This is a genomic window from Mycobacterium sp. TY815 (assembly GCF_030755135.1).
Classification (GTDB): Bacteria; Actinomycetota; Actinomycetes; order Mycobacteriales; family Mycobacteriaceae; genus Mycobacterium.
In genome coordinates this window covers 230,687-346,029 of the sequence record NZ_JAUFRX010000004.1, presented here as the reverse complement: position 1 = coordinate 346,029, position 115,343 = coordinate 230,687, and the positions used below count along the sequence as shown (strand labels likewise).

The 115,343-nt window shown below is 64.2% G+C and carries 99 protein-coding genes and 5 pseudogenes (2 of these 104 running past the window's edge); 46 read left to right on the top strand and 58 right to left on the bottom strand.

Annotation, left to right across the window (positions count from 1 at the left end):
* The 12 genes from QXK92_RS31515 to QXK92_RS31460 form a co-directional block, all read right to left on the bottom strand.
* On the bottom strand, positions 1-1,200 hold the 5' portion of the coding sequence (locus QXK92_RS31515) for a MinD/ParA family protein (protein WP_082658407.1). 162 nt of this gene lie to the left of the window's left edge; the window shows 1,200 of its 1,362 coding nt (coding positions 1-1,200); it begins with the start codon at positions 1,198-1,200; its stop codon lies beyond the left edge, outside the window.
* Between the two features lie 153 nt (positions 1,201-1,353).
* A complete protein-coding gene (locus QXK92_RS31510) occupies positions 1,354-2,265 on the bottom strand; it encodes an ESX secretion-associated protein EspG (protein ID WP_063892811.1) in 912 nt (303 codons plus the stop codon).
* A 66-nt stretch (positions 2,266-2,331) separates the two neighbouring features.
* Positions 2,332-2,622 (bottom strand): WXG100 family type VII secretion target, encoded by a 291-nt coding sequence (locus tag QXK92_RS31505; RefSeq protein WP_055576763.1) that lies wholly within the window; start codon positions 2,620-2,622, stop codon positions 2,332-2,334.
* A 43-nt stretch (positions 2,623-2,665) separates the two neighbouring features.
* On the bottom strand, positions 2,666-2,962 hold the full coding sequence (locus tag QXK92_RS31500; protein WP_055576762.1) for a WXG100 family type VII secretion target: 297 nt from the start codon (positions 2,960-2,962) through the stop codon (positions 2,666-2,668).
* A 171-nt stretch (positions 2,963-3,133) separates the two neighbouring features.
* On the bottom strand, positions 3,134-4,324 hold the full coding sequence (locus tag QXK92_RS31495; RefSeq protein ID WP_055576761.1) for a PPE family protein: 1,191 nt from the start codon (positions 4,322-4,324) through the stop codon (positions 3,134-3,136).
* Positions 4,325-4,334: 10 nt separating this feature from the next.
* Positions 4,335-4,625, bottom strand: coding sequence for a PE family protein (locus QXK92_RS31490; protein ID WP_371934627.1), 291 nt, complete (start codon positions 4,623-4,625; stop codon positions 4,335-4,337).
* Between the two features lie 118 nt (positions 4,626-4,743).
* Positions 4,744-8,958 carry a type VII secretion protein EccCa gene (eccCa, locus tag QXK92_RS31485; RefSeq protein WP_055576759.1) on the bottom strand — a complete coding sequence of 1,405 codons (4,215 nt, stop codon included), beginning with the start codon at positions 8,956-8,958 and terminating at the stop codon, positions 4,744-4,746.
* On the bottom strand, positions 8,955-10,517 hold the full coding sequence (gene eccB, locus QXK92_RS31480) for a type VII secretion protein EccB (RefSeq protein WP_306248350.1): 1,563 nt from the start codon (positions 10,515-10,517) through the stop codon (positions 8,955-8,957). The genes eccCa and eccB overlap by 4 nt, the downstream gene beginning before the upstream one ends.
* Entirely contained in the window at positions 10,474-11,553 is a 1,080-nt protein-coding gene (locus QXK92_RS31475) for a hypothetical protein (protein WP_306248348.1), read from the bottom strand. The genes eccB and QXK92_RS31475 overlap by 44 nt, the downstream gene beginning before the upstream one ends.
* Positions 11,554-11,715: 162 nt before the next feature.
* On the bottom strand, positions 11,716-12,522 hold the full coding sequence (locus QXK92_RS31470) for a hypothetical protein (RefSeq protein WP_156452322.1): 807 nt from the start codon (positions 12,520-12,522) through the stop codon (positions 11,716-11,718).
* A 244-nt stretch (positions 12,523-12,766) separates the two neighbouring features.
* Positions 12,767-13,906, bottom strand: coding sequence for a transglycosylase SLT domain-containing protein (locus QXK92_RS31465; protein WP_306248345.1), 1,140 nt, complete (start codon positions 13,904-13,906; stop codon positions 12,767-12,769).
* A 127-nt stretch (positions 13,907-14,033) separates the two neighbouring features.
* Complete coding sequence (locus tag QXK92_RS31460) at positions 14,034-14,891, bottom strand: chemotaxis protein (protein ID WP_306248342.1); 858 nt, start codon at positions 14,889-14,891, stop codon at positions 14,034-14,036.
* Between the two features lie 786 nt (positions 14,892-15,677).
* Between QXK92_RS31460 and QXK92_RS31455 the strand changes: the two genes are divergently transcribed.
* Positions 15,678-15,923: a hypothetical protein gene (locus QXK92_RS31455; RefSeq protein WP_156452323.1), complete on the top strand. Its 246-nt coding sequence runs from the start codon at positions 15,678-15,680 to the stop codon at positions 15,921-15,923.
* Between the two features lie 810 nt (positions 15,924-16,733).
* Positions 16,734-17,099: a hypothetical protein gene (locus QXK92_RS31450; RefSeq protein WP_055576771.1), complete on the top strand. Its 366-nt coding sequence runs from the start codon at positions 16,734-16,736 to the stop codon at positions 17,097-17,099.
* 169 nt (positions 17,100-17,268) lie between these two features.
* Here QXK92_RS31450 and QXK92_RS31445 read toward each other — a convergent pair whose 3' ends face one another.
* Positions 17,269-17,985, bottom strand: coding sequence for a hypothetical protein (locus QXK92_RS31445; protein WP_156452325.1), 717 nt, complete (start codon positions 17,983-17,985; stop codon positions 17,269-17,271).
* A gap of 30 nt (positions 17,986-18,015) precedes the next feature.
* Positions 18,016-18,567: a helix-turn-helix transcriptional regulator gene (locus tag QXK92_RS31440; protein WP_055576773.1), complete on the bottom strand. Its 552-nt coding sequence runs from the start codon at positions 18,565-18,567 to the stop codon at positions 18,016-18,018.
* 290 nt (positions 18,568-18,857) lie between these two features.
* On the opposite strand from QXK92_RS31440, the gene QXK92_RS31435 reads away from it, so the two are divergent.
* From QXK92_RS31435 to QXK92_RS31425, 3 genes are all read left to right on the top strand, one after another.
* Positions 18,858-19,274 (top strand): WhiB family transcriptional regulator, encoded by a 417-nt coding sequence (locus tag QXK92_RS31435; RefSeq protein WP_082658410.1) that lies wholly within the window; start codon positions 18,858-18,860, stop codon positions 19,272-19,274.
* Between the two features lie 146 nt (positions 19,275-19,420).
* Positions 19,421-19,633, top strand: a complete 213-nt coding sequence (locus QXK92_RS31430) for a hypothetical protein (RefSeq protein WP_082658411.1) — start codon at positions 19,421-19,423, stop codon at positions 19,631-19,633.
* A 472-nt stretch (positions 19,634-20,105) separates the two neighbouring features.
* Entirely contained in the window at positions 20,106-21,050 is a 945-nt protein-coding gene (locus tag QXK92_RS31425) for a helix-turn-helix domain-containing protein (RefSeq protein WP_306248338.1), read from the top strand.
* Between the two features lie 44 nt (positions 21,051-21,094).
* Here the strand turns inward: QXK92_RS31425 and QXK92_RS31420 are convergent, their stop codons facing one another.
* The 3 genes from QXK92_RS31420 to QXK92_RS31410 form a co-directional block, all read right to left on the bottom strand.
* Entirely contained in the window at positions 21,095-21,913 is an 819-nt protein-coding gene (locus QXK92_RS31420; protein ID WP_069432808.1) for an abortive infection family protein, read from the bottom strand.
* Entirely contained in the window at positions 21,910-22,521 is a 612-nt protein-coding gene (locus QXK92_RS31415) for a recombinase family protein (RefSeq protein ID WP_069432807.1), read from the bottom strand. Before QXK92_RS31415 ends, QXK92_RS31420 begins: the two co-directional genes overlap by 4 nt.
* Positions 22,522-22,690: 169 nt before the next feature.
* A complete protein-coding gene (locus tag QXK92_RS31410) occupies positions 22,691-23,479 on the bottom strand; it encodes a hypothetical protein (RefSeq protein ID WP_306248336.1) in 789 nt (262 codons plus the stop codon).
* 168 nt (positions 23,480-23,647) lie between these two features.
* Between QXK92_RS31410 and QXK92_RS31405 the strand changes: the two genes are divergently transcribed.
* The 3 genes from QXK92_RS31405 to QXK92_RS31395 are packed head-to-tail and all read left to right on the top strand — an operon-like array spanning position 23,648 to position 26,152.
* Positions 23,648-24,244 (top strand): recombinase family protein, encoded by a 597-nt coding sequence (locus QXK92_RS31405; protein WP_306248334.1) that lies wholly within the window; start codon positions 23,648-23,650, stop codon positions 24,242-24,244.
* 53 nt (positions 24,245-24,297) lie between these two features.
* Positions 24,298-25,761, top strand: a complete 1,464-nt coding sequence (locus tag QXK92_RS31400) for a Mu transposase C-terminal domain-containing protein (RefSeq protein ID WP_055576340.1) — start codon at positions 24,298-24,300, stop codon at positions 25,759-25,761.
* A gap of 7 nt (positions 25,762-25,768) precedes the next feature.
* Complete coding sequence (locus tag QXK92_RS31395) at positions 25,769-26,152, top strand: AAA family ATPase (protein WP_306248332.1); 384 nt, start codon at positions 25,769-25,771, stop codon at positions 26,150-26,152.
* A gap of 57 nt (positions 26,153-26,209) precedes the next feature.
* Here QXK92_RS31395 and QXK92_RS31390 read toward each other — a convergent pair whose 3' ends face one another.
* The 6 genes from QXK92_RS31390 to QXK92_RS31365 all read right to left on the bottom strand — a co-directional run bounded on the left by QXK92_RS31390 (position 26,210) and on the right by QXK92_RS31365 (position 33,391).
* Entirely contained in the window at positions 26,210-26,524 is a 315-nt protein-coding gene (locus QXK92_RS31390; protein ID WP_306248330.1) for a hypothetical protein, read from the bottom strand.
* Positions 26,525-27,265: 741 nt separating this feature from the next.
* Entirely contained in the window at positions 27,266-27,529 is a 264-nt protein-coding gene (locus tag QXK92_RS31385; RefSeq protein WP_306238313.1) for a hypothetical protein, read from the bottom strand.
* Positions 27,530-28,006: 477 nt separating this feature from the next.
* Positions 28,007-29,233, bottom strand: coding sequence for an Ig-like domain-containing protein (locus QXK92_RS31380; RefSeq protein ID WP_133449269.1), 1,227 nt, complete (start codon positions 29,231-29,233; stop codon positions 28,007-28,009).
* Positions 29,234-30,268: 1,035 nt separating this feature from the next.
* Entirely contained in the window at positions 30,269-31,222 is a 954-nt protein-coding gene (locus QXK92_RS31375; RefSeq protein WP_166460412.1) for an alpha/beta hydrolase, read from the bottom strand.
* A 646-nt stretch (positions 31,223-31,868) separates the two neighbouring features.
* Positions 31,869-31,997: a hypothetical protein gene (locus QXK92_RS31370; RefSeq protein WP_264916121.1), complete on the bottom strand. Its 129-nt coding sequence runs from the start codon at positions 31,995-31,997 to the stop codon at positions 31,869-31,871.
* 1,169 nt (positions 31,998-33,166) lie between these two features.
* Entirely contained in the window at positions 33,167-33,391 is a 225-nt protein-coding gene (locus QXK92_RS31365; protein ID WP_133449267.1) for a hypothetical protein, read from the bottom strand.
* 158 nt (positions 33,392-33,549) lie between these two features.
* On the opposite strand from QXK92_RS31365, the gene QXK92_RS31360 reads away from it, so the two are divergent.
* Together QXK92_RS31360 and QXK92_RS31355 are read left to right on the top strand one after the other, a co-directional pair.
* Positions 33,550-33,882 (top strand): four-helix bundle copper-binding protein, encoded by a 333-nt coding sequence (locus QXK92_RS31360; RefSeq protein ID WP_085087443.1) that lies wholly within the window; start codon positions 33,550-33,552, stop codon positions 33,880-33,882.
* Between the two features lie 535 nt (positions 33,883-34,417).
* Complete coding sequence (locus tag QXK92_RS31355) at positions 34,418-35,005, top strand: TIGR00730 family Rossman fold protein (protein WP_238306295.1); 588 nt, start codon at positions 34,418-34,420, stop codon at positions 35,003-35,005.
* A 214-nt stretch (positions 35,006-35,219) separates the two neighbouring features.
* On the opposite strand, the gene QXK92_RS31350 is transcribed toward QXK92_RS31355, so the two are convergent.
* The 4 genes from QXK92_RS31350 to QXK92_RS31335 form a co-directional block, all read right to left on the bottom strand.
* Positions 35,220-36,731, bottom strand: a complete 1,512-nt coding sequence (locus QXK92_RS31350) for a multicopper oxidase family protein (protein ID WP_371934626.1) — start codon at positions 36,729-36,731, stop codon at positions 35,220-35,222.
* A gap of 88 nt (positions 36,732-36,819) precedes the next feature.
* The gene (locus QXK92_RS31345) at positions 36,820-38,121 is read right to left on the bottom strand and encodes an MFS transporter (protein WP_306248323.1); all 1,302 of its coding nucleotides are present in this window, start codon (positions 38,119-38,121) and stop codon (positions 36,820-36,822) included.
* Entirely contained in the window at positions 38,121-39,179 is a 1,059-nt protein-coding gene (locus QXK92_RS31340) for a PLP-dependent cysteine synthase family protein (protein WP_240743956.1), read from the bottom strand. The genes QXK92_RS31345 and QXK92_RS31340 overlap by 1 nt, the downstream gene beginning before the upstream one ends.
* Before the next feature lie 212 nt (positions 39,180-39,391).
* Positions 39,392-39,814 (bottom strand): hypothetical protein, encoded by a 423-nt coding sequence (locus QXK92_RS31335; protein ID WP_244906474.1) that lies wholly within the window; start codon positions 39,812-39,814, stop codon positions 39,392-39,394.
* Positions 39,815-40,057: 243 nt separating this feature from the next.
* Here QXK92_RS31335 and QXK92_RS31330 point away from each other — a divergent pair, with 243 nt between their 5' ends.
* The 3 genes and pseudogenes from QXK92_RS31330 (at position 40,058) to QXK92_RS31320 (ending at position 42,224) form a co-directional block, all read left to right on the top strand.
* Positions 40,058-40,639 carry a transposase domain-containing protein gene (locus tag QXK92_RS31330; protein ID WP_264075724.1) on the top strand — a complete coding sequence of 194 codons (582 nt, stop codon included), beginning with the start codon at positions 40,058-40,060 and terminating at the stop codon, positions 40,637-40,639.
* Positions 40,624-41,474 (top strand): annotated as a pseudogene (locus QXK92_RS31325) (transposase). The gene QXK92_RS31330 and the pseudogene QXK92_RS31325 overlap by 16 nt, the downstream one beginning before the upstream one ends.
* Positions 41,475-41,825: 351 nt before the next feature.
* Positions 41,826-42,224: a hypothetical protein gene (locus QXK92_RS31320; RefSeq protein ID WP_133449265.1), complete on the top strand. Its 399-nt coding sequence runs from the start codon at positions 41,826-41,828 to the stop codon at positions 42,222-42,224.
* Between the two features lie 191 nt (positions 42,225-42,415).
* Here the strand turns inward: QXK92_RS31320 and QXK92_RS31315 are convergent, their stop codons facing one another.
* Positions 42,416-43,297, bottom strand: a complete 882-nt coding sequence (locus tag QXK92_RS31315) for an alpha/beta fold hydrolase (protein WP_085087457.1) — start codon at positions 43,295-43,297, stop codon at positions 42,416-42,418.
* Between the two features lie 1,615 nt (positions 43,298-44,912).
* Complete coding sequence (locus QXK92_RS31310) at positions 44,913-45,365, bottom strand: STAS domain-containing protein (RefSeq protein ID WP_085087468.1); 453 nt, start codon at positions 45,363-45,365, stop codon at positions 44,913-44,915.
* Positions 45,366-45,808: 443 nt separating this feature from the next.
* On the opposite strand from QXK92_RS31310, the gene QXK92_RS31305 reads away from it, so the two are divergent.
* Positions 45,809-48,841, top strand: coding sequence for a Tn3 family transposase (locus QXK92_RS31305; RefSeq protein ID WP_069432800.1), 3,033 nt, complete (start codon positions 45,809-45,811; stop codon positions 48,839-48,841).
* Between the two features lie 172 nt (positions 48,842-49,013).
* Here the strand turns inward: QXK92_RS31305 and QXK92_RS31300 are convergent, their stop codons facing one another.
* The 5 genes from QXK92_RS31300 to QXK92_RS31280 form a co-directional block, all read right to left on the bottom strand.
* Positions 49,014-49,370 carry a hypothetical protein gene (locus tag QXK92_RS31300; RefSeq protein ID WP_055576775.1) on the bottom strand — a complete coding sequence of 119 codons (357 nt, stop codon included), beginning with the start codon at positions 49,368-49,370 and terminating at the stop codon, positions 49,014-49,016.
* Complete coding sequence (locus QXK92_RS31295; protein WP_156452327.1) at positions 49,367-51,043, bottom strand: PE family protein; 1,677 nt, start codon at positions 51,041-51,043, stop codon at positions 49,367-49,369. Before QXK92_RS31295 ends, QXK92_RS31300 begins: the two co-directional genes overlap by 4 nt.
* The gene (locus QXK92_RS31290; protein WP_156452328.1) at positions 51,044-51,349 is read right to left on the bottom strand and encodes a hypothetical protein; all 306 of its coding nucleotides are present in this window, start codon (positions 51,347-51,349) and stop codon (positions 51,044-51,046) included.
* Between the two features lie 78 nt (positions 51,350-51,427).
* Entirely contained in the window at positions 51,428-51,736 is a 309-nt protein-coding gene (locus QXK92_RS31285) for a hypothetical protein (protein ID WP_055576776.1), read from the bottom strand.
* Between the two features lie 34 nt (positions 51,737-51,770).
* Complete coding sequence (locus tag QXK92_RS31280) at positions 51,771-52,937, bottom strand: hypothetical protein (RefSeq protein ID WP_306248316.1); 1,167 nt, start codon at positions 52,935-52,937, stop codon at positions 51,771-51,773.
* Positions 52,938-53,784: 847 nt separating this feature from the next.
* On the opposite strand from QXK92_RS31280, the gene QXK92_RS31275 reads away from it, so the two are divergent.
* Both QXK92_RS31275 and QXK92_RS31270 read left to right on the top strand, forming a co-directional pair.
* A complete protein-coding gene (locus QXK92_RS31275; RefSeq protein WP_197419788.1) occupies positions 53,785-54,483 on the top strand; it encodes a WhiB family transcriptional regulator in 699 nt (232 codons plus the stop codon).
* The gene (locus QXK92_RS31270) at positions 54,483-56,378 is read left to right on the top strand and encodes a hypothetical protein (RefSeq protein ID WP_205878889.1); all 1,896 of its coding nucleotides are present in this window, start codon (positions 54,483-54,485) and stop codon (positions 56,376-56,378) included. The genes QXK92_RS31275 and QXK92_RS31270 overlap by 1 nt, the downstream gene beginning before the upstream one ends.
* A gap of 581 nt (positions 56,379-56,959) precedes the next feature.
* On the opposite strand, the gene QXK92_RS31265 is transcribed toward QXK92_RS31270, so the two are convergent.
* Positions 56,960-57,754, bottom strand: a complete 795-nt coding sequence (locus tag QXK92_RS31265) for a ParA family protein (protein ID WP_055577248.1) — start codon at positions 57,752-57,754, stop codon at positions 56,960-56,962.
* Positions 57,755-58,641: 887 nt separating this feature from the next.
* On the opposite strand from QXK92_RS31265, the gene QXK92_RS31260 reads away from it, so the two are divergent.
* Both QXK92_RS31260 and QXK92_RS31255 read left to right on the top strand, forming a co-directional pair.
* On the top strand, positions 58,642-59,355 hold the full coding sequence (locus QXK92_RS31260; protein ID WP_055577249.1) for a ParA family protein: 714 nt from the start codon (positions 58,642-58,644) through the stop codon (positions 59,353-59,355).
* On the top strand, positions 59,355-60,188 hold the full coding sequence (locus tag QXK92_RS31255) for a ParB N-terminal domain-containing protein (RefSeq protein ID WP_306248311.1): 834 nt from the start codon (positions 59,355-59,357) through the stop codon (positions 60,186-60,188). The genes QXK92_RS31260 and QXK92_RS31255 overlap by 1 nt, the downstream gene beginning before the upstream one ends.
* 45 nt (positions 60,189-60,233) lie before the next feature.
* Here the strand turns inward: QXK92_RS31255 and QXK92_RS31250 are convergent, their stop codons facing one another.
* Positions 60,234-60,662 carry a hypothetical protein gene (locus QXK92_RS31250; protein ID WP_055577251.1) on the bottom strand — a complete coding sequence of 143 codons (429 nt, stop codon included), beginning with the start codon at positions 60,660-60,662 and terminating at the stop codon, positions 60,234-60,236.
* A gap of 217 nt (positions 60,663-60,879) precedes the next feature.
* Between QXK92_RS31250 and QXK92_RS31245 the strand changes: the two genes are divergently transcribed.
* Complete coding sequence (locus tag QXK92_RS31245; protein ID WP_156452401.1) at positions 60,880-61,089, top strand: hypothetical protein; 210 nt, start codon at positions 60,880-60,882, stop codon at positions 61,087-61,089.
* A gap of 173 nt (positions 61,090-61,262) precedes the next feature.
* Here QXK92_RS31245 and QXK92_RS31240 read toward each other — a convergent pair.
* Together QXK92_RS31240 and QXK92_RS31235 are read right to left on the bottom strand one after the other, a co-directional pair.
* Positions 61,263-61,585 (bottom strand): annotated as a pseudogene (locus QXK92_RS31240) (IS30 family transposase); the annotation flags it as partial.
* 458 nt (positions 61,586-62,043) lie between these two features.
* Positions 62,044-62,361, bottom strand: a complete 318-nt coding sequence (locus tag QXK92_RS31235; RefSeq protein ID WP_156452552.1) for a hypothetical protein — start codon at positions 62,359-62,361, stop codon at positions 62,044-62,046.
* A gap of 613 nt (positions 62,362-62,974) precedes the next feature.
* On the opposite strand from QXK92_RS31235, the gene QXK92_RS31230 reads away from it, so the two are divergent.
* On the top strand, positions 62,975-63,964 hold the full coding sequence (locus QXK92_RS31230; protein ID WP_306248308.1) for a hypothetical protein: 990 nt from the start codon (positions 62,975-62,977) through the stop codon (positions 63,962-63,964).
* A gap of 352 nt (positions 63,965-64,316) precedes the next feature.
* On the opposite strand, the gene istB (QXK92_RS31225) is transcribed toward QXK92_RS31230, so the two are convergent.
* From istB (QXK92_RS31225) to QXK92_RS34245, 4 genes and pseudogenes are all read right to left on the bottom strand, one after another.
* The gene (istB, locus tag QXK92_RS31225) at positions 64,317-65,162 is read right to left on the bottom strand and encodes an IS21-like element helper ATPase IstB (protein ID WP_306248306.1); all 846 of its coding nucleotides are present in this window, start codon (positions 65,160-65,162) and stop codon (positions 64,317-64,319) included.
* Positions 65,159-66,526, bottom strand: coding sequence for an IS21 family transposase (locus tag QXK92_RS31220; RefSeq protein WP_306248273.1), 1,368 nt, complete (start codon positions 66,524-66,526; stop codon positions 65,159-65,161). Before QXK92_RS31220 ends, istB (QXK92_RS31225) begins: the two co-directional genes overlap by 4 nt.
* Positions 66,527-66,661: 135 nt before the next feature.
* On the bottom strand, positions 66,662-66,955 hold the full coding sequence (locus QXK92_RS31215; protein WP_306248304.1) for a hypothetical protein: 294 nt from the start codon (positions 66,953-66,955) through the stop codon (positions 66,662-66,664).
* A gap of 432 nt (positions 66,956-67,387) precedes the next feature.
* Positions 67,388-67,489, bottom strand: a pseudogene (locus tag QXK92_RS34245) (DUF2510 domain-containing protein); the annotation flags it as partial.
* 281 nt (positions 67,490-67,770) lie between these two features.
* Between QXK92_RS34245 and QXK92_RS31210 the strand changes: the two are divergent.
* The 4 genes from QXK92_RS31210 to QXK92_RS31195 all read left to right on the top strand — a co-directional run bounded on the left by QXK92_RS31210 (position 67,771) and on the right by QXK92_RS31195 (position 74,780).
* Positions 67,771-68,484 (top strand): VWA domain-containing protein, encoded by a 714-nt coding sequence (locus QXK92_RS31210; RefSeq protein ID WP_306248303.1) that lies wholly within the window; start codon positions 67,771-67,773, stop codon positions 68,482-68,484.
* A gap of 5 nt (positions 68,485-68,489) precedes the next feature.
* Positions 68,490-69,626, top strand: a complete 1,137-nt coding sequence (locus tag QXK92_RS31205; RefSeq protein WP_082658480.1) for a PP2C family serine/threonine-protein phosphatase — start codon at positions 68,490-68,492, stop codon at positions 69,624-69,626.
* Entirely contained in the window at positions 69,610-71,169 is a 1,560-nt protein-coding gene (locus tag QXK92_RS31200; RefSeq protein ID WP_055577297.1) for a protein kinase family protein, read from the top strand. The genes QXK92_RS31205 and QXK92_RS31200 overlap by 17 nt, the downstream gene beginning before the upstream one ends.
* 1,319 nt (positions 71,170-72,488) lie before the next feature.
* Positions 72,489-74,780 carry a PE family protein gene (locus QXK92_RS31195; RefSeq protein ID WP_306248300.1) on the top strand — a complete coding sequence of 764 codons (2,292 nt, stop codon included), beginning with the start codon at positions 72,489-72,491 and terminating at the stop codon, positions 74,778-74,780.
* 321 nt (positions 74,781-75,101) lie between these two features.
* On the opposite strand, the gene QXK92_RS31190 is transcribed toward QXK92_RS31195, so the two are convergent.
* The gene (locus tag QXK92_RS31190) at positions 75,102-75,464 is read right to left on the bottom strand and encodes a hypothetical protein (protein WP_156452379.1); all 363 of its coding nucleotides are present in this window, start codon (positions 75,462-75,464) and stop codon (positions 75,102-75,104) included.
* A gap of 247 nt (positions 75,465-75,711) precedes the next feature.
* On the opposite strand from QXK92_RS31190, the gene QXK92_RS31185 reads away from it, so the two are divergent.
* From QXK92_RS31185 to QXK92_RS31175, 3 genes are read left to right on the top strand one after another with little or no spacing between them, the layout of a single operon-like run.
* Positions 75,712-77,559 carry an AAA family ATPase gene (locus QXK92_RS31185; protein WP_306248298.1) on the top strand — a complete coding sequence of 616 codons (1,848 nt, stop codon included), beginning with the start codon at positions 75,712-75,714 and terminating at the stop codon, positions 77,557-77,559.
* A complete protein-coding gene (locus QXK92_RS31180; RefSeq protein WP_306248296.1) occupies positions 77,556-78,899 on the top strand; it encodes a hypothetical protein in 1,344 nt (447 codons plus the stop codon). Before QXK92_RS31185 ends, QXK92_RS31180 begins: the two co-directional genes overlap by 4 nt.
* A gap of 59 nt (positions 78,900-78,958) precedes the next feature.
* Positions 78,959-79,141, top strand: coding sequence for a DUF1508 domain-containing protein (locus QXK92_RS31175; protein ID WP_055577122.1), 183 nt, complete (start codon positions 78,959-78,961; stop codon positions 79,139-79,141).
* Between the two features lie 519 nt (positions 79,142-79,660).
* On the opposite strand, the gene QXK92_RS31170 is transcribed toward QXK92_RS31175, so the two are convergent.
* Positions 79,661-81,364, bottom strand: coding sequence for a serine/threonine-protein kinase (locus tag QXK92_RS31170; protein WP_306248294.1), 1,704 nt, complete (start codon positions 81,362-81,364; stop codon positions 79,661-79,663).
* Positions 81,365-81,747: 383 nt separating this feature from the next.
* Positions 81,748-82,095, bottom strand: a complete 348-nt coding sequence (locus QXK92_RS31165) for a hypothetical protein (RefSeq protein WP_306248292.1) — start codon at positions 82,093-82,095, stop codon at positions 81,748-81,750.
* Positions 82,096-82,873: 778 nt separating this feature from the next.
* On the opposite strand from QXK92_RS31165, the gene QXK92_RS31160 reads away from it, so the two are divergent.
* The 6 genes from QXK92_RS31160 to QXK92_RS31145 all read left to right on the top strand — a co-directional run bounded on the left by QXK92_RS31160 (position 82,874) and on the right by QXK92_RS31145 (position 92,179).
* Positions 82,874-83,518: a uracil-DNA glycosylase family protein gene (locus tag QXK92_RS31160; RefSeq protein WP_306248291.1), complete on the top strand. Its 645-nt coding sequence runs from the start codon at positions 82,874-82,876 to the stop codon at positions 83,516-83,518.
* Complete coding sequence (locus QXK92_RS31155; RefSeq protein WP_306248289.1) at positions 83,511-84,509, top strand: DUF1524 domain-containing protein; 999 nt, start codon at positions 83,511-83,513, stop codon at positions 84,507-84,509. The genes QXK92_RS31160 and QXK92_RS31155 overlap by 8 nt, the downstream gene beginning before the upstream one ends.
* A gap of 521 nt (positions 84,510-85,030) precedes the next feature.
* Entirely contained in the window at positions 85,031-85,432 is a 402-nt protein-coding gene (locus QXK92_RS34240) for a DUF732 domain-containing protein (protein ID WP_205878905.1), read from the top strand.
* A gap of 770 nt (positions 85,433-86,202) precedes the next feature.
* Complete coding sequence (locus QXK92_RS31150; RefSeq protein WP_371934625.1) at positions 86,203-89,841, top strand: PE family protein; 3,639 nt, start codon at positions 86,203-86,205, stop codon at positions 89,839-89,841.
* 103 nt (positions 89,842-89,944) lie between these two features.
* On the top strand, positions 89,945-90,295 hold the full coding sequence (locus tag QXK92_RS34235; protein ID WP_371934624.1) for a hypothetical protein: 351 nt from the start codon (positions 89,945-89,947) through the stop codon (positions 90,293-90,295).
* Positions 90,296-90,526: 231 nt separating this feature from the next.
* Entirely contained in the window at positions 90,527-92,179 is a 1,653-nt protein-coding gene (locus QXK92_RS31145) for a hypothetical protein (protein ID WP_306248287.1), read from the top strand.
* Positions 92,180-92,264: 85 nt separating this feature from the next.
* On the opposite strand, the gene QXK92_RS31140 is transcribed toward QXK92_RS31145, so the two are convergent.
* Positions 92,265-92,414: a hypothetical protein gene (locus QXK92_RS31140; protein WP_306248285.1), complete on the bottom strand. Its 150-nt coding sequence runs from the start codon at positions 92,412-92,414 to the stop codon at positions 92,265-92,267.
* Between the two features lie 98 nt (positions 92,415-92,512).
* Between QXK92_RS31140 and QXK92_RS31135 the strand changes: the two genes are divergently transcribed.
* A complete protein-coding gene (locus QXK92_RS31135; protein WP_306248283.1) occupies positions 92,513-92,875 on the top strand; it encodes a DUF2510 domain-containing protein in 363 nt (120 codons plus the stop codon).
* A 443-nt stretch (positions 92,876-93,318) separates the two neighbouring features.
* On the opposite strand, the gene QXK92_RS31130 is transcribed toward QXK92_RS31135, so the two are convergent.
* On the bottom strand, positions 93,319-93,444 hold the full coding sequence (locus QXK92_RS31130; protein ID WP_306248282.1) for a hypothetical protein: 126 nt from the start codon (positions 93,442-93,444) through the stop codon (positions 93,319-93,321).
* A 153-nt stretch (positions 93,445-93,597) separates the two neighbouring features.
* Here QXK92_RS31130 and QXK92_RS31125 point away from each other — a divergent pair, with 153 nt between their 5' ends.
* The 6 genes from QXK92_RS31125 (at position 93,598) to istB (QXK92_RS31100) (ending at position 99,012) form a co-directional block, all read left to right on the top strand.
* The gene (locus QXK92_RS31125; RefSeq protein ID WP_306248280.1) at positions 93,598-95,706 is read left to right on the top strand and encodes a serine/threonine-protein kinase; all 2,109 of its coding nucleotides are present in this window, start codon (positions 93,598-93,600) and stop codon (positions 95,704-95,706) included.
* 146 nt (positions 95,707-95,852) lie between these two features.
* Positions 95,853-96,176 carry a hypothetical protein gene (locus tag QXK92_RS31120; protein ID WP_306248278.1) on the top strand — a complete coding sequence of 108 codons (324 nt, stop codon included), beginning with the start codon at positions 95,853-95,855 and terminating at the stop codon, positions 96,174-96,176.
* Entirely contained in the window at positions 96,173-96,301 is a 129-nt protein-coding gene (locus tag QXK92_RS31115; protein ID WP_306248276.1) for a hypothetical protein, read from the top strand. The genes QXK92_RS31120 and QXK92_RS31115 overlap by 4 nt, the downstream gene beginning before the upstream one ends.
* Positions 96,302-96,544: 243 nt before the next feature.
* Positions 96,545-96,667 (top strand): hypothetical protein, encoded by a 123-nt coding sequence (locus tag QXK92_RS31110; protein WP_306248275.1) that lies wholly within the window; start codon positions 96,545-96,547, stop codon positions 96,665-96,667.
* A 135-nt stretch (positions 96,668-96,802) separates the two neighbouring features.
* Positions 96,803-98,170: an IS21 family transposase gene (locus QXK92_RS31105; RefSeq protein WP_306248273.1), complete on the top strand. Its 1,368-nt coding sequence runs from the start codon at positions 96,803-96,805 to the stop codon at positions 98,168-98,170.
* Positions 98,167-99,012 (top strand): IS21-like element helper ATPase IstB, encoded by an 846-nt coding sequence (gene istB / locus QXK92_RS31100; RefSeq protein ID WP_306248271.1) that lies wholly within the window; start codon positions 98,167-98,169, stop codon positions 99,010-99,012. Before QXK92_RS31105 ends, istB (QXK92_RS31100) begins: the two co-directional genes overlap by 4 nt.
* A 190-nt stretch (positions 99,013-99,202) precedes the next feature.
* Here the strand turns inward: istB (QXK92_RS31100) and QXK92_RS31095 are convergent, their stop codons facing one another.
* The gene (locus QXK92_RS31095) at positions 99,203-99,379 is read right to left on the bottom strand and encodes a hypothetical protein (RefSeq protein WP_306248269.1); all 177 of its coding nucleotides are present in this window, start codon (positions 99,377-99,379) and stop codon (positions 99,203-99,205) included.
* 65 nt (positions 99,380-99,444) lie between these two features.
* Between QXK92_RS31095 and QXK92_RS31090 the strand changes: the two genes are divergently transcribed.
* The 3 genes and pseudogenes from QXK92_RS31090 to QXK92_RS31080 all read left to right on the top strand — a co-directional run bounded on the left by QXK92_RS31090 (position 99,445) and on the right by QXK92_RS31080 (position 101,746).
* Positions 99,445-99,855 carry a hypothetical protein gene (locus QXK92_RS31090; RefSeq protein WP_306248267.1) on the top strand — a complete coding sequence of 137 codons (411 nt, stop codon included), beginning with the start codon at positions 99,445-99,447 and terminating at the stop codon, positions 99,853-99,855.
* 37 nt (positions 99,856-99,892) lie between these two features.
* Positions 99,893-100,741: pseudogene (locus QXK92_RS31085) on the top strand (serine/threonine-protein kinase); the annotation flags it as partial.
* 267 nt (positions 100,742-101,008) lie between these two features.
* Positions 101,009-101,746, top strand: coding sequence for a DsbA family protein (locus QXK92_RS31080; RefSeq protein ID WP_306248384.1), 738 nt, complete (start codon positions 101,009-101,011; stop codon positions 101,744-101,746).
* A gap of 881 nt (positions 101,747-102,627) precedes the next feature.
* On the opposite strand, the gene QXK92_RS31075 is transcribed toward QXK92_RS31080, so the two are convergent.
* Complete coding sequence (locus QXK92_RS31075; RefSeq protein WP_306248265.1) at positions 102,628-104,088, bottom strand: hypothetical protein; 1,461 nt, start codon at positions 104,086-104,088, stop codon at positions 102,628-102,630.
* Positions 104,069-104,617 carry a hypothetical protein gene (locus tag QXK92_RS31070; RefSeq protein ID WP_306248263.1) on the bottom strand — a complete coding sequence of 183 codons (549 nt, stop codon included), beginning with the start codon at positions 104,615-104,617 and terminating at the stop codon, positions 104,069-104,071. The genes QXK92_RS31075 and QXK92_RS31070 overlap by 20 nt, the downstream gene beginning before the upstream one ends.
* Before the next feature lie 115 nt (positions 104,618-104,732).
* Between QXK92_RS31070 and QXK92_RS31065 the strand changes: the two genes are divergently transcribed.
* Positions 104,733-105,074, top strand: a complete 342-nt coding sequence (locus QXK92_RS31065; RefSeq protein WP_306248261.1) for a hypothetical protein — start codon at positions 104,733-104,735, stop codon at positions 105,072-105,074.
* 618 nt (positions 105,075-105,692) lie between these two features.
* On the opposite strand, the gene QXK92_RS34230 is transcribed toward QXK92_RS31065, so the two are convergent.
* On the bottom strand, positions 105,693-106,241 hold the full coding sequence (locus QXK92_RS34230; protein ID WP_371934630.1) for a hypothetical protein: 549 nt from the start codon (positions 106,239-106,241) through the stop codon (positions 105,693-105,695).
* 151 nt (positions 106,242-106,392) lie between these two features.
* Positions 106,393-106,656 (bottom strand): annotated as a pseudogene (locus tag QXK92_RS34225) (IS1380 family transposase); the annotation flags it as partial.
* A gap of 332 nt (positions 106,657-106,988) precedes the next feature.
* Here QXK92_RS34225 and QXK92_RS31055 point away from each other — a divergent pair.
* Complete coding sequence (locus tag QXK92_RS31055) at positions 106,989-107,144, top strand: hypothetical protein (RefSeq protein WP_156781195.1); 156 nt, start codon at positions 106,989-106,991, stop codon at positions 107,142-107,144.
* Between the two features lie 476 nt (positions 107,145-107,620).
* On the opposite strand, the gene QXK92_RS31050 is transcribed toward QXK92_RS31055, so the two are convergent.
* The 3 genes from QXK92_RS31050 to QXK92_RS31040 form a co-directional block, all read right to left on the bottom strand.
* Entirely contained in the window at positions 107,621-108,238 is a 618-nt protein-coding gene (locus QXK92_RS31050; RefSeq protein ID WP_055581878.1) for a DUF5134 domain-containing protein, read from the bottom strand.
* 67 nt (positions 108,239-108,305) lie between these two features.
* The gene (locus QXK92_RS31045; RefSeq protein ID WP_133450235.1) at positions 108,306-110,600 is read right to left on the bottom strand and encodes a copper-translocating P-type ATPase; all 2,295 of its coding nucleotides are present in this window, start codon (positions 110,598-110,600) and stop codon (positions 108,306-108,308) included.
* A 61-nt stretch (positions 110,601-110,661) separates the two neighbouring features.
* Positions 110,662-110,967, bottom strand: coding sequence for a DUF1490 family protein (locus QXK92_RS31040; RefSeq protein ID WP_055581889.1), 306 nt, complete (start codon positions 110,965-110,967; stop codon positions 110,662-110,664).
* A gap of 443 nt (positions 110,968-111,410) precedes the next feature.
* On the opposite strand from QXK92_RS31040, the gene QXK92_RS31035 reads away from it, so the two are divergent.
* A complete protein-coding gene (locus QXK92_RS31035) occupies positions 111,411-111,716 on the top strand; it encodes a metal-sensitive transcriptional regulator (protein WP_055581888.1) in 306 nt (101 codons plus the stop codon).
* A gap of 108 nt (positions 111,717-111,824) precedes the next feature.
* On the opposite strand, the gene QXK92_RS31030 is transcribed toward QXK92_RS31035, so the two are convergent.
* The 3 genes in view from QXK92_RS31030 to QXK92_RS31020 are tightly spaced (at most 15 nt apart) and all read right to left on the bottom strand, a layout consistent with a single transcriptional unit that may run on beyond the window.
* The gene (locus tag QXK92_RS31030) at positions 111,825-113,222 is read right to left on the bottom strand and encodes an NADH-quinone oxidoreductase subunit N (RefSeq protein WP_055581876.1); all 1,398 of its coding nucleotides are present in this window, start codon (positions 113,220-113,222) and stop codon (positions 111,825-111,827) included.
* 15 nt (positions 113,223-113,237) lie between these two features.
* Positions 113,238-114,728: a NuoM family protein gene (locus QXK92_RS31025; RefSeq protein WP_055581875.1), complete on the bottom strand. Its 1,491-nt coding sequence runs from the start codon at positions 114,726-114,728 to the stop codon at positions 113,238-113,240.
* Positions 114,729-114,732: 4 nt separating this feature from the next.
* Positions 114,733-115,343, bottom strand: partial view of an NADH-quinone oxidoreductase subunit L gene (locus QXK92_RS31020; protein ID WP_055581887.1) — the final stretch only. The gene runs 1,222 nt beyond the window's last position; 611 of the gene's 1,833 nt are visible here — the last part of the coding sequence; its start codon lies beyond the right edge, outside the window; it ends in the stop codon at positions 114,733-114,735.

Below are 115,343 nucleotides of genomic sequence, written 5' to 3'. Positions count from 1 at the left end.
CCCCACCTTCTCGGTCACTTCAGTGACGAATTTCTTGGTCGCACAACGGTAGGCGTCGGTCAACACGATGAATGAGCGCTTGAGCAGTTCGTGTCCATTGCGGGCCGCCAGCCAGTCCACTGTTTTTTCCACCGCCAGACCACCTTGCAGGTTCATCGAGCCCACGATCATCAAGGCGTTCGACGACGACAACACCGCTGGGATCACCTGATGCTCGATCTCAGCGCCGCAGTCCACCAGCGACAGTTGATAGAAGCCCTGGGTGCGGGCAATGGTGTCGGCGAACACTTGCGGGGTCAGGATCAGCGGGTTAGTCACGTTCGGGTTGCCAGCTAGGACCTCGAGTCCTTCGTCATTGCTGCCGAAGTATTGTCGCGCGACGCTGAAGCTCGTTAAGTCATTGTGGGCCAGGAACTCTCGGATCGAGGCCGGTGGTTTGCCATCGCGTGCGATGAGCCGGCCCAGAGAGCCGTACGTCGGATTGGCGTCGATGGCGATGACAGCTTCGTTGCGGATCTTGCGCAGCGTGGTGCCCACGGCCGCAACCAGTGTCGACTTACCGACGCCGCCCTTCATCGACAGAGCGGTGATCTGGTAATTCCCCGGGATGTTGGTGGTGATCCGCCGCTTCCGGTCGATCAGGGTCCGCTCCGCCGGGCCAGCGCCCAGGTTGATGGTTCTGAACGTTGCGGTGTAGACCGTTTTGCGCCAACCCATTTCCGGTGGCTGACGGTGGCGCTTGACCACCTCGCCGACCTGAATCTGCTGGTGGGTGTAGGCCGCGGCCTGCTGGTCGGCCTGCGGAGCCCACCGCTGTGCCACCGTGGCGACCTCGAACCGCGCCGGTGGCGGCGCTGGCGGCGCAATCTCGCGGCGGTGTCCAGTGTTGTCAGGAAGCTGCCCGACCGGTGAAACTGTTTCACGCCCCGGCTGGACGATAGACGCACCGCGTTCCCGCGGCGGTGTCGGCGGATCCTGATGCGCGGGAGCAGCCACCGCGACGTGCGACGGCGAGGCCGGTGTCAGCGGCGTCTCCGGTTGCGGCGTCGACGATTGCATCGTGGGCTCATACGGTGCGGCGGGAGCTGGCATCGACGGTGCAGCCGGCGGGTGCGGCAGCGCTCCGATGGGAGCTGGCCGCTCTGGCCCCCCTTCCGGGTCCAGGTAGCGCGACATGAAATCTCCGTTATCGATGGTCATTATTTAACTCCACTTAGTAATTCTGTGTGACTGCCTAAGCTGATCCTAGGGTCCAATTTTTCGCTATGCCACGCCAGAACGATATTATTCGAAAATGTTTGCTGGGGCTAACTGCACGCCGCAACGTCAGCGGCACAACAAAGTTTCGTGCTCTCAGCACATTCGTTCGTGGGTGTCCCAAGAGTTCACCGCCACGCTGTCAAGTGCCGCCAGTACGCCGTGGCGTATCTGTCCCTGGTGGGCCGGTCCCACGGCCATCCATTGCTGGTGGCTACCACGAGGCGGATTGACCCGATAGAGCGCGACTCGCCCGGACTTCGTATCGCGCAGATTTAGCACTGATTCGCCGGCTACGGCGGCGCCCTCGACGTAGGCCCGCGCATAGAGCACAGCCTCAGCGACCGGCTCTTGGAGAGCCTCTGTCAGTTGGGCCAGGGTGGTGCCGCTGAATCCGACTGACTTCAGCGCTGCCTGCTGCGAGAGGCCGGCGGTCGAGATCCCGGAAAGTTCGGCCGCGGCGGTGCAGATACCGTCCATGGGCACATTGACGGCGCTGATCCTGGCCGGCTCGACGTAGTGCACCGAGTCCAGGGCGTCGCAAACCAGGCGGACCAGCCCGTCGGCATCAACCGCTGCCGCGCAGTCGTCGATCGTGACGTGCGACCCGGCGCGGACGGCCGAAGCCCAGCGGCCTTCGCGCCGGGCCAAAACAATCCGCAGCTGCCCGTCAGGGATCGCCCTCCAGCTCGACGGATCGTCCATCAAGACCTCCGATGACCAGGTCATCGGCCCGTGTGACACCAAGACAACGACCTCGACGTCCGGTGTACCCAGCACACGCATCCGGGTGGCGATGTCGGAGCGAACCACCGCAGCCTCATCACAGATCCCCTCCGCTACCAAGACCGCCAGACCCGGGTGTTGGGCGATCCACTTCATCGAACGGGGTTGCCCACAGGGTCGGCCACGCAACTCCGCGGCCAGACGATTCACCCCGACCAGTGCCTGCAGGAGCCATAAACCATCGAGGTTGACGGTGATGTCTGTTGCGGTGGGAGTTACCAAGGGAGCACCTCTAACGACAAGCGCGGCGGCACCTGGCAGGTGCCGCCGCGTTGGGACCGTGGGAATTTAGACCGACGACCACGCGGAACTGACCGCGCCGTCGGTGCCGTGCATATTGCTGCCGGCGGACTGAACCTTAGCCCCGTGGGCGTTGGCTTGCTCGTAAATGACCTGGAAGTTGCGTCCCAGTTGGGTGATAAATTCCTGGCAGGACGCCGAACCGGCGCCGCCCCAGAAGTCACCGGCAGCCAGCACGTCGCGCACGATGGCCTGGTGCTCGGCCTCCAGTGAGGCGGCCTGCGCGCGGATCGTCGACCCGTGAGTGTCGACGTCGCCGAAGTGATAGTTGATGGACATTTCTCTGGGTTCTCCTACGCTCGCTGGGGTTGCTCGTCGCTGGCTAGCTGCTCAGGACCTGCTGAGAAGCCTGTTCCTGCTGCTCGTAGTTGTTCGCGTCACGGATCAGCCCGTCGCGCACACCGTGCAGCATCGTGACGATGTTGCGGAAGGCCTGGTTCATCTGGCCCATGGTGTCCAACGAGGTCGCCTGCGCCTGGCCACTCCAACCTGCGCCAGCGATGTTCTGCGACGATGCCCACATCTTGCGGGCCTCATCCTCAACGGTCTGTGCGTGGGATTCGAAACGGCCGGCCATGTCACGCATCGCGTGCGGGTCCGTCATAAAGCGTGTCGTCATATTCCTTCTCTCTCCTCAATTTGGGGAACTGAAATGCAGATATTTTTCGCGTTGCTGAACACCAAGTCTATTGGCGGGTCACAAGGCTCGGCAACGGCGATGACAAGAAACCTGCAAAAAGATGTTGTGTCGGTCTTCACCATTCCCTATAGCGAATGCGGGGCAGGAACACTAGTGCCGGTCGAACACTTTCACCGGTGTCCCGTAACGCGGCGTTCCCCCACCCGTGGCACCGCGGTTGCCCAGCCCCGCGGCCATCGGGGCGCCACCGAACGAGCCCCCTGATGCGGTGGCCGGTACCGCACCAGATCCCGCTCCGGTGCCGGAGGTAGCGACCAGCGGGGTGGCCGCCGTCCGCGCCCCCGCGGTCGATTCGGTACTGCTGCCGGCGGTCCATGTCGCCGGCACCGACAAACCACCCAACGAGGCCGCCCGCCCGGCCATCGCCTCGACGGCACCCCCGGCCCCTCCGACTCCGCCCAGACCGGACAAGCCCGAACCCACCCCTCCGGCGGCGGCACCGGCACCGCCGGTTCCCATCCCCAGCATGCCGGGATTGTTGAGCATCCCGATAAACGGCGACAGCAGGGACTGGAATTGACCCAAGCCGCTGGCAGGCGATAGTCCGCTGCTCAACGGTGAGGAAAGTCCTTGCAGCGCTTGGGGAATCATCGTCACCAGCTGCGGGCCCATGCTCAGCATGGTTTGCGCATCGATGCCGGCGGGCAGGCTGGCCAACCCTCCCCCCTGGCTGGCGAGATTCATCGGCTGCTGCGCGGCTGCCGATCCGCCTGATTGCCCCACAGCGGCGGCCTGGGCGGCCAGGGCCATCGGGTTGGAGTTGGCAGCCGGTGGCACGAAGGGCACCAACGTGCCCGTGATGCCCGCCGCGTCGGCGGCGAACCCGTACATCACAGTCGTGTCCTGGCACCACATTTCGTCATATGCCGCCTCGTTGGCCGCGATCGCCGGAGTGTTGATCCCGAGGAAGTTCGTGGCCAACAACGACATCAAAGTGCTGCGATTGGCCGCAATGACCGGAGGGGGAACCACTCCCGCGCGTGCTGCTTCGAACGCCGTTGCTGCTGCGCCCGCCGCAGCCGCCGCTTCCTGGCATTGCCCGGCGGTAGCGATCATCCATACCACGTACGGTGCTGCTGCCAGAGCCATCGATATCGCCGACGGTCCCAGCCACGCCTGCGAAGCCAGGGCCGAAACAACCTCGTTGAACGCCGCACCTGCCGAACCTAGATCCATGGCAAGCGCCTGCCACGCAGCGGCCGAGGCGACCAACGACGATGAACCCGGGCCGGCATACATCCGGCCCGAGTTGATCTCTGGTGGCACCTCGTAGGTGGTCATTGCGTCCCGGTCAGAGCATCGCGGTGATGTTGAGAGCCTCGGCGGCGGTGTAGCTGCCCGCGCTGGCGCCCAGCGTCGCCACAAACATCTGATGAATCACTGTTCCGATGGCCGCGCTGACCTGATACACCCCAGCGTGGGTCCCGAACGCCGCAGCCAGCAGCGCCGACGCGGGCTCGGCTGCCGGGGGCACCACGCCCAGCGTGGGGGCCGCCCCGGCGGCGTTGCCCGCCGCAACTGCCCCGCCAATTGCCGACAGGGCTGATGCTGTCTCCTCCATCGACCCCGGTAATGCCGTCATGAACATCGCAAAACCTCCCATAAGAAACGCTAGTGTATCGGAACCGTTGATGAATTTCTTCTTGGACTTGTCAGGAGCCTACCGCCATCTGCGCCTTCATGTGCGTGATCCGGGGAGCTCACACGCCCAGCCCCGGGTCTGCGACCTGCACATATATCCCCGACTCCCCGGATTCGGCGGTGTTCATCAGGTACCCCCGGCCCGGAGGCATCGGGTGGCCCTTCCACCTTCCCTGGATAAAACCGTCGTCAGGGTCGGAATCCATCACCAACAGCGCAGCCCTGGACTCCCGCAACCTACGCAGCACCGGATCGGCCCCCATGGAGGACATGAGCCCCCCGAAAGCACGGGTATAGATGATCCGCAGGCCCACATCGGCACCTGCCTCCACAAAACGCGCGATCGGTTCCAGCGGAGAATCAAATCCAGCAGGTAGTCGCTGGGCATCGTCGATCACCAGCCAGATCTCCGGACCGCTCCAGCTAACCTGCCCGATCGAGCCCGCCAACGCGTTGTCGTCGGGCTCACGCTCGGCAAGGACTGCGGCCAGCTCCTGCATGCGTTGCTTGATCGTCGACGGCGTAGAGGCGACTCGGTAGATATACGACGAATCCAGCACGGTGTGCAGCTGCCGGCGAGGATCAACCAGCCACACCTGCGCAACCGGGCGGGCATCGGTAAGCGCCGGTGTCTGATCTTGTCCACCTGGCGCACAAGTGCGGGCCAGCTCACCCATCACCACCGCGCAGACCGACGTGCGCCCGCACTTGCTCTGTCCGGTCACCAGCAGATGTTGGCTGCCGAAGAACACCGGTTGTTCGGTCTCGCTGAGCGCCCACACCACTGGCGAATCGGCTGCGGACTCCCCGGCCGCCATCGCCACCAACTGCGCCGGGCTCACCCGTTGCGGCAGGCGGCGCACCCTGCGCGCGGGTGTGAACTGCGCGGCCTCCTCGGCAACGGCCGCCACGACGCTGCGAGAATCCCATCCGTCACCAACGCCGGCTTCGGTGGTGGGGCGCGCCATCAGCGTGTGCAGACCGACCGGTTCGGCACCACGGCGCTCATAGTTCTGCGCGATCATGCCCCGCCCGGGACGTTCCACCGGTACCTGATCGGCCATACGCGGCTTGACCAACATCGCGTCAACGGTCTCCCCGAGACGCAGCTCGACACGTGATCCGAAACTCGTGCGCACCGTCGGCGGCAACTCGCTGGTTCTACTCACGCTCGCCACGACATGAATCCCGAAGGTGGGACCCTCTTTGATCAGCTTGCTGACCGGGTCCAGCAGCACCTCATACTCGCTGGCCAAACCCGACCAGTTGTCAATCACCAGGAACACGTCACCGTGCCCGTCATCAGCGACATTGCCCGGCGATCCGCCGAACTTGACGTTGCGAAACATCTCCATCGACATCACGCGGTAGTCCTCAAAACTGCGCTGCCGCTGCTTGAGCAAAGTCAACAGTTCAAACACAGTGCGGCGCACACCATCTCGATCCACCGCCCCCAAAGCGACGCCCCCCACATGAGGCAACCCCTCCACGCTGCTCAAAGCTGCTGAGGAAAACGCCAGGCAGTAGAACTGCACCTGTTCGGGAGTGTGTGTCATGGCCGCCGCGCAGATCAGATCCTGCAGCGCTGTCGTCTTACCCGAGCCCTGCGCGCCGACAATCACCACGTTGGCCCCGGGCCCCGACACGTCCAGCAGCAACGGATGCTGGTCATGCTTGAACGGCCGATCTACCACACCGATCGGGAACACCAAGTCGGCGGTGCGGACATAACCGTCGCGCCAATTCCGTCCCAGGTGCCGGTTCACTAGCTTTTCGATGCTCCACGGCTCGTCCAACGGCGGTTGCCACAACCGATACGGCGTGAAGTCGACCTGGCGCAACTGGTCGATGATGATACGGGCAACCTTCGGGCGCATCAGCGCGGCATTGCCTTCGACCTCGGCATCACTCTCACCTGCGGCCTCCGCCGCGACCGACCCACCCTCAGTGGCGGCGGACTCCTCAGGGCTGCTGTCCGCCGATGGAATCGGCGTCAGATCCGTCGTAAACAGTTGCGGTGCAAAGTAAGCGACCGATCCTGGGCCAGCGGAACTGTCGTCGTAGAGGTCCTCCACTCCCGGCTTACGGTACTCCCGCCACAACCACTCGCCGCGGAACTTCGTCACGTCGGCATTGGACGGCGGACCGTGCAGGAAGTAGCAGTCCCCCGACCGTTTGAGGTTCACCGCATTGGGAACCCCCACAGCCGTGGCCGCGGCCTGGGTCTGGGCTTTCAACGCCAACCGATACCCCATATTCGCCAGCAACTTCTCTGCGCGATTGTCGATTTCTTGGCTGGCGATCAACAGATGCACCCAATACGACCGGCCCTGGCGGCAGATCTGATCGAGGGCATCCTGCACCGCCGAGGCCATCATCTTGAACAGCTCAGCGAACTCATCGATGATGACCAGCAGCGCCGGCAACGGGGGCAACGGCTCCTGACCCGCAGCTTGGCGCGCTGAGCGCATCTTGTTGTATTCCGTGGCGTCGTCGGCTCCGGCTTTGTCGCACAACGCTTTGCGCCGTGCGATCTCTCCCCACATCGCGTCCACGAACCGGTCCAGCAGGCTCTGATCGTCCTCAAGGTCAGTGATGATATGCGCCACATGCGGAACCCCGGCGAACGGTTTGACCCCAGCTCCGCCCTTGAGGTCGGCGAGCATCAACTGCAGATTCTGCGGGGGATGCCCCAGCAGCAGCGACACCAGCGCGGTACGCAGCATCTCGGTCTTACCCGAGCCCGTGGTTCCCGCCATCACCCCATGCGGACCATGACCGCCTTGAGCAGACTCTTTGAGATCCAAAAAGAACAGTTCCCTGTCATCAGCCCGGTTGCCCAACGGTACCCGCAGCCGGGCCGGCGAATTGATGTCACCGCGCGGACCCCACAACGCCTCGAAATCAATGTTGGCGGCGTCGTTGATCCCGTAATAAGACAAGATGTCTCGCGCCATGAACTGTTCAACACCGCCGTCATCGAGCGCCTCGTAGGCTTCGGCCAGCCGCCAGCGAGCCATCCGCTCGGCAAAAGACTCCGCATCCTCGCGGCTCATCTGGTCACACACCGCGAAAAACTGCGGACTGTGCGCCTCTTTGGCGTCCCAGCTCATCAGATCACGGGGCACCGCCGTGATGACCCCGTCGGCGCTGATGTGCAGAACCCGCTTCAGCTCAGCGCACGCAGGCACCTGCCCGCTGCCCCTGACATCAAAAAACGTCAACCCGCTCACGCCGGCGCGATCCCCCAGCCGCTCCCATCCCTGTTCGGTGTCACACACAACGACCGTGTGAGGCAACGGCGCAATCGGTTCCCTCTTCGCCCCGTGACGAGCCAGGAAATCCCCCCGAGAACGCAACCCTAACGTGTCCTGCTGTGCGCCAAGGAAATCCGTCACTGAGGCGTACACCATCCTGGCCGGCCCCGCACCATCCTCGACGCTGAGGTCACCAGCGTGGGGCAACCACTTCACCCAATCCCATTCCGCCGCATCAGAAGTAACCACCACCAGCCGAATGTGATCGCTGCCGTGGGAGAAGGCCAACTGGCAGATGATCGAGCGCATCAACCCCAAAGCCACATCGCGCGGACCCCGCAACTCATAACCCGGCTCCACCAACAACGACACCAACGCCGGCAGCCCGTACGCCACCGTCTGGTGGCGTACGAACTCCTGCAACACCGTGCCCGTGACCGGTTCCAGCTCGATGTCAGTCGGCATGTCCTGCGGCTCAGAGAATCTCGCCGCGCCCGCCTCCATCAGGTCGGTCATGCCTACACCCACCCGCACCACGCCAAACCACGCATCGCCACCATCGGCCTTGCGTTCCCACATCCGCGCACTGCCCAAGGCAGCTTCCAGCGTCGCAGGAGGCGGGTGATACCACCGATAGTTAGCATCCAGACGGTCCGCGGCGTCGGCGGCGTTGCCGCGCAGCTCGTCGATCACCAACAAAAACCTGGCCCGCAACGCATCCAATTTGGTGCGCGACATCTCTTGTGAACCGCCGCGTCCGGTGAACAACATCGCCACCAGACCACCCACCATCAGAATCGGGAAAAACGAACCCACCCCTGTAAATGAACGCGCACCGCTGGCAAAGCTGATTCCCACCATCGCGCCCACCAGGCCCAACAGCCCGATCACCAGCACCACAGTCCACCACGGCTTACCCTCCGGGGCCGGCATTTTCAGCGGCGTAGGAAGCTCGATCGAAGCTGGCTTCATCTCCGGCGCGGCGGCCGGCTTAGATCGGGCGAACCCATCTTTCACTTCGGGATCTCCAACTCCCCAGGGTTGCCGTCAACCGGCAACGCGTTATGCCGTACCAGTGCATCCGCACGCGACAACATCGGCCCACCCGCCAGCAGCCGCAACACCGACCACGGGGCCGGGCGAGGAGGGGTCGACAACCCCAACGCCCGCAACGTCTGATCCTCGCGCGCCACACCAAACCTGACCCCGGACTCCGAGACCCACCACAACGACTCCAATGTGGCAGAAGTCGGCGAATTACCCGTGGAAACAACGTAATTGGAGAAGTCGCGGGTAAAGAACACCCGGTCGGCCTGCAACGTCGAACCGCCGGGTCTGACCAACTCCACCCCCTTGCCGGCATCACCGTCCGACACCGGGATCGACGTCCCCACCACCACCGACGTCGCCGCCGACGGTTCACCCCACACCCGCTGCCACTGCCAACACGCCACCGAATTCACCTGGCTGTCCACCACATGCGGCGGCACCGCTGGAAACGCCGACAAATCCAGCACGTTGACCACGGGCAACTTGGCCAGCACCGCACCGGCGACCACCGGCGACCCCGCCCCCACCGGACCGGCGTTCTGCAACACCTGCGCCGCTAACGCCGACACCGGCTGTATGCCATCGGCCAGTACCACCGAGTACGCCGTCTGGCCCCCCACCTGCGGGGTCGACACCACCGTTCCCACCGGCCCCGGCGCACCGGCAAAACGTGCCGCAGAGCCCGCACCCGCGATCGCCGGCACCGCCAACACCGGCCCCACCGGAATCGCATCGAACAAAGCCCGGCTCATCGGGCGCGCCGAGGACAACGCGTCATCACCGAAACCCAGCGCCAACAACACCGCACGCGATCCCCGGTCGATCAGCGAGCGCCGGCCATCGCGGATCAGCCACACATCCTCAGCGAAGCGGCGCAGCACCGCATCCTCGGCCCCCAGGACACGGTGACGTTCCCCCAGCTGCGGCTGCCCATCGATCACCGTCACGGTCACCGGCTCGGGCGCCCCCGCGCCGAGCGCCTTGATGATCTCGTCGCACACCAGCCACGACGTGCGACCAGGGGAGGTCGCCGTCATCTCTTGCGGGGCACCGGCAATGCCCACCAGCGATCCTCGAGGCCGGGCATCAATCTCACTGCGCCGAACCCGATCCGGATTCACCGGCTCACCCGCGATCAGCCGGGCCGAGGCCAAGTTCAGCGCCGGATACAGCTTGTCACCAACGGCCACATACAAAGCGCCGGTCTGCTGATCAGCCAACACCCGCGACGCACCCGCCGAACTCGCCGGGCGCACAAACGACCAGAACAGGGCCCCCACGCACAACACCACCGACGCCGTGAGGCCGGCCAGAATCGCCATCGACTGACGCCGACCAGGCTCGGCCTCCATCCGCACCCGACGGCGCGTCATCGCCAACACCGCACGGCGGGCAAAAAACATGTGGCCCGATACCTGGACCCGCGTCGATAACACCAAACCACGGCCCGGAAGCCGATCTGGCTCGCTCACAGCCGTCCTCTCAAAGCCGGTACACCTCACCGCCGCGCGGGAATCCCCCGCCATTCGTTGCAATATGCACGTGATCCATATGGTTTTGCGTCGGAGAACCACGATTCTCCATCAAGCTCGATGACCCATCAGGATTGTGAATCGTCTGCTGCCAGATCACGTGGTTAATATTGAATTGCTGACGGTGCGCCATCGCAAATCGCATCACAGCATCCCCCAAAGCCTTGCCATGCGGTGACGTCGGATCAGGAATCATCACGTCAATCGCTTGGCCGTTGGGATGCCATTTCAACGAATCCGGCCGCACCCCACCGATCGTGCGGATCTCGGGAAACGCAGCCGCCACCGCCCGTGCCGCCAAGATCGTGTCGCGTTGCAAACCCTTCTCCGAGGCCACCCCAGGTGGCAACTCCCCTCCCACCGAGCGACCCGCCAGGCTCGACGCCAACCCGCCAAGCCCACCAGAGCTGCCGCCGGCACCGCCCATCCCGCCCAGCATCGACATCGGCAGGCTGCCCAGAGCGCCCAGGCCGCCAAACCCACTACCCGAGCCCCCGCTGAAAGCCGCCGGGATAGCGCTCAGCGCCGACAACCCGCCCGCACCGCCACCCATCCGCAACCCCTGATACGCCGCCGCCAACTGCCGCAACCGCAGCGCCAGCACCCGATTCTCGGCCGTGGTCTCCTCGATCTGGCGCTGCATCGCCCCCAAACGCTCATCCATCGCCGAGACCATCAACCGCATCCCCGGAGCCGTATGCGCCACCCTCCCTATCGCATCGGCCTGAGCCCGCGCCCCATCACGCACCGAACCAGCACCCAGCGCCCCCCGCTGACCAACTGCGGTCGCCTCACCAGCCCCCCCGCCAGACTGCACTTCCAGCCCCGTCACCGCGGCCCGCGCCGCGCCGTAACCGTCACCGGCACCAGCGGCGCCCGACCCCAAACCGCTACCCCCAGCAGGGACCGGCGGCACCGACCGCCCACCACCATTGGCGGCGAACACACCAGCCGCCGACCCCCCCGACGTGGGAAACAACCCATGCGCGCGAGTCAGCACCCGATCCACATCGGCAACAAACTGCGACACCGGGCCAACCACCCACCAAAACTAACCCGCAAAAAAACGCCTCACCACAACGGCGGAAAGAAAGTGACGCCGGCTTCACGCCGCTGGCGATGAGCTTCTCAACGGCAGCGAACCGCCGCGCACACCCGATCCACTACGCGAACCGCGCCGAGCCGCGGCATACTAGTCGCCCCGCGTGGCCGACGAAGGGGGTGCAAGCGGCTCGTGAATCAATGAGTCGCGCGGCACCCAAATCCCCGAACCCGGAAGATATTCCAACGTGCCCGGCGGCCCCAATGAATTCGGACCCATGAATCGGGCATCGGGGAAGTCGGTGCTCGGCGCGAACACCCCCGAATGCGGAACTAACTCGATCCACGTATACGGATTGCCGGAGTGGTCATAACCCGGGGAGGGCGCAAGATCGCCGGGCTGCTTGACCACCACACCCGGAATCTCGTCAGCTCGCACAAACGTTCCCGAACCAGGACCAATCTCAATCCATCGAGGTCCATCCGGAGGACCTGGAGGGGTAGGCCCGCCCGGTCCAGCCACCCACGGCCTGTGCCGAGGATCGCCCACTACCCAACCCGGCTTACCTGAATCCTGCGGCTTGTCATTGTCCAGTGGCTGTGCATCAGTTCCTGACCTGTGCCCAGGAAGTTTCCGATAACCGGCGGTGACCTGCCGCAACGTCGCCGACACCGCCTGAAACTGACTCTGAGTCGACTCCACCTGATCCTGCATCGCCGACAGATGCTGATTCATCGCCGCCACCAGCAGCTGAGTTCCAGCCGGATAGCGTGCCAGCGACTCCGCCGATGCCCCCACCTGGCGGGCCTGATCGCGGATCATGCCCGAGGCGGCACGCCCCTGCTGACCGATCGCGAGGGCCTGAGCTGCGGCTTCCCGCACCTGCTCATCCAACCCCGCAGCAGTCGTCTGCGCCTGCTGATACGAAACGGCGACCCCAGAAACACCCGTGCGCAAGCTGCTCCCACTGGAAGGGGGCGCCGGCACCGAGCTGCCAGCGCCCGACGTGGGCACCTGGCCACCGGCACCCCCCTCGGCCGGAAACAGGTCATGAGCGCGCGACAAAAGGCGGTCAACTGCCGCCACGAACTCTGTGACGTTCACCAGAGCGTCCCTTCCACGTCAGTCACCACAGCTCTCATCTACGCACACCTGCCCCCAGAAACTCGGCCCACACACGTGCTTGCGCAGCGGCCGACAGCTAGTAGCCGTGATGCACACCGGGGTTAGCCTGGCCGACCAACGCCCGCAGATTATGCCCATCACGGGCAACCCCATAACGCGACATCAGATAATTCATCGACGCACACGCATTGGCTACCGGATCCCAAATATGATTCGACGTCCCCGGCTGGTGATGCGCCGCAAAAGTCCCCGGCACCAGCTGCCAAGGACCCCGGCTGGAGTTCAACGGACCACCATCGACCTGGCGCGCACCATGTGCATTCGTATCGGACACATTGATCGCGTCCGACCGGAAGCTCGACTCGTGCTCAGCGATCGTCATCATCCCGTTCTTCCAGTTCGCACGAGCTCGCGGATCAGAAATGCCGTTGCGGTCTAGTGCCTCATCAACAACCCGACTCATCGCCGCCGCCCCGCCCGGCCACAAGCCCTTGCCCTCAAATGACACCTCCGATGTAGCCAGAGCACCTTTACCGACACCCGCAGCACCCGCCGCCAAACCCGACGACCCCATCGTCGGGCCAGCGACCGCACCACCACCAACCCTGCCCATCCGGCCCAGCATCGACATCGGCAGGCTGCCCAGAGCGCCCAGGCCGCCAAACCCACTACCCGAGCCCCCGCTGAAAGCCGCCGGGATAGCGCTCAGCGCCGACAACCCGCCCGCACCGCCACCCATCCGCAACCCCTGATACGCCGCCGCCAACTGCCGCAACCGCAGCGCCAGCACCCGATTCTCGGCCGTGGTCTCCTCGATCTGGCGCTGCATCGCCCCCAAACGCTCATCCATCGCCGAGACCATCAACCGCATCCCCGGAGCCGTATGCGCCACCCTCCCTATCGCATCGGCCTGAGCCCGCGCCCCATCACGCACCGAACCAGCACCCAGCGCCCCCCGCTGACCAACTGCGGTCGCCTCACCAGCCCCCCCGCCAGACTGCACATCCAGCCCCGTCACCGCGGCCCGCGCCGCGCCGTAACCGTCACCTGCACCAGCGGCGCCCGACCCCAAACCGCTACCCCCAGCAGGGACCGGCGGCACCGACCGCCCACCACCATTGGCGGCGAACACACCAGCCGCCGACCCCCCCGACGTGGGAAACAACCCATGCGCGCGAGTCAGCACCCGATCCACATCGGCAACAAACTGCGACACCGGGCCAACCACCCACCAAAACTAACCCGCAAAAAAACGCCTCACCACAACCAAACGGACAAACACCCCTACAGACGCCCGCCATCCGCTGACCAAGCCCCCACAGCCTGTGAACCCGCGACACCTACTAACTGGGTAACAGCTGGTAACCAGCGATCCAGGCGGCATAGGCCACGTCGGCCACCATCAACGAATCAGATCGCTTCCAGCACAACAACATTTCCAGGCGCCGACAGTTAGTGAAGAAATTCTCATAACTTACGACCTGGTCTGGATCCTCCAAACCGTTCAGCCCCGGACGCTGTGCCGCCATCATCAGACGATCGGACTCATACTCAGCATTTAGAGCCGCCCATTCCTCCGCTTTTGGCCACCCGCCGGCCACTACGGCATCGGCCACCGTCCGGGCAATCTGTGAAAGCTCAACCACGCCAGCGAATACCGACCGCCGAGTCAACTCCCGGCAGTACGCGATCGCTTCCGGTTCATCCATCGCTTTCAAACTCGCGTACAAACCCGCATTCACCGTCTGTAGACGATGCATCCGCGTACGGCGAAGTTCCGAGGCGGGACCATGTGGACCCCCGTGTGGCACACCAATCGCCGCCTGCCGCACCCCCTCGTCGGGGTCCTCCAGGAACTCCGACGGCCACGCCCATGTCGTTGCCACCGCGCCGACTCTGTCCCCGTTCGCACGGGCGCCGCGTACCGCCTTCTCGGCCGGGTTGGACCAACCCATCCAACGGACATCGAAATCCTCATCGAAACCGCCCGCGACGGCCATACCGTTTCGTAAGAACACCCCAGGCGGGATGTAACAAGCCCCGTCGTTAGTAGCCACCCATAATGTAGTACCGCCAGATGCGTTGTGGCCCACGGCAACAGCCCAATCAAGGCCAGCATCCACCAGACAAGACGCGCCGGCGAGTTCAGCCACCGCCATCTTCGCGACCTCGACATCCGATGCTGCATCGTCACGTGACACCCCGGCAACCGCGCGACCGCTAACCGCCGGAACCAAACCCGCACCAGGACTAGCGGCCGGAGCCCCGCCCTCGGCCGGGACTGGCGGCACGGCCGGAACCGAACTGGGCGCAGAGACCACTGGCCCCGCCGGTGGCAGCACCGACCCATACGGCGTCAATCCGGCAGGCATCCCTATCCCCGAAGGAGCAGACACCGCACCCGCCGCGGGAGCAGACGCTGACGTCGCCGCGGCCGGAGCCGCAACTGTAGGCGCACTCCCCGCCGGCGCAGCCAACGGACCACTCAACGTCTGTGGCATGGGCCCCATTGGCGCCGATACCGCACCACCGGCTGCCGACACTCCCGCCGCCAACCCCCGCCCAAAATCCATACCTGCCGCCGAGGGTGTCGCGGATGGCAACGAAGCTGACCCAAGACCAGCAGGCGACATCGAAGCACCCGGATTGAAGCCGATTCCGCTGAACAAACCTTGCAGCCCCGACAGCGGAGAGCCCCCTCCGCCTCCCCCACCCGGCATACTCGGCAGACCAGACACCGGTAAACCACCACCGGATCCCAACGGCGACGGAAGACCTCCACTCGGTAGGGACGTATTGGGTGAACTCGGATTATTCGTCGACAGAGGCGCATGAGGCTGCAGGGAGTCGCGAGTGCCCGATGATCCACCGTGGTGAGTAAGCCCACTCTCGGGCGCTGCGCCGACTGTAGGTGACTCTGGTGTCGGGTCCGTTGTGGCATCCGTTCCAAAGTTGGCAGGCTTGACTTCTCCACCCTCTGGCGCCAGGTGAAGGTTCCCCAGCATCTGGGTGGTGTACTGGGCAGAGTACCTGTGCAGGTCTGCCATATGTGTCTGCACGATTGCCCGATATTTGCTGGTGATCACTGCGATCTGGGCCAGGGGATGCCCACTACCGCTGCGCAGGAGTTTTTCGATCTCGTCGTGCATAGCGGTATTGGCCTGTGCCATAAGCCGTTTCGTGCGCTCGACATCCGACGCGGCCTGGCCGATGAGCCTATTAGCGAGCTTTGAAGCGGCGGCGGACTCGTTGAGTAGTTGCTCCAATTTGGCGTAGGCAGAGTCGGCGGCGTCTGCTCCGATGCCTTGCCAAACTCCTTGGGTGAACACAGTATTTCGTGCAGTGTGAACGTCATCGGCCTGACCCTCACGTAATCTCTGGCGCTGTTCCTCGGCCTCCGCGCGGCTGTGCAACTCTGTTTCGGAATCCTCAGGCCAGACAAATGGCGGAAAGAGTACTGAGGCGAACAAACCTTGCGGTCTCGGATGATCACCCCCAAACCCTGACTGCGCACCGATGCTCGGTGCGCCTGCCAACAGCTTGGCCTTGGCGAATACGCCGAGCAGCTGCCCTGCTTGCTGCTTATTGCGCTCGACCCAGGAATCGGCCGAACCGGTCACTAGCGCCATGACTGTTACCGAGGGATCCCACATGCGTCGGCGAACGTGTCGATTGCGGCATTCGATATGTCTGTCAGGCGGTTGACTTCACTCGTTGGTGTTCCACCCATTGCGGCTGTGGTCACGTCCAACGTCGTATCGATATACCGGCGAGCTGCGGCTGCGACGTCTGGCGGCACCGCCGGACCGAGCGCGTGTTCCACAGCGATCGCACTTGTGACCGACTGTAAGTTCACAGGCACATTGATTTTGCCCTCCACGCGGAACCCACCTTGGCCCTCGTGGCCTACGGATGTCTCGAATACGTGGCAGACGTGCTGCTTGGCGCCAGCCACCTCGGTGCTGCTGAATTGCGGCGCTGAAGATGGCGGTGAAGTATGCGTCGGCGCAGCTGGTTTGCTGTCGTGCATGGTCAGGTAGGTGATGGCCGAGCCGGTGCCCACCGAAACCCCCACGGCCAGCAGCGCCGCCGCGGCCCAGGGCCAGCGGCGGCGGGGGTTGGGAGCGATGCCGCTTGCCGCTGGCGGCAGCGATGGTGGTACCGCGAACGGCGCCGGTGCTGGAGGAAGCGTCACTGGCGACGACGAAGCGGCGTTCCTGGACCATGGCGACGACATGTGCAGAGCCTCCTGTCAGCAGCTCAATGCGCTGGAATTCGCCACCTCGGTTGCCTCGACGGCGGCGACGCTCATTTCGCGATTCACCGAATTCGCAGTGGCGTGGGCCTGCACTTGTGCATCACGCACGGTGTGCACCATGTCGGCTGCGTGCAGGAGCGGCAGGGTGTAGCTGCCAACTCGTAGACCCGCAACCGTTGTAGGCGGCTGAGAGGCTGCGGAGGCATCTGCCTCAGTCAAACCAGCACGTGTAGCTGCGGGATCCATTTCGAACATGACTGGGAATGCTACCGGCGCTGACACGCTGATACATGGGTCGGTCAGCAAATTCATCTGCTCAACTAGGAGAGTAGTGCGGCCAGTCGCGGGTCGTCAGCCCAGGCCTCGCCGAAGATCCCGTGGGCACTGAACAAGCTCAGCGCGGGCGTGGCCACCCCGCTGAATCTGACTGGCGCGATCGAGCCGAAATTGAGCGTCAACGTCCATTGCTGCAAGTCCGGATGAAACTCCGTACAGTCCCCGAACCACAAGCTGACCAAGCCATGCGGGCGAGTGGCGCACAGCAACCGGTCGGTGGTCACGATCACCGAGCTGGTCTGGTGCCATCTCCACTGCGGTGCGGCTTGACGTTGTGCTGCCGCTTTGCGGCGGTGGTTGACCAGACCCTGGACCGCCAACGCGCCCACCATGACAGCCGGCCTGCCTGCCACGATCAACGGCATGGACGTGTAGTTGGCGTTCGTCCCGCAAAAACGGGCGTAGCCGACACTGGCGGTAACCAGCGCCGTCTCGCCGGGCTCGAGCACGGGTCCAAACACGCTCACCGGCGTCGGTGATAGGCCGGCGTGCAGTGCCGCCGCACACTGGCGGCTGTAGTGCCACCACTGCTCGGCCTCACTGAGGGTGCGCACGGGAGTTCGACGCTGCTGGCTGTCACGCACACTCGATGCGACCGGCGCTGCCGCGTTCTCGGAACGGCAGACGCGCACCGGGACGGCTGATGTGCAGGTGGCGGGAAGACGTTGTGGGCCCTTCGGCATCCCAGGGATGTCAAACATACCCAGACGTTAACCAAGCGGGCTGACACGCTAACTGTCTCGGAGTTCGGCCAAAATCTTGATCGCCTCGGCGCGTTCCTTATCGCCTAACCAGGGCAGCATCCAAATGAGCGCTTGTTCTATTTCCCGGGCGGCAGTGGTGAATTCTTCATCAAGTGCTGCCCTTGCAGCAGCATTCATCCCCTCGCGGTGCTCTGCGAATGAGCGCCGCATCCTCAGTATCCAGCGGGCCTTGTCAAAACGATCTACAGCTGCGGCCGGATCCGAGTCGGCGGTCGATGCGACAGCGGCAGGCATAGTGGTGCCACCTACCGGAATGGGGGTGCCGCCCGAGAGCACCGCATCGGTACTGCCCGGCGCCCAATTCAGTGCCCGGTCGAGTGCTTCGCGTGAACGGCGGCTGAGACGGTCTATTCGGTTGTTCTCGATATAGCGGATCGTGGTCACCGACAGTGGCCCGCGTTTGGCCATCTCGGGTTGTGTCAGGTCGAGGTGCTGCCGCCGAAGCCGCACCTCCCTCCCGAGACGCTCCCACGACATAACCAGCATTTTGCCCGACAAACCGTCAGAAAGGGCGCTCATCCGTCATCTTCTTCTCCGTTCGCTGTCGGTTTGAGGTGAACCCCGTCCCGCGCCGGGACCGACGTCAAAAGCTGCCCTCACGTGCGGGTTTGCTCGAATTCCCTTCCCCGCGGGCGGGAATCCCCAGGTCGCCCCTCCGTCAAAAATGACGTTATGACCGTCATAACCGTCAGAACCGTCATATCCTCTGTTACATTGACGGTGCCTCGCGGGCCGACCAGCCCGGGACGCACGGGCCTGACGGCCCCTAACGAAACCGGCTGTGAGAACACGAACAGGGAGGATGCCCCATGACCACCCCAAGTAAGGCCCCGGCACCAACAGCGCCGGTAAGCCGCCTTCAGTTGCCGACGCCACCTGTGAGGGTCTTCCACAGCACTGAGGTCCAACTGCCCTGCCGCGAACGCGCAGAACTGTTCTTCAATCCGCACACCTACGCGAAAGCTCAGCGCTGGTGCGCCAGTTGCCCATTCCTGGGCCGGTGCGGTTATAACGCCGTGGCTACGCGCGCCACACACGGCGTCTGGGGCGGCATTGTCCTGCCAGGTCACTACCCGAGCCGGCTCGAGCCGATCTACGCACGCCTGGCCGCCCAGTTCGAGCGGCGCCGAACCCGTGAAATTGGCGACGCCCCGGTGGCCCCGCTGACCAACCTGCTGGCCCAGAAGGACGATGCGCACCAGGCGCTGGCCGGCGCCGCCGCGTAACAGCAATCTCCTGGTCCCCCCAGTGTTTGCGCAAAATTACGTTACGGCGCAATTTACCGTAATTGCAGTTCAGAGGCGTTTTGTAGGCACCGAAGCGCCCGGCGTGTCGAAGCTGATTCCACATCCATGGTGAAAGAGTCAAGGCCATGCCAGCTCATCACAAGGGCGAACGCAAGCAGTTCTCGGTCCGCCCACCCATCGAAGTTGTTCCGGTACTAGAAGCAATGTGGCGCGAATCGGGAGTCTCGTCGATCTCGCAATACCTCGCCGACCTCGTGACCATTCACGCGGGGCGACCCGACTTGGCTCGCGAACTCGGAAAGTCTCCCGCTCGGGAGGTACTACCCCTGGCGATGTAGACAACTCAGCTCCGACGCCTTGCCGGAGCCCAACATGACATCTGAATAGCGGGCACAGAGCACCCCCTGACATGACGAAGGCCCCGCCGAAGCGGGGCCTGTGTCTGAAGGTTCAAACCGAGTTGGCGCTCGGTTCTGGGTCTCCGGCCCATTTCCCCGAAAGGGACGTGTCTTGGTCGACTCGTCTCACGGTAGCGCATACCTCAGTGCTGTTCCAGCGCCGCACCGTGATTTCTGTGTCTTTTCGATTACACCGTCACCATCAACCGAATTCGCGGCGTCTCCGTACCGCGGTTGCACCCCCCAACAGCCACGCCGCGGCATTGCCAGCACGCGGCCGCGCGCCACCGCCCTGTTAACCGCAGGCTGCCATCGGGTTGCCGCCGCAGCTCTCACGCTAGATCCTGGCGAGGGCACCTACCGAGGCGTTCCATGCTGGACCGGAGGGGCGGCCAAATGGGCCCACTTCACCGTGCCCATCGCTTACGACCTGCGCTACACCGCGATCCGGCCAATGATGTGCAACGGCGGCGTCAGCCGCCAAGCCCTCGTCGCCGTGGCCGCAGCACGCGCCCGCTACGCCGATCACGCCACCGGCCGCAACAGCCGGCCCACCAACGAGCGCCTAGCCCGCGAAACCGGCTACACCGTTCGCACCATTCAGCGCGTCGACGAGGCACTGAAACTTCTCGGCGTGGCCACCGAAGTCCTTCGCGGCCGCCAACGCACCCGCGGTGAACGGTTCGCCTCCTACCGGGTCGGCGACCGCCGACGTGGCTGGGCCTCAGTGTGGGCGCTGCACGACAACCGCCAGCTAACCGCCGTTATCCACAGCGTGTCACCCCACCCGCTAAGCGGTCGTTTTTTGTCTACAAAAAACCGTTCTTCTCAACTCACTACCCGCAGACGCCGGCCCGGCGGCCGGCGGCAAGGCGGCGCGCAGCGCCGCCAAGGCCTAGACAAGGCAGGGCTAGCGCTGGCGAAGGCCTGGCGGGCACGGCCGGATTCGCCCCCATGGAGTCGGCGGCACTCCCCCGGTGCCTGGTCGCGAATCCTGGCCGCACCCGCTCAACACGGCTGGACGGCGCGCGACGTCAACCAGATGATCACCGACTGGCTCGGAGTGGGAAATTGGGCCGCCGACCGCCCGCACCGGCCAATTGGCTTACTCGCGACCATCTTTGCCTGGCACGGTCCAACAAATCTCGACGAGCGGCCTGCAGCCCTTGACGAGGCGCGGGAAGCCCAAGCTCTGCAAGCCCAAGCGCGCGCCCGCGCTGCGGCCGTCACCGAATTCGACGCCTCCCAGCGCGCCAAAGCGGTTGGCCGCCAGGCGTTGTCGAGCAGCCTAGGCCGAGTTGAGGTTCGCCGGATTCTGGACAACGCCGCCCAGCGGCGCCAGTCGGGGTCGCCTTAGTAACGGAACGAAACTGGTTGTTTTCGTGGTCGTTTGGCCGCGGCTTACGAATGACCTTTGCGCCAGGGCGCTTCGGGGTCGGCGAGGGTGTCGAGCATCAGTTGGCACCAGGTGAGCGCCGCGTTGACCGCGAGTTGTGCGTGCCGGACGCCGAGACCAACGCGTGCGGTTGCCGGACCGTGTCCGGTGCCCATCCCGCGGTTGCGCAGCTCGGCAAGTCCATTGGCGATGGTTGTGACCGCGCCCAGGATGCGCTTAACACCTTCGCTGCCATCCGGTCCGGAACCGTTCGAGGGGTCCAGTCCGAGCGAAAGCTGTGCTGCGCGCGCTAGTTTAGGTAGGTCGGACTTGTCGTCGAACGGCTGGCCACGTTCGCTGAGGACAATTTTGGCGGTGCTTTCGATCAGTTCCTTGGCGCTGCCGACCGCGAGCGCGGGATCGTCGCTGATCGCACGCCTGATGCGCTCGAAGCCCTCGCGGATGGCTGACGGGTCCGCGAGCCTTGCGATTGATTCGATCGAGAGTTGCGGCCCGACCGGCGTGATCTGGGCGGTCTGCTCATCGACCTGGTAGCCGTCGCGGCGTAGCGATTGGTGAAACTGGCTCAGGCCCTGAGGTTCCCAGCCATTGAATAATCGTTCGGCGACCCGGAGAAATCGGCCGACGTGTCGTGGGTCGGTCCAGTCGACCGCATCCAGGTACGACTGCGTCGTCTGGCGACGTACGCTGCTGTCTTCGTAGCGGCAGTCAGGGTCGGGCGCGAACCCTTCGTCCTGGAATGCAGTGCTGATCGCGCTGACCGTGCTGTCAGTCATCAAGTCGCGGAAGATGCCGCGCGTGGTACTTCCTACCAGATCGGTCATCGTGTTGGGCTCTGTGTTGTCGTCCCCATCGCTCGCCCACCCGCGCGCGCGACCGCCCGGTAGATTGTCGAGCGGGTGACCGGGAACAGTTCCTCGAGCTCGCCGATGGTGTGGGTTCCGGCGCGGTAGAGCTCGACGAGGTGCGCCTCCTGCCGTGGACTGAGCTTGGGCTGTTTGCCGCGCAGCCGCCCCTTGGCCCGGGCGACGGCCATGCCCTCCCGCGTCCGGGCGCGAGCAAGGTCGGCTTCAAACTCGGCGATCATGCTCAGCGTGGTGAACAGCAGCCGGCCGATCGGGTCTGTCGGATCGTGCACCGAGCCGCCAATGTTGAGACGCACGCCGTTGGCGGTGAGTTCGTCGACGATGTTGCGTGCGTCTGGAACGGAGCGGGCGAGGCGGTCGAGCTTTGTCACGACGAGCGTGTCGCCGTTGCGGCAGGCGGCGAGCGCTTGGCGTAATCCGGGTCGGTCTCGGTTCGTGCCAGTGAGGCCGTGGTCGACATAGATTCGCTTCGGGTCGACGCCGAGCGCCGCCAGCGCCTCCCGCTGCGCCGTGAGGTCTTGATCGACTGTCGATACCCGGGCGTAGCCGATCTTCAGCTCAGCCATGTAATAAGTATGCCGGTTAGCCCCCCTTTACCGGGAGGGACCACCGAACCAGTCTTACGGGACGTCGGCACTCCGGGCCGGCGGAGCCGCGCTTGTGATTTTCAGAGGTAAGTGGCGGTGAATCTTCAGCGGTAAATGGCGTCACATAGTCGCGATGACCCGCGTGCGGTTAAGCGTTTAGGCGATCTTCGTATGGGGCGTCGGGCGGAATCTGTAGGACCTCGATCATCTCGGATGTGCGGAGCTGGTCGATAAGTTCACGTGTACCGCCGATGATGGTGGAGTCGTAGTCGACTTCGGTTGCCACGCACCAGGTGTGGTCGGCGGGCCAGAAGAAGCTTGGCGATTGGGGGATGAAAAAGTCCTCGTTGACCCAGTGTCCGATCCGTACGGCGGCGTCGATGTGGCCTTTAAACAGGTGGTATCTGCGGCCGGGTAGTGAAAAGGTGGGTCCGCTTGTGGCGAGTCGCCATTGAGCCGGTGCCGGCTGGGGCGGTTGGATGTCCGGGATCACACCGTCGGGAGCGTAGTAGGCGGTGATCGTCGACGCCGGACTGTCATGGTCGTGGAGCCAGCCCCAGCCTTCCCAGACCGCGAAACAGCACGCCTGTGCTGTCGTGGTGTGCCTGGCGAGGATGGCGCAGAGCGCCTTGAGTGCCCAGCCGTTCAGGTCTCCCCGCATGGGGTCGCCCGGTCGGCCGCGTCCCGAGGATGCTGAGGACTTGATCTTCTCCCACCAGGCCGATGGATGGAGAATGCGGCTGTTGGCGCGGGCCACCGTCGCCCAGGTCAGTGGTCCGGGGTGATCGTCGAGGGGATGCAGTAGCCGGGCGTAGGCCCCAAAGCCGGCACCGACCATGCCGGTCGGCCAGCGCTGGTGATCCCATAGGTCTACCCGGTCGATCAGCCACTGAGCCGGCTCGGCCGAGCCGGCAGGTCGAGGAGGTTGATGATCCACCCTGCCACGATCCCTTACACCGCCCCGTTACGCAGCATCGGCGTGTTTCGTTAACGATCGTTCCCGTGACAGTTCGCCGCGCCGAGAGGTTTCCCCAGGATGGGTCTGTAACGCTTGCCGTGTCCGCGCCAACGTCAACTTGTCGGGGGTTGGCGATACGGTCCGGCCATGCGGATCGGCTACGCGCGGGTCTCCACCCGCGACCAGCACCCTGAGGCCCAGCGCGATGCGCTTACCGCGGCGGGCTGTGACCAGATTTTCCTCGACAAGGTATCGGGCAGGCTGGCCCGCCGCGCAGAGCTCGACAAAGCTCTGCTGTCGGCCAACCGGGTCGGCGATCAGCTGGTGGTGACCAAACTGGACCGGCTGGGCCGATCGCTGGAGCATCTCATCGAGTTGTCCAAGCGCCTACAGGGCGCCGGCGTGGATCTGGTGGTGCTCGACCAAGGCATCGACACTTCAACGGCTATTGGCCGCATGTTCTTCCAAATCCTCGGCGCAGTAGCGGAATTCGAGCACGCTTTAATGTCGGAGCGCACCATGGACGGTCTGGCGGCCGCGCGGGCCCGCGGCCGCACCGGTGGGCAAAAACCCAAACTGGGTCCCCGTCAGGTGAAGCTGGCCCAGCAGATGTACGACGAGAAAGACGAACACGGCAAGCGTCGCTACACCGTCGAGCAGATCGCCGCCGAGTTCGGAGTCACCCGACCCACCATTTATCGGCATCTGGGCAAGGCCCTTAACAACGGCTCGGCCGCATCATGACCCCCCCGCAAGAGCCGGTCAGGACACCGGACGAAGCGGATACCGCATTGACCATGGCCCAACGCGAACAGGCGATGGCCCGCTACGCGGTGCTGCGCCCACACCTGGACGACGGGATATCGCTGGCCGAAGCCGCGCGTCAGGGTGAGGTGGCGCTGCGCACCGCGCAGCGCTGGCTGGCCAGCTACCGCAAGTCAGGACTAGTGGGGCTGGTCCGTCCTGGACGCTCTGATTGCGGCCGCCGCGGGTTGCCCGATCAAATGGTCACGCTGATCGAGGGGCTGGCATTACGACGGCCTCCGATCAGTGCGGCAAATATTCACCGCCAGGTGACCCAGATTGCGCCGCAACATGACTGGCCGGTGCCGTCCTACAGCACGGTGTACGCGATCGTCGCGGGCCTCGATCCGGGCTTGCGGATGTTGGCCCACGAGGGCACCAAACGATACGAGGAGACCTTCGATTTGGTGTATCGGCGTCAAGCGAGCGGGCCGAACGAGCTATGGCAGGCCGACCACACTGAACTGGACCTATGGGTGATCACGCCGTCGGCAAAGCCGGCTCGCCCCTGGTTGACTGTCATCGAAGACGACCACTCCCGCGCTGCAGCCGGCTACATGGTCAGCTTGGAGGCACCCTCCGCGATCAACACCGCTTTGGCGCTGCGGCAAGCGATTTGGCGCAAACCCGATCCCGGTTGGCCGGTGTGCGGCATCCCTGGCGTTTTCTACACCGACCACGGCAGCGACTTCACCTCCCGGCATATGGAGACCGTAGCGGCCGAACTGAAAATCCAACTGGTGTTCTCCCTGCCCGGCAAGCCACGCGGCCGGGGCAAAATCGAGCGGCTGTTCAACAGCGTCAACCAGATGTGCCTGTCGACGTTGCCCGGCTACGCGCCACGCGGAACCCCTGATCGAGCCGGACAGGCCCGGCTCACCCTGCCCGAATTGGACACCGCGATCGGGCGGTTCCTCAGCGACGGCTATCACCACCGGGTGCACAGCGAGACCCGCCAAACACCAGCACAGCGCTGGTCGGGCGGCGGGTTCTTGCCCAGGATGCCCGACTCGTTGGAGCAACTCGACCTGCTGCTGCTCACCGTGGCCCAGCCCCGCAAGATCCACCCCGATGGAGTGCACTTCCAAGGACTGCGCTACCTAGACCCGGTGCTGGCCGCCTACGTCGGCGAACAGGTCACCATCCGCTACGACCCGCGCGACCTGGCAGAGATCCGCATCTTCCACGACGACAAGTTCGTCTGCCGGGCGATTTGCCCCGAGCTGGCCGGCACCACCGTCGCGCTCAAGGAAATAACCGCCGCCCGCAATGCCCGCCGCCGCGAACTACGCCAAGGCCTTCGTGATCGCGCCAAGGTTGTCGACCAGCTCATCGCCGTTCATCAGCCCGACTGCAACTACCCGCTGCCTGGGATGGCCGTAGCGGCTAGTGGGCCAGCCGACCTCGACCAGGATTCGGCGCCCAAACATGCGCTCAAGCTTTACCGAGAGGACTGACCACGTCATGGCCGACATCCAGGACCAGGACACCCAACACACCGCTGCCCCCTCATCCGAGCAGTCAACTACCACAACGAAATTCGTTGTCACCAAGCAGCATCGCCGCTTCGTTGAATTCTGCGATGCCGTGCGCCGCGACCGCTACATCGGCCTATGCCACGGCGCACCCGGTGTCGGCAAAACGCTGTCGGCTCGCCACTACAGCTCATGGGACACCGTCAGACCGATCGTCGAGCACTTCCGCTTCTACGAGACCGTCGCACCCGAACCTGCTCTCGCCGTGCGCACCGTCTTCTACACCCCCAAGGTGCACAACACACCCTCATCGTCGAGAAAGAGGTCCGATACCTGCACACCCGGCTCAGCTGGGCCATTGAGACCACGCTGAACCCCGACCGCGGCTCCGAGCACCTCGTTGAACCTGACGGGGCGTATACCGAACTGGTCATCGTCGACGAAGCCGACCGGCTGAAAAACCCCGCCCTAGAAGCGCTACGCGACCACCACGACCGACCGCACCGGCGCCGGCCTGATCCTCATCGGCATGCCCGGCATTGAACGCCGACTGGCCCGCTACCCGCAGCTCTACAGCCGCGTCGGATTCCTGCACCACTACCAACCCCTGTCCAGCGACGAACAAACCTTCGTACTGTCGCGTCAGTGGCCCGACCTCGGCCTCGACAACCCCGAAGACTTCACCACCCGCGAGGCCCGCGCCGCGATCATCCGCATCACCAGCGGCAATTTCAAGGCTCACCACCCGGCTGATGGCGCAGATCCATCGCATCATGGACATCAACCAGCTCAACACGGTCACAAGCGAAGTCGTCGACGCCGCCCGCGAATCCCTCGTCATCGGGATCATGTAACGCCATCTATCGCTGAAGATTCACCGCCACTTACCTCTGAAGATCACAGCCGCGCTCCCTTGGTGTCGGTGTGCCGTTGAGGGTTCGGCTATCGAGACCTCCTGCCCGGCATGACATCGCCTCCGGTGTCTTCGGAGACACCCTGACCTTTGGCCATTTAATCGATGAAACCAAGCACGCGGACTATCTGGTGGTGGCCGCCGTCGTGGTTGCGGGCGATTTGGGCGCCATTTAGAAGGATGTGGACGAGCTACTGCTACCGGGCCAGCAGCGTCTCCACATGAAAGCCGAAAAGGCTAACAGACTCAGACCGCAAGTCATGACCCAGCGAGGTCATTTGGGCGTGCGCCGGGTGAGAGACCGCCCCCGCATACGGCGCCTGGCCGAGCTCGAGCGGGATCGCCGCGACAACCGCCGCTTCGGATCGCCGGCTGAAGCAGTTTCTGCTTTCTGCCGCTGCCCGGAGGCAAGCCGCAGCGACCAACCTGATACCTCTAGCAATGTCAAGCACTGCAGACGTGGTGCGCGCGGCGATCAGGGTGGTGCGGGGCAAGAAGCGAGACACCACGAGCTGGGCTGCCGCCGCTCCTGGTGGACGCGATCATGGCTTCGGCGCGTCCCTTCCTTCACTTTCAGCAGCGTGTCCGCCACCGGGGTGTGATCCGTCGGGCCGGACGTGGTGGTGGGGCAGGCCTGCGCTCGTGACCCGGCAGGCTGTGGGAGTCGTCAAAGGCGTGGGTGGCGTCGTTGCTATCGATGTCGGTGATCAGTTGCTGGATCTGGTGGCGCGCTTCCTGCATGGTGCGCGCCACCGAGGCTGGAAATTTCGCTGCGCGGGCGGCGTTCTTCCGGTGTTGCGGGCAGCGGAGGATGCGGGCGGTACAGCGGTCAAGCATGCGCAGAACTCCTTGGTGGTGATGCTCACAGAGTTAGCGGCGCGAACGGCGCTATCCGCCGCGGACGGTAACTCTTTGATTGCAGCTCCTGTGTGCAGCCAGCGTGGGCTCAGCCGGGCACTGCACGCGCCGAACCGGCCACGCGGATGCGAAAACACCCAGAACAACCCGGTTCGGCCTTCCGCCAGTGTACCGGCGTGGGCAGGCGGGAAGGACGTTGTGGTGGCCAGCGGTGTCGTTGGCTGCGACCAGGTAGTCGGCGGTAACGTCGGCGCCGGGTACGACCGGCACGGATGAAGAAACCTTGGGCGCGGACCGCCAACCTAAACGGCCCGGTGCGACGGGATCGGATTCTTCTTGTTTCTCGACTCAAAGGAGACAGCGGAAGAGAAAGCTGTGAGTTCGTGGTGACCCCAGCCTTGCCGTCAATCACCCGGGCACCGCAAGGCGTGGGCCTTCGATTGTTTGCGGCTCAGGCTAGGGCAAAGCTCTCAGGGCGCTTCCGGCCCGCCATTGCGTCCACGGCACACTCCAGTCACCGTTGTTGCGCAACGACAGTGGCGGGCCGCCGGTGTTGCGGATCTCGACGATATCGCCGGGTTGAGAAAAGCCGAAGAACCATCGGGCGTTGTCGCCATTGAGGTTCAGACAGCCATGGGAAGTATCGGTGTTGCCTTGGGCCCACACCGTGCTGTCGAGTTGGTGAAGATAGATGCCGTCGGGGCTGATGCGGGTGGCGTAGTTGATGGTCTCGCGGTAGCCGAGGCGGGAATTGACGGGCAAGCCGTAGGTAGACGAATCCATCACGACCGGATTGGCCTTATCCATCACTGTGTAAACGCCGGGCGGGGTCCAAAACGTGAGGGTCTGGCCCGCGACGGTCTGGGTGCCGCCCATGCCCATGGAGGTGGGCATGGTGCGCACCAGAACGCCGTTGTTGTACACGTTGACCTGTTTGGTGCTGTCGTCGGCGATAGACACGTGCGCATCACCGATGCTGAAGGATGCCTGCTTGTCCTCATTGCCGTACAGCCCGCTGCCCAGCGGCGCACCATAAATGTTGGCCGCCACGGTGATTTTCGTGCCCGCTGCGTAGTAGTGCTCAGGGCGCCAATGGGCGTTTTGGTCATCGACCCAATACCAGGAGCCTTCGACGGCCGGAGCGGTCGTCACGGTCAGTCGGCGCTGCGCGGCCGCGCGATCGGTGATGGCCTCGTCGAAGTGGGCGACAATGACCGTTCCCACCCCGTAGGTGCCGCCGTCGTGCAGCGCCGCCCCCGAGGTGGTGGTCAGCGACACCGCGGCCTGATTGCTCGGTGTGAGCGTGGTGAACCTGGACATCTGCGACGCGGGGGTTCCCGTGGGCCCGCGACTGCCCACGGTGAGGGTGTAGGTGCGGCCGTAACCCAGCGGCACGCGGGGCTTCCACACCAGATGATCGGGAGTCATGACACCCGGGATCGGCGTGTTCTGGTCGTTGACCAGCTGTACGTCGGTCAGGATGCCGTTGGCCGCGCTCACCGTGACCGCGCCGAGCGGGTCGACGTTCACCGCGTCAGGACCTGGGGTGACGGTGATGATCGCGGGCGTTTCACGGAGCGGAGCCGACTCGGTGGGCAGCACACCGTTATGGCCATCGCCTCGCCCGATCACCACCACGGCGACCACCACCACACTGATCACGGCGACCGCCATGAGGCCCATGCGAGTTCGTCGACCGATAGGCACCAGACGCCTCCTGTCCTTTCTCCACCTTCGTTATCACCGCCGCCAACTCCATGTGGCCGGCAACCAGACCAGCAACACCGTGGCACCGAGTCGAGCAAAGCGGTCCGCGAACCTAGCGCCACTGTCGTCTATTCAAAGTGTTAGGGTATTCCGTCCGCTCGAGTGACTGCTCATCGTGATCGCCGGAGCGTTGACTGCGGCGACGGCCCGACAGCACGATTGACCTCGGCCTGCTGTTCGACACTCTGGTCGTCCGCTCCATGGCGCCATTCTAGCTGGGGCGGCCCCGCCTGGGGCGCTGGTCGCTGGCCGGCGCCGATCTCCGAGCCCGGCATGAACTTTCGCAACGGCTCGTCGACCGCGCCAAAGCCGAGGTGGACCGGGGACGGCTGCTCGATGGGCCAGCCGGCGCATCTCGGAGAGCGCCCACGGCGAGTGCTCGCGAGGCGGGCGGTGAAGCGCGCCATAACCTGGTCAAGTCCGGCCTGGGCGATAAGTTCGGCGGCGCTGCTGTTCTCGATCAGCGTTTGGGCCGGACCGGAGGCTGCGGGCAACAAATTCCAGCAATAACGCCTCGGTGCCGCGCTCGTGTTTGGTGCGGTAGCGCTGCCCTTGCTGGGATCGGCCGGTGGCTGTGGCCATCGGGAACGGGCAGAATCCGCATGCTGATTTGGGGATCGCTTCACCCAGGATGTCGAGCACGAAACGATGGCAATCAGCCCTCGTCCAGCCCCACTGCAGCAGCGGATACCAGCCGGTGCGGGTAGCGGTATGGTAGGTGCTTTGTGCGGCCCGCCGTGAGGACTGCGCGTTGCGCCAGGCGTGCCAGATGTCGGGGTGTAGGCGGCCCCGGTCGGGCACGGCCAGAGCGGTTGAGCATGTTCATGTGCGCACCTTGGCGGTCGACGGTGATGCGGCGTCCGGCGCGGTCGCGGTTTCGGTGGCCTCGACTGGAATGCCAACGCGATCAACGATGGCCGGTGACTAAGCGTAGGTAGTCTCATCGCGCTTTTATGGCATTTGCGGGTCGTGCAAAGCATCGCGCACAATGGCGTGAACATCGGTATGGGCCTGTGCGGCACTGGGCATGTGGTCGGGCAGGTTGAAGAAGCCGTGAAACATGCCGGGGTAGCGCCGCGCGGTGGCGGGCACCCCGGCGCTTCGCAGCAAGTGCGCGAACTGTTCGCCTTGGTCGCGTAATGGGTCGTTCTGCGCGGTGACGATGTGCGCGGCAGGCAACCCGGCCGGATCGGCCAGCAGCGGTGAGACACTCGGCTGGAGTCGAGTACTTTCAGGGCCGAGATAGTGGTCGCTGAACCATCCGAGCTGCTCGATGGTGACCACGTCGCGTGCCGAGCGGGCGGGGGCGGTCGCGGCGGGGATGCGCTGATCGAGGACCGGATAGATCAGCAGTTGAAAGGCGATCGGTGGGTGCTGGTGATCGCGCGCACGCAGGCACACAGCCGCGGCGAGGTTACCGCCGGCGCCTTCTCCGGCCACCGCCAGGCGAGTGGGATCGCCACCAAGCACATCGGCGTGGGCGGCCACCCACAGGGTTGCCGCCCACGCATCGTCGAGGGCGGCGGGAAAGCGGTGCTGCGGTGCCAGGCGGTAATCGACGGAGACCACCACCGCGCCGACCCCGTTGGCAAGCCGCCGGCAACACGCCTCACACGATTCTTCGTCGCGCAGCACAAAGCCACCGCCATGCAGATACACCATCAGCGGAATGCGTGCGGGCCTGCCCACCGCAGTAGGCAGCCAGGGCTGATAAATTCGCAGCCGGATTTCGCCGTGCCCGCCCGCGCCGGGCATACCGCAGGTATGCACCCGTGCCAGTGGTTCGCGGCGCGGCGGCGGGCAGCGACCGCGCAGATTGCGGCGCAGCTGCAGCGCATCGGCGCTGGTGTCGAACATCTTCGTCCAGTACTGTTTCGTCTGCTGCACAAAGGCTTGGTCGGCCACTCGGCAGGCATCCTGGGATCGGCTCATCGCGGTCGTGCGGTGCAGCGCCGGCCACACCGGACAGTGACAGTAACGCCGGGTGTCAACACTTTGGCGGCGGCCTGCACGGCATCAGCCCGAGGACGCGGCGCTGTGCTGGGTGTCCGACGCCGCGAGTCAGGCACTGTTGCCCTTGGGCAGGCGCGGGCCCGGAGATCGATACGACCGGTGAGCTGCTGAGGGCCGGCGCCGGGCCAAAAGCTGTTGTAGCCTAAGCCGTCAGGTGTCCGCTCCGCGGCCGGTATTCGTGTCGTCCCCGCGACAATCACACCCCTGCACATCGGCCCCTCCGTTGAACTCTCAGCGCACCTGCCGCCCTAACTGCAGCTACCCACTGCAGACCCGAGCGTAGCGCCGCCATCTGCGGGAGGTTCAGGGTTTAACGGAAACTGTTCGCCGCAGGTGCTGACATCGCTGCGACGCGAACTGCAACCCTGTGCACACCACCGGGACCAGCGGCTTGCTCGACCCTCACGGGTACACAGCATTTCACTGCTATTTGCTGATGGGTGTGTGCGACGGGCGCCGACACGGTCTTGGAATGACCGTCGGTAAACGATCTGCGGGGTCGCTGAGAGGATGCCGGGCAACGACCGCGCTGCGGGGCTTAGGCGGGTTGGATCGCCGCGAGCAGAGCCCGCAGTCGCGGCTCTTCGGGACTGCCCACGTAGTGATTCAGCCAGGTGTTCAGCGTGTCCAGCAGCGCGGCGGGCAGCGGTATGCGGTGATCACCCATCCCGTCAGGATGCGTTGGACCGCAAGATGGTTATCGCCGGCATCTAAGTCGATGAAAACCTGGGTGCGTTCCTCTGCGATCAGGTCAGGTTCTGCGGCGTCGGCGAGCAGCCAGGCTACCTGCGCGTCGCAGTCCACTACCGGGTCTTCACCGTGGCCGGGCAACGCCGCCGAAGCCGTGACCAGCAGCCCTCATCGCCGGCGACCTGCACCCGACACCGCACGCGTGGGCTCGTTGCGTGATCAAGGTGGCGGCGTCGGGCGACCGGCGGCTCGAGGCGAGCACCAGATCGGGCCGCGCGCACCGGCACACTGACTACCGGAGTCGTGCTGCGATAACTTTCTCGGTGCTGTGTGAGCATTCTGGGTCGACCGCGGGCTGGTGTGCCTAGAACCATTTTCGGGCGTGTGTTGAATTGGGCCCGATCGCCCGCTGACTTTTGTTGACCGCGCCCGGTCGAGGGCGCCGGCAGCCAACGCTGGCCGGGCCGGCCGGCGTGGCGGCTGCGGTCGGCGGCATCGAGCGCCCGAATCGGGCAGTGCCGAGGCCGGCGCTGGACGCCGCGGTTTACAACTCCTCGCCCAGCCCGGCCCACGTCGCAACCCCGCCCGGCAGTTCCCGCGCGGCCCGGGACCGGCGTGGCGGTTGGCCGAATTGATTTTCGGGGCGACAGCAGCGGAATCCATGACATGGGCCTTGGCCTGCTCACACTGCGGTCACCGCGTTGCGGCGGGGCCATCGACCGATCCCACCCGGCGGCCCGTAAGAGAGGGGTCCACGACGTGACGTCAACCGCTGCCATCGCCGCCGGCAGGATGACAATGGTGTATCTGCATGGCGGTGGTTGTGCGCTGACCGGCATCGCAGACCTCCAATCCATGCGCGACGTCGCATCGCAGCTGCAGGTTCTGACCATTGCTCCCCTTGTCATGACTCTTTTCTCGAGGTCTGCTGAAGGAGGGCGATTCGCCGGACGTGATCATGGGACCGTCCCGTGTCGTTCGCGCCGACTCCCCCCAGCCGCGGCTCACCGCCCAACCGTGAGGACGCCGGCCTGCCCGCCTGGCGCCGGCGTGCGGAAGACCCCACGCATCAGCTGTTGATCAGCCCGGGTTCCTCACCCCCACTCTTACCGTTGTAAGCCTCCGTCGATCAATGGCGAATTCCGCTCACCTCGGGTCCGGCGGCGCGTGGCCGCCCCAAACACCATGCGGCGCCAGGAAAAACCCCGCGAAAAAGATCAGGGTCACGATGAGCACGAGGCCAGCGATGATGCCCACCAGCGCCAGCAGAACATCCACCCTCGTCAGCTCATCACCGCGGTTTTCGGCCCCGGCCTGGCCGGTCGAGCGCGGGTCGTGGTTTTGGGGTCTCGCAGCGGCGGGCTCATCCATCACCGAATTATTCCATTTTTATACCCAACACCGGTAGGGTTCCTTGACACGATCGACTAGGGTCGAGGGTGCCCGCGGCTCAAGCCGGTGCGGCGGCGCGAAACGCGGGCATGTTGTGTGGTGATTTTCAACAACGATGCCGCGAAGGAGTAAAAGTCATGGCAGCAGAGACCGTGTTGAAGGAAAACCAGGGCTGTGTGGATGCCTGCACCGAGTGTCAGCAGGCGTGCGAAGCGTGCGCCCGCAACTGCGCTCAGGACGCCCACATGGCCGAATGCACGCGGCTGTGTCTGGATTGCGCGACGATCTGCGCGGCCTGTGTGACCCTGTTGTCACGCGGATCGCAGTGGGCCGCCCAGCTGTGCCAGCTGTGCGCTGAGGTATGTGAGGCGTGTGCAGCCGAATGTGACAAGCACGACAACCCGCATTGCCGCCAGTGCGCCCAGGCCTGCCGGCGCTGCGCTGAGCAGTGCCGGGCAATGGCCGGCTAAGCCTGTATTTGTGAACCGAGGCCAAGACCTGCCCGCGTAGCGGCACGTCGTGGCCGTTTACCGCGTGCCGGCCGCCTTGGGGGTCAGCGACTCTAGGCCCCGGGTGGTCGTTTGCCTGGCGCCTGATTTAGCCAGTCGTCGGAGGTGGTGGGTGCGTGGCCCGGTCAGACGGCGCCAGCCCCCGGTGCTGCTGTCACATCTCGTGTGAGTGCCGACAAGGGGGCTTTACGGCGTCATTATCTGGGGGCTGATCCGGCCCGACGGGGTCGGGGCCACCGTCCGCGGCTACTGGTCGGCCGCTGAAAGTTAGCCCCCGGTGCAGGTTTGGGGTACGGCATTGTCCGCCCCGGCGCGGATGTGCCCGACCACCTGGTGCAGGGAGATGACGGTGAGACCTCAATCCAGTCCGGGACCGCCGGTGACTTGTGATGAGGAGTTGTTGTGTTGCCTGGGGCCCGATTTCCCGCCGTTGGGGGGCACGGATCCCGAGCGGGTGGCCCGGATTCGTGATGAGGTAGCGCGTGGGTTTGCCGCGTTGAGCGACGTCGCGCAGGCCGTGACGATTTTCGGCTCGGCACGCACCCCAGCGGATCATCGGTATTACCGGCTGGCCCGGGTGTTGGCCGCGCGGCTGGGGGCACAGCGGTTCGACATCATCACCGGTGGCGGAGCAGGAATTATGGAGGCCGCCAACCGGGGTGCTCGCGACGCCGGGGTGCGCTCGATCGGGTTGGGCATCGAGCTTCCTTTTGAACAGACCACCAATCCGTATGTGGATGTGTCGCTGCGGTTCAACTATTTTTTTGCCCGCAAACTGATGTTCATCCGCTACGCGTCGGCGTTTGTGGTCTTTCCTGGGGGTTTTGGCACCCTCGATGAGCTGTTTGAGGCGTTGACGCTGATCCAGACCGGGAAAACGCCGCACTTCCCGGTCGTCTTGGCTGTATCGGAACACTGGAAAGGCTTGGAGCAGTGGATTCGTGCCCGGCTGCTGGAGTCACAGCTGGTGGCCGCCGATGACTTGAAACTGCTGGTCCTCGCTGATGATCCCGATCAGATCGTGCAGATCATCGAGGCGGGACGCGATCAGCAACGGCGCACCTACCGGACAACGCCATTATGAGCACGGTGACGCTCGCGGGAACGCCGCGCCCAAGATTGACCGCCGAAGGGTCCTGATGGTTTATAACCACCCGAGGGGATCATCGCGATCGTTTCTTCGAGCAACCACGTTTTCGACCTGCCCGTAGCGAGCGGATTGCGAACAGATGATTGGCCCACTCCGCTATCAACTGTTCTGGCAGATACTTCCAGCCGTCATCTGCCTTCGAACTGTGTCAGGTTGAGTATGAGGTGTAGTTGAGCATGGTCATCATGCCGGCTTCTAGGTGGTAGCCGTGGTGGCAGTGGATCATCCAGGTGCCTGGGTTATCGGCGATCAGCACAGCGTTGAGTTTCTGGTTGGGCAACACGATGACGGTGTCTTTGCGGGCGCCTAGTCGGCCGTCGGGTTTGATGACCTGGAAGGTGTGGCCGTGCAGGTGCATGGGGTGGTACATCGCCGTCGAGTTGGTGAAGGCCAGGGTGGCTCGTTGGCCCTGTTTGACGGTCACCGGCGTGCTGTCCGGATAGGGCTTCCCGTTGATCGCCCAGTCGTACTTCGCCATGGAGCCGGTGAGTTCCAGGGCCAGGTTCGCATCCGATTGCACTGACCCCAAGCTGGCGGACGATGGGGCGGTGAACGTGTCGACGGTGCCGATTCTGCCGTTGAGTTCGGGAGGCGCGAAGTTGACGTCGGGTGGGCTGCCGTCGGCGGTCTTCAGCAGTGCGCGCCCGGGTGTCGCCGGTTTGCCTTCAGGCATTGCTACCAGCGGGAAGACCCCGTCGCCGGCGGTGACGACGACGTCATAGCGTTCGGCCATACCGACCAGCAAAGCGTCGGTCTCGGCCGGCGCAACCGGGAAACCATCGGTGTGGGTGACCGTCATGACGTGGCCTGCCAACGCCACGCGGAATGCGGTGTCGGCGCCGGCGTTGATGATGCGGATGCGAATGCGCTGGCCCGGCTTAGCGTCAAAGGTGGTTGCCGCTGCCGCAACCCGTCCGTTGACCAGATAGAAGGGGTAATCGATGTCGCCGGAATCACCACCAAGTAATGCACTGCTACCCACGGCGGACATTCCGGGCATCTGCTGCTGGCTGGGCCCGTGGGCCGGCATCTGGGAGCCCTTGAGCTCATCGAAAATCTGTTGAGGATTTTTCCCGACGCCGTCGGTCCAGTCGTCGAGGACCACGATCCATTCGGCGTCGTAGCGGCCGGGGTCCGCGGGGTCGTCGATGATCACCGGCAGGTAGAGCCCGTAGTCGGTCTGCATTCCGACGTGTGGGTGGGCCCAGTAGGTGCCGGGGTGCGGTGAGGAGAACCGGTAGGTGAAGTCACTGTTGGCGCCGATATTGGGGGTGGAAGGGAAGACACCGTCCATGTCGTTACGCAGCGCGATGCCGTGCCAGTGCACCGAAGTGGCGTCGCCGAGCCGGTTTCTGACCGTGACGGCCAGTTCGTCGCCGACGTTGGCGCGGATCAGCGGGCCGGGCAAGGCGTCGCCATAGGCCAGTGTTCTCGCGACCGGACCGCCGAGGTCTAGGGACGCCGGTTGGGCGGTAAGGGTGGCGGTGACGGTCCGTCCCGTGTGTGGTCGGGCTTTTTCCGCGGCGTCAATGGCCTGCTGCAGGTTGGGTGCACGATCGCTTCGCCCGCATGACCCGAGCGCAAGCCCGGCCGCGCCGGCGATTGAAGCGGTGACGAACGTGCGCCGATTGAGTGAGATGTGATTCCGCACTGCCTGCACTACCATCCTTCGTCAGTCGGTTGCCGCGGGCGCTGCCGCGGGTTAATTCGTGGCTACTGACCCCGCGGTGTGGCGAGGCGTCGTGCTCTCAGGATCGTCCCCGCTGAACTTCAGGGGATTGCCCAGCGCCGGTTGATCCGGTGGGGCAGTGTTGAGTAGCGCGCGGCTGCAGGTGCTGGTGGCGGTCAAGGACGCGCAGAGCCAAAGCCGCGAAGACACCGATGATGAACAGCCCGGCCCATACCAATTCGTCGGCTCCGGCCTGCCGCGCTGCGCCCATTGCCCAACCGGTAGCCAGGTTGCCGGCGAGGATTCCCACTCCGACGATCGTGTTGTAAAAGCCGTAATGCGTAGCCACGAGCCGGCCTCCGGCCAGAGCCATGACAGTGTCCATTTCGAACGGGAAGACCGCGGCCGAGCCGACGGCCAGCATGGCGGCTGTCGCCAGCAGCGCGGCGGCAGCCGCGACGATCCCGAGTCGAGAGCCGTCGGGGACGGCTATCAGCGGCAAGAACGAGGCCGCCAGGACACCCAACCCGATGGCCAGGCTGCGCCCCGGGCCCCACCGCGCGGCGAACCAACGGGTGATGCGCAGCTGTCCGGCGACCGCCACCAGACCTGAAACAACGAAGATCGCCGCCACCAGTAGCGTTTGGTAGCGCTTGGTCAACTGCGCCGCCTGCAGCGGCAGGGCGAGGTAGACCTGGAAGGACAACACGTAGGAGCCGATCATCGCCGCCGCGAACAGCAGGAAGGAACGGTTCCCGAGGACCACTCGCCAGTCATCGAGTATCGATGTTTTCTCCGGCGCCGGATCGGCGCTGTGCTGCGGCAGCGCCAGCAACTGCGCGACCGTCAGTACCGCAAAGATCACCGCCGCGCCTGCTGCGGTGATGCGGAAGTCGATGGCTACCAGCATGACTCCGACCAGCGGGCCCAGCAGAATCCCAGCCTGATAGAAGATGTTGAACACCGCGAATGCTTCCACACGGCGCTCACGTGAATCGGCGGCCAGGTACGCGCGCACCGCGGGGTTGAACAACGCTCCGGCGAAGCCGGTGGCAGCGGAGGCGATCAACACGACCGGTAATGAGTGAGCGAAGATCAGCAACGCGAAGCCGCCCGTTCGAAGCAGGCAGCCGGCCACGATCAACGGTTTGTAGCCGATCCGGTCTGCCAGCGTGCCGCCGACAATGAACATGCCCTGTTGGGAGAAGTTGCGGACACCCAAAACCAGCCCAACAGCCCACCCCGCCAGCCCGAGTGGGCCGGCGAGGTAGGCAGCCAGGTACGGCATCAACATGTAGAAACCGAGGTTGATGCCGAACTGGTTGATCATCAGCATCCGGCTGGGCCGGTCGAAGCTGCGAAATTGCGTCAGCAATTCCATTACTGCATCGCTCCGGTGGGATCCACGACGGTGGCGCACCGGGTCCAGGACTGCACGACCAGCTCGTCGGGGTGGGCGATGACGGCTGGCCCTTCGGGGGGAAGGTGGTCGAGCAGGCCGTGCTCGCGGCAGTAGTCGTCGTTGTAGATGGTGTCGAAATAGCGTTGCGGACCGTCGGGAAAGACCGCGGCGATGGTGGTCCCGGCGGGCATGGTCCGCGCGGCCCACCCGGCCACCAGGCCGACGGCACCCACGCTCCAGCCGCCGCTGGCGTGGTGGGTGGCCGCCAGCGCGCGCGCGGCCCAGACCGCCTCGGCGGGTGCCACCCAGTGCACCTCGTCAAACGCCGCATAGTCGACGTTGCGAGGGTAGATGCTCGATCCCAGACCGCGCATCAACCGGGTGGCCGCGGGTTGACCGAAGATCGTCGAGCCCACGGTGTCCACCCCGATCACCTTCAGATCCGAGTTCGCCTCGCGCAGCACCCGTGCCACTCCCGCCGAGTGCCCGCCGGTGCCCACCGAGCACACCAACACATCGATGCGACCAAGCTGGTCGAGCAGCTCCAGGGCCAGCGGACGGTAGGCGTCCACGTTCTCGGGGTTGTTGTACTGGTTGGGGCACCACGCGTCGGGGTCAGCGGCCAGCAGCTGTGCAATGCGGTCCTTGCGGGCCTGTTGCCATCCGCCGACCGGGTGGGGCTCGGTGACCAGGTCGACCTCGGCGCCGTAGGCGCGCAACATGTTCTGCACGATGGGCTCCATGCCTGGGTCGGTGACCACCGTGACCGGGTGCCGGTACACCATGCCGGCCAGCGCCAGCCCCAGGCCCAGGGATCCGCTGGTGGATTCCACGATGCGGGCCCCCGGACGCAGTTCACCGCGGGCCCGGGCGCGTTCAACCATGTGCACTGCGGGCCGGTCCTTCATGCTGCCGCCGGGATTGAAGCCTTCCAATTTGGCCCAGAAGCCGCGGTCTGCGGCAGTTAGCGGTTCTGAGATCAGCAGTACCGGGGTGTTGCCCACCAGCCCGGCCGGCTGACGGTGGCTTCCCGGCACGCGCGGGCATTGTGCGGGGCTGAGAGGCCGGTCCACCAACGTCAGCGACCGGGAACTGCAGGGCAGACGGGATTCCAGAGAGTTCGAGGAACGAGCAGAGTTGTTGTTCATGCGATCGTCGCTTTCTAGCAAGAGGCCGCTGGCGCAGCCAGTGACAAGGGAAGCGGCCACCGGCCGTCGTGACAGTGCACAGACGACCTGGCGCTACCCAGTCAGCGACGAGAAGAGCACAACCGCGTCAAGAGCTCTTGACCGGTCAATACAGCACCGATGCTACGCGGCGGACCACGACCGCCCAAGATCACATGCCGCCCGAACAACCCCACCGCGCCGATCACCGCTACCACCACGCTCAGAGCCGCCACGGTAGTGACCGGGGCGTTAGGCAGCACGGCGGTCATGAACGCCTCGTGATGGGCAACTGACGGAGTTCCGATGTGCGCGTGATTGCTGCTGATTGTGAATTCGCCACCCAGCGAACTCACCAGAACATGAGCGGGATGGGGTGCAGCAGGCTCATGCCGCACCTCGGCGTGTCCGAGAATGAGGATCCACACCGCGACCGCGGTCACCGCAGCAGCCAAGGCCGCGGTGAATTGCCACCACGGCCGCGGGCATGCGTTCGATCCGCTCACAGTACTTACAGCGTACCAACGGGATCGGGATAGCGTCGACGACAGGCGGCCATGCTGGGACATCACGTCCGCCTCCACCGTTCCGTACCCCATACCCCCTGAGGGTACAGGCGAGCGGAGTGGGTGGCAAGGGGCGACAAGGTCACGAAAAAACTGTCGAACAACAGTGCTCCTCAGCGGTTAGAGGCAATGCCGCGCAGTTAGGCGTGTGACTCGTGATGCAAATGTGACACGCCGTGTGGGGTGCGGGTAGGGCAGCGGAACTCCCGGTATCGATGGATTGTCCGTGCAAAGACACCATCTCACCGGGGAGTTCCGCTGTCTGTTCAGTCTGTCATCTGTCCTGCTGGCTCGGCCCATGAGGGTTCGTTCGCGCCTGGCCATCTGGGCGAGTTGACCCGGATCGTGTCCGCCGATCTCGTTGATGCGGCGCTGGAGAGCACCGGCCGCGTGCAACGCCGAATTCGGGTGCTGCCCGCGCGGGTGGTGGTCTACCTGCTCCTGGCCGGGGCATTGTTCGCCGAGATCGGTTACCAGCAGGTCTGGGCGCGGCTGGTCGCCGGTCTGGACCCGACCGCGGTGGCCTCGCCGGGTTCCTCGGCATTGTCACAAGCCTTGCGCCGTGTCGGGGTCGCTCCGCTGCGCGAATTGTTCACCTTGGTACGGGGCCCGGCTGTCGGGGCCGCACGCTGGCATGGGCTGTTGGTCTGCGCGATCGACGGCACCTCGATGTTCGTGCCCACCACGCCGCCAACGCCGCAGCATTCGGGCGCCAAACCGGCCGCCCCGCCGCCGAGTCCGGGTATCCGATGCTGCGGTTGTTGACCATCGTGGCGTGTGGCACCCGTACCGTCGTCGATGCCGTGTTCGGCGCCTACCGTGTCGGGGAAACCACCTATGCACCAGACCTTTTGCGCTGCCTGAGACCCGGGATGCTGCTGTTGGCCGACCGCAACTTCGCCGTCACCGCCCTGGTCGAACAGATCGCCTCGACCCACGCCGCACTGCTGATCCGGTGCAAGGACGCCCGCGTGCTGCCCCGGTCAAGACGCTGCCGGACCGGACGTGGCTGGCTCGGATGGGAGCGGTGACCGTGCGGGTGATCGACGCAGCGATCACCGTGCGCCTCGACGGCGGCACAACCCGCTGTGGCCACTACCGTCTGGTCACTACCCTGCTCAACGAAAAGCACTACCCCGCAGACGAACTGGTTAATCTTTCCCATCAACGCTGGCAGATCGAAACCAGCTACCTGGAACTGAAATCGACCATTCTGGGTGGCCGCGTCCTGCGAGCAGCCACCCCCGCCGGCATCACCCAAGAGGTCTACGCACTGCTGATCACCTACCAGGCCTTGCGCATCGCCATCGCCGATACCAGCCTGGCCAACCCCACGATTAGCCCCGACAGGCTCAGCTTCACCGTCGCCCTGCACGCCGCCCGCGACCAAGTCGTTCACGCCGCCGCGGCCATCACCGAGACAACCACCGACCTGATCGGCCGCATCGGAGCCGCTGTCCTCAACCAGCCGCTACCAGCGCGGCGATCGCGCTCAAGTCCCCGAGTGGTCAAACGCGCCATCTCCAAACACCGCGCCAAAGGCACCATCGACCGCAGCAACCACACCACCACCATCACCATCGAAATCCTCGATGGTTGACAACACGCCACCGACGCTAACTGCGCGGCATTGCGGTTTGAGGAGGGCCGGCCGCCGGCTGGGTTGGTGTCAAAGTTGTATGCCAGTGCGTATCTCGAAGACTTGATCGATGTCCTCCAGATTGATTCGGCTGGCTGATGATCGAGCCATTCCACCACAGCTGGGTCCGGGCGAACTCGCCGATCAGCGTCGGGCCGCAGTGCGCCACGGTGTCGGCCTCGATCACCCCCGGCGCCTCGGGTGCTTCGTCGGCGCAGGTGCGGATGGTGGTCGAATTCCACAGATGTAACTTATTTCTGGCGCGGGACACTAGGCTAGCTAGCTAACAACGCCAACGACATGGAAGGGCCCGTGGATTCGCTTCCGGGTGTCCTCAACTTCGTCGGCAGCCAGCTCACGACGCACCAGTACAACGTCGCCGCAGGCGATTCGTTCCTGCAGCAGCAGCAGGTCTCCCTGATCCAGAACTCCACGGCATGGAACACGGCGGGTCAGCGCGACGCGATCATCATCACCTGGGACGAGAACTTCAACAATCTCGGACTGGGCATCGGCAACGAGGGCAACCACGTTCCGATGATCGTCATCCCCAACCAGGGCGCCATCACATCGGGCGGGAACGGTTTCAGCCCGCACCCTGGTATCTTGCAACGATTTGGACGGAGTGGGTGGCGACACGACGCACCAAGACGAGCCGCCCCCAGTTGGCGTTGGTCAGCCGCTCGACATCGCGCACTTCGCCAAGCATGAGGCAGTTCATGTGCAGATTCTCGTCGACCTGAGCTCGGCTTCTCACCCAAACTTCGACGGTGCGGAACATGTTGTCGCTCATCGCTGTGACCAGCTGCTACCGATGAAGTCTGATTGTCCCCGCATCCACGGCTGCCGCAACCCGACAACCTGGTCAGCAGAAGCGGGACGCGGCTTCCCGCGGGCAGACCCTAATGTGAACCGGCTCGCAGCACGTCACGGATCGCCTTAACAATGACATCGGGGCGTTCGACTGGCAGCCACGAGTGGCTTGTGCCGTCGGCGAATATTAGTTCGCCTCGCGGAAACCGTTTGACCAGAGCACGATTGGCGGCGTCCATTTTCGCATACGCAGCGCGCCGACGGGTCGGCGACCGCGGCATAATTATCCGCGTCGGCACGTCTGGCAGCGGCACACGTTCGAGTGCTCGCTTCATTTCCCGCAGATAACCAGCATGACGCGGCACAAGCCGTGCCGTCTGCAATCCCGCCCAAGGATGATTGTCGAGATAGCGGTAAAGCCAGCGCAAATTCGACTTCGTGACATCGTTGGGAGCCATACGTCGCACCATATGTCGGCCCATGCTTGTGCGGTGAAGCCTCAGCAGCTGGGCAGTCCCCATGATGAAAAGCCCTCCAGCCCCCATGGCCATCCCCAGCAACTCGAGCAGTCGTGATTCAGTGACCGGCGCAGAGGGATCGAGCAAAACCAACCCGGCCACTTCGTCTGGATGACGTAAGGAGAACATCTGAGCAACCAAACCGCCCGACGACCATCCCACCACGACCGCCGGTGTGGCGCAATGCAATTGCTGGATTACACCATGGAGATCATCAGCCATTTCAGCAACGCTGCGGCGGGGCGGACCTTCCGAGCCGCCACTACCAGCGCGGTCGTAGGTCAAGACGGTGGCAAAGGAGGCAATCCACTGTTCCAACAAACCACCGAACGCGTCCGTCGTTGCTTCACCTGCCCCGCCGGCTTCAAGGACCACCGTGGGCCCCCGACCAAGGACACGTGTACGAATGACCCGGTCGCCGAGGGAGACCGGCGTGGTGGTTTGCGTCGGCACCTATTTTCCACTCTCGTCCAGGGGCACATCGCCGCTTGTCGCTGCGGGGGCACCCGCACTGAGCGAGAAACCGCTTGCGCACACTCTAATCTGGCGCAGTGCTGTCGATGATCCGGTTGGTCCGGCTCGCCCGCAACGCCAGCGAGCGTGATGTGCGCCGATTCTCGCCGACCACCAATTGCCCCGCCGGAGTCGCAGGGGCATCACGCTGGTGCATATGGTCAGTCACAGAGCGGGCTGGTTGTGGCGACTGCATGCGGTACACCACAGCGTGAAACGGTTCGGGCACCTCGGGATCCGGACGTTGCGTTGCATCGTCAGCCACCCGACCAGGATCTTTCATCCCGGCCGCACAGGCCAACGTCGTCACCTTACTAGTCATTTCGTGGAATCTCTCCATCCCCACCCTCGGGTCACAAATTGTCAGGGAGCGGGTGCCTCAACCCAGGTTGACAGAGAGGGCGATGACGAGGGATTCGCGGGCGGCGTCGACGACTTCGCTTGTGACGGTAATGAGTTAGTTGATTTCCATGACGCGATGAATCTGAGCCATCAGTCGGGCGGTGGGCCGGAAATTGCCGCCAGTAATGCGAATGATGGCGGCGCGGTGGCGTGTTCCCCGTGATTGAGACCAGGCGACTCAATTCAGTGGGAACACGCCGGCACCGCGGCTTTCGGCCGCTAAGGCATTCCCGACTTCAGCGATAGCCGCCGACAACCACTGCGCTGCCTACGTTTTGGTGTCCCCACCTGCACACACCGACCTCACGAAGCACTCGTTAGACGTCAAAGCAGGAAACTCTTGCGCGGTGATCAGACGCTCACGATCGGCGGGGTACTCGCGGCTTCGTACCGGATGTCGAACCCACGACCAGGCGAGCCGCGCAATCCGCGACCGCGGTAGTGGCGTCAACTTACCCGTGCTCCGACGTCCCCTCACCGCATCACCGCGCTGGTCAGCAACTGGCGAGATCCGCTCACCACGGCCTTGCTCGACTGTTTTCGCCCGTGGGCCTCGTCGTGGTGCGTCTCGCCTTCTTCTTCCGCGCGCATGCATACTGCTCCGTTCTCTTTCCGGTATCAACCCGAGCCGTTCGGCAGCAAGTGCCGGTTGACCGCCAGCCCTGGAAGCCGCGCTCATCGCAGGGGTACCCGCGCGGATCGGCCTCACCCCCGTCACCTACCCGCTCGCGCGGAGGATCAAAACGTCCTCTAGCAACGCGCGCATTCGCCCCCTAGAGACGAGGCGCCGTGGCGGACCTGCTTCGCGGCACGACTCCAGCCCACCGCCCGCCGCCTGCTGACAGTGCCTATATAACAGGCAGATCAGCGTGGCTCAGCTGATCCGGGCACAACAGCCAGACACCACCAACCAGCGCGGCGGCACCCACTTCCCCCCGAGCGGATTGGGTCTTCCATTCCGTCTCTGGCCAGCGCCAGCCCACCCGTGGAAACCCACCTGATATGCGGCATCCGCCGGCGGAAGACTGCTCGCCCAAAACCGCAGCGCGATAACAAGAGATAAGCGGCTCCGAGCTACCTACAGCCAGCCACTCTGCGTCAGACAATGCCGTAACCGACATCTGTTCCTCGACATCAGGCCGTTTGCAGCACATCATGAACTGCGCGGCGCGCGCAACAGCAACACTTCCAGCGCCGCACCGATCGATCCGCTCACCGGAAGAAAGTGATCACCAGCACCGACCCGCACCAGCAAACGGCGCAGCACCACATTAGCCGCCAAAGCCCATTGCGCGCCGACCCCGCCGCAGGCCGAATCCAATGCCATCAGTTGATGCATGCCGCGCGCCCCCAGAAACGTCACCGCGGTCAAATCGACTATCATAGGACGCGTCACACATACTACGCTGCGCAAATACCGCCCCACCGCCTCGGCGTTGGCGGCGTCGATCTCACCACAGATTGTCACCACCGCCACCGTGCTCCATACGGCATCAATTTGCACCCGCTTGGTATGCCCCCGGGCACCAAACCACAGCACCCACTCACTGACATCAGAATCATCCCGAGCTGTGGGTAAACCAGACGGTTGCCGATGAGTGTCCATTGGACCACCGAACTTTCAGGCGACCTGGTTCGACCGCCAATGCCACCAGAACCCCCGCCAAAAGCGGCCGCTGCCGAGGATATGACTACGCGCGAGTTGACCCGAAACTCCATCGTAAAGCCACCGGGGGCTCCATGAGTCGGATTACTGATTACTGCTCAATATCCAGCGTGGGAACCACAACCCTGCCCGCAGCAAATGTCGCACGGTTTGAAGTTGAGCAAACGGCGCACTAGGCGCGAGCGCAAGCGCGCCTGGGATGCACCACCTGCGCACCAGGCGGGCCCTCGTTGTGTCGTGCTCGGCATCCCCTGCACGCTGCCTATGGCGTGACCGTAGAGGGATCCCCATACGGGCGGTGCGCCGCGGCCCTTGCGGCCTCCACTGACCGTGGCTAGCGTCCTTGCGATGACGGCCTGAACCGCGGGCCGTTCGGAGGTCAGATGCCGGTCCGCTACCTGTCTGATCCCGAGCTTGCCCGGCTGAGCAGTTGGCCGGACGAGCTCGCAGTCGAGGATGCGGTCACCTACTTCACCCTGTCAGCCGACGATCTCTCGTGGCTGGCGGGCTTCAACCGCCAGCAGAACCGTCTCGGTGTCGCCGTTCAACTGTCGACGCTGCCGTGGCTGGGCTGGATTCCCGACGACCTGGCCGGTTGCCCGTCGCTCGCACTGGATCGGCTCAGGCAGGCTTTAGGTGTTGCGCCGGATATCTCGTCGGCATTGCTGGCGGGGTACGGCGGCTGGCAGGGACGAACCCGCCGGGAACACCGCGCACAGGTGCTGGCTCGGCTGGGTTGGCGGTTGTGCGCCGCCGGCGAACGCAAGCTGCTCGACGAGTTCCTGCTAGCGCGGGCGCTCGAACACGATGCTCCCGGCGTCCTATTGCAGCTGGCTTGTGACTGGCTGCGCGCCGAACGGATTGTCCGCCCACCAGTCGACAGCCTGACTCGTCGGGTGGCCGCGGCCCGCGACGCGGCTCGCGCCGAGACCTACCACCGGCTTGGGCCGCTGCTACAACCACCGCGGCCGATGCAGCTGGACGGCCTGCTCGATGTCGACCCCGACCTCGGCTTGACTCGCCTGGCTTGGCTGCGCCGCGGGGCCACCGTTGCAACGCCCGAGTTGCTCAAGGCCGAGCTGGACAAGCTGGAATTCCTGCGACGCCACGGCGCCGATCGCCTCGACTTGTCCCGGCTCCCGGTTGGGCGGCGACGCATGCTCGCCGAGATCGGCCGCCGCTCAACCAATCAGGCGTTGCAGCGCGCCGCGGTCGACCGGCGTCACCCGGTCCTGTTGGCAACACTGGCCGAAACCTACGTCGAGGTGCTCGACGAGCTGGTGCAGCTGCTCGACCAAGCGCTGGCCGGCGCGGATTCCCGAGCCCGGCATGAACTTTCACGGCGGCTCGTCGACCGCGCCAAAGCCGAGGTGGACCGGGGCCAGCTGCTCGACGAGATCCTCGATGTGCTCGCCGACCCGACCGTCCCCGACGAGCAGGCCGGGCGGGCTGTCCGCCAGCGGATCGGCATGCAACGCCTGATCGCCGCCCGCCGCCCACCTGAAGATCGCGGGCAGCGCGACCATGGTCACTTTGACCTGCTGGCCGCCCGCTACAAGTACCTGCGCACGTTCACCCCTGTGGTGATCGCCGCGCTTCCTCTGACCGGCAACACCGGCAGCCCGTCGGTCACGGCCCTGCTCACTGCCGTCGAGGTGCTGCGCGAGCTCAACACCGCCGCCCGCACCGCGGTCCCGGACGAGGCAACCACCGCCGCGGCGACGGTGTTTGTGCCGGCGCGCTGGCGTGGCTATCTCGACGCCGCGCGTGGTCAAGGCCGCGGCGCCGCCTACCGCCACTACTGGGAACTGAGCGTCCTCTACGGGGTGCAGGCCGGGCTGCGCTCCGGCGACCTATGGGTGCCCGGTTCACGCCGCTACACCGACCCGTCCACCCTGCTGCTACCGCCGGATCGGTGGACCGGGCACCGTGACGACTTCTGCACCGTCACCCGCACCGAGCCCGGCGCGTCCCGGCAACTCGAGCGCCTCGAGCATGAACTGCACGCGGCAGTCGCGGTATTGGAGACAGTCTTGACGGACCAAGGCGCCGAGAGACTCGCACGTCTCGGTGATGACGGTGAGCTGATCGTGTCGCCGCTACCTGCCGAACAGCTTCCGGCCGAAGCGGATACGCTCGCCGACGCCACGTCGGCCCGGCTGCCGCGCGTGCAATTACCGGCGCTGCTGATTGAGGTCGATGAGTTGACCGGGTTCAGCGAAGAGTTCACCCACGCCGGCGGCGCTCAACCACGCAACCCCGACCTCACCCGCAACCTGTACGCATCGCTGATCGCCTACGCTTGCAACCTCGGCTACGCCGGGATGGCCGACGCTTCGGGCATCTCCGAAGACGCCCTGGCCTGGACGTCGCAGTGGTACCTGCGCCAAGACACGTTGCGGGCGGCGAACACGCGCCTGGTCAACGCACACCACGCGCACCCGCTGGCCGCGCTGTGGGGCGGCGGGACGCTCTCGTCGTCGGACGGGCAGCGGTTCCCACAACGGGGACACAGCCTCACTGCCCGCGCGCTGTCACGGTATTTCGTTGACGAAGGCACCACCACGTATACCCATGTCTCCGATCAACATTCGACCTACGGCACCAAGGTAATACCGACCACCTGGCGCGAGGCGGTCGCAGTGCTGGACGAAATCTTCGGCAACCCAACGGATTTGCCGCTCGCCGAACACACCGTCGACACCGCCGGACAAACCCTTGCGACATTCGCGATCTTCCACCTGGCCGGGTTGCAGTTCTCTCCGCGCATCCGCGACATCGGCCGCCTACAGCTCTACCGCCTCGGAACCGCCTCAGCTTGGCGCGCTCAATACCCGCACGCCGGGCGGTTGCTCGGCCAGCCGATCCAAACCCAGCTGATCGCCGACCACTGGGATGATCTGCTGCGCCTGGTCGCCTCAATGAAGTTCGGGCACACCACCGCGAGTCTGCTCATTGCCAAGCTGCACGCCAGCAGCCGGCAGAGCACGCTCGCCAAGGCACTGCACGAGTACGGGCGCCTGATCCGCACGCTCTACGTATGCCGTTACGTCGCGGACGAAGAACTCCGTCGCCGCGTACGCCGTCAGCTCAACAAGGGCGAGAGCCTGCATGCGCTACGGCGCGACCTGTTCTTCGCCCATCAAGGCCACGTCCGCCGACGTCATCTCGATGACCAAATCGATCAGGCACTGTGCCTCACCTTGGTCACCAACGCCTGCGTCCTATGGACCACCACCTACCTCGCCGACACGATCGACAACCTGCGGTCAAACGGCATGGAGGTCAGCGACGAGACTGCGGCACACTTGACCCCTGCCCAGCACGATCACATCAACTTCTATGGCACCTACTCCTTCGACATCGACGCCGAGCAGCGCCGCGAAGGCCACCGGCCGCTACGCATCCCCGCGTAGCCATAGCGAGATCACAAAACAACCATATTCGTTCCGTTACTAAGCCGACCCCCAGTCACCGCACAGCACATGGGGCAAAGCTATAGCCAGGCGCAACCGCGAGAGCGCTCAGCCGCGCTCGGGACCGCCAAGCACGCCACCACGTGATGACCCTGCATGAAATGCCTCAGGGTTAAGGGGTCTCGAGATCTTCAGCGATCGCTTGGATCTCACTCCACGGTGCATCGGAGCCGAAAAAGCGGTCCCACACCTTGCGCATCGCCTCACGCTGCTTGATACTCCCGTCCCGCAACTCGGCGCTGATCAGCTCCTCAAGCTCAACATGGGTGTACTGCGCTGGGGCGATGGGGTCAATGAACAAATCCCGCAAGTAACCATCCGCGTCGAACGCCGCGGCCACTACCTCGTTGTCAGACTCCTGCTGGGCAGCGCGCTGCATGGCGTCGTTGAACTGCGCCGTCCATGACTTCGCTTCTCTCAACCCGGATGTGACGATGTCGACGTATTCGTCGTCGGTCATTCCCGTCATTTCCCAGCTCCATCTTTTGTTCCACGCGCTTCCCGTCGGCCCTTCACCGGCTCGCTATTCGGTGGAACCGTCACCTTCAGTTCTCGGTCCTTATACAGCTGCTTATTGTCAGCCCCGCTGCCACCGCGGCCTGCGCCGCCGATCATCGGGGGCGCCATGGCGCCCATCGGAGTCCCTGCATTGGAAGCAGAAGCCGCCGGCACATTGGCGGCCGGGGCCGCAGTCATCGGGGCAGCCTCCACAGCAGGAGACGCCAAGACCGGAGGCGCACTTAACGATCCCTGCGCGCCGGCAGGTTCTGTGTCCCCCGGTTCCCCCCCACCGCTGTCCGGTGCGGCGTCATGGCCTCCCCCAGCAGGCGCCGGTGCCGGCTGCTCAGGTCCGCCCCCGCCACCCTGCTGCGGTGCACCACCGGACGGGCCGCTAAGACCGCTCATCATGGATGACGGCATCGCCTGCATGGGCGTGCTTCCCAAACCGCTGAGTCCGCCCAGTGCGCCGCCAACTCCACCTAGCGCGGTTCCGACCATTGCCGGCAGCAATGATGGCGCCGTACCAGCGGTATCCACCGACCCGGAGAGGTCGACATCCGGGTCCAGCGCGCTTGGCGGCCAGCTCGCGCCTGGCTTGAGTGAATCCTCACCCGCCCCCCTGGCCGCATCAACAGACTCCTGCGGGGCATCGGTTGGTGCTGCATCGGTCTTATGCGTCACGAGGTCATCGCTTGGGCCGTGCACGGCAGGATCAGCGTGCTGTGCTGGTTCCCAAGAAGGCGGGGCGGGTGGCGGAGAGGTCGAGGTAACCCCCGCAGAGAACGTGTAGTTCTTGAACCCATTGGCCGACTGCGAATACAACGCGCTCAACCGCACCTGAGAACGAGTCACTGCCGGCTGCAACCGCCCGCCGCTGCGGGTATTCGCGTCGTTGGCGGCCCGCAATTCGCGCTCTGCGGCAGTGACCGCCGACAACTTCGGGATCTCCGCCGCAGCCGTTCGGAACGCCTCGACATGCCCACTCGCGGTGGCTGAAAGGATGCTCAGGTACTGCGCGTGGCCTTCAAACCAGGTCTGCAGCGAACGCATCTGGCTCACGGCCGCATCAGCTGCAGCCGAATCCCACCCCTGCTGCGCCGTGGCGATCGCGGCGGCCAACTGCTCGGCCGCCCGCTCAAGCCGCTCCGACTCTCCCCGCAGGCTATCGGCAACGGTCTGCCAAGTCTGCGGACCAGGACCCGTGCGGCCACTATCAATCAGCCGGGCGATGTCGCGCGGCGACGCGGGAACTTCGCCGGCTGCCGCCGACGGCGGTGGCTGACCCCCGCCGAGCAACGCCGCCTCGTCTTGCACCGCGGCTGGTCGAGAAACCCCGCCGCCGGGACCCGACAGCCCGCCCGCGCCCAACGTCGCTGCCGATGCCGTCTCCTGCTCGTCATAGGCATCGGCCCCAGCCTCCAGCAACACCCCGAACTGCCGCGCCATCCGGGTCGCCACACTCGTGTACTGACGGGCAAGTGCGAGGTTAACCCCGAACCGTGTGCTGGCACCGACAGAAACAACGTCGGGAGCGCACGGCTGCACGTGATCGGAGCCCGGGGAGGCGCTACTGCCCGCTGCGTGCGCCCGTGACCCCGCGGCCCGAAGGGCGGCGGGGTCGGCCCGTAGCGATTCAGCCAACTACGTGCGAAGTGTTCGCTGGCTGGCTTCCTCAGACTCGGTGTAGGAGGCCAGACTGGCACGGATCTGTTGACCGACGCCTTCGCAGTGGCGACCCAGAGCATGTCCGGCCGCCGCACGAGCTTGCAACAGTTCCTGCAGCGCTGCCCCTACCGTCGAGGAGCCGATTCTGCCGAACATTGACCGGGCCTCGCTCAAAGTCGTGGGCGTGACGCTGAGTTCCTCGCGAATTCGCGGCCCCTCGGCTTCCCACCACTGTGCATGGTCGTGCCACTCTCCGACGTCGAGTCTCACCTCTGCAGCCACCGCGTTTCCACCTTCCCCAATTTGAACCTATTGTTTGCTAGCCAACCATGCGAAATGGCGTTACGCATCGTCGTAACCTCAGAAATCGATGGCAGACCGACGGAATTCGTCAACCTCGGCATGCGTCGGCCAAGCGTTGGATCTGGGAATCCCCATCAGCCCGTAATTCTCAGAGAGCCAATGATCGGCACGAGCTCGCATCATCGCAACGCGATACAGCCGCACGATCCGATCGGCGAGAACCTCCATCGGCCACGCCAGGGCTTCGGGCTCCAACTGCACACGCACCTGTTCACCGGAGCAACCAACCTCGACCAATACTGCGCCGTCCCGCGAGCACTCGATGACCAGAGGCTCGGACACAATCTGTTCCTCGCTGTCGGCCATCAGCCCTGTTTGCTCCTTCACCCGCACTTACCAATTACGTACCTGTCGCCCGCGGGGCGGGCGCTGCCGCGGTTGCTGTACCGGCCTGTTGAGCCGGGTCAACCCAACCTAAAAAGTCCGTCGTTGGCAATGCGCTCTGCGGCTGCAGCTGGCCGTCCAGCCAAATCTTCCCGTTTCCCATGAACATCACTGGCTCGCGAGTCTTGAACTGAGCAACCGTGCCCGGCAACAAGTGGCTCGGGTCAGCAGGCTCGGTGACCGGGGTGCCCGGCGGCGGCAACGAGACGTGAGATCCTTTCCACGCGTCAGTAACCGACGTCCCATTCACCACCGCACGCACAGCGGCTGCATGCTGTGCCGATGTGGTGGTCACCGGCGAACCGTCAGGCATCTGCACGACCAAAGACGGGTCACCGCCAGCGGTGGCAGGTACAGCCCCAGATAACGCCGCCGTTGTCGCAGCCGGGGTAACTGAGGCCTCCGGATTCTTGTCCTTGCTGCCCCTTTCCTCACCAGCAGCTTCAGCAGGCTTGCCCGCCGAATCCTTGCCGTGGCCATCGTCAAAATCTGTCGACTTCGCGCCCTCACGTGGGGCCTCATCCTTGAAACCGTCCCCCACACCCGCACCGGCCATCTGACCAGCCAGCGGCGCCATCCCCATCGCGGCAGCCGGCAGCGAGCTCGCCAACCCGCCCAGCGAACCCGGGATCGAACTCATGCCCGCCAAGGCCGGCCCGAGCATCGACATCGGATCGCCCAGTCCACCCAGACCGCCAGGCACACCCATCCCAGCCAACGGGTCAGTCAGACCACCTCCCCCACCTGCGCCCGGCCCTGCCCCCCCTCCGCCGGCGTCCGTTCCACCCGACCCCCCATCAACTGGCGTGTCCGTTTTGCTGCCGCCATCTTTCGGGGTGTGCTGCTCGGCAGTGGCGGCGGTCGCCTGGTACTCATCGGCGAGAACATCAATGAGCTCCGCCTGGTGGGCGTTGTCCACCTTGGCGCGCTCCATCGCCTGTTGAATCCTGCCCAATCGCTCATCTAAAAACTCCCCAAATGCCTTCATCGCCAAGGGATCGTTGAGCACCGCTGGATTCTTCTTCAACTGCTCTTCCCGCGACTGGATCTCCTTGACAATGGCGGTGACTTCCATCCGCGTTGCCTCGTTGGTAGCGAGATACTTCTTCAGCAGTGCCGCCACTTTGGCATCAGTCGCCGCTGCGGCACCCCCGGCCCGCTGGTAAGCGTCGGCGGCCCGCTCGGCAGCATCGCGCAGCGCCGAGGACCCGTCCGGTTGGGTAACAACTCCGGGCGCGTTCGCCGCATTAAGAGCCTGTAGCAACGCCTCTTGCGGTGACTGCCCACCGGAGTGCGGCTGATCATCAGTGAAGAGGTCAGCGATACCCTTCACGGCCGCGTGCAGCACAGGTCCCAATAGGAATCCGGCGAAGTCCGAGGTTGCATCGACGGTCAACAGTCACCCCTCAGTAGCCGTTGACGTGGGCATATGTGCCATAGGCAGAGACGCTACCGGCGGAAATGGCGCTGCGCGACAGTCGTCGCGAAATACTCGGATGCTGCGATCAAGACAGCCTCGCCATCTCCGGCACCAGCGCTTCGGCAGACCGAAACCACTGCTCCGGGGCGAGATGGCAGGACAGGGATATCTCGGCGTGCGCGCTGGGTGGGACCGCGCTGCAGATCGCTACCGGGTGATGAAGGTTGCTTGGCAGATATCCGCCGATGGCACGGACAAGGCTGCAACGTTGCGCGGTTGAACCGCGCGGCGTGTCTGCGCGGTTCAACCGCGCACTTATGTCACTCTGGTCCCACCAAGGACACAGACACCACCAGCCACGAGGAGCCCGGAACCCCCACAGACCCGCCTCGACGGCGGCGAGCCGACACCACAACTCCACACCGGCCCACAACGCAGAAATCCCCGCCGAAACGGGGATACCTGCCACCGGAGCTACCGACTCCGGATATGGCCTCTGACAACAGAAACCACGCCTAGCCAGGCCGGTTTCACGATAGAGGACGCCTTCGTGAACCTCAAGACTGACACTCCCTCGCTGTCCCCACCCTGCGCGAAACGCCCCAGCGACTGGTTTGACCCCCACCAGCAGCTCAGAACCCGCCGACAATGCCTGCGCTGCCCCCAGCTCGGCGACTGCGCTGCCACCGCGCTGCGCAACCGACCCAACTACGGGATGTGGGCCGGCGTCTGGATTGAAGGCGATCTCGAGGCCAAACAACATCTCCTCGGCCGCACCAGCTCCGCTAACCCAGCAGCACACCAAGCCCCCGCGGCTCACAGTTCGGCCGCCTCGCCCCTCGCCCCGCCGTCGACCCGCCCACGATCACGCCGCCAACTGGTCGGCCGACTCCACACCCAACTTCCGGACCCGCAGATCGCGGCGGTCATCACCGCCCGCGCCAGCGGCCACTGCGAGATCTTCGCCGCCGGCTGCACCTACCAACAATCCGCGATCTTCCTGCGCCGCCGCCGCCCTTCCACCACCACGCTCGGTAGTCCCGCAGAGGCGATTGCCGGCTGCAGGAACTGCATTGACCTGATCGAACACACCGAGGTTCCCACAGCTTTGGACCTCGGCTACCTAGTTGACCCGCGCAGCACCGCAAGCGGCGCGCCCATGCTCTGGCGCCAGCATCACTGGGTCTACCTCGACACCCGCGGTCACCTCTACCCCTGCCCGAACCCGCACAGCAGCGGTATCGCCTAGTGTCCGCCGCGACAACCAGTACCGACCCCACCACTACCTGGAAAGCGCTGGCCCACCTCATCGCGGCCCGCCCCCTGCTGCGCACATGGAACCCCGACACCGACAAGTTCGACCGAACCACCAATCTCAGCAGCCGGCTGCCCCGCGTGCCCGCCGCCGCATACCTCTACTTGCGAGGGCGCACCCAAATCCTGGCCCTGGACTTCGACACCAAGCGCCACGGTCAGCGCGCCGTTGACACAGATTTCGCTCGCGCCCTGACGTGGATCACCGAATGCGGAGGAGTAGCCGTCACCGACCGCTCCCGCAGCGGCGGCCGCCACATCCTGGTCCCGCTGGCACTCGGAACCAGCGCCAGCGCCGAGGAACTCGCCCCACTGATGCGACTCCTGGAATCCCGGTTACCCACCCTGGACAAGACCCCGATGACCAATCCGAAGACCGGTTGCATCACGGTACCCGGATCGCCATGCCGACAAGGCGGACACCGCCAACTCGACGGATCCCTCACCGCCGCCCAGGACGCCTTAACTCGCCGCTCACATCCAGCCCTACTCCCCCGGCTCCACGTCCTGCTCGGCGCACTCAACCGCCCCGAGCACGCCACCAACCCACCCTCCCCACCGCCGACCACACTCATCGGAACCGGACCCCACGTCCGGCTAGATCCCCGATATGTCCGAACCGGCGACATGCCCGCCCGTATCACTCTCTACGCCACCACCGGAAAACTCCCAACCGACCACAGCTGGCCCAGCCACTCAGAAGCCCGCCAGTCAGTGCTCGCGCATGCCGTGCTCCACGGCCATTCCCTAGCCACCATCACAGCCCTCATGACCCCGGGCCGCCCATGGCACGACGGCCTGGCCCGCGCCTACGCCCGCTACCACCACAACGCCCACGCGGCACTGCAACGCGACGTTGACAAAGCTCTGAAATGGGCCGCCGCCAACAGCCACTTTTTCCGACCAGTCCACGCACAAGATCAAAGACACACACGGGGGGGCGGGCATGGACCCGAGCTCCACCGCCGCTGGCTAGCGAACGCGACCGCCTGGATCGAACAGGAATTCCCCCAGCACCGCTACCGCTGGATAGGACCAGCGGTCTACCAAGCCCTAGCTGTCCACGCCCTGCGATCCGGAGCCGTCGTCAACGGAGTGCCCCTCGTCGGCGTAGGAGGACGGTCTCTGTCGATCGCCACAGGACTGCTCAGCGAAACCACCGTCTGGCAGTTCCTGCGGGACACCCGCGATCGTCCTGGCTCACCACTGGTGCGCACGCGGGTAGCTCAAGGACGCCAACCTGACTACTACGCGCTGACCACGCAGAACCCCGTTGAATCCCGGCGATGCGTCATCGCCTCGACCCGCATAGAAGACGTACATAGCGCATGGCGCGTCGTAGGACACCGTCACCGCCGCGTCTATGACCTCGTCGTACACCGCGGACTGACCGAGGTGAAAGACGTCTTCGCCGCCGCCCACATCTCCGCCACCACCGGCTATGTAAGTCTGGCCGCATTGGCCACAGCGGGCCTCATCGTGCGCAGCCGTGGCCGCGTGGGACCGGGCCCTACCAGTCTGGACGACATCGCTTCGGCCCATCACTTGGCGCAGTACCGTGCCCAGCGTATCGAGCGACACCAGCGTGAACGGGCAGTATGGAACACCTGGTTGACCCTGCGGGAGAACTCGCGCAACCTACCGCCACCGGACGATCTGGCGGTCCCCGACATCGTGACCGCAGAACCCTGTGACCCGCACCGTCATGAGTACCTCAGCGCAGTCCTGGCGACTGGGCCGCCCCAAACCGACGAGGAACGAGCCTTGAGCTTGCTGGCCGAGATCCTCGGCGCCACTCCAGTCCCTCTGGCCAGCAGCGGACTGCGCTGACAGGCGTCAACCGCAGATTCAGCTTTTGTCGTGTCCGGATGATGCGCGGGTAGGTGTTAGCCGCTTTACCGCGGTAAAGCGTTCAACCGCCCCATCAACGCTGCTGGGTACACAGGCGAGAGCGTCCGTCGGCGCCGCGTGGCGTTTGCCCGATCTGTCAGGCTGAGCTGCCTACCCGCTGACGTCGACGACGAAGTCGTAGAGCTTCCTCGACGAGATCGGAGGCGAAATCCTGTGCTGTCAACAAGACGTCTTCACGCTTGGCCGACAACCACGCCGCCCGCAATTCTCCCGCGGTTTCGGGTCGCAAACGCAGCGTTCGCGGAGCGCCGGGCTCGCCCTGGCGATCTGAACGTGACAAGGGCGATGATGAGGCTGGGGAGATTGACGCCGCCTTTGCGGGGTCAGCAGCTTGAACCTGCGCCGGCGGCGCGTCGGACGGCTCGGGCGATTGCGGAGTCGCAGGAGCGGGGGTCTCGGCCTTCGAGGCCGGCGCCGTCCCAGGGTCGGTCGCCCGGGCGGGGGGCCGGGTCGCCGATCCCACGTCTGACAACATGCCGACGACGACGTCAGCGACGTTCTTACCCATAGTGCCTCCCTCGGTTACGACGACCCTCATTGACCCGTTTCATCACATCGACGGTGAATGCTGCGTACGCCTGTGCGAGGTCGGGGTCGGCTTCAACGTCCCCGAGGACATAACAGCCGGTAACCATCCGCTCCGCCGCCGTGCGTTTCGGGATCAACGTCTCAAACAACGGCAAACCGTCGTCTTTCAATGCAGCAAGGGTGTCCCGGCTGATGACCGTATTCGGCTCGTATTTGGTCAGTAAGACTCCAAGCAGCTCAGCGGAAAGCACCTGGTGCGCGCGTAGCGATCCGGCCCACTCCATGAACATGTGGACGCCGCGCCTCCCCCACTTACTGGCGTCGGTAGGCACGATCATCCAGTCAGCAGCATTCAGAGCAGAAATGACTAGCTGACCCAGATTGGGTGAAAGGTCCATCACGATGGCGTCGTAGTCCTCGTAGACCGGCTCTAGCCGCATCGCCATTTGGTACTCGCGCCTGTGCATCATGACCAGCTGTTGATCGAGCTTCGCGACGGCCAATGTAGAGGGGATGATCTCGAGGTTCGCGATTCGTGTCTTGCGGATCACCCGTGCGACCGGAGCCTGGTCGGCGATCAGGTCATAAAGGTCCAGGTCGACGTCGTCGTCCGGATCGAACATCGACGTCGCATTGGCCTGCGCGTCGCAATCCACCAACAGGGTGCGCCAGCCGCCTTGGGCCAATCCCGCAGCAAGACTCACCGCGGTAAAGGATTTCCCCACGCCACCTTTGTGGTTTGCGACCGCGATTACATCAGCTTTCACTTTATCCCCTTAGGTCCCAATAGTCACAAGGTGATTAGAACACGAGGTGATGCAGTGTCCCTGCGATGCGGTGACGGCGTGTTGGCGCGATCAGGTGACATCATCACCGGGTGCTCCAGCGATGTAGTGATTTGGTGACGTCGTGACACTGTGTTGCGGCCACGTAGTCACGCGATCTCCTGGTGATTGGGTGATTGGGTTATCAGGTGATGGTGTGTTGCCGCCACGTCGTCACGCGATCTCCTGGTGATTGGGTGATTAGGTGATCAGGTGACGGTGTGTTGTCGCCACATCGTCACGCGATCTCCTGGTGATTAGGTGATCAGGTGACGGTGTGTTGCGGCGATCTGGTGATGTGATCGTCAGGTGACCCGGTGACCCGGTGATTGAGTGACGGTGTGCTGCCGCGACCGGGTGACTGATCGCCAGGTCGCCCGGCGATGCCGTCACCTGCTGTTTCGATGATTCAGTGATGGTGTGTTGGTGTCACGGAGTCATCCGATCTCCTGGTGAGTATGTGACGCGGCGGCTCCGCGACGCGCTGATTGCGTGACAGTTGTGCCTGTGAGGTTGTTGCATCCTGGTTGGGAGATTCGCGCACGCAGTGTGCAACGACTCATAAATGCTCGCGCTTATCGTGAAATCCGGTATCTAGCAAAACGCGAGCGTCAGAAACGAGTTTCGAAACGAGCTGATAGCCCCTCATGGTGCCGAATTCGGGTACTTTACCGCGGTAAAGCAGCAAACGGTTGCTGGCATGGGGCTGATGAGACCCACGACACAGCCGGTGTGTCACCGCAGCGCAAGAAGGTTGGCGCCCGCTAGCATCAAGCTCCATCCCATCCGAAGTACTCCGCCGTGCGGGGGAAGCATACGGAAGGCCTTCTATGGCTGTGCACGTCGTTCTCAATCAGAAAGGCGGCGTCGGCAAGAGCACCATCGCAGTCAACCTGGCTGCCGTGACCGCCGACGTCTGCAATGATCACGACGACCCCGACGCCACATCTCCGGTGGCCGCGATCTCAGTAGACCCGCAGGGTTCTGCCGTGTGGTGGGCGTCGCGGATCGACGATCTGCCATTCCACATCGTCCAAGCCCACGATGACCTTGCCGGTCTGGCGCGGCTAAAGGAGCTGCCCACCATCAAACACGTCTATGTCGATACCCCAGGGTGGATCGACCTCGACGCCGGCGCTGCCACCAGTGATCCACTCGGCCGCGGACCCGCTGCCGACGCGCTACGCACCGTCCTGGACCTCGCCGACCGGGTCATCATCCCGATCGAGACCGAACCGCTGTCCTTCGATCCCACAGCCCGCACCATCAACAAAGTCGTCAAACCACGCGGATTGCCCTACACCGTCGTGATCAACAACTGGGATCCTCGAGACGGCGTCCACGATCTCAACGAAACCAAGGAATTCGTTCGACTCAACAAGTGGCCCCTGGCCCACACTGTCATCCGCCACTACAAACTGCACGCCCGAGCCAGCGCCGACGGACAGGTCGTCACCGAATACCCAACCAACCGCGTCGCGCTGCAAGCGCGTGAAGACTTCTACCGCTTCGCACTGGAACTCAACATCGGGGGAGGGGACTAATGGCAGCCCGCGGCAAGCGAACCAGCCTGGCGGCACTGGCCGCCGATGTCGGCGACAACTCACCGGTGGACCAGCAGCCAGAGGTCGGGCCAGCACGCAGCGCCCCGCTGGCCCAGCTGACCCCTAATCCGCGGAATCCCCGGGAAGATCTCGGTGACCTCGCCGACCTTGCCTCGATCGCCGATATGCAACTGCAACCCGCAGTCGTCGTCACTGCCAATGCCTACCGGGCCCTGTACCCCGACGACGAGATCACCACCCGCTATGTCGTCGTCAACGGCTGCCGCCGGCTGGCCGCAGCACACAAATACGGCCGCACCGACCTCGACGTAGTCGTTAACGACACCATTGCCCGTGACCGCGTCACCCTCATCTCCGCCGCGATCACCGAAAACGTTGACAGGCAAGACTTCGACGTCATCGAGGAAGCCCGCGCAGTCGAGGCCCTCGTCGCCGAGTGTGGACGGGCCGACGTCGCCGGCCAACGCCTTCACCGCACCGAAGGTTGGGTCTCGCAACGACGCGCCCTACTTAAACTGGCCCCCGAACTGCAAACTGCCCTACGACGCGGCGAACTGGCAATCCGCGAGGCCCGCTCACTCGCCCGAGTCCCTCTAGAACAGCAAGTCGCCCGCTGGCGCGCCGCTCAAGACAAGCAGCACTCCAACGACAAACCCACCGGAGACCCGCCCACACCAGCCCCATCCCGGTCGCGCGCAATCACCACCGCACTGTCGAAGTTCGACAGTCAACCCAACCTGCTAGCTGACGCGCTGCGGGAATATCTCGGCACAGACGGCGTCGACCGGCTCCTGAATCTGCTCAAGGCGTAAAACAGCACCCCTCGTCGTACAACTCAACCCATCTGCGACGCGCAATTACAGGCGATCAGCCAATTCGCCCAGATGCCCAGGCGTCACGAACTGCGCCAGTGCGTCCAAATAGTGTTGGGCCGCGGCCCGATAACGGTCAGCGCTGCTCTCGGCCGCCAACATCTCCTGCTGCGCCGCGATCAACAGCCTATTGACCTCCACCTGGGTCACCAGCTGCGCCCGCAAGTCGCTGAGCCCCGTGCTCGAGGCTGCGGTGGGGGAGGGGGTGGGCTGAGGTGGAAGTGCGTCGGTGTACACGTACCACCGCAGCCGCTCAGGACGCGGGATCGCGCCACCACGCAACTGGCCGGCCTTGATCGCCCGCACCACGGTGCGCGGGTCCTTACCCAGACGTGCCGCTGCCTCTTGCAGCAACACGTGCGGACCCGTCGGTGTGGTCTCCACACCCGGTGGCGCCTGCTTCATCTCGCTCATCAACCTCGACCCGCCCGTGGAGAGCCTGCCTCCTCCCGTGACGGCATTAGGTGCATAATGCTACTAATTAGCGGCATTCTAGCGCGGATCGACGACTCGATGTGCCTGTCATGTCGCAAATTAGTGACATCAATGGGCTAAACTAAAGACATCGGCCGCTGGGACCCACCGGTAGGCCTGGGAGAAGGTAAGCGCAGCGTTGTCGAGGGGAACTGTGGTGACAACACAAACCGAACACCGGGCCCGGCGCAAGGGCACCGAGACCCGGCAGCGAACGAAGATGGTAGGCCTGCGCCTTCGTCCAGAAGAACACGCGCGGTTGACCCGACTCGCGCAACTGCGTGGTGTCAACGTCGCAGCGCTGTTCGAGTCCACCGTGGCCGACCTACTGGCTACACCACTACCCGAGGAAGCTCTAACCGCCTGAGTGCATCAGCGCACCTCAGCCGTACCCCTGGGTTGAAAATCGCCGCGAGAATACCCGAGTGCGGCACAGCACCACACACGCACTTCCCTTCAAGACACCTAAGCGGCGACGTGACCGCGAAGACTGTCAACGGCAACCGAAAACTGACCAGCTGTCGGCAAGGTGGCTTCTAATCAACGTCGCAACAGTCGGAGGTCTGCCGAGGTTAGCAGCGCGGTGAAAAGTTCGGCGGGACTGCGGTCTTGGAGGGCGTGGCGGGGCAGGTTGTTGATCTCGTGTTCGACAGCGCGCAGGTGCTTGAGTGTGTAGGTGGCAAGGCTGGTGCCTTTCGGAAAGTACTGGCGGAGCGGTGAAGTGGTCCGTTCGCGTTCTCGTTGCTGCCGCGCTGCCAGGGAGAGCGTGAGTCGCAGAAGCAGACTGGGACGCCCAGGTCAGCGGTGATGTCGGTGTGGCGGGCCATTTCGATGCCCTGATCCCAACTGATTGATCGGAGTACATGGGATATGAACTAGCCGTGCCGAAACTCGGAACACGTCTAGGCGCAGCTGGGCTGTGCTTGATTTCAGCATCAATGACGGTCCGGTACTCATCCCCGCCAGCGATGGCATGCGCGTGGACGCCGACCATCGAATCCAATTACTACGCAACATCGCTTGACTACCCTGATCATGTGCAAGTCACCTGCGAGCTGACTGTGGAGAACATCACCTGGGATGACGTCTCATATTGGTCGAACGCGGAAAATCGGTGGATGCCGCTCGGACACGGAACCGCTAGCCACTACCGTCCCGCCGGTCTCGGCGGTGGTGTTGATCATTACATGGTGGAAATTTACTGGAAGGACGGTAATTGGGTCGTAAATCAGGTGTAGCAATCCCTGTCACCCGATCTACCCGACCTCGGAGCGGTCACAATTCCCGCTTAAGCGGCCAAAGGCACTTCGAACGCGGCGGATTACACCCCGTGCCCAGCGATGTCCATCTGTTCTACCGTCGCGGCGTCGTACCCGAGTGAACGCAAATACTGCTTTGCAGCGGCTACAGCGGCGGCGGCCTCAGCTTGCGTATTAATGCCGCCTGGGTAGGCGATGGCATATGCGACCTTGCAGTCCTGCTCAATCTGCCAGAGGAACTTGTTCTCGTTGACGTAGCCGTTTGCCGCGGCAGCGTTAGCGCAGGAATACTCGTTCGCCTGTGCGGTCGGTGCTGCGATAACCCACGCGACCACCAACAACGCGGCCCCGGTGACTCCAGCTCTTCCAATGGATGTCATAGCTAACTCCCCTAAGTACACCGACCTTAACTAGCAAGTCTGCCGTGCGCCGCCAACTGTTGGCAGTTCTAGAACTGCACGCCCGTGGCTTACACGCCATTGAAGGCAAGGCAACCGCCGTAGGCAACCATTCTTCGTCGCGTCAACGAAGACTTGGTGCAAATACCGAATCGCTACACGTTTGTCGGTCAGTCCATCTGGTACCTCCCAACCGTGAGCATCAGACGGTTCATCGGGATCGTAGGCGCGGTGCTCGTGATCGGGGGCTTAGTGCTTCTATAGCTCGCCGCGTTACCTTATGGCGATGCGTTGGTTTGCCCGTCCCGAAGACGACCCACACCAACTCAGGGTGGTGCCACGGCTGGGTTGGTGGATTGAGGCCGGCGATCCAGACCAAGTTCGTCTGCGGGCGGATCTGAATGACACCGGAGCGCTTCTCGTTTTCTCACGCATCGACGGCCCATGGCGGCTTCGACTCGACGTTGGGCTCCCCAAGACACGGGATCTACTCGATGAGGTGGCCAGAACTGACGTGCCTACGTTATGAAGACGGTGCTTTCTTACATTCCCGCCGTGTCAGACTGCTGCGTGGCCAAAGACGGCAATCAGTGCCATGCCTGATCGATCGGCGCAGAAGCAGCAACGCGGCGGACGCCATCGCGATGACACCGCTGCCGGCAGGCACTTCCCGATCCCCCATCACCGCGTGGTTTTAGCAAGCCTAAGTGCCGGTGTCGTTGTCATGGCTGGCTACTTCGCGGTAGCAACCGATGCAACGAAAGGTCATGGCGGTGACCGCGTCGCACAGTCGGCCACGACATCACCCGGTGGCGCCTTGGCGCCGCAACCGACGCCGGTCCCGCAAGCATCCGCCCCCGCCTCCACCGACACTCTGGAAGCCGACTTCGGCCAATTGCGAGAAAGGATGCGCGGCAAGGTAGCGATCGCGATCAGCGCCGTGGGGGCAGATGCAAGAGCCAGGGTCCTCGGCGATTGGCCAGCAGGGCAGGCCTGGTCGACGATCAAAGTGCCTTTAGCCATCGCCGTGCTGCGGGAAACAAACCAAACGGAAGTAAGCCAGAACATGGTCGCGGCGATCACCGACTCGGACAACGCGGCAGCTGAATCGTTGTGGAGCAGCCTCGGCGAACCGTCGGTCGCTGCACAAAAAGTCGAGGCAGTCCTTCGTGAAACTGGGGATCAGACCGAAGTTCAATCCCGCAGAGTCCGACCGCCGTTTACTGCATTCGGCCAGACTATCTGGTCTCTGACCGCGCAAACTCGGTTCATATCTTCTGCAGTGTGTGATACCCGGAACGGCGCGATCTTCGCGTTGATGGGGCGCATTACTCCGGATCAGAGCTGGGGCCTCGGCAACATTTCAGGAGCCCGCTTCAAAGGTGGTTGGGGGCCGAAACCAACAGGCGAATACCTCGTCAGACAGATAGGCGTGATACCCACACCCGGGGGGATGACTGCCGTCTCGATGGCTGTTGAGCCTGCGTCGGGATCCCTGGCCCAAGGTACCGAGGAACTCAGCGACGTCGCCAGTTGGCTATTCGCTCACCGTGCACAGTTGCCCACCGGGGAGTGCAGCACCTGAATTGGGCGCCGGGACGTCAATAGCTAGGGCCCGGCGGGCCAAAACTTGGATTGCTCGCCTGTGCCCGCCCCTGGATAAACGCGGCGAACATTGCAGCCCCTGTCAAAACCAACGACAACACACAAGCGCCGATCAAGCCCACTCCTGGCGAAAAATCGTTGTGCGCTAGGCCGGGCGGATCGCCGAAGGTCCCCGCCACATCAACGATGTGGCTGGTGCAAATCAACCCTGTGACTCCGCCGAGAACCGCCACCGCAACAGCTATCAGCATGCGTTGCCTCACCCACAGGTGACGAGGCTCATCGAAAGTGCTCAGTGTTGATCGGTGAATGTGCTCACCTGTGAGCTGGGTTCACTGTAGTGGTTGTCGGGTTCCGGTGGTTGCTTTGCGGAGGTTCTCAGCTCGGGCGTGGTGGTCTCGCAGGCGGTAGGAGTCGCCGTCGAGGTTGAGGACTACCGAGCGGTGCAGGAGGCGGTCGAGCATGGCCGCGGCGACGGTGGTGTCGCCGAGGATTTCGCCCCATTCGCCGACGCCGCGGTTGGTGGTGATGACGATCGACGTCTTCATATAGCGTTGCGCGACAACCTGGAACAGCGCGGAGGCGGCTTCACCGGGCAGCGGGAGGTAGCCCAGTTCGTCGATGACCAGGATGGTGGGCCCGGCGTAGAACCGCATGGTGGTGGCCCAGCGTCCCTCGATCGCGGCGCGGTGGCAGCGGGCGGCGAGGTTGGCGGCGGTGGTGAAGTAAGTGCGGTAGCCGGCATGGGCTGCAGCCCTGGCTAATCCGACCGACAGATGGGTTTTGCCGACACCTGGTGGCCCGATCAGCAGCACGTTGGTGGCGGTCTCCAGGTAACGGCAGGTACCTAGTTCGGCGATGAGTTTGCGGTCCAGTCCGGGGGCGGCGTCGTAGTCGAAGTCCTCCAGCGAGGCCGGGGTGGGCAGGCAGGCGAACCGCAACCGGCCGGCCAGTCGGCGGGCTTCGGTGGCCTGGACTTCGATGGCGAGTAGTTCCTCCAGGGCCGCCGTCATCGACGTGCCGTCGGCTTGAGCGCGGTCCAGGACGGAGGGCAGCGCTTCGGCGGCGTCGTGCAGCTTGAGTACCGCCAGGTGGCCGCGCAGACGTTGGTAGAGACTGGCTTGGGCGGCAGTGTTGGGTGCAGGCACCGGGTCGGCGGTGGTGGGTCGGGCGGTCATGGCAGGGTGTTCCTTCCGCGGGCGGCGCGTTCATAGGTGGACAGATCGATCACCGTCGTCGGGGAGTTCGCCGTGTCCACTGTTTGGATTTGGTTGATGTGAGATGCGTTGATGCGCAGTGCTTGGGCCGCCGACCGGGAAGCCGCCCCGGGTGGGATGCGCTCCTTGCGGCGATGGGATCGGCCGCCGATGGCGGCGGTGGCCATCGCGAGTTGATCCAGTGCCACGACGTGGCCGTGGTCGCGGACCATGACCCCGGCACCATCGGCGGCCAGCCGATGGCGGGCAATGGTGATCTGGGCGGAGGTGACGATGTCGATGACCGCCGAGCCCAGTACGTGGGTGACACTGACCGTCGCTGATGCCAACTCCGGGGGCACTGAGTAGCGGTTGCCGCGGTAGGACACCATCGCCTGACGTGACACCGTGCGGTCCTCGCGCAGGATCAGCGGGTATGGCGATTCTGGGAGTGGCGCTAAGGGTTCGGTAGCTGCGAGGGTGGCCACCGTGACCTTGCCGGCAGCGGTGGCCCGCCACCGGGCATCAGCACGAACCCGGCAGAATTCATCGAGGCTCTGCTGTGCCTGCTCGACGGTGATGTCATCGGGCAATGTGCGCCACCACCGTTGGGCTGCTGTGTGATTGGCTTTCTCCACCACACCTTTGCGGTTGCCGCGCCGTGGTGGACAGATAGCGACGGTTATGCCGTAGTGCTTGGCTACTCCGGCGAACGACGCGGTGACCCGACCAGAACCGGGGTCACACACGGTGGCCATCCGGTCGAAGCGCCAGGTATGGGTCAGCCCGCCGAGCGTGCGCGACACCCGGTCCAGGCAGTCCACCAGATGCGGTTGGGTCATTGCCGGCGCCAGCACTGCCCGCCACCGACTCGAGTGAGCCAGGGATCCGACCAATAGATGCGCCATCGCACCCCACCCCCACGATGCGGGTGGATTCGGCAGATCCAGCCAGTCCCATTGTGTTTCAGCCCCGGGCGGGTGCGCGATCACCGCGTTGGCGCGGTCTGTGGCATGCGCGCAGTCCGGACAGGCCGGGCGCAGGTTGCGTAGCCGGATCTGCCGTGTCAGCGTCGAATACGACAGTCCATAACCGAGGTCCTCGAGTTCGTCGCACAACGTGCGCGCCCACAGATGCGGATCCTCGGCCAGCCGCGCGGTCACGTACTCCACGAACGGCTCGAACGCATCGGTGGTGCCGGGCTTGCGCACCCCGGGAGTGGTGACACCGTTCAGATAGTTACGGACCGTTCTGCGGTTCTTCTTCGTATGCCGGGCAATGGCCGAGATCGACCAGCCTCGTTTACGCAGGGCGTGTATCTCCAAGTCGTCCTCCCATGTGAGCATGAGAAAGCGGGTCTCCTTCAAAGAGCTGGTGCGTGGTCAGAGACCACCAGCATCGAGGGAGGCCCGCCCTCATCGGCGGAGCCACACAGGTGAGCACTTTCGGCGAGCAGAACTGAGCATTTTCAATGAGCGCCGTCACAGGTAGGCGATCCCCGCGAGAATCGCGATGATGCCCATTAGGAGCGCAATCCAGCCGGGATTAGTATTTTGTAGCGCATTTAGTTCGGGGGTCTCGATTTTGCCACTCATCGACGTTCCGTCGCCAGAAATTCTGACTGTCATGCTCGGTTTTCCAAGGCCGGGAAACGCTAAGGTTCTCGAACCGTACAGACCGTCATCGAATCTGCCGGCCGCACTTACCCGGCCCCACGGCAGGAACGAAGCAATGACCAAGGCGGCGCCGCACGCCGCGGTGACCAGTCCCACCACTCGGTCAGCGCCCTGCGCGATCCCGGCCCAAAGCCGCGGCGGTCGACCTGGCTGGTGTGGTGCCGCGAAGGCCCCGGAGGAGACCGGCGCAGCGGGAGTGCCGGCGGATCCATAGAAATGCGACGGGCCAGAAGGAGCGCCACCGGCCCCGGATGGATCGTAAGGTCCGCTGGCAGGGTAAGGGACGCTCGTTGGCGAGCTGAAACCGTACGGGTCCACGGGGGACGCCGTGTACGGATACCCGGTTGAGTACTGGTCTGGGAAACCGGCACTTCCAGCCGAGGCAGCGGGGTAGGGGGCAGGGTAGCCGCTCGCGGGCTGCCCGAATGAGGTGTCATTGTCGGCATAGCTGGAAGACTGGGAATCTGTCGGTCCGGGCGAGTGAGGCCCGGTCGCGTCAGGCGAGGGACCACGCCCGGTGGGCGAGGAAGACTTTCGCCGACGCTGCGGAGTCCAACCATTGCCGTCGAAGAACCGTTCAGCGCCTGAGCCATCTGGGTCGTCGTACCACCCCGGTGAGTGCGGCGTCGTCATCGCAGATCCCTCCCTACCTGGCCCGCACCCCGATGAACGGAGAATAGCGCGCATCCGACCCGCTGGTAACACCTGCTGAGCAACGACTTCGCTGCACGCGCACGGGGCCCCCGTGCCGTATGTGGCGTTTGCTGCCGCTAGGTCCATCGGAGGCAGCAACCGGGGCGGTGCCGTGAACGAGAGACCTCCATTCGAGGCGGATGGGTAAACCAATTCCTACCCCACAGCCGCGGCTCAGTGTTAGCCTGACCCGAGGTTAGCGGATCCGGCGACTCACGAGAATGCCTCCGCAGGCTAAGCGTTCAACGTGTCATCACGGGGGTTGGAAAGTGGAGCCAAAAGGGTCGATCCTGCTCGTCTACTTCGTTGCCGACGAATCGGGATCGATGGGCAACAACATCGGCGAACTGAACGAGGGACTCGTCACACTCCAAGACGCGCTACAAAGACAACCGTTTGCTGCCGCTCGGGTGCGCTTCTCGGTGATCGGGTTCTCCGATACAGCCTTCACCCACCTGGAAGCTGCAGACCTGCGAGAGACGACATGGTTGCCGTCTCTGGGTGCCAACGGGCTGACCTCCTACGCAGCTGCATTCCAAGAGCTCGAGTACCGTATATCCGTAGACATTCCCCACCTGAAGGCCAGCGGATACACCGTGCATCGGCCCGCGGTGTTCTTCCTGACCGACGGCCAACCGAACTCGCGCGATAACTGGCGCGCAGCCCGGGAACGCTTGCTAGCACAACCCGCGGCGCCGAACATCCTTGCTTTTGGAATCGGCGACGCCGATGCAGACACCGTCGCCCAACTCGCCACCAAACAGCATTACGCCTTCAAATCGGCGCGTGGAGTGGACACCGGTGCCGCACTGTCAGAGTTCCTCACATCCTTGACGCAATCAGTCATCAGCTCGGGACAGGCGTTCGCTGCTGGCAACGCAGAGCTGCAGTTTGACCGCCCAGAAGGCTTCACCCTGGCCGTCGACGTCGTCTAGGGCTCATGGCACGCTTTCGACGGGGCCGGCACCGCGTTGAGCCCGCGCACCAGGATTCGCTAACGAACGACTCACTCTCCGACGATCCGACTCAGCCGCTCGACCTTACTCAGAGCACGCCGGTCGACTCGCCGTTGGTCCAACAGTTCACGATCGCCAAGAGATCCGAAGCAGCAACCGTAGCGGAAGTCATCGGACCCCTCGCGATACCACAAATCACGGTAGGACCACCGTCTCCCTGCACAGAGCCGGAACCAATTGGTGCGCAATACCGTTCCTTCCCGTTCCGCCCGGATGTGGTCATTGACGGGTGGTCAACCGATTCGATCACCGTTCGCGGTGTCTCCCAACGAGGACACCTACACCGCTACAACGGTGCACCACGTCAAGACGACTTCGCCATCCACCACGCATCAGGCGGTCGAGTCGTCATCCTTGTCGCAGATGGAATTTCGGGGGCGCGCCAATCACACATCGGCGCAAGCGCAGCCATCAAGCAGGCTGCGCGGTGGCTACAGGAACATCTCAATGACGATCCCGCACAGACCGATTGGCTGACACTGTTCAAGAACGTCGCCTGGGAACTCACCGAGCAGGCACAAAGCCTTCTGCAGCTCGCCGAACCTGACCCTCTGCGCGCTGAGCAAGAAATGGCCACCACTTTGGTATGCGGGATCATCGAGCCACTAGACCCGGGGCGGTCGCGTGCCTATGTTGTTGGCGTCGGCGACTCAAGCGCATGGCTACTTTCGCGGGGAGCATTCCGTCACCTCCTAGGTGGAAAACCCCTGCAAGACAGCGCCATTACCACCTCATCGGTGGCCGGATTGCCTCGTCTGCCTGCTGAACTGACGCCGGTAGTTGTCGAATTCACCGACCGCGATGTGTTACTCATCGGCACCGACGGCATCGGGGACCCCCTTGGTACCGGGCAAGGCGGAGTGGGGAACCTGTTGCGAGCCGTGCTGAGCACCTCATCTCCGCCCTCGCTCATCGAGTTCGCCCACGCCGTCGACTTCAGCCGCGAAATGTTTGACGACGATAGGACTTTAGTAGCGGTGTGGTCAAAGCGACCCCCACCAGCGGTACCGTCACCGCAACGACCAGGTGCTGACAGGAGGGTCGATGGCGCGTGCGGTTAAGCAAGTCAGCGAACTGGGCGAACTGACCAAGATCGGTCAAGGTGGCCAGGGGGTGGTGTACCGAGCGCCGAACCTCAAGACCAAATTCACGTCATCCATGGTCTACAAGCAGTACAAGGCCAAGGCTCGCAACGAGATCGATTTCAGTGCCCTGGCTGCAATGCCGGAACTCGTGGAGAAATCTCTGACGTCTGACGATGGCGAACGACTCATCTCACTCGCGGCCTGGCCCTGCGAGCTCGTCGAAGAGAACGGGGCCCAAACGGGTTTCGTTATGCCCGAAATTCCAGACGAATTCTTCATCCCGCTGACGACCCTCAAAGGGGTATCGAGAAACCTCGCCGAATTCCAGCACTTACTGAACGCCGAATCGATCCTGCAGGCACGAGGCATCGACATCGATGACGTGCAACGCTACACACTGCTGCGCGAAGTAGCCTCCGGGCTCACCTTTTTGCACAGTAACGGCGTGTGCGTCGGTGACATCTCACCCAAAAACCTGCTGTTCTGTCTAGCGCCGCGAGCGAAGATCTACTTCATCGATTGTGACGCCATGCGGATTAACGGGGTATCGGCCCTACCACAAGTCGAAACACCGGGCTGGGAAATTCCTTCGGGGGAGGAACCGGCCACCGTCTACTCCGACACCTACAAACTCGGCCTACTCGCGCTGCGACTGCTTGTCGGCGACCAGGATGTCAGGACGCCTCAACACATTCCAGCCGCAGCGCCCAAAGTGCTTCGTGGCCTCATCACCGACACCCTGGAACGCCCTACACACAAGCGACCGCTACCCGAGTCGTGGACCTACATTCTCGGACACGCCATCGAAGAAGCGCAGCACCGAAAGAAGACCGCCGCGCCTCCGAAACCGCCTCCTGTCGCCCAAACCCCGCCCCCACCCCAACCTTCGCCCCGCCGAGTGCCACAACAGCGGAACACCGCGGGAAGGCCCACCACAAGCGGACAGATGTCGCCTGCGGCTAAGGGTTCGATTCTGGCCGTCGTCGGCGGCCTTGCGATACTCGTCGTCGCCCTGCTGGCGATCGGCAGCCAACGCGGGCCCGACTCGGGGTCGCAAGCGCCCTCGAGTTCATATGCATATCCCACCACGAGATACGGAGATTACGGCGGGTCCACGTCCTTTGCCCTATCGACTCCGTCGACCCGTCCCTCGCTTCCCTTGGGCACTCCGCCAGACGTACTGCACGGCGCCGACGGCAGCGGAGACTATGCCTGCAGCGGTGGGCATAGCCTTTACGCCAACGGCAGGTCCTACCTGGTGGCGCCCGCCACTCCCCGTGGGCCCCATTACACTTCCTGCGGGTTTGCCATCGCGGTAGGGCAGACTTACCTAGCGACGGTCAGTGATTGGCAATACCCGACGCAAATCAGCGTTCAAAGCCCGAAAGCGAACTGCACGAACGCCCAGTGCGATGGCACCAAGTTCGTCATGCAATGCCGAATGGACGGCCCTTACGCCGCCATGTGGATTGAGTGCCGCGGCGGCAACGACGCGGTCGTCTACATTTTCGGCGGCTAAGTGATCGGCGTCCGCGGCGAACGAGACGGGTCGTCAAACCTGTTCGGCGAGGCACCCCAGATTACTGCTCGAGCGCCCGGCAGAGCCGTGCCGTTGCGGGGGCTTATGCGGAGCACCGTGAGTTGTGGCGCGCAACGTTCTGCGTTAACTCAGCGCATGGGTACTGGTATTGCACCAGGGCCAGCCGGATAGGGGAGAGGCACCAGGCCGTCGTTCCGGAGGGGGCTCAGCGCATACCCTGAATCCCCGGGAGCGTAGAACACAACCGGACGCCGTTAGACGTTCGAGCAGATGTGAAGGTGCCGCCGCCTCCAAAAGTGCGCCACAAATTGCCCACGTCATTCATTGCCGCAGACTGTGTTGCGAACGTAGCAGCAAAGACGTTAGCCCCATTCGTCCGTGCGAAACAGGTACCAACCGCGGTCGCGTTCGGCGTGAACGAGTTAGAACCGAAGTGGTCAGAATAGGTTCCTGGCTGTCATACCAACGACGTCCAGTATTCGACTGAATCGGCGTGCGCCGCCGGGACCCACCCCACAGTCAGTGGGACGGCCGTAATTACTGTCAACGATAAGGCCGCTCGCGCGACCGTCGCCACCCAAGTCCGCGACTTAGTTACGGTAGCCCAGTGCATTGCGCGCACCTCCATGTCGATGCAGATAATTGTGGACGCATCGCACTGGCAGGGCAACACGCCTCTGAGATGCAACGATGAACCGAGTGCTCGACCGACCAGCTGGCGTTCGCCGACGATCATGACGCTGTCGTTTTGAGAACTCGTCGTCGGACGCTGTGTGGAGCGGCCCGGCTGGGTCCACTGAAAGTCTGGCCGGAGGGACCAGTCGGGTCCCCCTCCGCGCCCCGACAAACGACGCTATCGCAGCGCTGACAGCAACAAACATGCTCGGAGCGAGAACCCTTCGCTCCCAGGCTATTTCCCGCGCTAGGCACCATTGGTAGGTGCGTGACGTGCGATCAACCTGGCCAACGCCGCTGGTCATTCACCGACCCCTCTCCACGACATGGGAGACACATCGTGGCGTCCATAGTCGAGGTCGTCGTCCGGCTCAGAGATCGGGATGGATGAGGGGATGCACCTGCGCCCGAATGGACCGGCGGCCATTGGTTATTGAGTGCGATGTGGACGTGAACCTTTGAATTCTCGAGTAGTAGCAGTAACTTTCACCCATGCGTTTGACATTCGGGTAGCATTCCGCGGTTGGGCGCGTGTCCAAGTATCGCCATTCAAGCGGCGTACGCCGCAGGAAGAGGGACCGACTCGTGGTCTGACACGTCCCGGTCTAGTTGGGGGGAACTCAATGTCCTACGTCTACGCATTCCCAGACTCCTTTGCTGCCGCGGCAGCCAACGTATCGAGAATTGGCTCCTCGTTGAGCACCGCAAACCAAGCTGCTGCAAACACCACAGCCCAGGTGGTTTCCGCGGCAGCTGATGAAGTATCGGAGGCGGTCGCCGCGCTTTTTTCTCGGCATGGCCAGGCATATCAGTCGTTGTGTATCGACGCGGCGGCGTTTCATGAACGTTTCCTGCAGACGCTGAACAGCAGCGCATCGGCGTACGCCGGTGCCGAGGCCGCTAGCGTCGAGCAACTCCTTCTCGACGTGATCAACGCGCCGACCAACGCACTGTTGGGCCGTCCGCTGATCGGCGACGGTGTCAACGGAGCACCCGGTTCGGGCGCCAACGGCGGCGCGGGTGGAATCCTGTGGGGCAATGGCGGCAATGGCGGGTCCGGGGCGCCTGGTCAGGCGGGCGGTCGCGGTGGCGACGCCGGCCTTTTCGGCAATGGTGGCAACGGGGGTGTGGGCGGCACGGGCGTGACGGGTGCGTCAGGTATGCGCGGCGGCGACGGCGGTATCGGTGGTGTCGGCGGCAAGGGCGGGTGGTTGCTCGGCAGCGGTGGGGCAGGGGGCGTTGGCGGGGCCGGTGGCATCGGGGGCGTGGGGGTGGCCGATGTCGGCGCGGGCGCCGGTTCTGGTGGAAACGGCGGCGACGGCGGTAGAGGGGGCAGCGGCGGGCTAGGCTCTCCGTTCGGTCAAGTGGGGGCCACCGGGGCCGGTGGCGCCGGTGGTGCCGGTGGAGTCGGTGGGGCGAGCCCCATCGGTGTTGGTGGAACCGGAGGTACTGGCGGCAATGGGTACGCCGGCGGCAACGGGTTCACCAGCGGTGCCGGCGGTGTGGGCGGCGATGGAGGCATGGGGGTGACCGGCGGCACTGGAGGCGATGGAGGTGCGGCCCTCGAGGCTGGACCCGGCAACGCTGTCGGCGGCAACGGCGGTGCCGGCGGCAGAGGTGTGATCGGCGGCGTCGGAGGGGCCGGCGGCACGGCGGTGACCCAGGGCGGCGGGACAGCTTATGGAGGTGCCGGCGGAGCTGGCGGCCTTGGCAGCGGCCAGAACATTCCCGGCTACGGCGGTATCGGGGGCGACGCCTACGCCTACGGAAGCGGAGACGCCCTTGGCGGTGCCGGAGGACTAGGGAAGACCGGTGGTATCGGCGGGGCTGGTTATACCTACGGAAGCGCGAACGCATCAGGTGGAACGGGAGGGTCGGGTAACGGCGAACTCGTCGGGGGTGCGAACTCGGGTGTCGGCGGCAAGGGCGGCGCCGCCTACGCCCATGGCAGTGGAAACGCAGGCGGCGGCCAGGGCGGTACCGGCGGAGGCACAGGTGGTATGGGCGGGACCGGCTCGACCTTTGGGCAGGGAACCGCGACTGGCGGGATCGGCGGTACCGGCAACAATGTCGCTAACGGCGACGGGGGGGATGCCATCGCATACGGCAGCGGAAATGCCCGCGGCGGCAACGCCACTGGCGGTGCGGACGGCGGAGATGCCTATAACTACGGAACCGGTAATGCCACGGGTGGCAATGGCGGTGACGGTGGCGGCAGGGGCGGCGGTGATGGCGGAAATGCGTTCGTCGCTAAAGACAGCTCAATGACCTCTGGCGGTCCGGGCAACGCCATCGGAGGAAACGGCGGCAGCGGCTCCTTTAACGGCGGGAAGGGTGGCAGCGGGTACGCCGCCGGTGCTGGTGACGCGACCGGCGGCAACGGCGGCAACGCTAGAGTCGCGGGCGCCGGCGGTGAGGCACGCAACTTCGGAACGGGCAACGCCACCGGTGGTACCGGCGGTAACGGCACCACCGTTTTCAGCGCTGGCAATGGCGGCAACGGAGGGAATGCCTACGTCGCTACGGACGGATCATTCACCTCCGGCGGTCCCGGCAACGCCATCGGCGGTGCGGGCGGTACGGGCACCAATATCGGCGGCAACGGGGGTGACGCAATCACCGCAGGCACCGGCAACGCCCACGGGGGCGCAGGCGGCGCGGGTGTCAATGGCCTAACAGGCAGCAACGGAGGGTCCGGCGGTACGGGGACTGCCTTCGGAGGGGGAAAGGGTGTCGGTGGCGACGGCGGCAACGGCGGCAACGGCGCGACCGGCAGAGGCGGCGATGGTGGCGACGGCGGCAACGCCGCTGCCCTTGACCTGATCAATGCCACTGCCGGTAAGGGCGGTACCCGCGGCATCGGCGCACCAGATGGGCTGCCCGGCGCTGACGGGACAGCATCGACAGTCCCCTGACGACTATCGGCACCCAGCCACGTGGCCGATCCAGCAAATCGGACGGGCGCCATCGCATATAGAAGCGGCACCATGCGCACCCGCGCAACGCGATAGAGGGAGGGAACGGTGCTCGGCGAGCAGCCAGAGCCGAGGCCGACGACGTGCTGGCCGCTGAACGCATCACGAATGCCGAGGCTTCGTTTCCGGCGCGGGCGAAAGGTTTGCCCCCCGACCCCTCCCCTCGGACTCATTGGTCAGCCGCCACCCAAGCCATCAAATCCAGACCAGTGTCGCGGAATGATGCGAACCCTCGCTCGTACAGAGAAGCGGTGGTTCGTGTCACGTCTTGGGCACGCGGATCGTCTTGTGCTGGTACCGCTTCAGGGAGGGCAATTCGTAGTTCAGGTCTGCGGCGCCTTTGGGAGTGAAGGGCTTAGTGCCATCAAGTCTCTGCGCGAGCTTCTCCGCCTGAGAACGACCTCCCGTGATTCCGCGCTCATGGCTGACTTCACGCAACACTGAGCCGTCTCGGCGTATCAGCCAGAAGCGACCCTCGTCAGAAGCAATCACCGCGACCTTTCGCGTGCCCTTCCAATCGTTGTTAGTGACTGCCCACAACCGCAGGGCGTCGAAATCATCGGACTCCGCGAATGCCGGGCATGTGGCAACTGCTCCGTGATCCTCGTATAACCGGTATGTCACCAACGCGTACTTTCCTTCGCATCGTCTGTGGTGTCTGTCAACTCGTGCCTACACGAGTCAACTTGCGGCAGCAAGCAATCCGACGAAAGGCGCCAGGATGACCAGAAGCCGGCCCCGGCGCACTGCGCTGGCGCGCGCCGACCCCAAGCCGCCGGTGCAGCTCATGTGCGGGCGCACGTAGCGCCTCGCAGTGCCCAGGGCCGATCATCGGATCTCGGCGTCGGGCGGCGTGATTACACTTCAGGCTGTGGCGCGGTTTATCGGTTCGGGGTTCAGTCGCGTCAAAACCGATGCCCTGATCGATGAGTGGAAAAACGCGTGCCTCCTGGAATCGGGGTCGCTGATCTTTCCCGATCGCAGCGTTTGGACAATCGAGAACCTACAGGACTTCCGGGAGCGCTTGATTGAGAACCCGCTGCAGGGTGCTGATCAGAGCTTCGGTCAGAAGTTGGCGCTGCAACTGGAAACCGCTGATGAAGAAATCCGTTGGCTGGTCGTTGAACTCGTCGCCATCTATTTGCTGTTCGTGCGCGAAGCCATCGGCACCCCGGCAAAGCGCGCCATGCTCAAGTCGATAGTTGCGCCGCTGGGTGAGGAGCTGCCGCCAGGGTGGCAGAAGATCTCGGAGGCGATGAGCGAGGGCATCGGCAATCCCGGACCGGGCTACAACCTCACCCGCGACCGCCAGATCGGCTACCTGATCGATTTCTGTCTGCGCTTCAAAGCCATCGGCGAACCGAACGAGCAGCAGCAGCTCCTGACAGACCCGTGGCGGATGCGTGACTTCGCTGACGCTGCGAGCGCCGGGATCGCAGTACGCGAAATGCGACACATCCTGCTGCACCTCTTGTTTCCCGACGAGTTCGAGCGAATATCCAGTCGCACCCATAAGCGCGTGATTGTCGATGCGTTCGCCAACGAATTCTTGACTGGTGACGCTGTCTCCGACGATGTTGATGAGCGGCTGTATGAGATTCGGCAGCGATTAACGGCCACGGGTGCCCAGCCCAGTGGCGGCGATTCGATGTTCGACTTTTATCGGCCGCCGCTGCAATCGATCTGGGATCCCGGTTCGACTCAGTCTGAAGGTGCCAGCGACATTGACCTTCTGGCGTACAAGAAGCAGCTCGTCGTCTTCGGGGCTCCCGGCACGGGCAAGACACACCGGACACGTCAACTGGCTGAACAGATCATTCGGCGGGCAGCCTTGGAAAAGTGGGGTGCAGCAAGGTTTTTCACCGAACAAGCAGCACTTGACGGCTATATTGCGGCGAATGTGCACTGGCTACAACTGCATCCCGGTTACGGCTATGAGGAGTTCATCCGGGGGCTGCGTCTGACACCGGACGGCAGTACAACCTACGTTCCCGGCTACCTGCCGTTGTTGGTCAAGGCGATCAATGCTGTTCCTGCGAAGGACCGGTTGCCAGTGGTTCTTGTTCTCGATGAGATCAACCGCACCGACCTGAGCCGGATGTTCGGTGAAGCATTCAGCCTGCTGGAGAATCGCGACTCAGTTGCGATCCTTCCCGGTGTCAACAGCGACAACGGAGACGATCAGGTAGCGACGCTGGCGCTGCCGTCCAACCTGTTCGTGATCGGCACGATGAACCTGATCGACCAGTCCGTCGAGGAGCTCGACTTCGCGTTACGGCGTCGATTCTTCTGGCGCCCAGCAGAATTCGATGCATCAGCAATCATTGCGGTCAACGCGAACCGCTGGCGCAAACACTCACCCACAAAGTGGGGCTGGGATCGGGCAGTCGACGACATGACTCTCCTCGCTGAACGAGCGGGGTTGCTTAACCAGGCCATATCGGCCTCGCCGCACCTCGGATCGCAGTACGAGCTCGGCCACACGTACTACTTCGACGCATCATTTTTCGTCGGCAACTGGCTGCGCGGCCGCAAAACCCTCTCAGGAGGAGGGGTTCTATGGGCCACGAATGGAAAGCCGCGGCCCGGTCTGAACGATCTGTGGACCTACTCATTAGAACCGCTGTTGATGCAGTATCTCGGTGGACTCGAGGCGGATGTCGCTGCCAGTGAGCGTGCGCGGTTGAAAGCGGTGCTGTTCAGCGGAACCCTCCCGTGAGTGAACCGGTAATCTTCCAGGACCTCTCACCGCGGACCGCAGCGAATGCCTCCGAAGATGCATGGCTGGCACGTCTAGCCACTCGCCTACGCGAGCAGGATCACGTCCTGCGGCTCGCCGGGCGTGGGACGCGTGTCGACGACGAGGACGAGGCCGCACTCAGCCGCGGCTCTGACGGAAATTGGTGGGCGGGGCGCTATATCGGCGAGTTGCGATTCGAAGACCGAGAGATCCACATCGAACCGCGCCTGGGCATCGAAGTGATCGGTGCTTGGCTCGCCCTGGCGCTCAATGTCACAGTGGTGCCCCGTTCAGCAACGTCCGGGACGCGGGCGCCGCTTATCGTGGAAGTGATCGACCGAGTGTGGTCAGCGGCAGTGGCCGACGCTGCTCGGCACGGCACACCCCGATTGCGTCGACTCACCCGCCACGACGAACAATTTATGCGGGGCCGCCTCGATGTCGCTGGCACGTCGAAGCATCGCAGAGCGGGCAGTCCCCTCGTGACGACCGTGCGCCATGACCGCGATCTCGACAACCCGGTCGCACGGGTGATCGTTCTGGCAGATCGAGCGCTGCGGTCGTTGCAGCCGTTCAAACCGACCTGGCGGCCGGCCACGACGGGTAGCGTCTTGGCGCAGCTGCGCGGTGTGGTCGGCGCTCTACCTGACCTACCGACCTCCGCGGCGTTGCGCCGCGTGCGATATACCCCCATCAGCCGACGGTTCGAAGGCGTCGCGCACCTGTCGTACGAAATTGCAAAGCGGCGAGGATATTTGACGTCGGCGAGCGCCGCTGACCTATCCGGCGTCCTGATCGACGTGGCTGAACTCTGGGAGCTGTTCCTGCTACACGCTGCGCGACGTGCCTTTGGCGCTACCCGCGTGGCTCACGGCACGGCAGAACAACAAGGAATGCACTTGTTGCGGTCGCACGCCAAGCCCGAAATTCACATGGGGCGGCTCAAACCCGACATCGTGGTGCATGACTCTGGTGGGCGAGTATGTGCAGTCATCGACGCCAAGTACAAGCGGCTGCGCTCGTGGTCGGGAAACCCGAGCGGCGTCGACCGGGGCGATCTCTACCAGCTCGCTGCTTACCTTGCCGGACACGACGCCGATCTTGGTGTGCTGGCCTACCCGGCCCACGACCAGGATGACGCCTTGGCCCACTCGGCTGGGCCCTGGGTTACGACAGCTGGGCAAACCGCACGGTTCGAGCGCATCCCTGTAGTCGCAGAACACGCTGCCCAAGCGCTTTCAGCTGTCGCCGCCGGCCGGCCGTCGGCGCGCGACGACCAACCACCGGTGGGAGTACCAACACGTGTGGGGTCGTGGTAGACCTCAATCGAGGGCGGTCCTTTCGGCGGCCCTGCAACCCAACGGCCAGAAGGGTGACCATGGCGGCGAAATTTGAAATCACCAAAGACAAAGCTGGCGAGTATCGCTTTCACCTGAAGGCAGCCAATGGCGAAATCATCGCCGCCAGCCAAGGTTATGAGAGCAAAGCCGGCGCCACAAAAGGGATCGAATCGGTAAAGGCGAACGCTGCGGGCGCTGCAGTTGTCGACCTCACGGAATGAATCTTGAGGCCGGGAATCGCGGATGAAGCCTCGCGGTGACTGGCTCACTGCAACTCGCTTAATGACCTCGCGCCAGCACCGCCGGGGGGGGGTCCCTCCACGCCGGCTGACGCAGCAGGCCGCTAAACTCGCCGTACTCCATTACGCCGACCAGTCGTGGCTGGACCACTGAACAAGCTCGGCGATACCGCCGTGGGGGAGTAGGGCAAAAGTTGCCGCTTCAATCCGCGAAGCTGCTCGTACAGGGTGCGCCCGCCCTTCGCGTGCAGGCCTGAATGCACCGCTCCGCAGTAGGTGAGGCTTCCGCGTTTGTCGTAGGCGGCCGGCGCAAGCGCACCGACAGCCCCTGCGCGGCCGCTGACGCACCCCGCGACTATGAGGTGAGCTTTGCGGCGCACCACTGTCTTGACCCCGGACCTCGAGCGGCGGCCCGGCTGGTAGGTCGAATCAGAGCGTTTACCACCACGCCTTTCAACGCAAGATCGCGAGTCACGACGAGCAAGACCTGCCCATCCAGACTCAGCACGTTGGTTTGTACTGTGGGCCAGTACCGGGGACTGAGGTGACATACGCGACTGCCGATTCCAATTCGTAGGGACCGCGGGCGGGTGCGAAAGCAAGGGTTTGAAAAGTTCTTTGTTGACCGGTTTGAACGCAATCCACGACTACATCGGACACAACGGTGCCGGCCGACGTTTTCACCAGTGCTACGACGATCACGTTGAGCGGCCCGTCCCTATCAAGGGTGAGGCGTCCCGTCGCGGATGGGCCAGAGAAGCCGGTGTCGGCCCGGACGGTCGCATCGGTCAAAGCCACCTGTGGTGGATTCACGGTGTCCCACTGCAGCCATTTTCCAAGAATTGTCAGTTGGACTGAGCCGACGGTCTTTCCTTCCGGCACGATAATGCCGGCCAGTCCGTATTCGCCGCCGGGTGGAAGTTGGTAGATGGTGTTGGCCATTGCACCCGGTAGGCCTCCTTGCCCCTCGGTGCCTAACAGCGCACCATTCTCATCGAGAATCGCCAACTCGAACGGGGATCGAACCAATCCCACGTCGGTATTGGGATTTCGGAATCGTACCTCCAAAAAGCGACCAACTTGGGTGAAGCTGACGACAACGTCGTGTGAGGCTCCCGGCACGGCGCTGGCGGACGTCCGCGGGCTGCCAGTATGCGGGGCCATGGTCAGGTTCGAACGGCCACCACTGGGCATTGGTCGTTTGGACTCATCTCGGGGAATTGCGGTGTTGCGCAGAAAAAGCACTAAACAGAGAACGACAACAGTCGCGGTGATCCCGGCAGCCCAAATGACCCGTTTGCCCTTTTGTGACCATCTTGACGGGACTGCAACGTTTTCGGCCGCTCGCGCAGGGGCAGTCGGGGCAGCATAGGTACCTAAAGGCGTGGTGGGTTGGCCCAAAGCGGCTCGTGCGGCAGCGGCGAGTTCTTTGGCGCTCGAGTAGCGCGCATTGGCGTCTTTCGCCATGCCTTTCGCGACTACCTCGTCGAAGGCTGGATTGATGTCTGGTTGGGCAATTGACGGGCGCGGCGGCGGATCGGCGAGATGCGCAGCGGCTTGGCTTTCTAGGGTGTCTCCGGGAAAGGGGCGGTTGCCTGTCAAGCACTCGTAGAGGACGCAGGCTAGCGCATAGATGTCCGCGCGGTGGTCGACTTCACTGCCGCGGAATCGTTCCGGGGCCATGTAATGCCAGGATCCGATCATTGTCCCGGATTGGGTCAAGCTGGTCTGTTCGGCGCCGACGGCGAGACCGAAGTCAATCAGGTAGGCATCATCGTCCTCATCGAGCAATATGTTGGACGGTTTGACGTCGCGGTGCACCAAACCAGCCTTGTGAGCGGCCTGCAGGGCTTTAGCGACCTGCTCGATGATCCGCACCCCCCGCTCGACTGGCAATCGGCCACCGGCAAGGACGGCTTGCAAATCCCGACCCTCGATCAGCCGCATATCCACGTACAGCTGGCCGTCAATCTCACCGTAGTTGTGGATTGGGATGACGTGCTTGTTACTCAACTGCGCCGCGGTGTCTGCCTCGCGGCGGAACCTTTGAACGAAAGAGTCATTCCCAGCCAAGTGGGCGGGGAGCAGTTTGATTGCGACAACGCGGTTGTTGGCTGCCGAGTCATAGGCGCGCCAGACTTCCCCCATACCGCCACGCCCCAGCAACTCGACAAGGCGGTACCGGCCGAATGGCTTCCCTTCCATCGACCAACCATAAGCAGCCGACCGAAACCTACCTCGCACCAGCCCCGCACCGGTCTCGTGTACTCGACGGCCAACAAGATCCATGCGCTCAGTTGGGATCACCTACGGTAGGCGCGTGCTGAAGTCGTTGGGCTTCCACCCAAGGACGCGGCGCCGGTCGGCCCTGACATGACGCGGCACTCGAGCGGCGTCACCGTGCTGCTTGCCCCTAGCGCCTAGCAGACCAACGCAGCACTGGCAACGAATCAAGTGGACCCGGCCTACTGAGAGGCTGCGTGTTGTAGTGCCTACGCCAGGCAGTGAACGCGGCGGCCCGCTTGGCGTTGGGGATGGCGAACGCGGAGCTCCTGGCGGGCGCCCATCTCAGTGCGCGCCTCTCGGCGCTAGTCGGTGAAGGCGTTGCCGGTGTTGCTACACATCAACCGTGCAGCCGCGACACTAGCCGGTGTGCCGTCACTGTAAATGGACACGATCGCCGCCTTTTGCTTGATTTGCTCATCCCTGTCGAGGATGCACCGGCGTTTCAAGCCGTCGACGTTCTGGAAATCTTTTTGGCTGTAATCAGCGTCGGCGCCCGAACACATGCCCTTGCCAGGCACTCTGAGGTTGTAAACCTGCACGTAGTAGGGCCCGCCCTGGTAGGTGGTGAACCGGCAGTAATAGGTGTTAGCGGGGTCGGCCGAGGCGATACCGCCGCAACTCGTGAACATCAACGCCGTGAGGACTGACATCAGAAACCGCATAGGCGGCCGGTTACCCCAACAGTGCCCTTTTCAAAATCGGGGCGCTGAGAACGCTGATGCTGATCAACGCCGCAACCAATCCGTTGCTGAGGCACCCCTGATCGGCGGCGGCTTCAACGGAGCAGCAGGGACCGGAGCCAACCGCAGTGCCGGCGGATCGTCTGGGGCAACACTGGTTCCGGCGCCCCGGGCCAAGCGGGCGGTCGCGGCAGGCACGGAATATTCGGCAATGGAGGCATGGGAGCAGCAGGCGGAACCGGAACCGGGGCGACCCCGCACTTGTCGGCGTTCGTTTGGGGCACTGCGGGGGCGGCGGCACCGGTGGGCTGCTATTCGGCAGCGGAGGGGGTAGGACGGGCGGTCGAGGAGACGTTGGCTGGGTCGGCATCACCAGCAATGGGGTGATGGTGGCACCAATGGCGCGGGTGGATCCCGCAGCCAAATCGCGAAGATATGGATATTCGGTCGGTGCGCCGACAACGGTGGTCACGGGGGAGCTGGCGGCGATGGCGGATCTGGCTCATTCCACAGATCAGGAGGCAACTGTGGTCACGGTGGCAACGGCGGCGACGGCGCCGTTATAGGCAGCGGCGGCGCTGGCGGAGCGCGGCGCTGGGGCTCTCGTAGCAAAGTCTTTTCAACGCACAGACCTGTTTGGAGTTTCGCACTAGGGACATTGAGGCCCGCAGCTCCCACCCCGTGCGCCGCCTCAAATCAGCAGCGCTCACTCTGTCGGTAGCAAGGCGGATCTACCTACACTTCGTTTGTGAATCCCGATGTTACGCAGGATGACACATCAGCTGCCCGGCTCATGCGCAAGCTCGCCCTCGACGAGGACATCAGAAGTTGCCGGCGCTGCGAGGGCATGAATATCCCACGACTCACTGCATCCGCACCCGGCTACGGCAGTTTGAGCTCACCGGTGGCGCTGGTCGGACAGAGCCTGTGCGAGAAGTGCATGGAAAGCCAGATCCCGTTCACCGGCGGCAGCGGCGATATGATTGATGAAGGCATTGAGCGCGCCGGCCAGCGCAAGAGCAACATTTTCATCAGCAACGCGGTGCACTGTCATCCGCCGAAAAATCGCGCCTCCCGTGAGTACGAGATCGTCAACTGCGCTCCGCACCTCCACCGGGAGCTCGAGATAGTGCGGCCACTGCTAGTGATCACCCTGGGCCGCGACGCGCAAAGGGTGTTGCTTTTCTTATATCCACGGGCGCGAATAGTGAATCTGCCCTTCGTGATTCCCTGTAGGGGAAGTCGAAATGGCTTACCGCACGTATTTCACGCGAAGCACCCGTCGTGGATCCGGCGGCAGCACAACAAAGAGCTCGAAGACGAATACATTTCTTCACTTGCAGCCGCCATCCGCTGGAGCTTCGACTGCGCAGGCACGACCGAACGTGACTGAAAGTGGCAGCACGGCCAAGGGATTGAAAGCGCGCCGGTTGATACTAGTTTCAGCGAGCCTGATCGGTGTGGCGTTGTTGATCGGCTTGTGTAGCCATGACGATGGCACCCATGTGCCCCCTCCGGGGGCTGCTCTGGCGACGCTGCCCGCGCCAACGTCAATCGACCCGCCGCCACACATCCAGCCTGCCGACGCTTCCTCAGCTCTGGCGAAACTAGCCACACTGCCGATCAAGGGGCGCGCACCGAAGACGGGGTATGACCGAAGCTTATTCGGTCCTGCGTGGAGCGACGACGTGACTGTGGCCGGCGGGCACAATGGCTGCGACACCCGTAACGACATCCTGCGGCGTGACCTCGAGGAGGTCGAGATCAAAGCAGGGTCAAACGGCTGCACCGTGCTCGCCGGCGTGTTACACGATCCCTACAGCGGCGCCACCACTGCGTTCCAACGCGGCCAGGACACGTCCTCGGAAATCCACGTCGACCACATCGTCGCGTTAGCGGACGCATGGCAGAAAGGGGCGCAACAATGGGACCCGATTCAACGCCGAAACTTCGCTAACGATCCAATCAATCTGCAGGCGACCACCGCGTCCATCAATGAGCAGAAGAGCGATGGAGACGCCGCAACATGGTTGCCGCCCAACAAGTCCTATCGGTGCACCTTCGTTTCCCGCATCATCGACGTGAAGGCCACGTATGCGCTCTGGGTCACTCAGGCCGAGCACGACGCAATCGCCGGGATACTCATCACCTGCGGTCGGACCGCCGCAGCCCCGAAGCCCCCACCGGCCCCGGCGACGCTGCCTTCATCCCCAACCAACCCGGAGCCTGTTCCTACGCCGGTGCCGGTGCCCACAAGCGGGTCGGCTGTGTACTACCCGGACTGCAAGGCGGCGAGAAACGCTGGTGCTGCACCGCTCTATGCCGGCCAACCCGGCTACCGCCCTGGGCTGGACCGCGACGGTGACGGCGTCGCCTGCGAATGAGCCCGCGATGATTTGGCAGGGATCGCGGCGGCGCAAATCTGTTGGATGTGAATTGTGGGTGTCTGTTGGCTGTAGTTTCGAGGGATTCGGCGGTGGTTCCGAGATGTGTGCGGCGATCTGTCGCTCCAGACTGGAAGCCGGAAACGGTTGGCGGCCAATAAGGCACTCGAAGAAACCTCGCACTTTCAGCGGAGGGTCAGGTGCACTGTCACGTGACAGTTTTGACCTGCCCTTGCATTTGGGGTTCCAGCTTCGGTGGCTAACCGACAGCCCGTCCGAAAGGCTGACTGCCACGCCCTTATGCAGTTGAGTTCCGTGGCTGTATGGTCGCGCTCGTGCGTGCCGGCAAGCCGCAAAATCCAGACCGTCCATGATTTGGGCATTCACCCGGCCATGTTGTCGACGTGGCTTAAGCGAGATGACATCGACCCCGGCGTACGTGCGGTGTGGGGCCCCCATCGAGATGTGTCGTTCTTCATGATTGTGGGAAACCGCGAGTTGGAACACTGGAGGAGGCGATCATGGCGTCGCGAAAGAAGTCCAACTTTAGAGCCGTGGGTGCGGCTCTTCTCGCAGCCGTAGCTGTCGGTGGTGGCCCATGTCTGGCCAGCCCAGCCTGGGCCGATCCGGATTTCTGTGGTGCCCGTGAAGATCCGTTCGTCTGCACGGCCCGCCTCCAAAATGGTCCTCCAAATGCCGGGGAGTCGACATTTGTAAACCTGGTGCGCGGACATGTTCCAGGCAACGACCAGCGGCTGTTAAATGCGGGCAGGACCATTTGCAATCAGGTCAGCGGTGGCCTCAGTGGTCGTTATGTGGTCAGCGAGACGTCCGACTACCTTGGGACGAGCATGGCGAGCGCTGGTCAGGTGCTAGACGCGGCGCTGGAGTACATCTGTCCCGGAGTGCAGGTCGCTGGGTGAGCGGCTGGCCACCAGTGCGCCATGGAACCCTGAAATTCACTTGCGTGCCGATGATTACCGCTACCAGCCTTTATCCCCTAGGAGCGGATGTCATCTATCTCCGCTGACAAATCGCCATCGATCTGTCCTTCAGGTGTGACGGGATGAGTACGGATTCCTCTGGTGAGGAGTGGTTTCGGGGTTCAGTAGCAAAAACAAGCTCTTAAGCCCGGCGAAGTCGGTGGTGCGTACCTGTCAACACCGTCGTCTTCGAGATGCGTTTCCTCGAAGACCCGCCATCGTCGGATGAATTCGTCAAAGTCGTTGCGGCAGAGGATCATCAGGGCGTTTCGGTGCAGTCAGCAGCTCAGGCCAACGACGACGGGTGGGCGGTGCGCCTGCGGGAGAGGCAAATCGCAGCGGCTTGAGCGACTTCGCCGAAACGCAGACATTGCTCGGAGGGCGACGTTACGATCCGATGGGCCAGGGGGATGGCTGATCACATCCGATCTGTTGGGGGCACACGTGTCTTATGTCTTAGGCGATCAGCTTGATGTGCCGGCGCCCGCGCGGCACCGGGGTCCGGCGACTTCAAGCAATTACGAATACCGTGACCGCAAGTTCAATTTTGCGATCCCGGTCCGTGGCGTCGCCGCGTTTTCATCAACGCCGTGAGGCGTGCGCAAATCGTCAAACCCCAGATCCTCTCGCCGACGCGGGGCTAAGCTGCAGCTGGTCGGATAGATCTGACACGTGTCGTTGACGATAGCTGCAGAGCGGGTGACCCCGAGATGTCGTATGTGCTTGCAACTCCGGCTTTTATCGACGCAGTAGCCGCTGATTTGGCGAGCATCGGTTCGGCGGTCAGCGCAGCAAACAATGCGGCGGTGGCGACGACAACGCAGGTGGCGGCTGCCGCTGGCGATGAGGTGTCGGCAGCTGTCGCGGCGTTGTTTGGCGCCTATGGCGAGCAGTATCGGCAGCTCAGTGTTCAAGCTGCGAGCTTTCATGAGCAATTTCAGCGGACCATAGCAAGCAGCGCTGAGGCTTACGCGTCCGCCGAAGCGCTCAGTGTCGATCAACTCGTACTCGGCGTCATTAACGCGCCCACTCAAGCGCTTTTGGGACGTCCACTGATCGGCAATGGCACCAACGGTGCGCCAGGCACCGGAGCAAATGGTGGGGCCGGCGGAATTTTGTGGGGCAATGGGGGCAACGGCGGATCGGGGGCACCCGGACAGTCCGGAGGCAGGGGCGGCGACGCGGGTTTGTTCGGTAACGGGGGAGTGGGCGGGGCCGGCGGAGCCGGGGTTACTGGTACGGATGGCCCGACGGGTATCCAGGGCGGTGCGGGTGGCTTAGGAGGCAACGGCGGAGCGGGTGGAGCGGGCGGACTTCTGTCCGGGAACGGCGGTGCGGGAGGCGGAGGAGGGCTTGGCGGAGGTGGTGGCGCGGGCGGCAACGGCGGCGCCGGTACGCCGGGCGCGTCCGGCGTCAACGGCGGGACAGGTGGAGCCGGCGGCGCGGGCGGTGCGGGCGGGTCGGGTGGACGGGGCGGCGAGGGCGGCGCAGGCGGGCAGGCCGCCGGGCTCTTCGGCGGCGCCGCCGGCGCTCACGGCGCCTCGGGAAGCGGCGGTTCCGGCGGTTCCGGCGGTACCGGCGGCACCGGCGGGGTTGGCGCTGCCGACTCCGGTGCCGGAGCGGGCATGGGCGGCCAAGGCGGCGCGGGTGGTGCGGCCGGTCTGGGCGGTAGTGGTGGCCCCGGCGCCAGCGATGGCGCCGGGGGCACTGGCGGCCAGGGCGGCACCGGCGGCGACGGCGGTGCTGGAATGCACGGCGCGTCGGGCGGCGGAGTTGCGGGTGCTGGCGGCGAAGGCACCCAAGGCGGCGCGGGCGGGGCAGGAGGTGCCGGCGGAGCTGGTATCGGCGGCGCCAACGGTGCCGGCGGCACCGGCGGCAACGGCGGCCGGGGCGGTCAAGGCGGCACAGGGCTAATTGACTCAGGCTCGGGTGCGGGCAGCGGTGGCACCGGGGGAAACGGTGGTTCCGCCGGTCTCGGCGGTGGCGCCGGTACCGGAGGATCCGGTGGCACAGCGGGTGCGGCGGGCATCGGCGGGGATGGCGGGACCGGGGGGCAGGGCGGCCGTGGCGCGGACGGTATTACCCCGGTCGGTAGTACCGGGGCGGCGGGGACGGCCGGGACGGCCGGCGGGAGTGGGGGGCAGGGCGGCCAGGGCGGCGCCGCCGGTGCGGGTGGTTACGCCGGCAACGGCGGTGTCGGCGGGACCGGGGGCAGCGGTGGTCTGGGCGGTAACGGAGCCACCGGCACGGCGGACACCGGCACCGGCGCCGGAACTGGCGGTGCGGGCGGCAATGGGGGCAATGCCGGTGCGGGCGGCAGCGGCGGGGCTGCGGGTACGGCCACCGGCGGAGCCACGACCGGCAAGGCGGGCGTTGCGGGTGCGGCGGGCATCGGCGGGGATGGCGGGACCGGGGGACAGGGCGGGCAGGGTGCGGCGGGGGTGAACGCGACCGGCGCCGGGGCGGCGGGGACGGCCGGGACGGCCGGCGGGAGTGGGGGGCAGGGCGGCCAGGGCGGCAGCGCCGCCGGTGCGGGTGGTCACGCCGGCAACGGCGGTGTCGGCGGGACCGGGGGCAGCGGTGGCCTGGGCGGTAACGGAGCCACCGGCACGGCGGACACCGGCACCGGCGCCGGAACTGGCGGTGCGGGCGGCAATGGGGGCAACGCCGGAGCGGGCGGCAGCGGCGGGGCTGCGGGTACGGCCACCGGCGGAGCCACGACCGGCAACGCGGGCGTTGCGGGTGCGGCGGGCACCGGCGGCAACGGCGGGACCGGAGGCGACGGCGGAGCCGGTATGCAAGGCGCCCCAGGCAAGGGCACCGGCCCGGGCACAGGCCCGGCGGGTATAGGCGACAAGGGAAGCGACGGCGGCAACGGCGGTGAAGGCGGGGCTGGCGGCAGCGCTGGCAGCGGGGGCACAAATGGCAACGGCGGCACCGGCGGCACCGGCGGCACCGGCGGCACGGGCGGCATCGGCGGCACCGACGACGGATACAACCCCGCTAACGGCGGCAACGGCGGCAACGGCGGCACCGGCGGCAACGGTGGGACCGCCGGCGGCGGCTTGGGCACAGCCGGCCAAGCGGGCGGTGCCGGCACCGGCGGCGCGGGCGGCATTGGCGGCCAAGGAGGAAGCACCTCGTTTGCTGGTCACATCGGCGGAACTGGCGGTCAAGGCGGTCAAGGCGGTCAAGGCGGTCAAGGCGGAACCAATCTGGCCAACGGCGCCGGCGGAGACGGGGGCCTCGGCGGTAAAGGTGGACTCGGTGGCGCCGGCGGCGTCGCTACCACGAAAGCAATTAACGGCACCGGCGGCCAAGGCGGTACTGGCGGCCAAGGCGGTGCCGGCGGTGCCGGCGGTGCCGGCGGTGACGCGACCGGCGCGGACCGTAGCGGAGGTACCGGTGGCAAGGGCGGTGGCGGCGGGGCGGCGGGTTCCGGCGGCGCGGTGGGCACCGGCGGTGTAGGCGGTAACCCGGGTGCCGGCGGAAATGGCGGTTCCGCCGGCGCCGGTGGATCTGGCGGCAACGGTATCGGCAAAGGCAATGGAGGAGCAGGCGGCAGAGGCGGAGTCGGCGGAAGCGGCGCCGACGCTTTCACCGGTGACAACGCGCTTGCGGGCACAGGAGGCGATGGCGGAGACGGCGGGCAAGGCGGCGCCGGCGGTACGACGGGTAACGGCGGCGGGGGCGGTGCTGGCGGCTCCGGCGGCCGAGGCGGCAACGCTGACGGGGACCTTCAAGCCAAAGGCGGTGGCGGTGGCGGTGGTGGAGCTGGCGGGGACGGCGGCGCTGCAGGGGTTGGTGGAGGCATCGGCGGTACCGGGGGTAACGGCGGCGCGGGTGGGCTAGGTGGATCTGCCTCATCCACATCCACGCTCGGCACCCAAGGCTCGGTCGGAACCGGCGGGACCGGCAGCGCCAACTCTGGCGCAGTTGGCGGCACCGGCGGCGCAGGAGGAGGCGGAGGAGGGGGCGGCTACGCCAACGGGCAGTCCGGCGCAGCGGCTGGCGGTGGTGGTGGTGGCGGCGGCGGTGCCGGTTCTACCACAGCCCTTGGCGGCCGCGGCGGCCAAGGAGGCTCCGCCAATAGCTCCTCTTACGGCACACACACAGGTGGTCCCGATGACGGCCCGCTACCGCAATTGGGTAGAGGCCTCGGTGGTGGTGGCGGCGGCAGCTCCACCAGCTTCTACCAGGGCAATGGCTGGACAGGGCTCAATTCCACCGGCGGCAACGGCGGGGATCTAAATCCTTCAAACAACGGTGGCAACGGCGGTAACGTCGGTATTGGCGGCAGCGGCGGCAATAGCATGGGCTTTGCTGGCCGCGCCGGTCGCTCTAGTTAAAACTCCGCACACCGATAACCACAGTCGTCCCGGCCCAGGGATTGGCATGTTGGTCGGTGATCCGGTGATCCGGTGATCCGGTGATCCGGTGATCCGGTGACTGGTGCTGACCATCGCCCGGGGAGCAACAACCAGCGGGGCTCATGGAGGTAACGGTGGCAACGCCGGTACGGCAGGCGGCGGCGGCGCCGCAGGTTTAGCTTTCGGCGAGGGCGCCTCAGGTGCACCCGGGGTTGGCGGTCTAGGTGGCTACGGCGGAAACGGCGGAAGCGGTGGAACCGTGGGTAACTGTGGTGACGGCGGCAACGGAGGCAAAGGCGGAATCGGTGGCAACGGCAGCTCGGGAGTTGACTTCGGTCCCGCTCAAGTCGTTACGAGCGTGGCCGGCCAAAGTTCAGCAAGCAAAGGACTCTGCGCCCAGGGATTGGCATCCGGTGATCCGGTGACCCGGTGATCCGGTGCTGACCTTCGCCTGGCAGCCCGAAGATGTGGCATCCGTCCGCACCCGGGGGCAAAATCCATGGTTTGTCACGTGACGTATCGACGAACGTGCCGACTTCGACGACAGGGCACGGTCGGTGGCTTGACGCCGCGTGCTGTCCGAGACCGGGCTCGTCGACTTAGGGACGCGCTGCGCCGTCAGATTGCTGGCGGACTTGTCGGTGTGACGCGTTAGCTTGTGGCAATGCGTTGGTATGCCCGACCTGAAAACCGCCCCCTAGGGTTCGAGCCGCGGCTGGCATCGTGGAACAAGTCCGACGATCCAGCCCAAGTTCGCCTGAGGGCGTATCTGGATGAAACTGAGGCGCTGCTCGCTGGCTCGCGGATCGACGGTCCGTGGGCCCTCCGACTCGACGTCGGGCTCCCGGCTACACGGGATCTGCTCGACGCAGCCGACCTCGACAACTACGCGTATCCACTTGCCCATCGCCTAGGGGATCCGGGCCTGGTATCGGTGTGGTGCACGAAGGAGCACAGCGAGCGGTCGATGGTACGGATCGACACTGCTCGCGAGTTACCTGCGCCGTCGACTGACGTGGTGATCGCGAGGACTACCGCATCGTCGTCGACTGTCGCGTTCAAAGAGCAGATCCGGTCCGCCGTGGCCGAGGCGACGGAACTGCCTCACGGACCTGTCAGGCTCGAACTGTCCTTCGTCGTTGGTCCAGGCAGAAACTGGCTGAACCTCTGGAAACAGACGATCGATTCACTCGACCCCCTCCTGGGACGGACATACCCGGACCGCCTTTGGCATCCCCGCGACGGCAGGATCACCGAGCTGGGCATGCACGTCACGGTTGACCCGGCCGCCGGCAACCAGGTCGTGGTTGGCATCAATGCCGAGCTGGGACGAATGAGTGTCAGCCCGTACGGTCGCTTAGATCTGGGCGATAAGGTGCTGATCAATCAGCCCGGCACCCGCGATCACCGCCGAGTGGGGGGTCTCGTAGGCCTGGGGCCAGGCGACTCGTCACTGCTCGAAATCGGACAGCAGACCTTCGGTGGACCGTCGATCAGCAATCTCACTATCGTCGACATTCGCATTCCCGAGGGAGTGGTGATCACCGACCTGGTCGGCCACGCTGGACCGTGCCGCGACACCGAGGGCAAGCCAGGGGGGTGCGACGTCATTTTGGCCTGGGGTCACCTAACACCGGATGACCACGAGTTGCGCAGCTTCCGGTGCGGAGGGTCAATCGACCCCCCTGTCATTTCCGCGCCTGAACTGCAAGAAGCTAACCCGAAAGACGACACACAAGTGGCCCTGCGAGCCGCTGCCCGCGCCAACGGGTGGCAGGTGCTCGCCGCCAACAACGACGAAGATATTTACTCGCTGCTGGCCGAGCCGGACAAGAGGATCAGGGTGTCATGGTCCGCTGCCGGCACTGTGCTGTTTGCGCATGGGGGTCAAGAAAGCTTCATCCACCGGACGGACGGATTCCCGGACTCCTCGGGCAAGACCGAGCGCCTCATGACTGCGCTCAGGGACCGCACCGACGTAATCCCGCTGATGGAAAATGATATTCGCAAGATCCGCGAGAAGCTCACCGGCCTGCATGAGTACCGTGACGACGACGCCCACTATCAGGAGTGGCTCGCCGCCTTCCCGGACGGCTACGTGATCAACATCCGACGCGACCACAGCGCTGCAGCTGCGCGCGTCCACCGCGCCCGTTGCCGAACGATCAGCGGGCAAGACCCGCAACGGGGCCCGTGGACCGGACGATACGTGAAAGTTTGCGCCAAAGAGTTGGCCGACCTCCAACAATGGGCGACCGATCACGTAGGTAAACCCATTCCGCCGTGCGGAACCTGCCGCCCGAAGTTCCTTAACTGAGCAATGCCGACCAATAGCCGAGCTTGAAGCCGTTGTGCGGGTTCATCATTCGATCTCCCTGCGGGGGAGGAGAAGCCCGGTCAGATCACGACTTCCAGTCGACGTTAATAGCCACGCCCGGTGAATCGCTGGTGGTGTGAAAAACGAACACAAGGTCCGACGGATGGGCGCCTGTCGGCATATCGAAAACAAGCACCGCGATGCCCTGGTTGCCAGGGTTGATGGTGCGTTTCAAATTGTCGGGATCCGTGAATTCCGCCGCTGACAAAGACCCGCGAAACGAAGAATCGGACCATCCACCGGCCGCTACTCAACGGACGAAGCATCGTCCTAATGGCCCAACAACACTCAAGGGAAACGGCTTTGACAACACCACCCGCGGCCGGCTGGTACCCGGACCCGCACGGATCTGGTCGCCAGCGGTATTTCGATGGCACAACGTGGACAGAGAACTACGCCCCACCAGCTCCGCAGCCGCCGGCGGTCAAGATGAGTAAAGGCGGTCGAACACTCGCGATCATCTTCGGAGCAGTTGGTGTCCACCTGGTGCTGATCGTCGGTGTCTCCTGTGTAGCTGCGCTGTCCCGACATGACGGCCGCGGCAACAGCGGCGGCAACTCCGGACCCGCAATTTTCAATGACCAGACAGGTGCGGTCATCAGCCCGTCAGCGACGGCAAGTCCACCTTCACCGTGATCGGCATCGACCAGATGGACTCGATCGGTCTGACGAAGCCCAGAGGCAGAACGTCCCGGAGACTCCTCGTAGGCTCAGCCGGGCACACGTCAGATCCCCGCAACCGGCAACCCAAAGAGGCGCAACGGCGTCATCCACGTCATTCGGCGACTACAGCCGACCGCTAACGAAGAATGTTGGCCGTCGTAAGGGATATCTTCTCCGCAGCTAGGACAGGGCATTCCCTTCATCTCTTCCCGAAGGAGCGCAGCTGGACTCGGAGTGTGGCCGCGACGGATGCCGCTGAGTTACAGCGCGGTGAAGGTGAGGGTCCACGACCCGTGTGTGTTGTACACGTGGAACGTGGTGCGCCCGCTCGCGCGGAACGTCGTTGTGCCGGTCACGCTTTGGGACGTGTTCTTTCCGATGGCGTTGATGGCAGGAGGACCGTCAGTGCCGTCGGCCTACACCGGCGCCACGATCATCGTCCAGCTAGATGCCTGGTAGTTGATGGTGTAGCCGTGAGCCACCAGCTCGGCAGTCTCGACCGACTCACCGGTGCCATTGATAGAGACTGGGTAAGCGGGCACCGGGCTAGAGCACCCGCGGTTGATACCCACCAAATCGCCACGTGGTGGTGTTCAGCTGGGGGAGCGGTCCGCTCATGTCGTGACTAGCTCGGCGGGCGAAGGGCGGAGAACGAGCCGGACATGTAGTGGGCGCGTTCTCGTTATGCTCCTACCATGCTGTTTCACGACGGTGACACCTTTGCAGGCCACACGATTTTGAGCTTGCTTGGGTCCGGCGGGATGGGTGAGGTCTATCTCGCGGTCCATCCGCGGCTTCCCCGACGCGTGGCGTTGAAGGTCCTGCCCCACGAGGTCTCGAATGAAGCAGAGTTCCGGGAGCGGTTCAATCGGGAAGCCGACTTGGCAGCCGATTTGTACCACCCGAACATCGTGGGCGTAAATGATCGTGGCGAAAACGATGGCCAACTTTGGATTTCGATGGACCACATCGACGGTACCGACGCGTCACAGATGATGAGGGACAGCTTCCCTGGCGGTATGCCCCTGGAGGACGCGATTCCGATCGTAGTTGCCGTTGCCAAGGCGCTAGATTATGCCCACCAGCGCGGTTTGCTACACCGTGACGTCAAACCCTCCAACATTTTGGTCACAGACCCCGATGAAGACGGCGAACGCCGAGTCCTGTTGAGCGACTTCGGCATTGCGCGAGAGCTATCCGAGGTTAGCGGGCTTACGGCAACCAATGTCACCGTGGGTACCGTCGCCTATGCCGCACCCGAACAGTTGATGGGCGCAGCCATCGACGGCCGCGCAGATCAATATGGGCTGGCCGCTACTGCATTCGAGCTGTTAACCGGTTCGCCTGTCTACCAACATCCCAACCCGGTCGCAGTCATCAGTCAACACCTCAACGACGCACCACCAAAGCTCAGCGACCGCCGTCCCGACTTGGCAGCACTGGATCCAGTCTTCGTAAAAGCCCTGTCAAAGAGCCCATTGCAGCGCTACCCACGCTGCCGGGACTTCGCTTCTGCAGTAAGCAAGGCATCCGGCGCCCTCAAGCAAAGCCAGGAGAGCACCCAAACCGCCGTCGCCCAACCTGTCGGCTTGACCGATTTCGCCGATGCCCCGCAGCCTGTCCGCGATCGGACCCGACGCCGGCGCCGGACTGTGGCGCTGGCGGCAGCCGCGGTCGCCGTGCTCGGTATTGCCTTGACAACCAATGGGATCGTACAGCACACCAACACAAAGAATGCTGCCGATGCCGCTTCCGCCCCGCTATCCTCGGCTGCCTTGCTCAATGGTGTCTATCGGATCGACTACAACCTTGGTCTGACGACACTGCTCGGTTCTCCCAACCCCAACCCCCCCGAGCAGCCACAGACTGAGACGGCATGGAGAGCATTTCGGTCCACCTGCACGGGCCGCATCTGCGCGGCTAGGTCGGTGGCGCTGGACAGGGACACCCACAGCAAAGTTGACCCTGCCGGACCTACCGCCGAATGGCAGTGGACCGAAAATCATTGGCAGAGCATGCCAAAACGACTACGCACGTCACACCCGGCCGCGAAAGGCTGCACGACCGATACGGCTCAAGACACCGTAGTTGGTGTTACCACATTGGAACCGCAACAACCCGTTTCACAAGCCCCGGCGGCGTCTCTAAAGGTCTTAGCAACGAATACCACTATCACCAACGAGTGCAGTTTGGTGGGCCAAGTCGTGCAGATGTCCGGCACCGGCGTCAGGATCAGCGATGTATCAGCTGACGTCTTGATTCCCGAAACAGTCCCGGCCGCTATCCCGATGCCACCAACCCCTAGCGCGCCCGGCCCTAGCTTGACAGGAATTTATCGACTCACATTCGACAACTCCGGAAACACTGTAAACGGAACCCTCACTCCCGGAACAGGTACCAACGTTGAAACTTGGGGATTTCGTTCCTTCTGCAGTCCAAATGGATGCGTCGCTACCGCAGCGGCAGTCGACAACGACAACACCGGCGAAGCGCGGGGATCAGCAGCTGTCTTCCATTTCACCGACAACACCTGGCAGGGGTCGAAATCAGTTGTAATGATGCCTTGCGAGAAAGTTAGCCTCCGAGCCAAGAACAACCCGGATGGCCTGACCGCGGCTGCCAACACCTACAATCTTCATCTTGAGCCGAACGGAACACTCGTCGGCACCCACATCATTATGTTTACCGACAATGTCTGCGGCATCGATGGAGTCACTTATGGCCTGCCTTTCATCGCAACCCAACTGACACCAGTGATTCCGAGCACCCTCATGCTTGCCGATCCCACTCTCTTCCTGAATTGAGCCGTGTCCGGGATGAGGCGAAATCTACGCACGGCTCAAGCAGCTCGCGAGGTTGATTAGCAGTGCGGGACCGGAAAGCAAAGAAGCAGCAATATTGGCCACGATACAAGTGAGCCCATTACTGCGGGCAATCCACGAAAGGACTCTTGAGTAGGATCAGCACCATTCACATCACCGGGCCACCAACGGCGTTCGGCGCGTACAGCCGAGCGTGGGTTGAGCAGCGACCGATCAGTGGCAGCACCCGTGCGCCTTACCGCAGGCTCCTCACCGAGCACATTCTGCCGACATTCGCAGCATTGTCCGTAAGCGACATCAGCGCCGAAGCGGTGGCCATTTGGCATGCCGACACGGCGCCCAGCACGCCGGTCACCCGCATCCACGCTTACGCACTGCTGCGATCGATCATGCAGGACGCGTTGGACCGCAACCTGATCGAGTTCAATCCGTGTGCCAGGCTCCGGATGTGAAGACGTCCCGCCGCGCCGAGGCTGTGCGCCCGCCAACAGCCGAGGAAGTTCAGGCGATCGCCGCGGCCATGCCGGCGCCCTATCAGACGCTGGTCCTCATGGCCGCCTGGCACGTCGCTGGGTGAGCGGCTGGCCACCAGGGCGCCATGGAACCCTGAAATTCACTTGCGTGCCGATGTAGTGGCGCTGATTACCGCTACCAGCCTTTATCCCCTAGGAGCGGATGTCATCTATCTCCGCTGACAGCTCGCCATCGATCTGTCCTTCAGGTGTGACGGGATGAGTACGAATTCCTCTGGTGCGGAGTGGTTTCGGGGTTCAGTAGCAAAAACAAGCTCTCTAGCCCGGCGAAGTGCCCGCTACCGCAATTGGGTAGAGGCCTCGGTGGTGGTGGCGGCGGCAGCTCCACCAGCTTCTACCGGGGCAATGGCTGGACAGGGCTCAATTCCACCGGCGGCAACGGCGGGGATCTAAATCCTTCCAACAACTGACGGCGCTCATTGAAAATGCTCAGTTCTGCTCGCCGAAAGTGCTCACCTGTGTGGCTCCGCCGATGAGGGCGGGCCTCCCTCGATGCTGGTGGTCTCTGACCACGCACCAGCTCTTTGAAGGAGACCCGCTTTCTCATGCTCACATGGGAGGACGACTTGGAGATACACGCCCTGCGTAAACGAGGCTGGTCGATCTCGGCCATTGCCCGGCATACGAAGAAGAACCGCAGAACGGTCCGTAACTATCTGAACGGTGTCACCACTCCCGGGGTGCGCAAGCCCGGCACCACCGATGCGTTCGAGCCGTTCGTGGAGTACGTGACCGCGCGGCTGGCCGAGGATCCGCATCTGTGGGCGCGCACGTTGTGCGACGAACTCGAGGACCTCGGTTATGGACTGTCGTATTCGACGCTGACACGGCAGATCCGGCTACGCAACCTGCGCCCGGCCTGTCCGGACTGCGCGCATGCCACAGACCGCGCCAACGCGGTGATCGCGCACCCGCCCGGGGCTGAAACACAATGGGACTGGCTGGATCTGCCGAATCCACCCGCATCGTGGGGGTGGGGTGCGATGGCGCATCTATTGGTCGGATCCCTGGCTCACTCGAGTCGGTGGCGGGCAGTGCTGGCGCCGGCAATGACCCAACCGCATCTGGTGGACTGCCTGGACCGGGTGTCGCGCACGCTCGGCGGGCTGACCCATACCTGGCGCTTCGACCGGATGGCCACCGTGTGTGACCCCGGTTCTGGTCGGGTCACCGCGTCGTTCGCCGGAGTAGCCAAGCACTACGGCATAACCGTCGCTATCTGTCCACCACGGCGCGGCAACCGCAAAGGTGTGGTGGAGAAAGCCAATCACACAGCAGCCCAACGGTGGTGGCGCACATTGCCCGATGACATCACCGTCGAGCAGGCACAGCAGAGCCTCGATGAATTCTGCCGGGTTCGTGCTGATGCCCGGTGGCGGGCCACCGCTGCCGGCAAGGTCACGGTGGCCACCCTCGCAGCTACCGAACCCTTAGCGCCACTCCCAGAATCGCCATACCCGCTGATCCTGCGCGAGGACCGCACGGTGTCACGTCAGGCGATGGTGTCCTACCGCGGCAACCGCTACTCAGTGCCCCCGGAGTTGGCATCAGCGACGGTCAGTGTCACCCACGTACTGGGCTCGGCGGTCATCGACATCGTCACCTCCGCCCAGATCACCATTGCCCGCCATCGGCTGGCCGCCGATGGTGCCGGGGTCATGGTCCGCGACCACGGCCACGTCGTGGCACTGGATCAACTCGCGATGGCCACCGCCGCCATCGGCGGCCGATCCCATCGCCGCAAGGAGCGCATCCCACCCGGGGCGGCTTCCCGGTCGGCGGCCCAAGCACTGCGCATCAACGCATCTCACATCAACCAAATCCAAACAGTGGACACGGCGAACTCCCCGACGACGGTGATCGATCTGTCCACCTATGAACGCGCCGCCCGCGGAAGGAACACCCTGCCATGACCGCCCGACCCACCACCGCCGACCCGGTGCCTGCACCCAACACTGCCGCCCAAGCCAGTCTCTACCAACGTCTGCGCGGCCACCTGGCGGTACTCAAGCTGCACGACGCCGCCGAAGCGCTGCCCTCCGTCCTGGACCGCGCTCAAGCCGACGGCACGTCGATGACGGCGGCCCTGGAGGAACTACTCGCCATCGAAGTCCAGGCCACCGAAGCCCGCCGACTGGCCGGCCGGTTGCGGTTCGCCTGCCTGCCCACCCCGGCCTCGCTGGAGGACTTCGACTACGACGCCGCCCCCGGACTGGACCGCAAACTCATCGCCGAACTAGGTACCTGCCGTTACCTGGAGACCGCCACCAACGTGCTGCTGATCGGGCCACCAGGTGTCGGCAAAACCCATCTGTCGGTCGGATTAGCCAGGGCTGCAGCCCATGCCGGCTACCGCACTTACTTCACCACCGCCGCCGACCTCGCCGCCCGCTGCCACCGCGCCGCGATCGAGGGACGCTGGGCCACCACCATGCGGTTCTACGCCGGGCCCACCATCCTGGTCATCGACGAACTGGGCTACCTCCCGCTGCCCGGTGAAGCCGCCTCCGCGCTGTTCCAGGTTGTCGCGCAACGCTATATGAAGACGTCGATCGTCATCACCACCAACCGCGGCGTCGGCGAATGGGGCGAAATCCTCGGCGACACCACCGTCGCCGCGGCCATGCTCGACCGCCTCCTGCACCGCTCGGTAGTCCTCAACCTCGACGGCGACTCCTACCGCCTGCGAGACCACCACGCCCGAGCTGAGAACCTCCGCAAAGCAACCACCGGAACCCGACAACCACTACAGTGAACCCAGCTCACAGGTGAGCACATTCACCGATCAACACTGAGCACTTTCGATGAGCCTCGTCACAACGGCGGTAACGGCGGTAACGTCGGTATTGGCGGCAGCGGCGGCAATAGCATGGGCTTTGCTGGCCGCGCCGGTCGCTCTAGTTAAAAACTCCGCACACCGATAACCACAGTCGTCGTCCTTGCCCTTAGTCCAATCCGGCGGCCTGGATGCGACGTCGGATCTCAGCGAGGTCAATCCCGCCCTGGATGTGTGGCCAGTTGTCACCATCGACCGCTGCTTCGACATCGTTGAAATGCACGTAGCTGCGGCTGACCGGCACGACGGCGTCTCTGCTGGGATACCGGCTTTTGACAACCGCCACGAGGTGTCCGATTCGAGCAAGCGGCAGCCCTGGACGCGTTGACGATCCCCACTCACACACTTAACGTGCAGTGGATTGTCTATGGCCACGGACGTCGCCAAGGGCTACCCACATTTTCTACAAGCTATCGGAAACAACTGTGGGATAACGCAATTGGTTCTCCGATCACGGCCGACGATGTACGGGTAGGACTTAATGACGCCAGCCGCGAAGTCGACGACGGCCTATACCGATCCCGCTGGGAACGCGCCACGCCGGCACAAAGGGAACTGCTGTGCGCTCTGGCCGAGCTGGCCGGCAATGGATCAACCACCGTTTCTAGTTTGACGACGCACATGCGCAAATCTCGGGCCAGCGCTTTGTCGGTAGCACGCAACGAACTGATCAAAAAGGGTCTCGTGTACGCGCCCGAGCGAGGCATGCTCGCATTCACCGTGCCCGGCATGCACGAGTTCGTCCTAGGACAGGAGCAATGAACATGTCCGGACCGGTCGCGATTCGACTCGCGGTGGCGTGCCTCGAGCAGTGCATCAGGGGCCCCGTGCTGGGCGAATCCTGACGTGCGCGTTGGCGCGGATCGATAGCATCGTGACCGTGGCAGGGGACGACGCGGCGGGGACGCCATTCGGACGGTACCGGTTGTTGACGATGCTTGGCGAGGGTGGAATGGGCGAGGTGTGGCGGGCCCACGACACGATGACCGACCGTGAGGTTGCGATCAAAGTCTTGTCCGCGAAGCTGTCCAAAGATGAAGAGTTCCAGCGGCGATTTCGTCGGGAGGCCCATGCCGCGGCGCGGTTGGAAACTCCGCATGTAGTCCCCATTCATGATTACGGTCAGATCGACGGCCGGCTGTTCGTTTGCATGCGGCTGATCAAGGGACGCGACCTCGCCGCAGTCTTGGCCAACGGGCCGCTCGAGCCTGCCCGCGCGGTGGGCATTGTCGGCCAAGTCGCCGAAGCCTTACATGCCGCCCATGAAATAGGACTCATCCACCGCGACATTAAGCCATCGAACATATTGCTGGATGATCGCGACTTCGCGTACCTAATCGACTTCGGGATCGCTCGGGTTGTGGACGACACCCGAATGACCAAGACCGGCAACACGATCGGCACCTTCGCCTACATCGCACCGGAGAGGTTAAACCTCGAGGGTGAAGAGGACACCCGCGTCGATATCTATTCGTTGGCGTGCGTACTCTATGAATGCCTGACCGGGCAGCCACCGTTTACCGCGGACACGATGCCGCGTCTAATTGTGGCCCACATAAGTTCGCCGCCGCCGCGGCCCTCCACCGCCCGGACAGAAGTGCCGGTTCCACTTGATGAGGTCATCGCCACCGGCATGGCCAAAGACCCCGCCAACCGTTACGCGACCACTATCGAGTTTGCAGACGCCGCCCGCGACGCCATCACCGTTCCAATTCGCCGATTAACATCAAGTCCGGCGTCCGATGGAGCCACCGAGCAGGCGCATACTTTGGCAGCGCCCAACGCCCCTTACGCCAAGCCACTGCAAACGCCGCCGCCAGCCGCAACCACCCGCCTCTCGCCGCGCGCGTCAACCAGCAGTCCAGGACGATCGGTCGTCCGACGCAGCGGCCAGCTCTCGGATCAGCCGCCGTCGTTGAGGCCGAAGCGGCGGGTCCGCGCCTCCTGGGTTAACGCCGGTATCGCAGCCATCGCCGTCCTCGTCGTCGCCGTCGGGATTCGTAGCATTGCCCAACACCCGACTGGAACCGTCACGGGAGATGCGGCGCACGGGGCCTCGGGCGATACGGTGCGGGTGAGGTCGAGCAAGTTGGTCAACCGACCGGGAACCACCGATCCCAAGGCCGTGGTCACGTTCTACGAGGACTTTCTGTGCCCGGCCTGCGGTAATTTCGAGCGCGCTTTCGGGCCGACAGTCTCTAATCTCATCGACATCGGCGCCATTGCGGCCGATTACTCCACGGTGTCGATACTCGATAGCGTGCGCAATCAGAACTACCCGTCGCGTGCGGGCGCGGCGGCCATGTGCGTCGCTGACGAGTCCATCGACGCTTTCCGCCGTTTCCATGCCGCGCTGTATAGCACTGGTATCCAGCCCGATGAAAACGGCACAAGCTTTCCCGACAATACGGAGCTCATCGAACTCGCCCGCGAAGCCGGCGTTGTGGGCACGGTCCCAGACTGCATCAACAGCGGCAAGTACCTCGCCAAAGTCGCCGGCGAGGCAGCGGCCGCGCATATCCGCGCGGCCCCCACCATCAAGATCAACGGCGAAGAATTTGAACCGTCGACGCCAGATGCGCTGGTCAGCAAGATCAAAGAGATTGTGGGTGACGTGCCCGGCATAGACACCGCGGCCGTCACGCTCCCTTAAATCCGTAGCATTACAAACGAGTTGGCCGCGGTTCGCCGATGGGATGCCAGGTCAAATCGCGCAGCCGGCCCGGGTATCGGCGATTGGCATGTGATCCGGTGATCCGGTGATCCGGTGATCCGGTGATCCGGTGCTGACCTTCACCCGCACCTCGAAGGTGTGACGTTCGTCCGTCTTGGGCCTCCAATCCTGCAGTTTCGTCACAGTGACGTATCGACGAAAATGCTGATCTGCGTCCGTAAGGGCGGGAAGTGATAGCGCAAAGGGTGGTTACGCACGACAACATGCGACGCGCACCTCGTTGTGCGCTGCACAAGCCCAACGCGGGCGGTTGCGAGGGTGCCTACATGGTGGACACGCATCACATGATTCCGAGTTATAGAAGCCAATGAATTCGTGGCGATTTGGATGAATCTGCAGAGCAACACATTTGCCTCATAACGGATATTATGTCAATCTGAACCCATAGCATGCTCTAACATGCTGCGTCACAGTGCATTTCAACATTAAATGCTGTGCCGATAACTATCTATGTTCTTATTGCGCTCTATGTAGGGCTTTCCGCCGCAGTCGATTGGCGTGAGTGCAAAGCGATTGATTCATCAGATGAATCAGCCTGAGCGCTCTGGCACCAAATGACGGTGTTCGCTTGCTCAGCATTCAATTGCGCTACTCCCCCGCCGGGGGACTGGCGCACTTCACCGAGGTTGTTCTCGGCGAGCTGGGCAGTATCGTGCTGGCTCAATTGGTTGCCGGGCGTAGCACGGACACTCGTGTTCCGAGGGGTTCCCAGGCTCGCGGGGGAACCTTGGCTTGTTGGTATGTGCGCTCCGCCGCTAGTGCCGGGGTGGGTCGGAACGAGTAAGTCGTGACCACACTGCTCACGGTGCTCGCCGCAGCATCATCTGTTCAACGTCGTCCCAGAAACCCTTTGGGCGCGCGTAGCGGAAGTTCAGGTTCTCCCGCGTCCGAAACCACCTGACCACCTTGTCCGTCGGGGAGTACTCCTCAATAAGCAGCGCCATATCGGCCTCGCCCGTAAAGCCGTCGATGATGCTGCCCGTGTCCGGCACACCTAGCGCGGAGTTGTAGCCGCTGCCTACGCGTGCCCCGAGCTGCTGCAGCTGCACGGTGAAGATGTAATCGAAGTGCGCCCGTAGGTACGGGTTCGAGTTCTCTACGAGATTCTTGCTCCGAACCGTGTCCAGGTAGTTGACGCAGTCGTCCATGACGGTCGCGACCGGCTGCAGTTCGAGCGCGACTCCGCGCTCGCTGGCATCGAGGGCATTCATCAACGCGACGCCACTGGACCACGACTTTTGCGTCCTGATCGCATCCTCGATACCCCTGATGGCATGTATCAGCCGCACCACCGGGTTTGGAATTGCCGACGCCTGCCTGCTGAGCAGCGGAGGTGAATGGAGGGAGTACCAGCCGACGACGCTGATTATTAGCAATGCCTGTCGTAGCCAGGCGGGGCCGTTTGCTTCGATCCCCGCACTGACATCCTCTGCCCCCCACAGCCGGGCATAAAGGTCGAGCAGGAATCGGTAGTCGGCCGAAACCGTGCCGGCGCCGTAGAAGCACCTGAGGTACTTGGCAATCTGATCGGCGGCTTCTCGATCGGCTCCCAAGCGACCAAAGAGGTTCAACGCGGTAATTGCGACAGCCCTGCTCTCGAGAATGGTGGCAGGGCGCAGATACACGCCGTGTGCGCCGGGCACAGCCACCGTTGCCAATTGTTGGTGCACCGTCAACTTGGGGCATTCCTGGTTGAAGAGCAGCAGAGCTGTGTCCATGCCCCCCCAGCCACGCTCGACGTAGCGGGGGGGCGCACCGCGAAGCGCGTCGAACCACAGGATCCGCGCCTGAAGTGCCGCAGGGCCGCTGTCTACGAACGTCTCCGAGCTGATTCGCGGGAGATTCCGCAACGGCCCGGGTTCGGCGCGTGCGCGCAGCCGATCGACCAGGGCGGCGCCATCCGTCTGGAAGCCGATAGCTTCCAGGCAGGCGCGCCCGTGGAAGCCCGCACCAAAAGGTGTTGTTAGAAAATCGATCTTGTGCACGATCTCGTGTACATAGAACCCCGCCATCCCGAGAACTTCCATGCGTTCGTCGTCGGAGCACGAGCGATAGAAGCGCATGGCGTCTGCAGGCAGCGGATCTGCAGTGAGGATCTCCGCGACGGTTGCACGTGTTCCGTGCATCCACGTCAGGTGGAATACTGTTCGTGCCATAGGCGACAGATAGACGCCCAGATCGCGAAGGTCAGAGCCCAGGGTGAGGGTGTGCGGCTTGAAGTCGGCTCGTGCGAGGGCTTTCTTAAGCCTTGGGAGGCTCATCTGGCACCGCATCAAGATACTGGCAAAATCCGGACAAGCCGAGTGACAACACCACCGCTGATACGGTGATCACGACCGGAATCGCGAGCAGCGGTAATCCCAGTGTCGCAAGGATTGTCGTGACCAGCGAAGGCACCCCGGCTGTCTTTAACGCTCCGAGGACTGCCTTGTGCTCGTCGCTCTTCGGGTCGCACAACTTCGCCTGACACGAGGCGGCGATGTACTCCCACAACGATTTGCCACCGCGTTTATCGCTAAGCGAGAAGCCGAGACCGGGCTCGGCATCAGCCGGCAGAAAGTCTGCTGGCTGTATGCCTTCCGCATTCATCTCGGCAATGAACGCGTCGAGCTTCCCATACACCGGTTGCAAGGAACCGCCGCCGTCGTGGATGGCCTCAGCGAGGAGTACGACCTCGTCGGCCGCTGCACGAATCTGTTCGTCACCCGACATTTCCATATGCGTAAGAATATTGGCGACGACCGCACCTTGTACTGAGTATTCGACTACGCGAACCTGTGCCGCGAACACCGGGGGACCGCGGGGTGTTCGCCCGTGAACTGTCGGTGCCCTCCGGTAGCGTCAAATTTGCAGCCAGGCGCTGCATAGGGTGCGGGTCCGGGTCGCCAGAAGAGTGAGGGGTTTCGTGAGCGAATTGCCGTCGCGGGGTGTGGTGTTCTGGCCAGTCGGTACCGGGGACAGCACCACAGTAATTGTTGACGACGAGGTTGTGCTGCAGGTCGACCTGCACGATATGGCCAAGGCCGATGACGACAACAACCCGGAAGTCCCTGTGGTCGACAGGCTGGCCGATGCCCTGCCTCAGGTCGACGGAAAGCCCTACCTGGCGGTATTTGCGCTGACCCATGCTGATAAGGACCATTGCCTGGGATTCGCCGATTTGCTGGGCCAGGTGCAAATCGGGGAGTTGTGGTCGACCCCGCGGCTGCGGGAACTGTGGAGGCCCTCCCCGGCCGAAACGCACTGAGATTTGTTCGAAATGGCTTGTCCTGTAACTGGTGCCGAGCTAGGAAGTGAATGGGTGTCGGGAGGGAGTCGGAGGTGGTCCTAGTACCGTTCGAGCCGCAGGACAACACGCCATGCGGCCGGCCCTGAGTTCGGTGATAGTGCGGGTTATCTCGGGCAATTCTGGGCGGCCGAGGCGGTCGATGGCTGTGCGGGGGGACCCGGCTGCCTCCAGGCTATCTCGTTTCTCTAGGCCTCCGAGGAGGTTAAGTGTCAAGTCCTGATCGGCTTCTCGCCTCGGCGAGCAGTCTCACTTCGGTTGCGCGGTGGCAAACTGAGAGTCGAGTCGGGCGTGGGATCAGCGCTTCACCCCGGATTAGCTGGGACGATCAACCCGTGTCCGGCATCATCGAAACTGTCCCCAGATGAGTTGCTGACCACCCCGCGTGCGGTTCGCCGGCGGATGGACTTCGACCGACCGGTCCCGCAGGAGGTGATCAAGGACTGTGTTCGCATGCCTTACCGGCACCGTCGGGTTCAAACCGCCAGGGGCACTTGATCGTCATCACCGACCCTGACCAGCGCGCCCGGCACGCTGACCTCTACCGCGCTGCCTTGACGAATACCGTGCATCGGCGACTCACGACGGGGGCCTCTTCGCCGCCGGCGGCGAACACAGCGCGGACTCATCAGGCGCGGTCAAGGCGGTAAAACGATGAAGGTCTAGCCCGGATTTTTCGTATCGGATGGTGTGAGCTGATTCTGATTCCGAGTTGTGTTGCCGGGTAGTGTTTTTGGTGTGATGGTGTGATCGATCTGTCCCGTGTCGCCGGGTGGGGCGGGCTTTCCAGGGCCGGTAGGTCCTTCGTGATCGGTGGGCAGTCGGGCTGGCGGTTATCCGAAGGCGGTGCGGATGGTCTGCCAGGCGATTGCGATGGGGATGGCCCAGCGCCAGGTGAGGTCGATGCGTAGCCGCGTCCTGCAGGGCGCCGCGGGTGATGCGTGCGGCGACGTGCAGGACGCGGTAACGGAAAGTGGTGATCTCGACGCGGGCCAGGCCGGGATCGTTTCTGAAGCCGATGAGTCGGCACCAGGTGACCAGATCGGCAGCGGCGAGGGTTGTCTCGAGCCAGGCGGCTTTGGCCCAAAAGGACTGGCAGGGCAGGTTGCGAAGGCCGGTGGCCTTCAGTTCGCGGATGCGGTCTTCTACGCGGGCGTGTTGGCGGTGCCGTAGTTCCAGGCCGGCGACCTGGCCGGGTACGACGCCGGGGGGCGTGTCGGTGATGAAAGGCGGTGACCCGCATGCCGTCGGCGTCGGTGAACCGCAGCTGCGCGCCAGGATGGGGTCGTTCCTTGCGCAGGATCAGCCGGGTGCCGGGCGGCCAGCTGCTCAGGTTGACCAGAGTGGTGGCCTCGGCGACCCAGGCGCCGTCGCGGAGCCCACCTGTGGTGTCGATCGCCGGGTACCAGCCCTCGGCGAGGTTGAGGGTGTCCACGGCGTCTTGCACCCGCCAATCGACGGGGTAGCCGAAGGAGAACCCCACCCCGGCAGCGTGGCAGGCGTCGGCGAAGTCGTGAGTGGCCCCGGCGGTATCGCAGCGCACCAGAACCTTCGGCCGGTCGGGATCATCGCCACGACTCGGGTCGGGTCGCCACGGCGCGGGCAGCGCCGCCAGCGCTTGCTGCAAGACGATGACGGGGTCACTGGCGGTATGGAGCCGGCGTTGCCGGTGCGCAGCAGCCCGGCCAGGGCCTCGCCACCGGCGATCTCGGGGCGGTCCAGGAACGCCAGCAGCGGATGGTGCCCGAACGACTTCTTCCAGGTCGGCGTCGCACCGATCTTGTTGTCGGAGTGGTCGATCACCAACGTGGCGTCGTGCCGTTCTCATTCACGTTAGGGCAGGAGACTCCGAGTGGTTTTGTGGACACCCGTGGCATGACACTGTCGCGGAGCCAAGTGTTCACGCTGTACTCGGCCTCGGTCCCGACTGAGTTCCAGGCCCTGCTCCTCAACGACGGCAACGGCGACCCGCTGCGGATCCTGGCTCCCCGGAGCGCCCAGCCCGGCGGCTTGGCCACCTGGCTCGATTAGCCTATCGACGCCTTCTGGTCGAATTATCAAGCTAACCAATTCATTCGACGGCCCTGGCTACACGGTGACTGGACAGGTCGACGCCAGCGGCCTTTTCCAGTACAGCGTTACCCCGGACGGGGGGACCGCCTCGATGTATACGTGCGCCCGAGTCGGCACAGGTGGCCGGGCACCCGGCGCCGGCCACCACCAGGAACGTGAGGAGGCAAATGATGCAGACCTCCTGCCTGCCTGACTAGGCACAACGCGTCTTGGACCGCTATGCGTATTCCGGGAAACGGCGGGATGCGGTACTGCTGCGCTTGAACTATCTCTGTGATAGCCGGCTCGCCGAGACCGGACTGCTGCAGATTCGCTTGACGTCGTGCTCACGCCTGGTTTCATGCTGCACCCGTATCGTCGGCGCGGACAATAGGGGGAGCGGGCACGGAGAAGTGGCTCGAACCGGAGGGCGACGCGCTTGGGCGCTGCGCTGCTCAAATCGCGAACAGCGTTGCCCCGAACAAGATTGCCATCGCAGCTGCTGTCATCGCCTGCGCGACATCGCCGAGTGGCCCGAGACGCGTTGCGGTGTGCCGCTTCTCGACGAAGTATTTGGATACCCAGAAAACTGCGGCGACCGTGAAAATGACGGCTCCGAGCCAGTTCATTGCGGTGAACCAGGTGGGTACTTCGTTGCTCGCCTGTTCATTCATCGCCGCCATATCCATGCCGGGCATCGGAGTGCTCGGCGAGTGTGGGGAATGAACGGGGAAGGGGTTGTTCATAGAGGCATACATCCACGCCGTCGCCAGCATCATCAACGCGTGATACCCGTTGGACATTCGGGGATAGCGTGTTCGGTTCGCGATGATGGCTATCACGACGAACCACAAGGCCGCCAGAAGGAAGAACACGGCGGGTCCGAGAGTGGGTACCCGTGTGCCCCACGGCCAAGCCATCACGGCCATGGAGATGGCCATCAGCAGGTGTAGACCGTGGCTGACCGCCGCGGTGGCCGAAAGGCGTCTGATGAGAAGCGGTAGGCCGCATTCAGTGGCTCCCAACGCAAAGAGTGCCGTGACGACCCAGCGCAGCAGCAAATCGTGGATCATAAGATCGCAGGCCGCTCCGATCGCGGTGGTTGAGGAGATTGTGGATCGCCGGGACAGCAGTCCGTTGTCATCGGTCGCGGCCGAAGCGCCGAAGGCGCAGGGAGTTGGTGACCACGCTTGCCGAGGACAGCCCCATGGCGGCGCCTGCGACGACGGGATTCAGCAGCCCCAATGCCGCCAGGGGTATGGCGGCTGTGTTGTAGCCAAAGGCCCAGCCCAGGTTCTGGTGAATGGTGCGCAGCGTCTGCCGGGAAAGCTGGATCGACCGCACCACACCGTCGAGGTGGTCGGACATCAGGGTGATGTCTGAGGCCTCAATGGCCACATCGGTGCCGGTTCCGATCGCGATCCCCAGGTCGGCTTGCACGAGTGCCGGGGCGTCGTTGACACCGTCACCGACCATGGCGACCAGCCGGCCCTGCTCTTGAAACCTACGGACCTCGTTGACCTTGTCTTCGGGCAAGACCTCGGCCAGCACCTGGTCGATGCCGACCTGATCGGCGATGGCTGCCGCAGTGCGGGTGTTGTCGCCGGTGATCATGGCGACCCGCAGCCCCATCGCATGCAGCTGACGCACGACGTCGCGGGCGTCGTCTTTAATCGTGTCGGCGACCGCGAGCACGCCGACCACTCGATCATCGCAACTGACGAATACCGCTGTGCGGCCTTGGGCTTCGAGTTCGGCGGCGGCTGCCGCCAAACGATCGGGCAATCGCAGGCCGTTTTCCTCGATGAGTTTGCGCCGGCCCACTACCACGCTTCGGCCCTCAACATCGGCCCGCACTCCGTGGCCAGCCAGGCTGCTGAACGCCGCAGCGGTCGGAACCTCGATGCCGCGCTCACGGGCGCCGGCGACAATGGCCGCGCCGACGGGATGCTCGGAGCCCGACTCGACTGCGGCGGCAAGCCCCAGGACAAGATCAGTTTCCAGCCCGTCATCGGCGATGACGTCGGTGAGTTGCATCTGGCCGCGGGTGAGGGTGCCGGTCTTGTCGAACACCACGGTGTCGATTTTCTTCGACGCTTCCAAAACCTCGCCGCCTTTGACCAGGATGCCCATTTCCGCGCCGCGGCCGGTGCCGACGATAATTGCGGTGGGTGTGGCCAGCCCCAGCGCACAGGGGCAGGCGATGATCAGCACTGAGACCGCCGCGGTCATGCCCGCGATCGGGTTGGCCGCGAAGATCGCCCAGCCGGCAAACGTCAGGGCGGCCACGCCCAGGACGGCGGGAACAAATACCGCCGAGACCTGATCGGCCAACCGCTGGACGGGGGCTTTGCCGCCTTGGGCCTGCTCGACCAGGCGCACGATCTGGGCCAGCGCGGTGTCGGCCCCGACGGCAGTGGCACGCACGGTCAGCAGCCCATCGATGTTGACGGTGGCCCCGGCCACTGTGTGCCCCACCGATTTCTCGACCGGCACAGATTCACCGGTCAGCATGGACTCGTCGACGGCGGCACGTCCCTCAATGATCCGGCCGTCGACGGGAATCTTCTCCCCGGGTCGTACCAGCAGCAGGTCGCCGACTTGCACCTGCTCCACCGGCACCAGAATCTCTTGGCCGTCGACGAGCAAGCAGGCTTCCTTGGCGCCCATTTCTAGTAGTTTGCTGATCGCCTCGCGGGTCTTACCGGTCGCTCGGGCCTCGAAATAGCGGCCCAACACCACGAAGGCGATGATCAGAGCCGCGGTGTCGAAGAACAGCGGCCCCCCGGCGATGAGCTGGTAGGTGGAGTAGGCGAACGCTGTCAGCGTGCCCAACGTGATCAGCGTGTCCATGTTGGCCGTGCGGGCCCGCGCCTGCTGGAGGGCCCCGGTCAGGAACGGCCAGCCGGCCACGAATTGCACCGGCACCGTCGCCGCGAAGGCCAACCACCCCACCCAGGAGGCGCCGAACACCATGGGCGCCGCCATCGATACCAACCCCAGCGGCACGGCCAGCCATACGCGTCGCAGCCACTTGCGCTGCTCGCCGTCGGCGTCTGCCGGTGGCACCCCGTGACACGACGCCGCTGGCTGATGACAGCCGCCCTGGCCGGCAACCGATTCGGCTGCAGGGCCGGTCGCGAGTCCCAACAGCCGATAAATCCCGCCGGCAATTTTTTGCACCACTCCGGGTTCGCCGGATCGCGCGGAGTGGGGGGCGCGTGCGGGGACCGATTCCGCGGGCGTGTGCTGGGCGTCCTCGATCGCCGACATGACCGCAGCAGTGTCGCAGTCATCTGGCGAATACCAGATCACTACCGAGGCCGATCGCGGGTAGGCACGGACCGCCAGCACACCGGTCACCTTGGCAACAGCATCTTCGATCGCGACCGCCCGTGTTTCGTCGAGGTCAAAACCGTTGACGCGCACACGTATTCGTCCGCCACCCTGGGAGATGATGGTCAGCGTGGGGCAGATGTCAAGACCAACCCGGGTGTCAATGGCAGGCATCGCCGGCCTTGGGAGTCGAGGTCGAGGTTGTCGGTACCACCGTGGGGGGTTCGACCCGTTCTCCGATGCGGTCTGCTGCCTCAGCCAGGACGTCGGCCACTGCCAACCGAGCACGCTCGGCACCAGCTTTGGTCTTACGCTCGGTCGCGCGCGCGGCGCGAAGGCCCACAGCGGTTGCGCTGACCGTCACCTTGCGCCAGGGCGCCTTCGCCAGGGCCTCATAGGCCGCGGCGCCGACGACTCCGGTCACCACGGTAGGCACCGCCTTCACCAGAATTCGCTGCCACGCCATCTTGAACACTTCCTTCCCATTGCTGGCTGTCACGGGTTGCGGACAGTCAGGTTCTCAATACGCCCGTGTCGCTGTGCGGCACCTGGTCAGCAGGCGCAGTCCTATCCATGGCCGAGACCGTACCCCCATAGGGTACCCGCCGCAAGCGGGGAATCGGAAGGTCGGGGCGGATCGCCGGCAAGCCGGCAGGCCGTGACCTGAGCTGCGCAACGGGCCACAAGCGGCCGCCGGGAGCGTGGCTGAGCTGCGGCTACAACCTCGGCCCGGGTATCGGGTCGGCGGCGTCAGGTCAATGCCGAACGCAGGAGCCATCTCGGCCGCTGGTGGCGCGAAATGCCACGTTGCTGGACGTGCTGGCGGGTATAGTGGCGTCGAGGACGTCATTGGTGGCCGACCACGAACGCTCAGCTCGCGGCAACGAAGTGAACCACCCGATGACCAGAATGCTGGGAGTGCAGGTGGCAACCACATACGGGTATGCGGCGAATAAAGACGCATACGCTAAGCGCCTACGCAGAGTCGAGGGCCAAATCCGCGGTATCTCCAAAATGATCGACGAGGATAAGTACTGCATCGACATCCTGACCCAGATCAGCGCGGCCAGCAGCGCGTTGCGGTCTGTGGCTTTAAACCTTCTCGATGACCATCTCGATAGCTGCGTCAGTCAGGCAATCGCTGAGGGCGGCGCACAGGCCGACGCGAAGCTCACCGAGGCTTCGGCGGCGATCGCCCGACTCGTGCGCTCCTAACCGTTGACCCATCGCCGACTGCTTGCGGACCGCTCACCGGCGTGGGTGATCCTTCGCGGCCGGTTTAGGATGGCGCGCTCGTGTGATGTCGGCGCGGGGGCGCACCGGCTACCGCAGTGGTGCTGTTGAGAGCACGTCCCATAGCGGCCCCGCCGTAACGCCGATCCCCAGGCTCAATGCTGCCGCAATAATCGCGGTGCGCGCAGACCATTCGCCGGTGGTGAAATCACTAAGAATTTCGGGCTTCTGGAACACCGGAGCGATCCAACGCAGATAGTAGACGAGGCTCAGCAGGCTGTTGAGGAACACCACCACGGCCAACCACGCGAGACCACCGTCCCATACGGCCATGGCGGTGGTGAGTTTTGCGACGAAGACACTGGTGGGTGGGGTGCCGACCAGTCCGAGCAGCGCCACCAGCAGCGCCCCGGCCAGCCAGGGCCGGGTGCGCGCCAGGCCACGGTAGGCGCTGAGGTCGCGCCGATCGGGCAGCGCGGTGCTCACCGCGAACGCCGCGCTGTTGGTCAGGGTGTAGCCGATTAGATAAAACAGCAACGACGGAAGGGCCAGCCGGCTGTGGCCGGCGACGGTGATCGGCACTAGGAGGTAGCCGACCTGGCTCACCGTCGACCAACCCAGGAGCCGACGGGGATCCTGCTGTCCGTAGGCGGCCAAGTTGCCCAATGTCATACTCGCGACAGCGAATATCGCGATCAGCAGTGGCCATGCAACCGTGTGCGGCACCACGGCGGCCACGCGGTACAGCGCGATCAGTGCGCCGATTTTGGGCACTGTCGTCAAGTAGACTGCCGCGACACCATGGGCGCCTTGGGTGGCGTCGGGAACCCAGAAGTGCCCGGGCACGCCGCCTGCCTCGAACATCAGACCTGCCACCACGGCCACGACCCCTGTCACCACCACCGCTACCGGAGCGCCTCGCAATTGTGCGGCAAGGTCGTTGTAGCGGGTGGCCCCGCTGATCCCGTAAAGGACGGTCACACCCAGCAGCAAAGTGATCCCGAACAGGGCGCCGATCAAGTAGGTCTTCACGGCTGCCTCGGCCGCCTGGCCCGAGCGCGACAGTCCGATCAGCCCGTAAAGCGGGATGCTGGCCAGCAGGTATCCGGTGGCCAGCACCAGCAGGTCGTCAGTTCCGGCGAGCACCATGACGCCGGTGGTCGAAAACAACAGCAGCGCATAGGTTTCGCTTTCCCGCGCCGTGGCTGTGATGTCGTCGCCGGCCAGCGCCAGAACCACCAGAACGCCGATCGCGGCGGTGATCCGCGCCACCGCGGTGGTGGTGTCGGCGGCGAAGGCTCCGTCGAACGCTGTCTGATCCGGTGCCGTGATTCCTACCGCCGAGACTACGACGACACCGATAAGCGCTGCGGCTGCGACGATTCGGGCCCACCATTGTCGCTGGCGCGGCATAAACGATCCGCCGATCAGCACCAGCAAGCCACCGCCGAACGTCAGCATCTCCGGCAGCATCAGCAGCGGCCGCATCGCAGTGTTCACAAGCTATCTCCCCACCAGCCCGATCAGCGTGTGTGACGCCGGCTCGATCACATCCAGCAGTGGGCGCGGCACAACGCCGATCAAGATCGAGAGCGTGAGAAGCATTCCTGCCGAGCCGGTTTCGGAAGGGTGCAGATCGAGGAAGTTGTGCGAGTGGCCGCGGGTCTGGCCGGTGAAGATCCGCTGCAGGGCACGCAGAAATAAGGCTGCGGTGATCAGGATGCCCGGGAGCGCGAGCGCGGTCAGTGGTGTGGCGGCGATGGCGCCGGTGAAGATTTGAAACTCGGCGATGAAGCCGGAGAATCCCGGCAACCCTAAGGAGGCGAACGCGCCGAGTGTGAACAGCGCAGCCAGCTTCGGGGCGGGTCCAGCCAGGCCGCCGTAGGAATCCATGTCGTAACTGCCGGCGCGGTCGTAGAACACCCCGGCGAGCAAGAACAGCGCCCCGGTGATCAGCCCGTGGCTGACCATTTGTGTGACCGCTCCGCTGACCGCCACCGCACGCGCCTGGTCGCTGCTGGGCGAGAGCAGGCCGGCAGCGCCGAGCGCCAGCACGATGTAGCCCATGTGGTTTACCGAGGTGTAGGCGACCATGCGCTTGAAGTCCTGCTGCGCCAATGCAACCAGGGCTCCGTAAAGCACCGAGACGACGCCGACGGCGATGATCGCCCAGGCCCACGCGCGCCAGGCGTGTGGCAGCATCGGCATCGCGATTCGCACGAACCCGTAGGTGCCCATCTTCAGCAGTACCCCCGCCAGCACGGCCGAGCCGGTGGCCGGAGCGTCGGTATGAGCGGGGGGAAGCCACGTGTGGAAGGGCACCGTGGGTGTCTTGACCGCCAGACCGAGCAGGATCGCCGCGAGGACCAGCCCGCCGGTCAGGGGGCGATCTGCCAGCGGGTTGGCGGCGATCAGCTCGAGCATGTCGAAGGTGTGCGGGTTGGCGGCGATGTACAAGCCGATGAAGCCCACCAGCAGCGCCAGTGAACCCAGGAAGGTATAGAGGAAGAACTTCAGCGCCGAGCGGGCGGAGTTACCGTGCCCCCATCCGGCGATCACGAAGTACATCGCCACGATCGACAGGTCGAAGAACACGAAGAATAAGATCAGGTCCGCGGCGACGAACAGACCGAGGCTCACGGTCTGCAGAAACAGGAACAACGCCGCCTGCGATCTGGGCCGGTCGCGACCCCGCAGCCCATAGAGCGCGCAGGCTAAGAAGATCACCGCCGACATGAGCACCAGCGGCAGCGACACACCGTCGACCCCGATGTGGTAGCTGCTGTTGACCCCTGGGATCCAGCGGGCCCGCTCCTCGAAAGCCAGCCGGTTGGGGTCCGGTGTCGTATAGCGTGCCCACACCAGCATCGTCAGCGACAGATCCGCAGCGGTGACGGCGACCCACACCCAGCGGGCTGCGGCTTTGCCCGACTTCGGTATCGCAAGCACACCAGCTGCCGCGGCCAACGGGAGAAAAACGATCAAACTGAGCACCTGGTCACCTCACCGCTATCAGAAGCAGGACGGTTGTCACGACCACCACCACGGCGGCGAGGTAGTACTGGTGCAACTGACCGGTCTGCGGCTTGCGCGCCAGTGCCCCGAGCTGACGTGTGCGCGTCGCCAGCGATTCCACCGCGGCATCGACACGACGGTCATCGATGCGCGCGGCCCACCGGCCGGCTCGCAGCGACCCGGCAGCGACCCGGTCCACGGCGCGGTCGAGAACGCCGTCGTCGAACCGGGCCAGCGCGTGAGCCAGGCGCAGGGTGGGACGGGCGACCACGGCGGTCGCCGCCCGTTGCAGACCGAGCCAGTCGGCGGCCCACCGCGGCTCGGGCACGCCCCAACGCGCCACCGCAGCCACGACCAGAAGCGCCAACAGCGCCGAGGTGGCCAGTTCCGCCGGGGCCGGGTGGACCGTCGAACGGTGGTCGAGGACTCCGCTGAGTGTCGACACGATCGGCGGCAATGCCAACACCCCTGCCACGGCGGCACCCACGGCGAACACCAGGATGGGCAACTGTCCAAAGACGTTGAGCCCTTGAGGATTCGGCGAATCTCCGATCGGCGCTGGGGCACCCCACAGCGTGATGAGGATTTTCCCCG

What these genes read in the sequence shown, in the direction of transcription:
- QXK92_RS31445 (WP_156452325.1), bottom strand. Translation starts at nt 17,985, where the DNA reads ATGTTTGACATCCCTGGGATGCCGAAGGGCCCACAACGTCTTCCCGCC.
- QXK92_RS31175 (WP_055577122.1), top strand. Translation starts at nt 78,959, where the DNA reads ATGGCGGCGAAATTTGAAATCACCAAAGACAAAGCTGGCGAGTATCGC.
- QXK92_RS31150 (WP_371934625.1), top strand. Translation starts at nt 86,203, where the DNA reads ATGTCGTATGTGCTTGCAACTCCGGCTTTTATCGACGCAGTAGCCGCT.
- QXK92_RS31405 (WP_306248334.1), top strand. Translation starts at nt 23,648, where the DNA reads ATGCGGATCGGCTACGCGCGGGTCTCCACCCGCGACCAGCACCCTGAG.
- QXK92_RS31305 (WP_069432800.1), top strand. Translation starts at nt 45,809, where the DNA reads ATGCCGGTCCGCTACCTGTCTGATCCCGAGCTTGCCCGGCTGAGCAGT.
- QXK92_RS31260 (WP_055577249.1), top strand. Translation starts at nt 58,642, where the DNA reads ATGGCTGTGCACGTCGTTCTCAATCAGAAAGGCGGCGTCGGCAAGAGC.
- QXK92_RS31300 (WP_055576775.1), bottom strand. Translation starts at nt 49,370, where the DNA reads ATGACGGGAATGACCGACGACGAATACGTCGACATCGTCACATCCGGG.
- QXK92_RS31165 (WP_306248292.1), bottom strand. Translation starts at nt 82,095, where the DNA reads ATGTCAGTCCTCACGGCGTTGATGTTCACGAGTTGCGGCGGTATCGCC.
- QXK92_RS31435 (WP_082658410.1), top strand. Translation starts at nt 18,858, where the DNA reads ATGACCACCCCAAGTAAGGCCCCGGCACCAACAGCGCCGGTAAGCCGC.
- QXK92_RS31440 (WP_055576773.1), bottom strand. Translation starts at nt 18,567, where the DNA reads ATGAGCGCCCTTTCTGACGGTTTGTCGGGCAAAATGCTGGTTATGTCG.
- istB (WP_306248306.1), bottom strand. Translation starts at nt 65,162, where the DNA reads ATGACCGCCCGACCCACCACCGCCGACCCGGTGCCTGCACCCAACACT.
- QXK92_RS31030 (WP_055581876.1), bottom strand. Translation starts at nt 113,222, where the DNA reads ATGCGGCCGCTGCTGATGCTGCCGGAGATGCTGACGTTCGGCGGTGGC.
- QXK92_RS31285 (WP_055576776.1), bottom strand. Translation starts at nt 51,736, where the DNA reads ATGGCCGACAGCGAGGAACAGATTGTGTCCGAGCCTCTGGTCATCGAG.
- QXK92_RS31075 (WP_306248265.1), bottom strand. Translation starts at nt 104,088, where the DNA reads ATGAGCCTCCCAAGGCTTAAGAAAGCCCTCGCACGAGCCGACTTCAAG.
- QXK92_RS31050 (WP_055581878.1), bottom strand. Translation starts at nt 108,238, where the DNA reads ATGATCCACGATTTGCTGCTGCGCTGGGTCGTCACGGCACTCTTTGCG.
- QXK92_RS31125 (WP_306248280.1), top strand. Translation starts at nt 93,598, where the DNA reads ATGCTGTTTCACGACGGTGACACCTTTGCAGGCCACACGATTTTGAGC.
- QXK92_RS31035 (WP_055581888.1), top strand. Translation starts at nt 111,411, where the DNA reads ATGCTGGGAGTGCAGGTGGCAACCACATACGGGTATGCGGCGAATAAA.
- QXK92_RS31360 (WP_085087443.1), top strand. Translation starts at nt 33,550, where the DNA reads ATGGCAGCAGAGACCGTGTTGAAGGAAAACCAGGGCTGTGTGGATGCC.
- QXK92_RS31055 (WP_156781195.1), top strand. Translation starts at nt 106,989, where the DNA reads ATGACACTGTCGCGGAGCCAAGTGTTCACGCTGTACTCGGCCTCGGTC.
- QXK92_RS31250 (WP_055577251.1), bottom strand. Translation starts at nt 60,662, where the DNA reads ATGAGCGAGATGAAGCAGGCGCCACCGGGTGTGGAGACCACACCGACG.
- QXK92_RS31385 (WP_306238313.1), bottom strand. Translation starts at nt 27,529, where the DNA reads ATGCTTGACCGCTGTACCGCCCGCATCCTCCGCTGCCCGCAACACCGG.
- QXK92_RS31200 (WP_055577297.1), top strand. Translation starts at nt 69,610, where the DNA reads ATGGCGCGTGCGGTTAAGCAAGTCAGCGAACTGGGCGAACTGACCAAG.
- QXK92_RS31135 (WP_306248283.1), top strand. Translation starts at nt 92,513, where the DNA reads ATGGCCCAACAACACTCAAGGGAAACGGCTTTGACAACACCACCCGCG.
- QXK92_RS31495 (WP_055576761.1), bottom strand. Translation starts at nt 4,324, where the DNA reads ATGACCACCTACGAGGTGCCACCAGAGATCAACTCGGGCCGGATGTAT.
- QXK92_RS31230 (WP_306248308.1), top strand. Translation starts at nt 62,975, where the DNA reads ATGCCTGATCGATCGGCGCAGAAGCAGCAACGCGGCGGACGCCATCGC.
- QXK92_RS31170 (WP_306248294.1), bottom strand. Translation starts at nt 81,364, where the DNA reads ATGGAAGGGAAGCCATTCGGCCGGTACCGCCTTGTCGAGTTGCTGGGG.
- QXK92_RS31490 (WP_371934627.1), bottom strand. Translation starts at nt 4,625, where the DNA reads ATGACGGCATTACCGGGGTCGATGGAGGAGACAGCATCAGCCCTGTCG.
- QXK92_RS31220 (WP_306248273.1), bottom strand. Translation starts at nt 66,526, where the DNA reads ATGCTCACATGGGAGGACGACTTGGAGATACACGCCCTGCGTAAACGA.
- QXK92_RS31235 (WP_156452552.1), bottom strand. Translation starts at nt 62,361, where the DNA reads ATGACATCCATTGGAAGAGCTGGAGTCACCGGGGCCGCGTTGTTGGTG.
- QXK92_RS31195 (WP_306248300.1), top strand. Translation starts at nt 72,489, where the DNA reads ATGTCCTACGTCTACGCATTCCCAGACTCCTTTGCTGCCGCGGCAGCC.
- QXK92_RS31255 (WP_306248311.1), top strand. Translation starts at nt 59,355, where the DNA reads ATGGCAGCCCGCGGCAAGCGAACCAGCCTGGCGGCACTGGCCGCCGAT.
- QXK92_RS31210 (WP_306248303.1), top strand. Translation starts at nt 67,771, where the DNA reads ATGCCTCCGCAGGCTAAGCGTTCAACGTGTCATCACGGGGGTTGGAAA.
- QXK92_RS31370 (WP_264916121.1), bottom strand. Translation starts at nt 31,997, where the DNA reads ATGGGTGATCACCGCATACCGCTGCCCGCCGCGCTGCTGGACACGCTG.
- istB (WP_306248271.1), top strand. Translation starts at nt 98,167, where the DNA reads ATGACCGCCCGACCCACCACCGCCGACCCGGTGCCTGCACCCAACACT.
- QXK92_RS31310 (WP_085087468.1), bottom strand. Translation starts at nt 45,365, where the DNA reads ATGGACACTCATCGGCAACCGTCTGGTTTACCCACAGCTCGGGATGAT.
- QXK92_RS31145 (WP_306248287.1), top strand. Translation starts at nt 90,527, where the DNA reads ATGCGTTGGTATGCCCGACCTGAAAACCGCCCCCTAGGGTTCGAGCCG.
- QXK92_RS31415 (WP_069432807.1), bottom strand. Translation starts at nt 22,521, where the DNA reads ATGGCTGAGCTGAAGATCGGCTACGCCCGGGTATCGACAGTCGATCAA.
- QXK92_RS31345 (WP_306248323.1), bottom strand. Translation starts at nt 38,121, where the DNA reads ATGGAATTGCTGACGCAATTTCGCAGCTTCGACCGGCCCAGCCGGATG.
- QXK92_RS31505 (WP_055576763.1), bottom strand. Translation starts at nt 2,622, where the DNA reads ATGTCCATCAACTATCACTTCGGCGACGTCGACACTCACGGGTCGACG.
- QXK92_RS31450 (WP_055576771.1), top strand. Translation starts at nt 16,734, where the DNA reads ATGGCCGAGCCGGTGCCCACCGAAACCCCCACGGCCAGCAGCGCCGCC.
- QXK92_RS31040 (WP_055581889.1), bottom strand. Translation starts at nt 110,967, where the DNA reads ATGGCGTGGCAGCGAATTCTGGTGAAGGCGGTGCCTACCGTGGTGACC.
- eccB (WP_306248350.1), bottom strand. Translation starts at nt 10,517, where the DNA reads ATGGCGGGGGATTCCCGCGCGGCGGTGAGGTGTACCGGCTTTGAGAGG.
- QXK92_RS31365 (WP_133449267.1), bottom strand. Translation starts at nt 33,391, where the DNA reads ATGGATGAGCCCGCCGCTGCGAGACCCCAAAACCACGACCCGCGCTCG.
- QXK92_RS31400 (WP_055576340.1), top strand. Translation starts at nt 24,298, where the DNA reads ATGGCCCAACGCGAACAGGCGATGGCCCGCTACGCGGTGCTGCGCCCA.
- QXK92_RS31500 (WP_055576762.1), bottom strand. Translation starts at nt 2,962, where the DNA reads ATGACGACACGCTTTATGACGGACCCGCACGCGATGCGTGACATGGCC.
- QXK92_RS31380 (WP_133449269.1), bottom strand. Translation starts at nt 29,233, where the DNA reads ATGGGCCTCATGGCGGTCGCCGTGATCAGTGTGGTGGTGGTCGCCGTG.
- QXK92_RS31205 (WP_082658480.1), top strand. Translation starts at nt 68,490, where the DNA reads ATGGCACGCTTTCGACGGGGCCGGCACCGCGTTGAGCCCGCGCACCAG.
- QXK92_RS31430 (WP_082658411.1), top strand. Translation starts at nt 19,421, where the DNA reads ATGCCAGCTCATCACAAGGGCGAACGCAAGCAGTTCTCGGTCCGCCCA.
- QXK92_RS31105 (WP_306248273.1), top strand. Translation starts at nt 96,803, where the DNA reads ATGCTCACATGGGAGGACGACTTGGAGATACACGCCCTGCGTAAACGA.
- QXK92_RS34240 (WP_205878905.1), top strand. Translation starts at nt 85,031, where the DNA reads ATGGCGTCGCGAAAGAAGTCCAACTTTAGAGCCGTGGGTGCGGCTCTT.
- QXK92_RS31395 (WP_306248332.1), top strand. Translation starts at nt 25,769, where the DNA reads ATGGCCGACATCCAGGACCAGGACACCCAACACACCGCTGCCCCCTCA.
- QXK92_RS31420 (WP_069432808.1), bottom strand. Translation starts at nt 21,913, where the DNA reads ATGACCGATCTGGTAGGAAGTACCACGCGCGGCATCTTCCGCGACTTG.